Here is a 115,343-nt window from a genome sequence, read left to right as displayed (position 1 = left end):
TGCTCCTGCCCTGCATGTACCCGGTACTCATTTTATCTATAACAGCGGAGCTTCATATATGCTGTCAGCGATACTTCATAAGGTCACCGGTCAAAACCTGTTGGAATACTTGCAGCCGCGTCTGTTTGAACCGCTTGGTATTAACGGTGCGACCTGGGAAACGTGTCCCAAGGGGATTTGTTTTGGCGGATGGGGGTTAAGCGTCACAACGGAGGATATCGCTAAGCTTGGCCAATTGTATTTGCAGAAAGGCGTGTGGAATGAACAGCGTCTATTGCCGGAGAAATGGGTCGATGAAGCCACATCCAAGCAGATATCCAATGGAGACGGAGGAGCCAATGATTGGGCTCAGGGCTATGGCTACCAGTTCTGGCTGTGCCGGCACGGAGTGATCCGTGGCGATGGCGCGTTCGGTCAATTCTGTATCGTGATGCCGGAGCAGGATGCGGTGCTGGCTATAACAGGCGGAACTAACGACATGCAGGGAGTCTTGAATGCCGTCTGGGATCACTTGCTTCCGGCAATAGAGCTGTCGCCGCTTTCCTCCAATCAGGATTTCCAAGCGAAGCTTGCATCTGAATTGCAGGGCCTGACAGTACATCTGCCAAGGCTGCAGCCGGATTCACCCCTTGAAGCAACCATCGCTGGCAAGGAATATAAGCTCGAAGACAATGATCAGCATTTGGTGAGCATTACTATGTCGTTTGAAGATAATAAAGCAATCTTTGTTCTTAGCAAGACGGATGATAAATATATCTTCGACCTCGGCCGAGGAGATTGGGTGGAGGGGACCACGAGGCTGCTGCATGGTGAGGTTAAGCGCGTAGTTTCCAGCTTTACCTGGTTACAGGAGGACACGCTTCAGCTGACTATAAGGTTTATCGATATGCCTTTCGCCTTCACAATCCGGATTTTGTTTGATGGGGACGAAATTGTATGGCACCACAAATCGAACGTTTTATCCGATCAGGCTGATATTCGAGGGAGAGTAACGGAAATGGCATAGCTTGCAAAAAACAACTGTAACGTTCTATAGCTCGTAACCGTCAGGGTTCTCCCTGACGGTTTTTTCTGATTCTCAAGAGGACGGCTTGATTACAGACATTTACAATAGCCCATTGACATGAACTAATGAATTAGTGTCCTATCTCACTAGGACAATATTTCAATGTACATTTTCAAAAGGGGAGATTTAAATGGCCGCACTGGCAGCATTAGTGAAAAAGGATTTTCGGTTAACAAGAAGTGCTTTTTTCGTAGGTCTTGTCATTAATTTCTTGATATTATTGTTAACGTTATTCTTGGAAATGAATACAGGCGATAACTTATACCTGTTCATACCCTTGTTAGCAGCAGTGGTGCTTCATGTTTTTTTATCTTCCGGTCATGTTGTTTACCAGCCTTAGAACGGAGGCCGCTCAGCTGCACCTGTGGCTGCATAATCCCAATCGGCTGCTACCTTAATATTCAGTAAGATTCTGGTAGGGATCGTCATGGCTTTTGTATCCTTGGCTGTTCTATATTCGATGGCCGGATTGTTGATTGTTTCAAGGTTTGAATTAATTGAAGGGCATTGGACGGATGCTTGGACGGCGGGATTATTGATCTTTGCTCATATCATTATGATCTCCATTATGCTTGGTGTTTGGGTGATACTGTTATGGTCCCTTTATCATGCGTTAAACATCGGATCGGGCGTTGGAGCTGGGTAGCACTAATTGGAGCGGTCATCATACCAAGCTGGGTCGGTGCCATATTCGATTCCACTGTCCTATATAAGTTTTTAACACAATGGATAAGCTTGGAAATGAGGTTTCCGACTTTCCCCATAGATCCTATTCCGGCATCAAACCCATATATTTGCAATTGGCAGACCGTATTAACCGGAAGATTGTAAGTAAAGAGCTAAAGGCAGGCGAGAAGCTTCAATCTGTCCGCGATATGGCGTTAGCCTACAATGTGAACCCGAATACAATTCAGCGTACTTACAGTGAGCTGGAGCGCGAGGGCATTCTGGAAACGAGAAGAGGTCAAGGTACATTCGTCACAGAACAAGAGGACCGACTGATCCGGCTGCGTCAGAATTTGAAAGAGGAGCAGATCCTCACGTTTGTACACGTCATGCAGGAAATGGGATACAGCCAGCATGAAATCATCTCGGGACTACAAGACCATTTAAACAAAATGGTTAAGGGAGATGCATAGTGTGATCGAGTTTAGAAACGTTTCCAAGACGTACATGAAGCGTTCCGCGATTAATAACATTTCATTGACTGTGCCCCTCGGCAAAATCATAGGCATTGTCGGTGAGAATGGAAGTGGAAAGTCAACAATATTGAAGCTTATTGCGGGACTCTCCTATCCGACCAGCGGATCGGTTACCGTAGGTGGACAGACTGCGAACCGTCGAATCAGTAAACTTGTTTCTTTCTTGCCGGAGCAGGATTCTTTCTACTCACTATTTACAGTAAGTGAAGCGCTGGCATTTCAGGCTTCGCAGTTTGCTGACTTCAACACCGCCAAGGCTGAAGAAATTATGATGTATATGCAGCTGGAACCGGATAAGAAGATCAGAGACCTCTCAACGGGAAATCGCGGCCGATTAAAAATCGTGCTTACTCTGGCCAGAGAAGTACCTTAATCTGGTTTACCTGAAAGAGCTAATGGAGAAGGGCCGGCTGAAACCGGTTATCGATCGCTCCTATCCGTTGGAGCAAACGGCCAACGCCCACAAATATGTCGATGAAGGACATAAGAGGGGAAATGTAGTTATAACTTTGGGGTGAATTGTGTAACACAAGTTGTCCCCTTGAAGTAGACATGTGCTAAAGAAGAGCACGCAGTTTACTTGGAGGGGATTTTTCTTGGGCGAAATTCGAAAGACAGCGTCCAGTTACCAGAAAATTCTAAAATATTTACACATCGTTTAAAGATTTTACAATATAAAATGCACGTTAAATCATCTAAAGTATATACCGAAAGCGTTTTCATAATTCGTCATTAGCTGGAGGTGAGCGCATAGAAAGACTGGTTTAATTCAAACCCACCTGAATTGTCATCAAAGTTAAAAAGGAGATGAATTTAATGAAGAAGAAGGTTTTAACGTTTTCAATTATTATAAGCTTTCTGGTGAGCATGATCGGATTTGTTAATGAAAGGGAAGCGGAAGCGTCTACAGGTCCCTTTGTACATCCCGGCTTGCTGCATACACAAGCAGATTTCGACCGAATGAAGCAGATGATTAACGCGGGCACGCAGCCGTATCTGGACGGTTATAATCAACTGGTGGGCAGCCCGCTCTCTTCTTCCAATTGGACCCCGCGTGCCACATCTACGATCATTCGCGGCGGCACCGGCGATAATGTAGCCTTGTTGAACGTCGATGTCGCCCGCGCTTATCAGAATGCCTTGCTGTGGAAGATTACCGGCAACACGGCTAACGGCGACACGGCACGCAACATTCTGAACGCCTGGTCGTCCACACTTACGACGATCACCGGGGCTGCCGAACGCTATTTGGCTGCCGGACTTAACGGATATCAAATGGCTAATGCAGCGGAGCTTATGCGGGATTATCCCGGTTTCAATTTGACCGATATGCAGAACTTGCTGCTCACTGTATTTTACAAGCCTCTTATCGAGCGGTTCCTTGTCGGAAATGAATTCGGCGCGGACCACAATGACGCCTACATTCAGAATTACCGGGCGAACTGGGATCTGTGCAATATGGCGGCGACAGTTGCGATCGGCATTTTTACCGACCGCCGGGATATCTACGACATCGGAATTGAATATTTTAAACATGGCGCTGGAAACGGTTCGATCTATAATGCGATTCCGTTCCAGCACCCGGGCGGGCTCGCACAGTGGGAGGAGTCCGGGCGCGACCAGGCTCACACCCAAATGGGGATCGGCTTAATGGCCGTTATCAGCGAAATGGCCTGGAATCAAGGCGACGACTTGTACGGGTGGGCAAATAACCGCTTCCTGCGCGCCGCCGAATACGTTGCCAAATATAACAACGGAGACGATAACGTACCGTTTATGACCTATGAACGGGGGGCCGGCACAAACGGCGCCGTTCAAACGGAATCGGTGATTTCCAGCGCCAGTCGTGATGAATATCGTCCGGTTTGGGAGATGATTTACAACCATTACGCAAACCGCAAGGGGTTGTCGGTGCCCAATATTGCCGCACGCGCCCAGCGAGTAAGACCTGAGGGCGGACCGAACACCCAATATCCTTCGACATTCGACCAGCCCGGCTTTGGTACGCTTCTCTATACCCGGCCAGCCGGAAGCGGCGGAACCGCTACTCTTCCGAGCGGCAATATCCCCGACGGCACTTATCGTTTGATTGTGCGCCATTCCGGCAAAGCGATGGATGCAGCCGGAACGGCAAACGGTTCAAGTGTACAGCAATGGACATCTAATGGAGGAACCAATCAGCAGTGGATTGTGGCCCATCTTGGTGGCGGCCAATATAGCGTTAAAGATGTAAGGAGCGGAAAGTTTTTGGATGTAGCAAGCGGTTCTCTGGATCATGGCGCCAAATTCGAGTTGTGGAGCTGGAATGGCGGGGACAATCAGAAATTTGCTTTTATCCCTGTAGGTAACGGTTATCACCGCATTACCCCCGTGCACAGCAACAAGCCGGCTGACGTGACAGGTATCTCCACCGCAGATGGAGCCCTCATCCAGCAATGGCGATATATGCTCGGAGGTAATCAGCAGTGGAGGCTCGAACCGATATCCGTAAACGTTCGCTTGCAATCGTATAACTTTCCGGACCGCTACGTGCGGCACTCTAACTATCGTGCTCAGATAGATGCCAACGTTTCACCGGTTCAAGATTCACAGTTAAAGATGGTTACCGGGTTGGCTAACTCGGGCGGAGTTTCGTTCGAGTCCGTCAACTTCCCCGGGCGCTACCTGCGTGTCCGGTCCAATGGAGAAGCTTGGCTCGATTCGAACGATAGCACGACAGCTTTCGCCAATGAGGCAACCTACCGCCGCGTAGCGGGACTAGCGGATGCCCAAAAATCGTCCTACCAAATGTGGACGGATTCTACCAAATATCTGCGCCACACCAACTATCTTTTGTATGCGCAGAGCGCATCAGGGACGACTTATAATGCCGATGCGACTTTCACTGAAGTCGCTCCGTAAAGCCAAGTAAAAATTCAAAATGGGCAGCTTCTTGTTAAAAAAGGCTCTATATCGACAGATATAGTGCCTTTTTCCTACAATTTGTAAAGTTGAAGAGAGTATTCCTTTTAACAGTTACGGGCCTCTAATCTTGAAAGGAGGAAATATATGCCTATTATCGAATAAGTATTGATATTCCATTTGAGAGGGGAAAACAAAGTGGAGAATCATATTACATCCATTCCTTCGAAGAGCAAGCCGATCAAACGTTATTCAATAGAGGATTTTGTCAATACCGAGAGCATTGTTAGTCCGTCGATTTCGTTTGATGACGAATCTATTTTGTATTCAAGCGACAAAACAGGTGTTTACAATGCCTACATCATGTCGGTTAAAGACGGCCTTGCGAGGCAAATTACACGATCCACAGATGATCCGATATATGGCATCTCCTTTTTTCCAGGTGATTATCGTATTCTTTATACCAGCAACCGGGGCGGTAATGAACTCAATCATATTTACGTTTACGATGAGGCGGGTAATAGCCGGGATTTGACGCCCGGCGAGAACGAGAAGGCCGTATTTTACGGATGGAGCGACGACGAAAAGAGCTTTTTTTACGGATCCAATAAGAGAGACTCCAAGTTCATGGACATCTACGAGATGGATATTGAAACGTTTACGTCCAGTCTGCTTTATGAAAATAAGGAAGGCTATCAATTTTGCTGTATCTCAAAAGACAAAAGATTTATGGCCTTTATAAAAACATTGACAACAAATGATTCAAATATGTATGTATTCGACCAGATTTCCGGAGAGATGAAATGGATCAGTCCTCATCTGGGGGAAGTCAATCATTTTCCTCAGACGTTTGACAGCGATTCGGGAAGCTTATATTTTTTGACCGATGAGGACCATGAATTTCTATACTTAAAGAAAATTGATTTTCAAACAGGCAGCACCGAAATTGTCTTTAAGGAAAACTGGGACATCATGTACGCTTCTTTATCGCACTCCAACAAGTACATGGTACTAGGCATCAACGAGGACGCGAAAACAAGAGTATCCGTCATCGATACCGAAAATGACGAACCTCTGTCGTTATCGCAGCTGCCGAACGGACAAATCAACGGTATCAACATATCCAGGAGTGAAAAACGATTCTGTTTCATGTTGAACGATTCCACTTCTCCCAACAATTTATATGTTTATGATATGGAAACGAAAACCATTAATAAACTGACCGATACGTTAAATCCCGCTATCGATTCCTCCGATTTGGCGGAAGGTGTTGTCGTGCGGTACCCGTCATTTGACGGCCTGGATATTCCGGCGATCTATTATAGACCGCAAAATATTCGCGATGACGAAAAAATCCCTGCGCTGGTATGGGTACACGGCGGCCCGGGCGGTCAATCGAGACTGGGTTACGACCCATTGATTCAGTACATTGTCAACCATGGCTATGCCGTAATTGCCGTGAATAACAGAGGCAGCTCCGGCTATGGAAAAACTTTCTTTAAAAAGGCGGATTTGAAGCATGGAGATGTCGATTTGGCGGACTGCGTTGAGGCGAAAAAATTTCTGATTTCCACGGGTTATATCGATGAGAAAAAGATCGGTATTCTTGGCGGAAGCTATGGCGGATACATGGTACTGGCGGCACTGGCTTTTAAACCCGATGAATTTACCGTTGGCGTTAATATTTTCGGCATTTCAAACTGGATTCGTACGCTCAAGAACATCCCTTCGTGGTGGGAAGCCTTTCGCGATGCGCTTTATAGGAAAATCGGAAACCCGTATACGGATGAAGCGTACGTGCGCAGCATTTCACCGCTGTTTCATGCAGGCAACATAGTGAAACCGCTGCTCGTATTACAGGGAGCGAATGACCCGAGAGTTCTTAAAGTGGAATCGGACGAAATTGTAGAAGCGGTCGGCAAAAACGGGACTCCAGTAGAATATATCGTTTTTGATGATGAAGGTCATGGTTTTTCCAAGAAAGAAAATCGATTGAAAGGGGATCGTTCGATCCTGGTATTTTTGGATAAGTATTTGAAACAAGAAACGGTCTAATCGGATCCGGGCAATAGGAAAGAGCCGACTCCACACGCATTTACACCGTGTGCGGGGCCGGCTCTTTTTCGTCATGTGAATAACCGGGGCTAACGAGGCTGAGCAGCAGAGGTAGAACCGACTTGAAGACGCATCGAAACTCTACAAGATAATGGAAGGTTTATCCGTACATATCACGGAACTGCTGAGGCGTCATGCCAGTCATACGATGAAACTGACTGATTAAAGTAACTGCTTTGGCTGAAGCCCGTCTCATACGCGATCTGCTTAATGGCAAGCGGAGTAGATACCAGCAGGTTCTTGGCCAGCAAGATTCGGCCTTCCGTCAAGTAATGCGTCGGTGACTTTCCAACGGCATCTCGAAAAATACGGGTAAAATGTGCGGACTGTAACCGGCTTTATCCGCAATCGATGTCAAATTGAGCTTCCCTGAACAGCCCCTTCGGATATAGTCGGCAGCTTCGAACATTTTCTCGCGGGTGCCGCTTCCCTTCAGCCGGCGTTGGCGTCCGGCATCATGCAGGAGTGCGGCTAGCGCCTCGTACAGTGCCGCTGATATGGCTGGTTCGTTCGCACTCTCGAATGCAGCGGATAACCGAGTTAAGTTCTCCAGTGCCTGTTCGACCCGGCTGCGCTGCTGCGCAAGAGTAAACAGCCATACCTCACCGAGACCTTTGCCGCCCAGTAGCGGCTCGATCCAATTACCGGTAAAATGAACCCACCGTACATTCCAAGGATCGTTCGGGTCCGATCCGTAATCCTGGCTCTCGCCAGGTCCGTACAGAAACCCCGAGCCAGCCGGCAATTCCTGCCGCTCTCCACCGGCCATCACATATCCTTTGCCCGATATGATGAGATGCAGATTGTATTCCCTTAAGAAACCCGCCGGTCTCGTTCGCGGTGCTCGGGATCGAGATAATAGCGGCCGCATGATTCTGGATAGCAGACATAATGCAAATAGCTGGGCTGCGGCAGATAAATATGCTCCCTCACGATGTCTCTCCTCCAGTTGAAATGAGTTCATCACATTCGCAATATTTTGATATTAATCGCAAGATCCCATTATTTACTCTATATTTATTTACGATAAAATGAAATACCAGAGGACGTAATTCGCAATATTTTATAACCAATATTGTCAGGAGGGTGCGGAGTGGCAAAATCGTTAAAAGAAGAGGCTTTCTCGCTTGGAGTGTGCTATTATCCTGAGCATTGGGAGGAGAAGTTGTGGGAGGAAGATTACCGCCGCATGCGGGAGCTCGGCTTCTCAATCATCCGCGTTGCGGAATTCGCCTGGGCCATCATGGAACCGGAGGAGGGAGTCTTCCGGTTCGATTTGTTCGACCGGGCGCTTGATTCCGCTCACCGCCATGGCCTAAAAGTCATTCTGGGCACACCTACGGCTACACCTCCGGCTTGGCTTACACATCGGTACCCGGAAGTACTGAACGTTTCGAAGGAAGGTATCCTATACCGGCACGGTATGAGGCGGCATTACAACTACAACAGCCGCGTCTATCGGCAGCTTTGCGCGCGGATCACCAGGAAGATGGCCGAGCATTTCAAGGACCACCCGGCGGTAGTCGGCTGGCAAATCGACAATGAGCTGAACTGCGAGATTGATGTGTTTTATTCGGATGCCGATCACGATGCATTCCGCGAATGGCTGCAGCGCAAATACGACTCCCTTGATGCACTCAATCGTGCGTGGGGAACCGTATTCTGGAGTCAAACGTATACGGCGTGGGACCAGGTGCATCTAACGAGGCCGACGCCTGCAAACTCCCCGAATCCGCATCAGGCTCTGGACGAGAAGCGGTTCATCTCGGACAGCGCGATCGAGTTCGCCCGCATTCAAGCCGATATTCTGAGAGAAGTAGCAGGTTCGCGGCACTGGATTACGACCAACGGTATGTTCGGCCACCTCGACAATCATCGGCTTACGGAGGAGCTTCTGGATTTCTTCTCCTATGATTCGTATCCGCAGTTCGCATCGATCCACCCGGATGCCGGTCCCGAACCTCTGCTGGACCGAATGTGGAGCTTGAGTTTGAGCGGGGTACGCTCGATCTCCCCGAATTTTTGCGTAATGGAGCAGCAATCCGGTCCTGGAGGATGGGCTAACCGGTTCACAATGGGTTCGCCGAGGCCCGGCCAAATGCGTCTATGGACGTATCAATCGATTGCTCATGGCGCCGACATGCTCCTTTATTTCCGCTGGCGCACGGCCACGGTGGGCACCGAAATTTACTGGCATGGCATCAACGACTATCATAACCGGCCGAACCGCAGAGTGCTCGAAGCCGCACGCGTCGGCGAAGAGCTGGCAAGGGTTGGCGGAAGGCTGGCGCAAAGCCGCTACGAAGCGAGCATTGCTATCTTAAATGACTATGATAACAGCTGGGACGGGGAGCTCGACGTATGGTACGGTCCCCTTGCCGCACAAAGCACGAACGCCTGGTTCAAAACACTTCAGCGGGAACATATTGCCGCCGACAGGTTAACGTTAACGAGTCATACGCCGCTTTCCGAGTTGCAGCGTTATCGGGTGCTGGTATATCCGCATCCGGCAATTATGACGGAGGCCGCGGAAATGCTGCTTCGTTCCTATGTTGAAGCCGGAGGCATCGTGTTGTTCGGAGCCCGCACCGGTTACAAAAACGAGCACGGACATTGCCGGATGATGCCGTTTCCGGGTCTTGCCGCTTCCCTGTGCGGCATTATGGTCGAGGATTTCACGATTATTAATGGAACCGTTCAGGCGCCGGCGCTGCGCTTTCTTGGCGAAGAAGGCGGCGTTGATGAAAACTTCGCAGCCGCTGCACTCACTGCCGAAGGCTTTAACGATATTCTGATGGTCGAGGCGGATAGCGTGAAGGTGGTTGCCGAGTATGCCTCCGACTATTACGCGGGAAAGCCTGCCTTGACCGTCAACGAGCTGGGCCAAGGCCGTGTTTACTATTACGGCGCCGCTTACAGCGAAGCGGTCGTGCGCAAGCTTTTGCCGGAGCTTGGGTTGAGGAAAACGGCGGAGGACGTCGTTCATGCGCCCGCCGAGGTGGAGCTCGCTCTTAGGCGCCACCCGGTTACCGGCGAAGCTTTTATTTTTGCGCTCAACTATTCGGGACATCCGGTAACTCTGCATTTACAGCGTAACGCAGTCGATTTGCTCAGCGGCAACTCCTTGGCGGGAGACGTTAAGCTGGAGCCGTACGGCGTGCTGATGCTGAGCTGACTAATACTAAATTGTAGTTTATTAATCTTTCGGGCAGCTAACAAGTGCAGACAAATATGATGAGAAGCCGCGCGGTTGCGGCTTTTTTCTTTTTTAACGACACTTCTGTTCCTGGCCACGAAATGACTGGAGTCGTAACGGCAGTAGGAATAGAAGTTGCTAAATTTGCTGTTGGTGATCGCGTCGGCGTTGGTTGCTTTGTCGACTCCTGTGGAGAATGCGAATACTGTCTTCGCGGTGAGGAGCAATATTGTTCGAAAGGCGTTATTCTATCCTATAATTCATTAGACTACGATGGTAATCTAACATACGGTGGATATAGCCAAAAAATTGTTGTCACGGAAAAGTTCGTTGTCCGTATTCCAGACAGCCTGGATTTGGATGTTGCAAGCCCGCTGTTGTGTGCAGGCATCACCACGTACTCTCCTTTGAAAAAATGGAACGCGGGCCCTGGTAAGAGGGTTGCCATTGTAGGGATGGGGGGGCTTGGCCATCTTGCGGTCCAATATGCTCATGCCCTTGGTGCTGAAGTGACTGTCTTGAGTCAGTCTATGAATAAGAAGAGTGAAGCCGTGAGTTTCGGCGCCGATCATTACTTTGCAACCGGCGATCCCGCTACATTCACCGAGTTGGCTGGCCGTTTTGACCTTATCTTAAACACAGTATCTGCAAATCTTAATGTTGATGCTTATTTATCCATGCTTCGCGTAGATGGAACACTTGTTAATGTCGGCGCTCCATCCGAACCGGACAAGTACAATGTATTCTCATTACTTATGGGCCGCCGCAGCATTGCCGGCTCGCTCGTTGGTGGAATTCAGGAGACTCAAGAGATGCTCGATTTCTCCGCTCAACACGATATTGCGCCTTAAATTGAGGTTATTCGTGCCGATCAAGTGGACGAGGCGTACGAGCGCGTTCTTCGCAGTGATGTGCGTTACCGATTCGTTATTGACATCTCTACCTTGTAACTTGTAAGGTGCTTTCTATTATCTTCGACCGGCTTTGATGAAGGATGGGTTAGCCAATTCAATTGGCTGACCCATCTTTTGGAGTTAACTCCAATTTCGCATAAAAATATCGATATAGGAGGTGAACCCGCATGATGATTGCTGAAGTAAGTGAAAAATTTATTGTTTCACATGATACGCTCCGCTATTATGAACGCATCGGATTGATTCCTCGTGTTAACCGGAAAACGACGACATGTAGCGACATTAACATTCTTGTCTTAAGCCAATGACGGGCAAGCCACATCCATGTGACTTAAGTCCTATTGAAATGCCGAGTAGGCGGGGGTAAAATGAACATTGTAAAAACAATCAAATATTGGGATTGTGACTGAAATCTCAGGCAAGACCCGAAATGATGCGAAAGTGACCGCAATGGTCTCCTCCCGCTCATTTTGGGTCTTTTTTGTTGTTCTGAGAGAAAAGAGGGGGCGAACGGTACAGAGGTTTCAATGCAATGAGCCGTTGTTTACAATCGTTTTCAATTCGAAATAAGAAAGGGAGAAATGTGTGTGAAGTGGAAGGTAAAGAAATTCATTCAGCCTGTGTTAGCGGCAATTGTCGGAGCATCCGTCATTTTATCTCATGCAGACGTTTCGGTGTTAAATGCCCAAGGCTCGTCGGCAGCGACGAATTGGACAAGAGAAGCGGCAGCCCAAATCAAACCTGATGCAAGTAATATTGCTCCGAAGTTCGATAAGAATGAGCTTCAGGCCATCTCGAAGGATTTCATCATATGGGATACGTGGCCACTGCAGGAGATGAACGGTCATCCGGCGATTGTAAACGGTCATAAAATCATTTTTGCGCTGTCCGTGCCGAAAGGGTCGATCCCTGGAAAGCGCCATGATTCGGCTCAAATAAGGTACTTTCACTCGAACGACGGAAAGAGCTGGGTTCTTGGCGGGCTCGTATTCGAAGAAGGCAAATCGTTCGGCTCAAGACAGTGGGCAGGCTCATTCGTCATCGACAAAAGAGGCCGAGTTCATATGTTCTATACCGCAACCGGACGAAAAGGCGAAGCGCAGCTCTCTTACGGACAAAAGATCGCCACTGTCGACGCGGACGTTGTGACGACAAACCGGTCGGTTTCGTTTACCAACTGGTCGGAGCATAAAATCATACTCGAAGCCGACGGAACCTACTATCAAACAGAAGAACAGGCTGCACAAGGTGACCAATCGTATGCATTCCGCGATCCTTACTACTTCCTGGACCCAAAGAGTGGCGAGGGATACCTGCTTTTCAGCGCAAACTCCAGTGGAAAGCTCGAGCAGCGCGCGTGCTTGATGGAACACGCCGGGTCCGCGGATGCGATGCGTACGACACCGCCTGAAGCAAAGTTTTATAACGGAAGCATCGGAATCGCTAAGGCAACAAGCGGCAGTCTCACGGAATTCAAGCTGCTCCCACCGCTGCTGGAAGCGAATTGCGTCAATGAAGAGTTGGAACGTCCTAACGTGATGGTGAAAGGCAATCAGTATTATTTGTTCCTTAAAACGCACGGAAATAAATTCGCGCAAGGGTTGAATGCACCTGAGGGATTATACGGCTTTGTATCCGACTCATTGACAGCAGAGTACCAACCGCTTAACGGGAGTGGGCTTGTGATCGCTAATCCGGACGACAATCCATATCAAAGCTATTCCTGGATGGTAATGTCTAACGGTACAGTAATCAGCTATGTGGACTATGTCGACGTCGATGGGAAAAATATTCATGAAGTCGGCGAGCAATCGCCCGAGTATCAGATTGAACATTTCGGCGGCATGCTGGCTCCTTCGCTCAAGCTGTCGATCACCCGGGATCAAACAAGCTTGCTTGGGGATAAGCAGCAGGGTGTATTTAAGTAAAACGGATCTGCCCTTATTCATTATAAGTTGTCAATTTGGCAAGAACATTTTCGCAGAAAAGCTGCTGAACAGCGGCTTTTCTGTTTATTATCTCATACCCTTGAAGTAATTCCCTCCGTCGCCATATTCATCACATTTTAACTTGGTGAACCTGCGACTCTTCCAATTGCAGTGACTCCCGGCGCCGCCAACTCATGAATACCAAGGACAAAGCAATTACTAAGAGGATCATCCCAAGCACTCGAAATCCCCCGAAGCTGAAGCTACCTCCCATCACGATGCCTATCAACAATGAAGAGAGAATGGTTCCCAGGTATCTTGATGTGTTAAATAACCCGGATGCAATACCGATCATTTCTTTTGGAGAACTTTTGAACAGGGCCGCTTGCATCCCGACATTGTTGAGCCCACTGCTTATACCGAATGCTGCTAAAGCCAGACACACACTGATCACCGGTGAAGATTGATTCAATGTCACGATCCATACAGACCCGAGCGTCATCAGTATTCCTGATACCAGCAATGCCGGCCTTGGTCCCGATTTATCTATCCACCGTCCTGCTATTGGAGAAACAACGAGTGAGCAGAAGCCGAGGCTTAGCATGAGAATTCCTGTATCGAATTCGTTGACATGGCGTACAATTTGCAAATACGACGGAAGCCCGAAAAAGAGCGAGTAAAAAAGTACGTTAACGAGTATGAATTCGACATTGACCCAAGTCATCGCAGGATTTTCGGCGAATGTGCGCAAAGGAATAAAGGGAGACGCCGCTTTTAACTCATGCGCTGTGAAAGCCGCGAGTAGAATGACGCCTATCAGTCCGATGATGACATGCCCGGATGATTTTGCCGATAGTAACCCAACGAGCAGGGCAACAAGACCGAGTGTGAAGAGAAGGATTCCTGACGCATCAATCAAAACAAACCACTCACGAAAGGACTTTTTCTGTGCGACGAAAGTCGCTGGTTCGTCCTTAGGGATATTCCTCCAGGCTAATAGAAAGCTTGCCAATACGAACGGAATGTTGACAAAAAACATGGATGGCCAGCCCCACCAGTGAATCAAGACCCCGCCGATAAAAGGGCCAATTGCTGCCGCTCCGGATAGGAATATAGACAAAACAGACAGCGCAGTCGCTTGTTTCTCCGTAATATGAATTCGCACAATGGCCATTCCAACCGCAACCATCATGCTCGTTCCGATTGATTGTACAATGCGAAGCACGATGAGCCAGGCAAAGTTTGGCGATAATGGAGCTAATAATGATGCAACGAAGGCTACAACAAGACCGGTAAGAAATATCCTCCTGCGGCCAAATAAATCGCTGGCCCGTCCCATCACGGGTTGAGCGACGCTGCTTGCAATATAGAAAGAAAAAATAATCCAAGAAACAACTGTAAAGTCAAGTTGGAATACATTTTGCAGCCTTGGAATAGCAACGGAAATCATAGAAGAATTTAACGGGTTCAACAGTATCCCAAGGCCAACGGAAATCATCAACCACCAGCTGCGCACACTCATTTTTAGTCCCCCCAAAGCGTATTAATGTCATCGTACTTGAAAACGATTATTTATTCAAACGCATTTTGTGTTATAATTTCATTGATTTGAGGGAATGAGGGGGGTGCAAAATGGAACTTCTTCAACTGCAATATTTTCTTGCGGTAGCTCGTCTGGAGCATGTGACCGAAGCTGCACGAAGTCTGCACGTTACTCAATCGTCGTTAAGCAGAACGATTCAACGGTTGGAAGAAGATTTAGGGGTTCCTCTATTCGATCGAATAGGGAGAAAGCTGCGATTGAATGAGTACGGAAGCAGATTCCTTCGCCGTGCGGAAAAGGCTTTGTTCGAGTTGGAACAGGGGAAGCAGGAGATTAGCGATTTATCCAGCCCGGAGCATGGCACACTCAACTTGGCGGTGAACACCGCAAGTACGTTACCAAATATTCTTCGCGAGTTTCGAAAAAAGCGGCCATATATCCAGTTTCATGTGCAAATGCTGACCATGCCGGAAATGGTTACGCTTCTTCATAGAGGAGAGGTCGATTTCTGCTTGTCATCACCTCCTATTGAAGGGGATGACATTGAATGTCAAATCGTATTCATCGACCCAATCGTTGTGGCTGTGCCAAAGGCGCATCGGCTGGCAGACCGAAGCAGCGTATCCTTGACAGAATTACGGGATGAATCGTTTGTCGGTGTAAAGAATGGCTATGGTGCTCGCGATTTCGTTGACTCTTTATGCCATTCGGCTGGATTTGCACCTAGGTATGTGTATGAGGGTGATGAGCCTGCAAGGCTAAGTGCTCTTGTAGAAGCTGAGATTGGAATAGCCTTCATACCAAGCACGGCAAGGGATTCACGGCAGCATATCAAATATCTCCAAGTAGAGAATCACGAATTAATACGGGAGATCGCTTTACTATGGCATAGGAGCCGGTACATTTCGCGAGCTGCTATGGAATTCCGCGAGGTAGTTGTAGAATATTTTGGGGCGATTTCCAAAGAGGAAGAGTAAACCATAGTAAAGCAGAGCGGTAGAGCCACGTATAAGGAGGGCAAATTATGAACTCGAAGAGCGATTATAAAATATTGCGAAGCTCATTTGAACAAGCCGCGAGCCTATATCAGCAGGTTCGTCCGGATTACCCGGAAGAATTGTTCGATGATTTGATCCGGGCGGCAAATTTGAATCCTGGTGATCGTTTGCTGGAAGTTGGCTGTGCTACCGGAAAGGCCACTCTCCCGTTAGCCAAGCGTGGATTTACGATCACGTGCGTTGAACTTGGCGCTGAGCTTGCTGCAGTCGCCCGTCAAAACCTTGTCGGAATGGACGCTGACATTATCACGGGGGGGTTCGAGGACTGGCAACCTGAGGCGGGGAAAAGTTTTGATTTGGTATTCGCCGCAACCGCTTGGAACTGGGTTGATCCTGAAGTTCGGTACATCAAGGCATGGGAAGCCCTTCGTCCCGGCGGTCACCTGGCATTTTGGAACGCAGATCACGTTTTTCCAGACGGTGGAGACCCATTCTTCCGTGAAATTCAACCCATCTACAAGGAGATCGGAGAGGATAAACCGGGAGACACCGATTGGACGCGACCAAATGAACTGCAAGAGCAGAGAGATGAAATTGAGAAAAGCGGCCTGTTTGAGATTATTCACATACGACACTTCGATTGGGAGCGTATTTATCATGTCGAAGAGTATATTAAACTCCTCGAAACCTTCTCCGGACACATACTTATGGAGGCATGGAAACGCGATAAGCTCTTTGGCGAGATCCGAGTTTGCCTTAATAAACGACCGGAAAAGTCGGTTTGCCGCCACTGGGGCGCTGTTCTCCATGTCGCCCGCCGAATAGGCTGACAAACGAAGTGATTTACTAAGCGAAAAAGCTCCGATCGAGCTTTTTCTTTTTTCTGCCAATATTACTTTTCTGAAGCTTCTGCTTACTTTTGTTCATTTCCCGAATGATTCGAAAGAGCTACAATATAAAATGAAAGCACTTACAAAATCAGCAAGGCAAGGAGGGGCCTCATGAGAAAAAAAGTACTTCCATTTCTGGGTTTATCATTGATGCTTGCATTATCTGCGTGTGCTTCCGGCAGCAAGGACGGCGGTCAGGGAACGCAGGGGGCATCATCAACAGGTGAAACGAAGACCGGCGATGGCCAGAAGATCGAGCTGCGCATGACCTGGTGGGGATCGCAAACGCGGCATGATCTCACCATGAAAGCGCTCAAGCTGTTCGAAGAGAAGCATCCAAACATTACGATCAACCCCGAATATTCCGGTTGGGACGGCTATTTCGATAAATTGTCGACCCAGGTGGCGGGTGCTAACGCGCCCGATCTCATTCAGATGGACTACGCTTTTCTGGCGGACTACGCGAAGCGGGGCGCACTGCTCGATTTAACCCCATATTCGCAGAGCGGCGAAATAAAAACGGATAAACACGACAAGAGCATGCTGCAGGCCGGTTCCATCGACGGCAAGCTGTATGCGATCACTTTGGGGGTGAACGCTCCCGGCGTCATCTACAACACGGCCGTATTCCGCGAGCTCGGCATCGAGGAGCCGAAGGAGAGCTGGACTTGGGACGATTTCAAGGAGATCTCGGCTAAGATTGCCAAAGCAAAAGGTAAAGGCTATTACGGTTCGCCGGACATATCCGGGACCACCAACATGTTTGAAATATGGGCCAGGCAGAACGGAGGCGCCCTGTTCAACAATGGCCAGGTCGGGGCGACGAAGGACGATTTCCTCGGATGGTTCAAGTACTGGGGTGATTTGCGCAAGTCCGGAGTGGTTACGCCTGCAGAGGTTACCGCATCATTGACAAACGCCTTGGAAACGAGGCCGATTACTCTCGGAACGGCTGCGATGGAATTCGCTTGGTCCAACCAGGTGGTTGCTTTCCAGCAGCTGATGAAAAACCAGAGCGACGAGCTCAAAATGCAGGTCATTCCGCATGGGGCAGGCGAGAAGAAAATCGGCGAATATTTGAAGCCGTCCATGTTCATTTCCGGCTACGCGAAGACGGCTCATCCGAAGGAAGTGGCGATGCTGATCGACTTCCTGGTCAACGATCCCGAAGCCGCGAAAATTCTCGGTTCTGAACGCGGCATCCCGGTCAACTCGGATATCCGGGATCAGCTTAAAGAGACGGTTACGAAGACGGAGCGAACGATTTACGACTTTATCGACACGGTATCCAAGCACTCCAGTCCGATCAGTCCGCCCTATCCGCAAGGCTATGCCGAAATCGACAAAAACTTCAAGAGTGCCAGCGAGCAGATTGCTTTCGGCCAAAGCACGGCGGAACAAATCGTTCCAGGTTTCATTCAAGATTCGAACGACATATTGAATAAGTCCAAATAAAGACGCAGCCGGCGGCGGCCACGCAGCTTCAAGACGAACGTGGCTGCCGCGTTCCTGCTGGAATGGAGGGAAACGCCATGAAACGACATAACGGCGCAGCGATGCTGTTTCTCACCCCCTGGTTCGCAGGGCTTCTGCTGCTTACTCTAGGCCCGATGCTGGCATCGCTTTATTTTTCTTTTACAAATTACAGCATACTTGCACCGCCTACCTGGGTCGGATTGGACAACTATAAGACGATGCTAACCGAAGATAAGCTCTTTTACACCTCGCTCAAGGTCACGTTCACATACGTGTTCGTGTCTGTCCCGCTCAAGCTTGTTTTCGCGCTTGCCGTTGCTCTGCTTCTCAATAAAGGCATCAAGGGTCTCGGTATTTACCGAACGATCTACTATATTCCATCGCTGCTCGGCGGAAGCGTCGCCATCGCGATGCTGTGGCGCAAGATGCTTGGAGGAGACGGTTTGCTCAATCAACTGCTGCTTATGATCGGCATTCATGCCCCAGACTGGGTATCGAATCCGAAGTATGCGCTTTATTCCATCGTACTGCTGTCCATCTGGCAGTTCGGTTCGTCGATGATAATTTTTCTCGCCGGCTTGAAGCAGATTCCCCAGGAATATTACGAGGCTTCATCCGTTGACGGGGCCGGAATGGTCCGCCGATTCTTTAACATCACGCTGCCGGTGCTTTCACCGGTCATTTTCTTTAACCTGGTCATGCAGATCATCACCTCGTTTCAATCGTTCACTCAGGCGTTTATTATCAGCAACGGTACGGGGGGACCGATCAATTCGACGCTCATGTATTCCTTGTACCTGTACAAGAAGGGCTTCTCTTTCTTCCAGATGGGTTATGCTTCGGCTATGGCCTGGGTGCTGGTGCTGATAATCGGATTGTTTACACTTGCGGTATTCCGGTCAGGGAGAATGTGGGTTCATTACGAGGACGGGGGGAATTAGAATAATGATACGTTCCGCAGAAAGACCGGCGATCGTGAGACATCTGCTCATCATTGCGGTCGCGTTCGTCATGCTGTACCCCGTGCTGTGGATGCTGGGGAGCTCCTTCAAGCCGGCGAATATGATTTTCTCGGAAACGTGGTTCTGGCCGAAGCAGTGGCACTGGGAAAATTATGCCAACGGCTGGCGCGGCGTACAGGGAAACCCATTCTCAAAGTTTCTGCTCAATTCCATGATTTTGTCACTGGGCGCGGTAGCCGGGAATGTGGTGACCTGCTCCATGGCCGCTTATGCGTTCGCCAGGCTGAACTTCCGGTACAAGAAGCTGTGCTTCGGCATTATGCTGGCGACGATTATGCTGCCGCACCATGTGACCCTTATTCCGCAGTATATTCTGTTTAACAAGCTGGACTGGGTTAACTCGCTCGCGCCGCTCATCGTTCCGAAATGGCTGGGGACCGACGCGTTCTTCATCTTCCTGACCATTCAGTTTATCAGGGGCCTGCCCAGAGAGCTGGACGAAGCTGCCACCATAGACGGGTGCGGTCCGCTGCAGATTTATTGGCGGCTTATCATGCCTTTGGCCTTACCAGCCCTTATAACGACTGCGATCTTCACGTTTCTATGGACGTGGGACGACTTTTTCAGCCAGCTTATCTATTTGAGCGATGCGACGAAATATACGGTGCCGCTCGGGCTTCGCCTGTTTCTGGATTCGAGCTCGCAGTCCGATTGGGGGCCGATGTTCGCGATGTCCGTATTGTCGCTGCTGCCATGCTTTATCATTTTTATCGTGTGCCAGAAGTATTTCGTACAAGGGATTGCTACGTCCGGCCTTAAAGGCTAAGCTGGATACAAGAACCGGCCGAAATGGGATGAGCGCAGAATGAACGAAAAGTTAGCAGTGACCCGTAAAGCGATTCTACAAAGGTGCAGGCTGTCCACCTTGATGGCGGCTGTTTTTATCGCGTTTAATCTGGTGTTTCTGGCCGGAATCGTGTGGCTTGCCTATCAGTCCTTCTCTTCCGTCACGTTCACGGATATCAGCAGGGCCCGTCTGGCACTGCTCAATGAGAGCACGAGGCGCGGGTTTGATTTTATTCCGTATGTGACCGGGACCGCCTATTCCGTTGTGAGCGACAAGAACATCACTGATTTGCTGGAAGCTCCGGCCGCCAGCAAATACGAGATGGTATTGAACCGCCGGAAGATATCGGAAAAGCTGCAGCATATGCTGGTCGTCAGCTCAGGCATCAGCTCAATTGAAATTTACTCCGACGCCTTCAACGGCGTCCCCTACAGTTCGATGGATTCCGTATTCCCCGTGCAGTTGATAGCCGGAAAAGAATGGTTTGCCTCTATCGAAAAGGCAGATGCCGTATGGGTGTCGCTGCCGGACAACGATTCGGGGGAGTCCCTGATCGGCTATGTCCAGCGGATCTTCAGCAGCAAAGGTAAGACGATCGGGTACCTGCTGGTACGGCTATCGCGCGAAGATGTGCTTCGGAACTTTGCCGATATTCCGATGGTACTTGACGGTCAAACGCTGATCGTGGATACAGCTGGCAAAATCATCCTGAAGGTGAACGGGCCGGAAAATTCCGGGGCGGAATCGGCAGTCGACGCCAAATGGCTGCGGGAACGCTCGTTCACATCAGGCGACGGCTATGAACTGCTCAAGCAGGGAAGCGGAACGTCCATCGTGATGTTCTCCAAACCGAGCACAGTTGAGTGGCGGCTTGTACAAATCATTCCGACCGGCACGCTGCTCTCCGGGATGCGCGAGGCGGAATGGTACGTGCTTGGGATCGGAACGGTCAGTCTGCTGTTGTCGGCGGGTGTGGCCTTCTTTTTCATCCGCAATATGATACGTCCGCTGCGCCGTATGATTTTGGAGATGAAGAGGCTGGAGCGGGGGGATTTCGGTGCCAGTGTGACCATAACATTCACGGAGGAATACGCCCAGCTCTCACACGGATTTAACCTCATGGTCTCGCGGTTGAAAGAGCTGATGGAAAGCGTCCGGAAGGAAAGCAAAGCGAAGCGTGAAGCGCAGACCAGTCTGCTCGAAGCGCAGATCAAGCCCCATTTTCTGTACAATACGCTTGATATGATCCATTGGCGGGCGATTGATTATAACGCGCAGGATATCAGTTCCATGATTATGAAGCTGAGCCGTATGCTGCGAATCGGGCTGAGCGGAGGCAAGATGTTCATCCGCCTGCGCGATGAGCTCGAGCACGCACAATGCTACGTCGATATCCAGCGCGAGCGAGTCGGGTTCCCTCTGGAATATACCGAGCAGGTGGATCCTGAGGTGAAGAGCTGCTTTATTCCGAAGATTATTTTGCAGCCGTTGATCGAAAATGCCATTATTCACGGTCGGAGGGACGATGGGGCGGCAGTAGCCTTGAAGATTCGGCTGGAAATCCGAGAATGGCAGGTTGAGGGAAAGCGGCCCGTGCTGCAGATTAAGCTCTCTGATAACGGCAAAGGGCTTCCTGAGGGATGGGAGATGGGCAACGGCGAAGGGATCGGCACTCGGAACGTGCTTGGCCGGATACAATTGTACTGCGGTCCGCAGTACGGACTACGAATAACAGGAAGGGACGGCGGGGGGACCGAGGCGTCGATTCTGCTTCCCATAATCGGTACGGAGGACAGGCTAAAACAATGGTTAGATGGTGAGAACAGATGAGATCGATTCTCCTTGTTGACGATGAACCGTATACGATCAGGGCGCTTACGCAGCATGTCGGCTGGGATAAGCTGAATCTTCGCATTGCCGGTACGGCGGGGAACGGCAGCGACGCGCTGGCCTTTTACCGGGAATTCCGGCCTGATCTTGTGATGACAGATGTGTACATGCCCGGCATGAACGGGCTTGAGCTAACGCAAGCGCTTCGCCGTGAAAATCCGGACCTGCCGATCATCATCCTCAGCGGCTACGAGGAATTCGAGAATGCAAGGCAGGCGATGCGCTGGGGCGTCAATCATTTTCTGCTCAAGCCGGCCAGTGTCGACGAGATCGAATCCGTGCTCGGCCAACTGCTGATGGAGCTCGATGTGTCCGAGCGGAAACGGCAGCTGGAGGAGCGATACAAGCTGGAAATCGGACGGATGCTGCCTTATTTGCGGGAGAAATTCCTGCTTGAGCTGCTGTCCACGCGGTTTCGTCCGGGTGAGATATCGGGCGAGCGGCTGGAGTATTTGGAGATTCCGAAGCCCCGGGAGATCCTGGCCATCAGCCTGCAAATCGTTCGTCCCGCATTCCTGACGAAGCTGAAAGAAAGAGACTGGCAGCTGCTCAAATTCGGTGCCGGGAATATCGTTCGGGAGACGCTTCTCGAAGAGCTCGGTTCGGTATCCGGGCTGCAGGGCTATGCCCTTGAATATTCGGACCAGCTATTCGTTCTACTGCTGTGTGAGTTATCGGATAAGGGACACGACCGAATGCAGCGTTTTGCCGAGAGCTTTTCCGGGAAAGCAATGGCCAAAATCACCAATTACCTCAAGATTGAAGCTAACGCCGGCATTGGTGCGGTCAAGCGGGAACTTTCCGATTTTCTCGATTCGTATCTTGAAAGCCGGGAGGCTCTGGAGGCTGCGGAGTTTCAGGGAACGGGCAGGGTGTATCCTTACGAGGAGTACGGCGGCATGCATGCGGCAATCGACGACTACGCTTATACACTGAAGCAATGGACGGAAGCGCTCGCCGGCAAGGAACTCGGCAAGGCAGCTGAGAAATGGACCCAAATCCGATCACGGCTTCAGGAGGAGTCGGGCAGCTCGATTGCCGACGTTCAGACCGTTTGCGTCGGGTTGTTCAGCTCACTGCTATATTTCTGGAACGATCATTTCCCGCTGGTATCGCCGCCGCATACGATGTCCCAATTTTTAAAAGATATTCAGCAGCATTACACACTGGATGGGTTAACCGGCTGGATAGACGGCTTGATCTGCGAGTGGCTCCGAGCGGCCGGACAGGAGCTGTCGGCGAAAAAGGGCAATCGTCTGATCGATAGCGTCAAGAACTATGTGGAAGCCCATTACAATGAGGAGATCAGCTTTGCTTCCATCGCGAAGGAGCTGTACGTTCATCCGAAATATTTAAGCCAGCTGTTCAAGCGGGTAACAGGAGAGAACTTCGTCAGCTACTTGAACCGCTACCGGATCAGGAAAGCGATCCAATATCTCGAGTCAGGCCGCTACATGGTCTATGAGGTCAGCGAAATGGTTGGATACAACAATCCGACTTACTTCAGTCAGGTGTTCAAGATGATTTCCGGTAAAAGCCCGTCGGACTATCTGATGGAATGAACCGGTCGGCAGCTTAGGAATGTGTAAATATTTAATCATAAATGAGATCTGTTCTAATTATTCTTTTACTTCCCAGGGAGTTGGATTATGTTTGTAAAGCAACCTGATGGTTTGAATGTTGAGTATGTCCAGCCCTTACTTCATGAATCGGAATAAACACGACCGTAAAATGCTCAAACGGCGTTTGCTGGGTGATGACCTATGATCGAACTTAATGCTGAGATATTGTGATGCGGAATCGTCCTGATCCGGGCGATTCTTTGATATACAAGCGAAAAAAACGCGCCGGTAAGGCAGAGCTGCTATTTGGCAGCTCTTTTCCTTTTTTTAGTATATAATTTTTTTAGAAAATAAGTTGTACAGGTGCAGTAGTTTAACGACGCAGATGCGTCTATTAGTTTGGAGAGGAGGGGGAGGACCATTTCAGAGGAAACAGAGTGGATCGAACGCATATTAGCCGGCGATGTGCAATCATTTCGCTTAATTATGAACAAATACAACACCTATTTATACCAAGTTGCCTATTCGGTACTGCATTCGACCAACGACGCTGAAGATTTAACACAGGAAGCGCTGTTGAAAATCTATGCTTCTCTCCCTCAGTACCAGCATCAAGGCTTTAAAACATGGATTACGCGAATTACCGTTAACAAAGCGATAGATTACAAAAGATCGCGGGAACGGAAGCGGGAGCAGCTGAGCGATGAACCGGAGCTGCTTCTTCCGATGGAGCTGACGAAAACGGTAGAGGACGAAGTGATGTATAAGCACAGACGGCAGCGTATTCGGGAGTATCTGGACGAGATACCGGACAATTATCGTGACGTGCTGGTTGCCTTTTATATTGAGGATAAGAGCTATCAGGAAATTGCCGTAGAGCAGGGCGTCACCTTAAAAACGGTGGAATCGAAGCTGTATCGTGCCAAGCAGTGGATTCGCAAGCATTGGAGGGAGGATGAATGGAGATGAGTCATTATTCGTTGGAACAATGGACCCGGTATGTCAGGCAGGAGCTCTCGAATGAGGAGCGGCAGGCTTATGAAACCCATCTAGGCACGTGCGATCATTGTCTTGCACGGTATATGCAGTCCTTAGAACTGAATGCCGAAGATTCCTTCCCAACGCTTACGAAAGAAGCTCAAGCCGATATGGCGGAGGTGGTAATGCAGCATATTGGGTCTGCAGAAATCGCTCCGCTCTCCTTAAGTCCGGATTCGTCAGGCAAGAAATCAACCGGAAAATCATATACCAGGAATCCTCTGTTTCATTATGCGGTTGCGGCGGCCATTACGTTCCTGCTGATGGGAACAGGCGCATTCCAGACGTTGGCGGAACGGGTTGGGAAAGCGGAGACGAATATAGAAGCGTCCGAGGCCGAGCAGGGGGAGATCCGGTCGTCCGTATCTCAAATCATTATGGAAAAAACCATCGTCATGCTGGATTCAATCCAGCCTAAACATGAAAAAGGGGGAACCCGCTAATGCAGCCTAAAAATCCGATGACGGCGCTGCTGCTGTCTTTTATCCCCGGCTTGGGGCACTTATATTTGAATCGGTTTGTGCGTGCGGTAATGTACGGGTGCGGTTTTTTTGGACCTGTCGCTCTGATCTTTTTACTGCTTGTCTCAGGGGGACACGACGAAGAATTTATTGTTTTACTACTCATTATCGCTTTTCTTATCGGAGTCGTTAACTTGATCGATATGGTCATTTATCTCGTAAGAGGGCGAGTACCGTCATCGGCCGCTAACGTTTCGTCAGTCGATGAATTGACTCCAGTGCCACCGCGCGCTGACAACGACCGGTTTCCGACGATCCTTCTTTCGATAATCCCGGGACTCGGCCATTTTCATCTTGGATTGATGCAGCGGGGGCTGTCTTTCTTAATCGCTTTTTTCGGATTGCTGGCCATGGTGTTTTTCATTGCCGTAACGACCGCTAGAAGTGAGTTTCTCGCGTTTCTCTTCGTGCTGCCCATCATATGGCTGTACGCCATGTCCGACTGTGTTCAGCAGCTGAACCGGAAGCAGCGCGGAGATGCGTTGATGGACCGTACTTTCTTCGAAGACTTCCAGGAAAGCCGCAGCGACGGGAAGAAGAGCAAAATGATCGCTATGTTCCTTTCTATTGTTCCAGGAGCCGGCCACATGTACCTCGGCTTGCAAAAGCGGGGACTTCAGCTGATGGCGGCCTTCCTGTTCTCCATTTATATTATGGATGTTCTGAGGCTGTCGATCTTCCTGTTTGTCATACCGATTCTATGGTTCTACAGCTTCTTCGACGCTTTGCAGCAAATTTCCAAGCAAGGGCGTGAGGAGCTGAAGGATGTGCCTTTCGTGGAATGGCTGGTCCATAACCAAAAGTGGGTGGGAATTGTGCTTCTTGTGCTGGGGCTGTATCACGTGACCGATGAGATGCTGCTTAGGGTATTGGATCGGATGATTCCAAAGATAAACGTTTCCTCGTTGTTCCACCAATATTTTCAAACCTTTGTCGTATCCGTCATATTGATCGGGGGCGGACTTCGTCTGCTGTTTGGAAGCAAAAAGAGGAAGGGGGAAGGCAGATGAGAAAATGGCGGGTAGGCACTTTATCGATGGGGTTATCTTTAATTTTACTGGGGATCATTTTGTTTGCCTCTCAGTGGAAGGGAATGCAGGCGTTTGATGCATTTATAGCTTGGTGGCCGGTTATTTTTGTCCTTCTGGGACTGGAAATCATCGTCTACTTGTTTTTTTCCGGCAAAGAGAATAGCGTGATTCAATACGATTTCTTGAGCTTATTCTTCGTCGGCGTGATTTGCCTTGGGTGCTTCGGGTTCACCTTATTAACGTCGATCGGGGCTACGGAGGAAATTCGCTCGATGCTGAGGGTAACGGAAGCGACGAAGGACCTTCCAACGGTTAAGGAAGCGTTGGGTGACGGCGTGAGGAAGGTTATTGTGCAATCGTCGAATCAAGACATAAAAATCGACAAATCAGCGGACCGTTCGGTTCAGGTTTTCGGTACATTCCGTGAACGGATTAAAGCGGGCGAACAACCGGTTCCGTTGGACAAGAACCAGATCGTTTCTCTGCACTCAACCGGCGATACGATGTATGTGCAGATCAAGCAGCTGCCGTCAAAGAGTGGGATCGATTCTTATTATCCGTGGATGAATGTTACGGTTGTGCTTCCGCGGGATGTGCAGGTAGAGCGTAGATAGCATTAGAGCAGATACATGTCGTTTAGGAATAAGTTGGGTAAGCAGGAGCCGCGGTGAATAACCGCGGCTGTTTTATTTACTTTAGACATTATCGAACACGCTTTTCGCCGTTTGCGCACTTGATCTCATTAACTGCCGTGTAAATGACGGCTTTCTTTATTACGCAATTACCAGAATATTGAGGATGGCAAAGTTGGATTATAAGCATGCGGCTCTACTGCACCCTTTTGCGCCTCACTCCCGCGCAAGGAGGCGGTTTCTGTATAAATATTGGTTACTGGAACATCATAAGGGATGAATATCCATTCCCTCAAGTGGAGGCGAAAAGTTTCAGATGCGTAAATTTCTTAAGCCTGTCCAGCAAGGTACTCGGGCATGGTTGCCCGCCGTCATTCTGGTTGTGGGGATAAGCGCCTGCGTCAACAACCCCGGCGTTACCCGCGACTTGAAGAAACATTCGAGGCCCGAACATGTACGCTCGGTCGACGAGACACGCGACCCGAATCGCTCGCAGACTAGCTTAGTGCCAGTCAGAACGATTCACAATACCGGGTACGTCTCCTTAAGCGACGTAGCCCGAACTGCCAATTATCATGGCGTATGGCTGCGCGACGGTTCATACGGCATTGGCGAGCACGATCCGATCTGGAAATTTCGTACGGGCGAGAGCGCGGGTACCAAGGCGGGAAAGAAGCTTCAGATGTCGGCGCCTGCGATCAAAGAGAGCAATCAGTTGTACATTCCCGTCTCGGCATTGAGGTCCTTGTTTGCCCCGGAGTTGACCATGCAATCGCGCGGCGGCAGTATCTCGTTCATGCAGCGTGCGGTAGCGGGAAAGTCTCGGGCTACAGGGGGTGTGATGCCGTTCGCTGATGCACAGGTTTCGCCAGGCAGAGGCGGCATGTTGAAGATCGCTTCGGCAGGCGATGCGGATACGGTCATTGAGGATGGGCGTAAATATTTGGGCGTCCGTTACGAGTTCGGCACGGGCAATTATGACGAGACGGGCACCTTCGATTGCTCATCGTTCGTCCGGTATTTGTTCGACAAAGTCGGCGTCTCGCTGCCGCGCACGGCGCGCGAACAAGCGCAAGAAGGCAAATCCGTCTCTCGCGATCAACTCCAGAAAGGCGACTTAATGTTCTTCACCGTACCCGGCCGCTTCAACAGCGACGAGACGCCCGGTCACGTAGGCATCTATATGGGCGGCGGGAAGATGCTCCATTCATGTCCAGCCCCCAAAGACGGCGTGCAGATCACGGACATCAATTCCGCTTATTGGCAGAGGATGTTCTTGTATGCCAAACGAGTACTCTAACCGTCAATAACGATTCGTAAACGAAAGGGCTGATCCCGAGGCCTGGAAAGACTTTGGTTAATCAGCCCTTCGTACTTTTACTATTGCGGCCTATTCTTCTTTGGTCATTTGTACGACCCGGGACGATAGCCAATAATAAACGGCAGTCCAGGATGAAGTTTTTCGTCCATGGCTGCCGCTGTTTCTATTATTGAGGCCGCAACATCCTTTACAGCTTCACCTGCTTCATCAGCCCATCTTCGCCGAAGGTGATCGGGTCTATGCAGGTTTCGCGATGAAAGCCTTTTCCTTCTGTAAACCGGGTGAGCGGCGTGACAAACCTGTGATAAGCAATAAAGTACTTATCGGTGTCTGGCCCCCGGAGAATCGAATGATGACCGGTGCCGAGCATATCTTTTTCCTTATTTTTGACAAGAACAGGGTAGCGGTAAGTTACCGGTCCGTAAAGATGCTCAGATGTGCCGTAGTTAATATGGTAATCCTCGCTGCCGGTGTCGTCGCAGGACCACGTGAAGTGATACAACCCGCCGCGCCTCAGAACAGTGACAGCCTCCCGGAAGTCGTGCAGGCCGGCAAGATTCTTCATCGTATCCTCAATTACGCTTATCATATCTTCGCCAAGCTGTACGATTGCAGGGTGTCCATTTCCAAATAGCAGGTAAGCCGTACCGTCATCCTCAATAAATACGTCTGGATCAATGGTCTGGCCCATCGCGATACCTAGACGCTTCATCTGTTCCATGGTAACCAGTGGCTGAGGCTGGGCGCTGAACGGACCTACCGGAGTCTCGGCAACCGCAACACCTATTGCGCTCTCACCGTTTTTCATTTTTCCACAGAAATAATAGTAAAATTTGCCTTCTCTGCTGGCAATGGCCGGAGCCCATGCGCTGCCGACAGCCCAGGGTACATCTTCCGTCGCAAGGTCCAAAATCACGCCTTCGTCTCTCCAATTACGCATGTCAGCCGAAGAGAACACATGGAATTGCGTACCCGACCAGTCCGTGAAGCCATCGGTTGTGGGATAAAGGTAATAGCGGTCGCCGAACTTGGCAATATCCGGGTCGGCGAACTGCCCTGGAAGCACCTGATGCCCATCGCCAAACGCAGCCAGAAGGCGGCTGCATTCAGCAGCGGTAATAGGGAGGACTCCGCCGTGGCGTTTCTTGGTTTTCCCCAAATTGAACGACCCTTCCGGCAGAACCTGGAATTCACCGCTTTCAAGATCTGAAGTCAGCAGAGGGAGGTAGCCCTTTCCTTCCGCAAAGCGGTCCACAATAAGGCACCACTCCTCACGGTCGCCCAGTTTGAAAATTTGCGGGCCTTCCACACCTAACAATTCCTCCAAAGCCGGAACGTTCATATTGGTAAATGCGTCTTTTTCCAGCGATTTACCTTTTTCCATCCGGATATTCTTCGTCGTTTCATCCTTTGAAAAACGGTAGTAGGAACCATTGTGGGCAATGATCGTGGTATCAATGATATGGTTTTCCCGTTCAATATACTTTTCAGGCTCTGTAAAGCTGCGGAAATCCCTTGTACGGGCGCTGTAGATTTTTTGTTTCCGCTCTTTTTCATGCGGCTCCTGCGTCGCAGAAGCCCAAAACACCAAGAACTCGTCCGCTTCTTCGTCATAAATCGCCTCCGGCGCCCATACGCAGCCCGCGCCCGGTACGCCAAGCGTGACTGCCCAAGGTGAAGACCAATGCACCAGGTCGGCGGATTCCCATATGATAATATCGCGGCTTCCGGCATTCGACGCAGCTGACCAGCCCTTTCCGTTTGCAATGCTGAGATCCGTGGCAATCAGATAAAACTTATCCTCCTTGGGCGAGCGCACGATAAAGGGATCCCTTACGCCCTTTTCCCCCAGTTCGGAACGCAGCACCGGCAGGCCCGCGTTAAGGTCTTTCCAATGCAGGCCGTCCTCGCTGTAAGAGAAATAAACCTGCTCGCCGTCAGGCTGTTCCCCAATAAAATGCACCAAAAGATAACCGGAAATTCTACTATTATGTACTGACAAAATAAAGCCTCCTTGATACGATAAGAAGCATAATTTAATGTATTTTGAAATCTGATTTTACCATTGTAACATATATTCTAACTTCTCAGCACCCTATATGCTGGGGGGCTTGCTGCATGTAATGACTAAGGAATCCGCTTCGAAGCACCCCTTTTTTCTCTAAAGTTAGTTCATGATTTCTGAAGAGGCAGCGCCACCACTTTATAACGTCCTGCCACACTAATCGCCAGCCCTTGTGAGAAGTACACCCATTTCATTCATTGTTCTGCGCCTCAATTCAGTTATCAACTCGCAATAGCTTTCTGCATGATGCATCTGCCGTGCCACATCAGCAATTGTCATCGACCAAGCTACTTTCGGCAATGGTGCTGCATCCTTCTGCCGATTAGCCTTCCACTTTCGAGTTCCAAAATACATGCGCAGCTTCGATTCCACCCATATGAGCCCTTCGTCATATATCTATTGTGCTGAATGATAAAACAAGCAACGGTCAGGAAATGAACTCGGCCATATCCCGGATCCGAGAATTCTAATGCCAGCAACTCGTCAAAAATCGATTGACAGGTTCTGGCTATTCAAGTCCTATTATCGTAAGCAATGAGCTCAAAAAAATAAGTATGCATGTTTTGTAACCGTTCATGAAAGGTGGGCGGGGCTCTCTTTCCATGGGAGCCCGAGCTCGCCGAATATGAAAGCGCCTGAAGAGAAGGTCTTCAGGCGCTTTTTGTCGCTTTCACTTGAGTAGCGAATAGTTGGCGGACGTCAGACTTTCCGACGACAAACGTTCCGAGGTGCGATTTCTGGATGATGGCTGTCGCTAGCCAAGAAAGCGTAAGCGCCACCGCTCCACCCGCCCAGGTAAGCACATGATAGACAAGCGGTCCGCCAATCATGATTTTGTACCGCCATACCAGAAGAAAGAAAGGGTGGAGTAAATAAATGCCGAACGAGTATTTTCCGATGGAAAACAGTGATTTGTTGACAAGCCGAAACCGGCCGCTCTCTATAAACGCAGAGACTTGCATTAGGATTAAACAGGAGATCGCGGAATACGTATAATTTGTTACGAAATTGAGATAGGAAAGCCACGGCTGAAGCAACCAGTGCGGACTGGTCCGTTGCAGCCACATTTGATAGATGTAAACGACAGCCGAAACTGCAAACTCCGCATAAAGCATCCATCTTGCCGGTTGAGAAGCGCCTCTCTCATTCGATTTTAGTTTCATAGCCGCATAAGCGCCCAGGAAGAAATAAAGCAAATATGATCCAATAAATGTACCGACCTTGTACATATGCAGCCAGTAGTGGTTCAGCAGGTAAAACGCGGTTTGTGCAGCGGCGCCGCACAGCAGCGGATGGTTGCGTATAAATCCGATCCGCAGCAGTAAGTGAAAGAGTGGAAACAGCAAATAAAATTGAGCAATCACAATGATGAAGTACAGATGGGAATAGCTGCCACCGATCGGAAGACCTTTCAGAAAGCGGAACAGGCCGTCCAGTATGGAAGAGTGCCGCGTGTACAGGACGACAGTGGAATAAAATAGCGACCAAAGCAAATAAGGGACGACAATGGTTTTAAATCGCTTGCGGTAGAAAACGGTCCAGTTTTGATTCGTACCCACGTCATAACGGTAGAGGAGAACAACCGAGCTCAAAAATAGAAAGGCAGGCACAGCGAAATTAGAGGCTGTGTTAACGATGTGGTATAGCGGGTAAAGTGACGATTCCTTTGCAAGGTTATTAACCGCGGATGAAGGTATGAATGGCTAATACGGCCAGAATCGCAATACCACGGAATATTTCGAGATAAGTGAGTTTAACATTATTTTTCATTATACATCCTCCGAGATCGCATCATTAACGTTTCTATACTCGGTCCAATTGTAAGCGATTAAACAAGATGTGCCTTAACTTTACAGTGTGTTTGTGAGATCAAGGTGAGCGTGAACTGAATGTTTGCTGAAGAAAAAGTGTAGTGCAACGGTACGGCAAAATGGAATATAATTCCCACACAATAAGCAAACTAACGGAGGAGGACGTTAGGTCGGGGGCTTATTATGTCAGCCGCTCAAAAGACCTTTATCCGGATCACTATGTGCGCCAGACATACTAAAACATAGGTAAAGACCAGGAAAAAATAGCGCATCACATAAAAAGAGGAGGGTTATTAAAATATGTTGAACAATACGATGGACGATAAAGTTGACGCATATAAGGTTGGCGTGGGGCTCATGAATGAATCGCTGCCGAACGTAGTGGAGGCATACGATCAGTTTACCGCTGAATGTTTTGCGGACCGGGCATTAAGCGGGAAGCACAAGCAGCTTGTTGCTCTTGGAATCGCTTTGTTTGCAAATAATGAAATATGTACGTATTATCATGTAACAGAGGCCATATCTAAAGGGGCAAGCCCGAACGAGATCATGGACGCCGTCGCAGTGGCGGCGGCTGTAGGCGGAGGGCACGCATTTAGCCAAGGAGTCACGCGGGTGCAGCAAGCGTTATCGGGAAAGCCTGCCAGTAACTTAGTTTGACGAGCTGCTCCGGCAATTGCGGACTGCTAGTCCGATTCTGAATATCGCGGTAGGAAGCCTCTCGACACTCGTTGGGAGGCTTTCTCCAATCATAATAGACTAGATGAGGAAACATAGCGGGTATATTCCGTTTAGCTGTTCCAACCTTCGGTACTTGGCAGTTAAATTTTTCCTTGTTATAATAATAGATAAGTTCACTAAGGAGATACATTAGGCGATATAAGGGTAGGGATGACGTAAGTTCATTCCTGCCCTTTTTTTATGATCGGCTAGGGGGGATGAAGTGAAATTCTTAATCTTGAAGGCAAGCTAGCGTGTTACAGCAAACCGTTTCTTTCAACCAAATTCTTCAACGAGAAAGGTGAACAATACATGAGACTTCAAACCAATCGGCTCATATTACAAACACTTGATCTTAATTTAGTCGAGGCAGCAGCTCGGCTTGATACTCGGGCTATTGAAGCAATGGGTTACAAAACCAATGGCGAATGGCCGGGTCCCGAATTTTTGGATGCTTTGCCTTATTTTCGAGAGCTTCTGATAGAAAATAACGGTACTAAAGGATTTGACTCCTGGATCATTGTTGCAAAGGAGACCCAAGAAATTGTCGGGGGGATTGGTTTTTTAGGAGGTCCTGACCAAGAGGGCATGATTGAAATCGGGTTTGCAACGAATGAAAGCCATCGCCGTAAAGGTTATTGCTGTGAAGCTGCTCAAAAGTTAATTGAATGGGCCGTAAATCACAATGAGGTCCAAATGATAACAGCGAGATGCGATTCTGACAACATCGGCTCAAAGAGTGTGTTGTTAAAGTTAGGATTTCAAATTGATCGCAAAGATCAAGAATTGCTTTATTGGAAATATCAAATGTAGCAATGGGGAGGAATTTGAAATTAACCCAACGAATATGAAGTGCGGAGGGGGATAAACTTGAGAATTGGAAACATTAACCATTTACTTTTTTCAGTTACCGATTTAGATAAATCAATTAAGTTTTATAAGAATGTTTTTGATGCAAAGTTAATAGTCGAGGGCAGCAAGTTGGCTTATTTTGATTTGAACGGTTTATGGTTGGCTCTAAATGTGGAGGACAACATTCCACGGAATGAAATCCACTACTCGTATACACATATAGCTTTTACCGTAGAAAGCGAAGATTTTGATGCCGTGGTAAAAAAACTTGAACATTTAGGTGTAAATATTCTCCCTGGTCGCACACGGAGTGAGAGGGATAAAAGATCAGTCTATTTTACTGATCCTGATGGCCATAAATTTGAATTTCATACTGGTACGTTACAGGATAGACTTAAATATTACAAAGACGATAAATCACACATGAGATTTTATGAGGATTAAATCTGCAATTCCCTGAACGCTTGCGATGCTACATACTCATGTTGCCGCGCAGCTTAAGCCCTGGTTCTTCAGTAGGTAGATCAATTAATGTAAAGAGTAAAGGAATGAAAACTTTGGATATTTTCAGTAAAGCAATAAAGTTGAGGGAATCCGGGCAACATGAAGAAGCCAAATCTATTTTTTTTGATTTATTGAAACTAGAGCCTCATAACCCATCAATATGGTATCAAATTGCCTGGGTTCATGATGTTATGGAATTAGAAAGGGAAGCGGTACCTTTTTATCTTAAATCAATAGAGCTGGGTTTGGCAGGAGAAGAAAGACAAGGGGCATTGTTAGGGTTGGGAAGTACATATCGTACTTTGGGAATGTATGAAGAGTCTAAGAAAGTTTTTGTAGAAGCCATTAATGAATTTCCAGAACGAAGAGAGTTTCAGGTGTTTTACGCAATGGTCCTATATAATCTCAAAGAATATGATAAGGCTATGGAAATCCTGTTAAAGCAATTATCAGAAACCAGTGATGATGAAGGGATTCATACGTATAAGAATGCGATATTATTTTATGCAGACAAGTTAGATCGATTATGGAATTAAGGGTACCGGGAAGTTAGGGCTTCGGCAGGAAAATCGGGGAAGGCGGTTGTGCGGAAATATTTGAATGACGATTTTTTTATGAAATTCATACGCATTCGGTTCCGGATATGCCGAACCAGCGGGAAAACATGAAGCATAATATTCGTCGTGCGCAATATTTGCCTGAGGCCGACAAAGCGGCAGTGATCGCCCAATTGGATTAATTGCCGATGAAGCAGCAGCTCTGTCATGGTGATCCTAACCCGGGCAACATAATGATCCGGAATAACGATGCGATCATTATTGACTGGAATAATGCTTCGATCGGGAATCCGGAAGCAGACTTGGCCGAATATATTATAGTGATTAGATATGCAATTTTACCCCCGCATCTGATGTGAAGCGAGTGTCGTTCTAAATGCAACGCGGGGTGCAAGCATTCGCATCTTTATGGAGGAATACGAAAGGCTGTCCGGCATAGGTTATAAAGATATAGAGCCTTGGATTGCTCCTGTCGCAGCACGCAAACTAGCCGCCGATGCAATATCCGTAGAGGAGAAAAATTTACTTGTTAATGAGATTAGAAGAAGGCTCCATCGCAGCTAGTTAGCTGATGCAATGTTCTGGAGTCCGTCGTGTTTAACATAAGGGGGTTTGGATATGTACATATTGATGTCAGCAATCGCATTTTCTATTTTAATCGGAATTGTAATACTTTTTCAACTTGCACTAGCTGCAGGGATGCCTTGGGGAAGCTTTGCAATGGGCGGGAAGTTTCCAGGAAAATATCCGCCAGCAATGCGTGTCGCCGCTTTATTTCAGGTCATTATGCTGGCATTGCTAGTGTCAATCGTGCTAAGTAAGTCAGGTTTCATGTTTCCTGATTGGTACCCTTTTGCAAATGCGGCTATCTGGTTTGTTGTGGTTTTTTCGGTGATTGCTACTATTATGAACATTATTACGAGGAGCAAATGGGAAAGAAGAATTTGGGCACCTGTATCTTTATTGCTGCTTATTACAAGTATAACTGTCGCCATCGGATAGTTGAATGCCCAAAAAGGGAAGCTGCCAACTTAAGTTAAAAACAGTCTTTGCGGTATGTAGTAAGGGCTGTTATAATCAAACCGTTTTGGGAGGATCGAACCGATACATGACAAGAATAAAAGACGTAGCCAAAGCAGCCGGTGTTGCAATCACGACTTCTTCTTTCCGAAGAATATTGCCGAAACGAAACTTATATGCTTGGATATTCGGTATGAAAAGATTGGCAATGGGTTAAAGACGACGTTCCATTTACTTCTTGCAAACGGATACAAGAAGAATTATAATAACAGCATAACCAGATCCGAAACGTTTTGGAAGGACGTAAAGACATGCCAACGATCAAAGACCTGGCAAAAGCGGCAGGCGTTTCCGTGACGACGGTCTCCCGCGCTTTGAACGGTTATAACGATGTGAACGAGGAAACACGGAAAAAAATCAAGCGGATCGCCGAACAAATGAGCTACCGTCCCAATGCGGTTGCACGCAGTCTTGTGATGAAGAAAACGCGCACGATCGGCGTCATTCTGTCGGAGATCAACCGCACAGGGGTCAAGGACGCCATGTCGTTCGAAATCTTGTGCGGCATCAATGACCGTGCGTCGGAATTGGACTACGACATCCTGCTCTTCAGCTCGAACCCGAAGAAGCAGCTTTCCAAGTCCTATAGAGATCTTTGCAAGGAACGGAATGTTGACGGAGCGATTATCTTCGGTCTGCGCTTGTACAGCCCCTACCTGCAGCAGGTTGTTAGCGATAAGAACTTTCCGTGCGTTCTGATCGATATTCCTCTCACTGGCAAGAACCTGGGATATGTGTCGACCGACAATCAGAAAGGCGCAATGGCGGCGGTGGACCATTTGCTCGATTTGGGCCACCGGCATATCGCGATGATCAACGGCCACGACGAGGCTTCCGTGAGCAAGGAGCGGTTGGAAGGCTACCGCGCGGCGCTGGAAGCGCGCGGCATCGATTATCGTCCGGAGCTTGTGATGAACGGGAACTTCTCCGAAGAGGGCGGAGCGGAAGCCATGTACCGGATCGTTCTTCAACATCCGGAGGTGACGGCTGTTTTCTCAGCGAGCGATCTGATGGTGCTCGGAGCGCTCGGGGCGCTCGAGCGGATCGGGCGTAAAGTGCCGGAAACGATGTCTATCGTCGGATACGACGACATCTCCATCGCGTCGTACTGCTCACCGAAACTGTCGACGGTCCGTCAAGACAAGTATGAAATGGGTTATCAGGCGGCTCAGCTGCTGATCGATATGCTGGAGAACCGCCCCGTAAGCCGTACCGTTGTTCTGAATAACGAACTGGTCGTACGCGAAAGCTCAAAACCGCTTTCCTGAAGATTGGCGTGCACTCCGCCGCCATTGAATGCAATGATAGCGCTTGCAAACATCCGTCATATTAGGCGGTTTTTGTTTGGTAGAAATCCGAAACGTTTCGGACAAAAATGGAAACAGGAGTTGGGAGCATGAATTATCGCATTATCAAAAGGATACCGGATTTCTCAGCCGCATGGAGCTGCGAATCAATGGCGAAACGAGCGGATGGCGCGCAGAGCCCCCATCCAGCAATTCCACCGGAACTTGGCAAATGCCTCCTGGACCTTTGCCAGAACGGTTTCGGTCCAACGTAAGCATGCCCGTTAGCCGATCGTAAGTTAGAACGGTTGCTTCTTGTCCGCTCACATCCGATTTTACCGACATGTTCATTATCCGGGGGTATCAACACGGTGAACTGGGCGTCAAATCGCCGATCAGCATGTCGCCTGGGGGGCTGTCAGCCGCTTATGACGGAGCGGATGGCGTTAGCCGGGAGCTGACAATAGTTTGGTCGCTGAATGCTTCGCGGGCGGATTGTGCATCTATACATACCTCAAGCTCCACACAAGCGCCGGAGATGCCGTCCAGTGTAGCCTTCCCTGACAAATGTATATTAGAAAAGGATAAGTGCTTGAAGATTAAAACCTGGTGTAGAACGGTCATAAAGTGAATAGCCTCGATAATGGGCTTTCGCTTCGATATGGAATTTTAACGGATTAAGAAATAAACAAAACAAATAATGCCATCTCCCTGTAGGGTAGGATGGCATTATTTGTCCTCCTGGAGCCATATTACATGCCGCATTCCTGCTCAGGTCAACTGCGAGATGCTACAGATCCTTCCGGCTGAACGCCCGGCACCCCAGCAAGAGCAAGACCGCCGCATACCCCACTGTATACAGGAGGAAAGCATTCGAAGGAACACTTGGCATGGAGAAAGGACCCATGTCAGCCAACGCCAACCCAGCCCAATCCGCTCCCCCCAGAAGCTCGTATAAGCTTCTTCGGTAGACGGAGTCCGTTGGCAGGAGCAGTCCGGTCAGAAACACGAATTTTTCTACTGCGGGAGGGGTTCCTCCGTAACTCGAAACCCCTTCGACCAACCCGTTGAAGAGAGAAAATCCGTACAGCAGGGCGGCGCAGATCCCGTTCCCCAGCATCGGCAAATAGACGGAACCCAGCATGGTTAACGTGAGGAGAAGGAGCGGCATCCAGAGAAACAGCCCATAGCCTCGGAGCAGCTCCTCAGGCCGCACGGGAAATCCCGTTTGGCTGTGGATGGTCCAGACCACGGAAACGAACAGGACTGTGCTGTACACGGAGACCCAAACGGCGTGGCCCAGCCATTTGGCCAGATAGAGCTTCCAGCGGGGAATGGGACGGGCGGCGACGGCCAGCAGCAGACCGTTCTCCTGTTCGCCCGTGACGGTCCCCATGGCCGAGAAAAGAACGAAGAAGGACGCCAGGAATTGTGCGAAAAAAAGCCCAAGCACCATCAGCACCATGCTGTTCAGCAGCCGTTCGGCGGGGGAGACCGACTCCTGACCGCCCATGCCAGCCAGCTCACGGACCCCGAAAGCGAATAGGACCAGGAAGACGAAGGTCAGTATGATCGTGACCAGGAACACCCGCTTGCGGGTCAGCTCCTTGAAGGTGGCGGAGATGTACAAGGTCATTGCGCGTCACCTCCTTGACGGGACCCAGCCATCCGGAGGAACCAGTCCTCCAGGCTGTTCGGTTCGGGGCCGGATTCGTATAGCGTCAGACCGCTCCGGATGAACACAGAGACCAGGTAGCCGGCCTGTTCCCGGTCGGTTACGCGGGCGGACAGGAGGGCATTACCGCTCTCATCGGCCTCGATCAATTGCAGCAGGGAGGAGAGGGCGCTGCCGGCAGCCTCATTCAGCTCCGCCCATGTCTCCGGGAGCCAGCCGCCGAGTCGGAAGCGCCAGTTGGCACCGCTATCACCGGTCCCGCTGAGCAGCTTATGCAGCGGACCCGACGCCAGCAGCTCGCCTCCGTAGAGGAAGGCGGCCTCATCGCACAGTTCCTCCACATCCTCGAGCAGATGGGTGTTGAGGAAAATCGTCACGCCTTTGCCCCGGAGCCGCTTCAGCAGGCTGCGGATTTCGTAGCGGCCGATGGGGTCCAGGGCCGAAGCGGGTTCGTCCAGGATCACCAGCTCTGGATCCAGGAGCAGGGCGGCAGCCAGGCCGAGGCGCTGCTGCATTCCCTTGGAGAAGCCGCCGACCCGGCGGTCCGCGGCTTCGGACAGGCCGACCAGATCCAGGGTGTCCCGAACCCTTCCGCGGAAGGCGGGCGTCCGCGTTTCCTGTGGGCGCAGCCCGCTCAGCCGGCCATGGAACCGGAGCACCTCCGCAGGAGTCAGCCAATCCTGAAAGCGGAACAGCTCGGGAAAATACCCGAGCTTGCGTCGTGCCTCCGGCCGGCCCAGGGGCAGCCCCAGCATGGTGGCATGCCCGTAATCGGGGCGGTGGAGGCCAGCAAGCATTTTGACGAAGGTGCTTTTGCCGGCACCGTTGGGTCCCAGCAGGCCGAAGATGCAGCCCTCCGGCACCTGCAGGGTGATACCGCGGCAGCCACCGCGGCCGTTGTAGGTCTTGGTCAAATCCACCGCATCAATGATCATCATGGCTGGATAAGCTCCTCCGCTGCCAGCTGGAAGGCGGATTCCGTGGGAAAATCATTCGTTTCGCCGCTCAGCAGGACCATCCGGTCCCCATCGAGCCAGAGGAGAAAGCGATCCCTGCCGTCAGCGGTCATGACTGCATCATGTCCGCCCAACCGGAGGCTGGTGGTCACGCCGTCACGTGCCGGAACCGGCAGGGTACTCTGCCAATCGCCAATGGCGGCCAACTTGGTCCGCAGGCTGTCCGGCAGAACAGGCAGACCCAGTACCGCCTCACGAACCGTTGCCGGATCGATGCCGCCATCCACCGTCAGCTCAGGCTTGCCGAATTGGAGCAGCCGCACCGGCTTGCCCGACAAGGTGCCTTTTGTGGTGACACCACCCGGGATGTGCAGCCGGATGGCGTTGCCGTCCGCCCCGGCAGGCAGGGTAGTGCTGCTGCCCAAACGGGTGAGCAGCCTGTTAACCGCCTTAACGTTAAGGTGGAAGGTCAGCGTAGTTGCCGGCTGGTATGTGGTTGCGGTGGGGTTCCCAAGCTGGAGCAGCGGGGCGCCCATTCGTTTTTCCGCTTCCTCCCAGGTAACGGTGCGGGCTTTCCCGCCGCCCGTTTGGGTCAAGGTGCCGTATTGGGCCAGGTCGAAGCTCCGGTCTCCATCGGGCGAGCCGCTATCCAGCAGGCCGGAGATGGACGCCATGTCATCCGCTGAGATCCCGACTCCGACCACGTGCTGAATGCGGAAGGTTTGCTGCATGGCGGCAAGCGCCCGGTCACCCAGAGGGGTGGCGATCAAGCCGATGGCTATTACAGTAACGGCGACTCCGGCGGTCAGTCTCCGAAGCCTGCGTGCGGTCGGTCGCTCCGTCCGCCAGGCGCGGTAAGCTCCGCTAGCCCTAGCCGCGCCTACTTTTTCTGTCGCCCCGACATCCGAGGACCCTTGAGCTGCCTGAAATGCTTCTGTCTTCTTCATCTCAACCACTCCATCCTTCTCGTGATATACTTGATTCCCGCCCCATGGTGTTTCGATTCTTGTTTCGTCCGAATGCTGATCTTCCTCTACCTGCCTCCAGAACGCCGGGACAGGCTCCCGGGCCGCCAGCCTCTCGAACCGGTCCCAAGCCCGGTCCGTATCAAAAACCGGCGTCTCGCCGTTCCGCTTCGCTCCGTTGCCCATCGCGCCGCTCCTCCTCCTGCCCGTATTTCTTCTTCAGCCGTTCCTCCGCCCGGGCCAGCAGCGTGCCGACAATTTTCGGGTTGATCTCCAGCCGGAGGGCAATCTCCTCGTAGCTATAGCCTTCCTCCCGAAGCAGAAGGGCAGTCCTGTCACGGTCCGTGAGCTTCCGCAGCACCCGGCGGACCACGTCTTTTTCCCACTCGCGGATGACCTCAGTCTCTCCCGAAGGGGAAGTACCTTCCGACCAAGCCGCCACACGGGCGGTTTCCTTCTCCAATAACGCCTTTACAGACGACCGTTGTCTCAAATAATCATAGCCCACACGGATCAACACCCGGTGCAGCCAAGCGCCGACGGCTTCCAGGCGGTCCGGGTGGCTCCGGTAGAGCCGCAGGAATACCTCTTGGGCCAAATCTTCCGCCGCCGCATAATCGCCGGTCAAGGCATAGAGCTTACGCGCCACCACGGGGTAATGCTCCCGGAACAAGCGTTGGAACAGTTCGGGTACGTGTGTGCCTTCCTCCATGTTGCCGCCGTCCCCCTTTCGCTTATAAGACGGATGCCGAATCGGTTTTGTAGCAGTGTAAAAAGACAATATTCATACTGATGCCTTCGGTTATCCACTTTAGAGGCGATTTGTAAGGCTTTAGAATGTCAGCCTGGAGATATTTTAGAATACAAAATTGTTGAAGACGCTCAAGGCTAAATGAACAATCGAGCTAACAAATTCACTGGAAACCCAGATTAACACAATCTTTAGACCAGGATAACATTCGTCAAAGATTTCTGCGATAGATTGGTATTATGCTTGTCCCAATCAAATGTAGGAGGTTTTTGTCCGATGAGCCAAGAAGTAGAAGGTAATGGCATAAGCAGGAAAGATTTTCTTAAAATCGGCGGGGCTGGTGCGCTTGCGCTCACGCTCGGATCTTCAGCCGTTCCTGTCGATTGGCTTGGCGGAGGAAAGGCGGAGGCCGCAACGAACGACAATATGAAGCTGCAATTCAACGCCGACGGCAGATTTAAAATCGTCCAATTCAACGACACGCAGGACGACGAGCATATCGACCGGCGGACCGTGGAGCTGATGGAGAAGGTGCTCGACGCCGAAAAGCCGGATTTTGTCGTCCTGAATGGCGACAACATTACCGGAGGTTGCGATACGGCAGTGGAGATGAAGCAGGCGATGAACAACGTTGCCCAGCCGATGGAGCAGCGGGGAATCAAGTGGGCCGTCACCTTCGGGAATCACGACGAAGACTCGACTCCCGGCGCAGGTCTTGATGAAGAGGACATGCTTCGGTTTTATCAGGCCTACAGGCATAATGTGAACCCACCCGGGGAAAAGGGGATTACCGGGTCGGGAAATGCTCACCTGTTGATCCGATCTTCCATAGGGTCCAAGGCCGCCTTTAACCTCTGGCTGCTGGACAGCGGAAGATATGCGCCCAGTACGATTGCGGGTCAAGACTTCGAAGGATACCCGACCTGGGACTGGCTGCGCTTCGATCAGGTGACGTGGTATTACGAAACGTCCAAAAAACTCGAAGAAAAGCTCGGTTATAAAGTGCCGTCGCTCATGTATATTCATATTCCCCTATGGGAGCACCGCTTCATGTGGTACGCAAGCGTGGACGGCAGATCCGAGGCCGACCATGCAAGGGCGATCGGCAAGCATCAGATCGTGGGGGAACGGAACGAAGACGAGTGCCCGGGTCCGATCAACAGCGGCATGTTCTCGGCGATTCTGGCACGAGGCGATGTCAAGGGCGTCTTTTGCGGACACGACCACGTGAATACGTACCATGGCAACTACTACGGAGTCTTGCTCGGCTATGGCGGAAGCACCGGCTTCGGCGCTTACGGTTTGCCCGGCGAAGACCGGAACCGGCTGCGCGGTGCCCGGGTATTTCAACTCGACGAACGTGTAGAGAACGTTCTGGTCGACACCCACATGGTGTTTGCCAAGGATTACGGGATCGATCTTACCGCGAACGATCAAAGCGATGAGCCTGCGCCGATTACGGAAAACAAGAAGCAGGAAAAAGTCGTGAAGCCGTAAAACTCGCGCTCCGCAGGAACGATCCCGGATAGCCCAAAGAAGCCGCAGTCCGCGGCTTCTTTTTTGCTGGCTCTGTCAAACTGTGTTGTCGATTTATTATTGAAACAACAGGCGGAATAGTTGAATTGCTTATTTCACTTGACTCTAATAGTGATGTCAGGGTTTATTATGAGATATCTCGAACTATAGCGAAGCGATAGAGTGATAAGGGCAAACTACACAAAATAATATACTTTTCGCCAAAAATATTATATTAATATCCGCACTTTGAATGAATATGACAGACTGAAGGAGCAGGATTCCTTTACTTGTTGCAAGTTTAAAAATGCCGTTGACAAGACACCGAATGGTGTCCTATAATTAAATAGCCACCGAATGGTGTCCAATTTGGAATCAACATAATGCATAAGGGAGGGTGTTGTGAGCAAGAACAACCAGTTGCGGGATGTTTTTGACGCGATTGCAGATCCAACCAGGCGCCGACTGGTTCGTCTGTTAGCAGAGGCAGAGGAGATGCCGCTTCATGAATTAACGGCACAGTTTGAAATGGGCCGTACAGCGGTATCCAAGCATTTGACAATCCTTAAAGAGGCCGGATTGGTTCTTGACCGAAAAGTCGGCAGAGAAACGCTATTTAGGCTGAACGCTTCTCCACTCCGAGAAATTCAAGATTGGGTGGCTTTCTACAGCAGGTTCTGGAGTGCGAATATGCTGCGCTTGAACCAACTATTAGAGGAGGAAGAGGAATGAGTTTAACTTTAACCTTAGATTTTCAGTATAAGACTACGATCGAGAAACTTTGGTCCGCCTTAACCGATTCCAGCAAGCTTGCCAAGTGGGTGGCCAACATCCAAACCGGTGAGGCGATGGAAAATGATTTTAAGCCCGTCGTAGGACACCGTTTTCAGTTTCGCACTCAGCCGTCCGAATATTGGAATGGCATTATTGACGGAGAAGTGCTTATCGTGGACGCACCAAACCGAGTGTCCTATACCTGGACCAGCGGAGCGGGGACGCACACGGTCACCTGGACGCTGCAGGATTTAGGCGACGGAAAGGTTAACCTTCATCTCGAACAAACCGGAATCTCAAATGAACAAGCACTTGGTGGAGCTAAGTATGGCTGGAGTAAATGGTGCAGCGAGCTTGAAAAGGTATTGGCTTAGTTATAGTAAGCTGGCTGGTGCGAAAAATTTTGTTGAAATGCCCACTCACTTTGCATAACAAAGGTGGATCTGGACTAATCTCGCGATCCAGTAACCGGCATGCAAATCTCTTATAGCGTAATTTGAGAGAGCCCACTATGCAGGGCTCTTTTTTCTGGAAAACTACATAATTCGGGAATAGTTGTATGTTCATTATCCATTAGGGAATTATGTACAGTGGAGGTGACTGCATGCCAAACTTCAATTCCAACAATAACAATTTAAACTTCGAGGAAATTTACAACCAATACCGCCAAGAAGGTCAACAAAGAGCATCTGAAGAAATTAATGTTGTACCGGGTAAGGAACAAATTGTAGCGGTTCGGAAAAATGAAGACGGCGATATCATTGCGTTTAGAACCGATAACGGTAGAGACCTTGATTATGTAACTGCTTTAAACGAAGCGAAAAGTGGGAATTTGGCGCACGTGGATGTATTCCATAAATACGGTCGCGATATCATTCGCAGTGAACCGGACGGGTTTGATGGGAACAACTTGGATAACCTGCCCACTTTTTAACTTAGTCTCATGTGCAAAATAGATATCCCGCCGCGCAGCATAGAACGGCGGGATTTTTCCTGTTTACATATAAACCGCTGCGTATTTAATAGTTTCATATACGTCGATGTCTGATACTATAAAGGAAACACATGGTAGAAATGATTTGTATTTGAAAGGAGATTTCAACTGTGCCCATCCAGGATGATCCGCAAAAGCGGGAAACCGCCAATCGGCGGAATTTTTCGTTCCGCTTGAACTTATTCTTTTTTGCTGCTTTTGTCTTATTCAGCGTGCTGATCGTTCGTTTGGCGATATTGCAATTTGTCGAGGGTTCATCGCTTAAAGAGGTTGAGACAAAAAATGGGTCCATTCCGGTGTTAATCCCACCGATCCGCGGCAATATCTATGATTCCGGTGGAAATCAGATTGCGTATTCCACATCCACTCAGTCGCTGTATTACACTATTGAGCCGGGACCACAGAAGCAGGTCATAGCAAATGCTACTGCACTTGCCAAGGAGCTGCTGGTTGTGTTTCAGAAGTACGGAAGCTCCAATGAAGTGATGACGCTTGACGAGATCAAAAAAAACATGGACCTGGAGCATAAGAAAAACCCGTATTCGGTGCCGCGCCGTATCAAGAGCGGGCTAACGAATCATGAAATCGCGGTACTGATGGGGAACCGGGATCAATTCCCCGGAACCGACATTGTTGAGGAGAGCATCCGCCATTACGATAAAACCTCTTTTGCGGTGCAGCTCGTCGGATATTTGAAGAGATACGGCGGTGGGGCCGAGAACAATCCTCTGTACAAGAATCGAGCCAAAACCGACGATTCCCGTCTGAAGTATTTGCAGCAGGAGGATGTCGGCTTTGACGGGCTCGAGTATATGTATCAAGATATCCTGCGCGGGAAGAATGGTCTCAAGACGTACCCTGTCAATGCGGCCAGCCGCATCATCGGTCCGCCGGCCATTACGAAGCCGGATAAAGGCGATAACCTGTATTTAACGATTAATCGGGAGGTACAGACGAAGACTGAAGAAGCGATAATGGACCAATTGAGATATCTTCAAACTACCCCTACATCGGCTCGACAGAAAAATGCCAAAACCGGCTATGCGGTGGCTATGGAAGTGAAGACCGGGAAAGTGATTGCGATGGCAAGCATGCCCGATTATGATCCGAATATTTGGGAAGGCGGCAGAATCGGAAACGATGACTATGACAAAATCAAGTACGTCTTGCTGAACGGTACGATCTATCCCGTCATAGGCCCGTATAAGACTAAGGTAGAAGAAAATAAGCATCCTTCTTCAGTCGTCTTTCTCGGTTCTACGCAGAAGCCGCTCTCGGTCCTGATCGGCCTTAACGAGAAGCTGTTTACAACGTCGAGTGCATGGGATGATAAAGGGATTTTCTCTTACGGTAATGGGGGGAAGTATGAAATTAAAAACGCTCAGAATCATGCATATGGTACGCTCTACCCCTGGAATGCTATTGCTCATTCATCGAATCCATGGATGGCGAAAATGGTCGGAGATGCTCTTTACCACAAAGGAGGCGATAAAGGCGTCGATATATGGGACAAATATGTGAAGCAGTTCGGACTTGGCGTCTCAACAGGCAGCGGGCTTCCGAACGAAAGCAACGGAGTCATCGATTATTTTCACGAAAGGGAAGCCGCAAGCTCCCAATCCGCCTTGATTCGTGCGTCATTTGGACAATTGGGCCGCTACACAACGCTGCAACTAGCGCAGTATGCTGCGACGCTGGCCAGCCACGGCAAGCGGATGAAGCCTCAGTTCGTGAACCAAATTGAAGACTCGGAAGGTCACGTAGTGAGCAAGTTCAAACCGGAAGTTCTAAACACGATCACTTTCCCGAAAGCATATTGGGACGAGATTGAAAAGGGAATGGCAAACGTTAGCGTACCTGCCTTCAATGATGCGCCGTATAAGGTGCTGCGAAAGACAGGTACATCGGAGCAGCAGGTAAGCACAGGTATAGTTGATAACGCGGTGTTCATTGCTTATGCGCCGGCCGAAGACCCTGTGCTGGCAGTTGCTGTCGTGGTGCCCGAAGGCGGCTTCGGAGCGAATGGTGCCGCGCCGATCGCTCGCAAGATCTTCGACGCTTACCATCAGGCCGTTGGGCTGCACGGAGTGCCGCAGAACGTCATCCGCAGCGTTAAAGCTGTAGGTAGAACATAAGCAGGGAGCGGCACGCAAGCCAACGCCCCTCCCTTTCAACGTACCAGAAAACCTCACCTTTGGGTTCGATTCATCGAATGTATGATCGAAGGGTTCTCGCTCAGGAAGTGTGCTGAGATATTAAACGATGAGATTTCTTATGTAACCCTATTCTACTGGCGACATAAGATCCTCTCTGCATTAAAGCAGATTCCAATAGAATCGTTCCAGGGTATTGTAGAAATGGACGAAACTTATTTCCTTTACTCTGAGAAGGGAATACGGGATATAACAGAACGCAAGCCTCGTAAAAGAGGTGGTAAAGCCAAATATCGTGGCATCAGTAACGATCAAATATGCGTACTGGTGGCTCGTGACCGTCAGAAGCTGACATACTCTGGCGTTCTTGGGCGTGGGCGAATTCGCACATCTAAATTGGATGAGGTTATTAGTGGTCATTTATCTGAATCTAACGTGCTATGTACAGATTACTGGCGGGCTTTCAACTCGTATGCAAGAAAAAAAGGATTAGACCATTATCGATTTAAGTCTGACGGTAAACAGCGTGTAAAAGGTGTGTACCGCATTCAGAATGTCAACAACTACCATAGCCGTAATAAGAAAAGTATGCTCGTGACTTCATGTCTTTTCACGATAAATCTCACGAATGTCAGTCTTCGTCAAAGTGATGTGGCTATATAGAAGCTCTATTTTTAATGCTACAAATGAAAACGGTTAGAACGGAGGATTACTGTATTGAGAAGTGAACAAGAAATGATGAATATCCTTATAGACTTTGCTAAAAATGATAATAGAATACGATTGGTAACTTTGGAAGGTTCACGTACAAACAAAAATATTCCACCTGATGCATTTCAAGATTATGACATTTCTTACTTTGTAACAGATATTGATTCCTTCAAGGAGAATGATCAATGGCTTCGAGTTTTTGGGAAACGTGTTATGATGCAAAAACCCGAGGATATGGAGCTTTTTCCGCCAGAAATAGGTAATTGGTTTTCATATTTAATGCTTTTTGAGGATGGGACTAAAGTAGACATAACACTTATTCCCACTAACGAGGTGGAAGATTATTTTTCCAATAGCGACGGTTTAGTTGAGGTGTTGCTCGATAAAGATACTCTTATCAAAAATGAAGTGATCGCAACTGATCGTCAATATTGGATTAAAAAACCAACTGCAAGAGAATTTGATGATTGTTGTAATGAGTTCTGGATGGTTTCAACTTACGTCGTAAAAGGATTAGCGAGAAAAGAAATACTTTTTGCTATTGATCATTTAAACGAGATTGCAAGACCTAATTTATTGAGAATGATGGCTTGGAAAATCGGAACAGAGCAAGGATACACCTTTAGCGTAGGGAAGAATGCACCGCTGTCAATAGAATGGACACATAGAATCGAGAGGATTACGCTGCAGATCGGTACTGACGTTCGTGCTGGTTAGGTGTTTTGTAGCCGATGGATGAATGGATTCGTTTTCCGTTGTAGAAGCATGTAATATACTCAAAAATTGCTTTTTTGGCTTGCGAGCGAGTCTTGAATTTCTCCAAGTAAATGAGTTCTTTCTTTAGCACACTGTGGAAGGATTCGATGCACGCATTGTCATAGCAGTTACCCTTGCGGCTCATACTGCCTTGCATCTGGTATTTATCCAGTCGCGCTTGATAGTCAAGCGAAGCATACTGGCTGCCGCGATCAGAATGATGCAGGACGGGACCGTTAGGTCTCTGAAGGCTATAGGCCCGGTCAAGCGCTTTTAGGACAAGGTCCTTGGTCATGCGATCATCCATGTGGAATCCGACGATCTTTCGGCTGTATAAATCCATAATACTGGCCAGATAAAGCCAGCCCTCGCTTGTCGGGACATAGGTAATATCGGCCACCCATTTACTATTGGGGGCATCTGCAGAAAACTGTCGGTCCAACACATTGTCTTGAACCGGGAGATTGTGCTTGAGTTGGTCGTTGCTTTGTATTTCTTAACGGTCCGGGATTTCAAGCCCAGTTCCTTCATGATCCGCGCAACCGTCTTTCCTGATACATGAACACCTTGCTGTTCCAGCGACTCCTTGATCTTCCGGCTACCGTACAGACGGCGGGAGTTTAAGAAAACCTGGCGGATGCACTGCTCCAACTTTTTTCGACGTGTACTCCGCTTGGTTTGCTTGTCTTTATTTTTCTGCCATGCATAGTAGCCGCTTCGAGAAACGTCAAATTGAGCACACATCTTTGCGACACGGAGCTTGAAGCGATGATCATGAATGAAGGAATAGATCAGCGCCGGTCTTTTGCAAAGTAGTGCATAGCCTTTTTTAAGATCTCGTTTTCCTCTTCCAGGTCGCGAATACGCTTCTGAAGTTCACGCGCTGCTTTCTCATCGGGCTTTAGATTTCCACTCCCAGGAAAGGCCTGTTTGCCTTCCTGTTTAAATTCTGACATCCAGCGATACAGGGTATTCTCACTGATGCCGAGCTCGCGGGCTACCTGCGCCACCGGCTTCCCTTCCTCTTGGATCATTCGGATCGTTTGTATCTTGAAGTCTCTATCGTATTTTTTCGTCATGTTCGACACCTCGAATGGATTTGATTTTATTCTCGCATTCTCGGTTCTTCGTGTCCACTTTCTAGTCTAGCAACAGAACTATAAATTTATAAATCGTTACCTCCCAAATGAAGATTGGGAAAAACTCCTATTAACTTATTCTGAGGATGGGTATCAGAAAATGTGGAAGTCTTTATTAACTTGTTATGAGTTATTCAGAAAATATTCAAAAGCTGTATCAGAAAGTCTCGGATATAAGTATCCAGATTACGATGAAGCCATTACTAGGTATACGGATCATGTTTATACTTCATTAACGTGAACTATGTAAAATGACCGCCTTTTTGTAGACATAGCCTTTTTTTAAAGAGAATAGGAGATGTATTCGTGTGCCTTAATCATTCAATTATTGACAGATCGATACAAAATTAATACAATGACCAAACAGAGAAAATTCCAAGTCTTAGTAAAAAAACGACTTATATTGTACTAATTGATCAAATATCAGTCGCATTGAAAGGGATGAAAATCATGAGCGGGAGGCCGCGCGAATTCAAGGATTCAACGGTGATTGACTCAGCTATGGATGTTTTTTGGGTCAAAGGCTTTGAAGAATGTTCAACGGAGGATTTATGTAAGCATACAGGACTTGGTCGGGGAAGCTTATATAATGCTTTTGGGAGTAAGCACAATCTGTATAAACATGTATTGCTTCGGTATTTTGAACATGGTCATCAAGCAAATATGGAAATATTGGAACGTCCAGGTCCTATTAAGGACCGGTTGCGCGCATTAATGGAGACCGTTATCGATATCGATATGAATGATCCGGATCGTAGAGGATGTCTGGCTATAAATGCCGCAATTGAGCGCGGGGGTAAGGACCCGGAGGTAGCGGGTTTAGTTTCTCGTCATTTTGCACAACTGGATCAAGCGTTGTGCCACCTTATGGCGCTCGGCCAACGCTCGGGTGAAATTTCTTCGAAGCGTCCTGCTTTGGAATTGGCCAGATTTTTCAAGAGCAGTTTTTACGGGTTACGTGTTCTCAGTAAAGTCGAGAAAGATCGCGATGCCTTGCTGGATGTTGTGGAGGGTACGCTAGCTGCACTATGAACTTCAATCCAGGCTTTAACGCCCAGTAGTAAGGGTTGGTTTAAACCATATCTTATTACATGGGCAGCGCATGCCCGATTTTGTACTGTTCATTACATTATTGAATTTGTCCTTATCGTTAAAATATGAAATAGGATAGGAGTTGTTTTTTTTATGCCGTACGCTGTCTACGTTTTAGGTTTCATGATATTTTCCCAGACCACATCCGAGTTCATGGTAGCCGGAATGATGCATTCGCTTTCAGCGGAATTTGGGGTATCGGTCGCGGCAATTGGATACCTGGTTTCTGCCTACGCTGCAGGTATGATTGTTGGCGGTCCGATGTTAACGGTTGGACTATTGAGAATGCCACGCAAACACGCCTTTCTGGCGCTTGCCTTAGTTTTCGTTGTCGGTCAGACTCTTGGTGCATTAGCCCCTAACTATGAGGTAATGTTGGTTGCACGGATAATCACTGGCATTTCCTCTTCTGCGTGCTTCGGCGTTTCGCTTTCTATCTGTTTTAACCTTGTTGCTCCTGAGTCACGTGGTCGTGCGGCTTCCATCGTCCTTGGGGGATTAATGGTCGCCACGGCATTAGGACTGCCGGCGGCAATGATGTTTGACCAATATTTCGGATGGCGCGCTAGTTTTTGGGCGGTAGTATTTTTGGTTATCTTCTCTGGTGTGTTAGGGCAACTTGTTATTCCTGCTTCCCCCAAACCGAAATCAATTCGCATTCGAAGTGAACTGGAAGCCTTCAGGAATCGCCACCTGTGGTTTGCCTACGCTACTAGCATGCTGATTATCGGCGCTACATTTGCAGCATTCAGTTATTTTGCTCCCATCTTAACCGGGCTCGTTGGCTTCTCTTCGAAGACGATTCCGTTTCTTTTAGCAATCTACGGTGCGGCAACCGTTATCGGAAACATAGTCACCGGAAGGCTTTCCGACCGTTACACGATGTCTGTTCTAACCATTGGACTAATCACACTTACTATTGCATTGGTACTGTTTGGCTTATTTTCTGACATAGCGGTAATTGCCATGATGGCTGTTATCTTAATCGGACTGGTCGGAGTGCCTATGAATCCCGCCATGTCTACCAGGATTACTCGGGTTGCTGGCACCGGGACACTGGTTACCACTGTTCATGGCTCTGTCATCAGCTTAGGTGTCGTCGTCGGTTCCGTAATTGGCGGACTCACTATCGATGCAGGCTATGGCCTTATATCTCCTTTATGGGTTGGTTCGATAATGGCGGTGATTGGTCTGTTTTCCTTGTTGCCCTTTCTAAGGAGGAATAGTATTTCGCAATCTACGTCTGAATAATCATAATGAAGATAGGCGCTTTCTCAGCAATTCCGAGAAATGTAGTCATGCTTGCATCAGTTGTGATCTCTTTGAAGCAAAGGCAGTAAAATTGATCTATTCCCCAATCCTTGTAAACGAGCGGCCTTCAATTGCCCGGTTCGTTTTAGAGTAGAACTTTTTATGCGTATTGGAGGAAAATACCAATCAGTTGACGAATTACCAGAATTGCAGGATATAGCAATGGGGGGTAGTTCGCTGAAAATTCAGGCCGCTTTTGTGGATCGTGATGGAACATTAGGGGGGAATGGTCATTTCATTTATCCTCGCGACTTTGAGTTATATCCTTCATCTTTAGCAGCATTGCATCCGAAAATTCGGGTAAAGCTATCGCATCGCACAATGAATGGTACAATGTAATTTATAGTAAATATTAACACTATTGGAAGGGTGTTAAGCATGAGCGAATCTAACCAGGAGTATATCGTAATCTCGGGTGCTAGGGAAAACAATCTCAAGAATGTTTCCTTGCGCATTCCAAAGCGGAAGATCACGATCTTCACCGGGGTATCAGGATCAGGCAAGTCATCGGTTGTTTTCGATACCATCGCCGCCGAATCCCAGCGTCTGCTGAACGAAAACTTCAGCATGTTCGTCCGCAACTTTCTGCCGCGTTTTCCGCAACCGGATGCAGACGCGATCGAGAATCTGAGCATGGCTGTTATTGTGGATCAGAAGAGGCTGGGCGGCGGTTCCCATTCCACGATGGGCACTATTACCGATATCTCTCCCATTCTCCGTCTTCTCTTCTCCAGGGTGGGTCAGCCCCATGTTGGACAAGCTTACATGTTCTCGTTTAACGATCCGCAAGGCATGTGTCCCGAGTGCAACGGGATCGGTCGCAGGTTGTGCGTCGATATGAGCAAGGCGCTGGACAAATCTAGGTCATTAAATGAAGGGGCAATCATGCTGCCGGACTACACGGTGAACAGCTGGGATTGGTCGATGACCGTTCAGTCGGGGTCCTTCGATCCCGACAAGAAGCTAAGCGATTATTCGGATGAGGAGCTGGAGCAGCTCCTTTACGGCAAGGCGAGGAAAGTGGAGATGCAGTTCGCCGGCAAGGCAATGAATATTACAGTGGAAGGCATCATCGAGAAGTTCACCAACAAATACATCAAGCGGGATGTGAAGACGATGTCCGAGCGCACACAACGAGCTGTTGCGCCGTACATCTCCGAGGGTTCCTGCTCCAGCTGCCGCGGCGCGAGACTCAGTCAGGCCGCGCTCAGCTGCAGGATCAATGGACTCAACATTGCGGAGATGTCCTCCATGGAGGTCGGACAGCTCATCCGCGTCATTCGGGAGATCGATGATCCTATCGCCGCGCCGGTCATCAAGTCGCTGACGGAGCGGTTGCAGCACATGGTGGATATTGGACTCGACTACTTGACGTTGGACCGTGAGACTGATACATTGTCCGGCGGCGAGTCGCAGCGCGTCAAGATGGTGAAGCACTTGAGCGGCAGTCTGGTGGATGTCACTTACATATTCGATGAGCCCAGCGTTGGCTTGCACCCCCGTGATGTACACCGGTTAAATGGATTGCTTCAGAAGCTGCGCGACAAGGGCAATACTGTGATTGTCGTCGAGCATGATCCCGATGTAATTAAGCTGGCGGATCATATAGTCGACGTAGGGCCTCATGCCGGCAGCCGCGGCGGTACCATCGTGTATGAAGGAAGCTTCCAAGGCCTGCTCGAGGCAGGTACACTGACTGGCACCCATATGAAGCGGCCGCTCCAACTGAAGCACGATTGCAGGCAGCCGTCCGGCAAGCTGTCCATCAAGGATGCCACACTCCACAACTTGAGGAACGTGAGTGTAAATATTCCAACCGGAGTGCTGACAGTAGTTACAGGTGTCGCCGGCTCGGGCAAAAGTACGCTGATTAACGAAGTATTCCTCAGCCAGCATCCGGATGCGATCGTCATCGACCAATCGGCGGTAGGTGTGTCAACACGCTCGAATCCCGCCACCTACACGGGCATTATGGATGATGTGCGCAAGGCGTTTGCTTCCGCGAACAAGGTAAACCAAGGCTTGTTCAGCTTCAACTCCAAGGGGGCATGCGAGAACTGCCAAGGGCTGGGTGTTGTGTATACAGACCTTGCATTCCTCGACAGCGTGAAGCTGCCATGCGAAGTATGCGGAGGTAGACGATTCAAGGAAGAGGTGCTCGCGTACAAGCTGAACGGCAAGTCAATTGCAGAAGTGCTGGAGATGACTGTAGAGTCGGCTTTGGATTTTTTTCAGCTAAAAGAGGTCGTGCGCAAGCTCCAGGCGATGAGTGATGTGGGGCTGAACTATATTACACTCGGCCAGCCGCTCAGCACGCTCTCGGGCGGGGAATGCCAGCGAATTAAGCTGGCAAGCGAGCTGCATAAGAAGGGCAGCATCTACGTGATGGACGAGCCGACGACCGGCCTACATATGTCAGATATCGGTCACCTTCTGGGGATCATGAACCGCCTCGTGGATGCCGGCAATACGGTGATCGTTATCGAGCACAACCTCGATGTGATCAGTCAAGCCGATTGGATTATCGATATGGGACCGGACGGAGGCAGCAAGGGCGGCCAGGTGGTGTTCGAGGGTACACCTCCGCAGATCATCCATGCGGAGCAGTCGATCACGGGAAGATACTTGATGTAATTATCAAATTACGTATGCTCAGGCTAGGGCTGCCAGCAGAATCGGCTGCCTTTGAAAGTATATGTGTCAGCGGGAGGCAACAAAATCGAAGCACACTATTTCTCAAAGCAATATAATGGGTAGAATTAGTCGACTTTACCGGCGTAATTGTTAAATCCAATAATGCAAAAAGGGGCTTTTGCATTGAAAATTAGTGAACTTTCTAAAATAACCGGTGTCAGTGTCCGTTCGATCAGACATTATGAAAAAAAGAATTTAATTTCCGTCTCTCGACTTGAAAATGGATATCGGGAATTTAATGAAGCCGCCATTAACCAAATAAAACAGATCAAGTCATACCTGAAACTGGGTCTGACTACTGAACAAATCGAGAGAACCTTAAATTGCACTGACTCTGATTCACAAGAAGCAATCGAACAGTGCCAAAACATGCTTCGTGTGTATGAAGCTCATTTATCTGAAATCAATCAGACAATGGAAACGTTGGCGAATGTTCAGCAAGAATTGCAAGTACAGATTGAAACCATGAAAATAAGCTTGCAAAAGTATGGATTAGAAGAATAAAACATTTAATCGAGATCACTGCCGCGGCGAAGACTGTTGAAGGACTTCAGCTAATCGTGAGAAATCATCTGCTCCGTAACCGAGATCAATCGCCTTTTCGACAAGTGCCTTTGCAGCACTTATAATGCCAACATCGATTCTGCTGTCTCTGGAAGTACTGATAATGTTGTCCATTACAGCGGCGGTAGAATGAATATTAGATTCCACGCCAGGGTAATGACGACTATCGATTTGATTCGCAAACTCAGACATGATATCAGGCAACATTCCTGCGATGTTCCGAGCAAACGGTACAAGGTTTTTGGCGGATATCTTTTCCGTACCTGCAAGTGCAAGGGCATGAATATAGCCACTCATTGATGTCCAGAATATGTCGAGCAAAGCAACATCAAATGCCGCTGCACGTCCGGGATCTGTCCCAAGAAACTCCAATGTTCCTCCAAGGTTCATTAGCGTCTTTTGGTGTGTCTGAAAAGCATGCTCCGATCCACTGAATAAGAGTACCCCTTCCGGCTGGCCAATAGCCGGGACAATAATAGCACCATCGAGATAGTTGACTCCCGCCTCAGCAGCCCACTCAGCTATTTTTCTTGCACCTTCCGGCGAACCTCCGGTGAGGTTCCCAATGTTCTTCCCTGAATTGCAACACCGATTTGCCCAAGAATGGAATGTACTGCGTGATAGTTCAGCACACAGACGACGATTAATGGGCTCGCCACGGCCGCATCAGCTGCCGTATTTGCCAATGTTGCTCCACGACGGAGGAGTTCGTCTGCTTTTCCCGTCGAGCGATTCCATACAGTCGTCGGATGACCGTTGCTTAAAAACGTACCCGCCAGCGCCCTCCCCATAGGACCAAGACCTAAGATTGTCACCGGTGTAGGTTCAACTTTTTTTCTTTGACTAGCTTCTACCATTTAGATAATCCCCTTTCGTCAATTACTCGAAAGTATATAGTATGACACTAATGTCATAGCAAGAGCTGAGTTCCCGGTAGCAGTGTAACGGGGTTGTCATTGAGAATTAGAAATTTACTGAAACGGATGATTACGATGTTTTAGTTAACTTGGTTAATGATATTTACAATAGGTTCCCTGGAGATCAAACCCCTTTTTGACGCCACTACATGCTCGTTTATCTCGCATTTATCGTAAGAAAAGAATAATTCAACACAATCGAATAAAATATTCTATTTCTTTCCACAAAGCAGCATGATAAATTCAAAAGAGTAAGCGTTTACATTTCATTAAGGAAAGGATGATCTAATATAGAAAATCTCAATTAAAGTGAACGATCGATCGCCCTTCTTGTTAAGACTGTCCTTCAGCTATTCGCCCTACCTGCATCCGCAGCAGCTCCCCAACACACCAATGACGGTCCGAACCGTCATACCCCCGACTATTGTTATGCGCGACGGTACTCCGAACTTTATAATTTCGGTCTCGGACGTCGTAACACCATTAGGCTCAAACCGCATATTTTCCCTATCACCAATTGAAAGGAGAAATGATAGGATGACCCTTAAATTACCTGCTACAAGTAAATGGATAACCGCGATGCTTTGTATTCTGCTGGCCCTTTCCCTGTGTGTCGTAGTTCGTTCGGGAACTGCCGAGGCAGCTACAAATGTTTATACGATGTCTGCATTTACGAATACCAGCGAATCCAACCTGTATATGTATCAATCCTATGACGGAACAAATTTCGGACTGATGAAAGGTCCGGCTTACACACCACCGACCGGACTCATCAGAGATCCGAGCATCATGAAACATTCCGATGGCAAGTACTACATTGTTTACACAACTAACTGGTCTGGCAACACATTCGGCATCGCGTCAAGCCCGGATCGCTTGAATTGGACTTTCGTTCGCAACGTTACTTTATCGTTGCCGGGAGGTATCGGACACACCTGGGCCCCAGAATGGTTTAAAGATTCGGATGGAAGCCTGAATGTTATCGTTTCATTATCTCCCGGCAATTACGCCAACTTTCTTCCTTACAAAATCACTGCGTTAAGCAGCGAGTTGGCGACGACGTCCTTTTCGGCTCCCACGGCTCTTTCTGGGATCGGTCCGAATTATATTGATACCTTCATTGTCAAGATCGGCTCGACTTACCACGCATTCACCAAGAACGAAACGACAAAATACATCGAATACGCCACGGCAACCAACTTGACCGGACCGTATACCTTTAAAAGTACAGACAATTGGGCCGACTGGGGCTCTTGGGTCGAGGGACCTGCCCTTGTTCAGCTGGATAACGGCGCTTGGAGAATCTATTTCGACTCTTATACGGACTCAAAATACTATTATAGCGATTCTTCCGACGGCTTTAACACATGGAGTGCCAAACAGGTGTTGCCGGGACTCTCGGGTACTGTCAGACATATGACCGTTCTTAAGGAAACGGGACAGCCTGGGGATATCAGGAGACTCGAATCTTACAACTTCCAGAATTATTTCGTACGCCATTATGATTTCCAAGCGCGTATTGACCAAAATGTCAGCCCGATCGACGATTCCAGATTTCGGATCGTTCCCGGATTAGCCAGTTCGTCCGGCATCTCGTTCGAGTCTGTGAATTTTCCCGGTTATTATTTAAGGCATAAAAACTATGTCCTTGTTTTGGAGAAACCAGACGGAACATCCACGTTCAATAGCGATGCCACCTTCAAAAGAGTGGCCGGGTTAGCGAGTTCCAGCGGTTGGGTATCTTACCAGTCCTATAACTTCCCCAGCCGGTATATTCGACATTACAGTAATTACTTAAGAATTGACCCCATTTCGACTACGTTAGAAAAAGCGGATGCCACTTTCCGTGAGGTATTACCGTAATCTAGGGCGGTTACGAGAAAACTCATATCGGCATATGCAACGTGTTCATTCTCCGAATGGGGAAATAATCATTCAACGGGACAAGTCGTTTAATTCAGCGTATTTCTCATAATGGGGGCGACATTCGCGATACTGCAAGGTTTTTCATTATTCTGCGGTTATCCTTGCGGCATCGACAGTGAAAATCGAAGGGAGTTCGTAATCATGCCGGGTATTGGAAAGTTGTTCGCAGCTATTACAAATTGTATTATCATCATCTCGCTTGTCTTGTCTACTTTCGTTTTTTATGAGGGTTCAACCGTGCGCGCTGCTTCTTATACCGTTGTTGTCAATCCTGGCGTAGAGCACCAAACCTGGGAAGGCTGGGGGACTACGCTCGCGTGGTGGGCAAACACCGTCGGCGACGCAAGCGATACCATTAAAAACCAATACGCGGACCGCTTGTTCAGTTTGGACAGCGGGCTTGGCTTTAATATCATAAGGTACAATATCGGTGGGGGCGAGAACCCGGCTTATCCGGATCATATGGAATACAGAGCCAGAATACCGGGATTTAAAGCTTCCGCAACATCTGCCTATGATTGGAATCAGGATGCCAAGCAACGATGGTTCCTGACTGCCGCGAAGGCCAGAATCCCGGCCAATGAATTTATTGTCGAAGGCTTTGCCAATTCCCCTCCATGGTGGATGACGAAAAGCGGGAGCGTGACCGGTAATTACAATGCGGATGAGAATTTGAGGGATGACATGTATGACGATTTCGCCGATTACTTAGTCACGGTCGCGCAGCGGGCACGCGATTATTGGGGAATAACGTTTAGGACACTATCCGCATTTAACGAACCAAGCTCGGCGTACTGGTACTTCGGCAATCGGCAGGAAGGAAACCGGATGTACCCGGCCAACCAGGAGAAGATGATCGGTAACCTACATGATCTCCTTGTGCAAAGAGGACTTTCTACCCGCGTTAGCGCGCCGGAGGAAACTAGCATTGATTTGAGCCGCAATACGATCAACAGCTACTCGTCGACAACAAAATCGAAGCTTGTTCAATATAATACGCATTCTTATAGCGGCAGCGATCGGGTAGGTCTCAATACTGCAGCGGGAGGCAAACGCATCTGGAATTCCGAACACGGAGACGGTAATGTTACAGGGGAGACGATGTCAAGGAACATCCTTTGGGATATCAAGTATATGAAAAATCAAGCTTGGGTATATTGGCAAGCGGTGGAAGGACATGGTTCAGGCTGGGGCATGTTGGAGACCAGCCTTGAAGAAGGAGGAAGCCGTTCTTTCAATTTAGTCAAGAAGTACCATACCATGTCACAATGGAGCAAGTTCATCCGTCCTGGGTTTAAAATTATCGATATTAGCGATAATGATTCGATAGCCGCCTACGATAGCGTGGGTAAGCGGCTGATTATCGTCACCGTCAACGATTCAACAAGTTCGAACTCAGTTACTTACGATCTATCGCATTACACAAATGTCGGCACCGTGACCGGGTATCGCACAACGTACAACGGGAGTGAGAATTTAGCTGCTATTTCCGGTTTGACGATGACCAGCAAACGGTTTACCGCAAACCAGCCGGCCAAATCCACTGCAACGTATATTATCTCAAATGTGGACGGATTCGATGGGGGAGTAATCGATACATCGGCTTATTACAAAATTGTTAATCGAAACAGCGGAAAGCTGCTGGATGTCAGTGCCGGATCCATAGCCGACGGCGGGGACATTATCCAATGGTCGGATAACGGAGGGACGAACCAGCAATGGCAATTCGTCAGCATCGGAAGCGGATATTATAAGATAGTGAATCGCAAAAGCAGCAAAGTGATGGATGTTAGCGCCGGATCCATAGCCGACGGCGGTGATATCATCCAATGGGCGGATAACGGAGGGACGAACCAGCAATGGCAGCTCGTTTTATCGGGCGGTTACTATAAACTGGTCAACAGAAAAAGTGGTAAGGTGACTGATGTCAATGCTAGTTCGACTGCAGATGGCGGGGATGTAATCCAGTGGTCGGATAACGGAGGGACGAACCAGCAATGGCAATTGATTAAAGTCAACTAAATTTAAGAGATGACGGGTAAACCGTCGTACACGGTTGACTTCAGATGATGACCTATATATGCAGAGTCACCGATGTCTTTTCGAGTGGATGTGGTACGCCATGCAGTGTATCTAGTCCGAATGATTACGAAAAACAAAGCTTAAACCTGAAAAGAAGATCGTCCTCGGATCGGCCGTATTGGAGGGCCGATTGGCGATCTTCTTTTATATTTTCAATTCCTCGTCATCCGCCATCACTGTTATGAAAGCGTTATTTAAGCTTAATAGAAAGGACGTAAACCGAAAGAGGCTTAAGCTCGATCGTGCTTGATGTCGTACTCTCAAAGTCTGTCATTTGCAGCCTTGCCGGCTCTTCAAACGTATTCAACGCTTCGATCTCCATGTCGCCGAATACTTTACCTTGAACCGATATTATTTGCTCGTCCAATATGCCGATATTGATCGTATGGCTATTCTCATGGTCGCGGTTAATAATATTTAATATGACGGTATGATTCTGTTTGTCATAGCTGGCAGAGGCATCAAGCAACGATACTTTTTCATAGTGGAGAAATGAAGCATGATGGAATTGAAAAGAGTCGGCTATAACGTGATGCATCCCACCGGCTTTACGATCGACCGGCCTAATGGCAGCGGAGATTATCTGTTTATTTTATTCAGAAGCCGTATGGAACTAAGACTGGAGGATCGGCTGCAATACGCAGACAAAAACGATTACATTATTTATCGGAGAGATAGCGGGCATTACTATCGCGACGCGGAAACGCCGATGATTCATGACTGGTTTCACTTTGACGGCGATTCGCTGGATGTATTCTTTGCTCAGCTCCAACTGCCGCTTGGCACCTTGATTCGGGCACATGATCCTTTTTACATTTCCAGAAAGGTGCAGGAGCTGCAAGTGGAGCATATTCAGTCAAGCGCTTATCGCAATGAAATCATTGACGCTACCATGAAGTGCCTTTTTTTGAAGCTAAGCGCCATCGAGAAGAAGATCGGCTTGCATGAACCAAGCAGCAAATACTATATCAAATTCGTTAATCTCCGCAATGAGATTTTTCAATTACCACAGATTTCCTTTCCTATTGATTTACTTGCTGCCAGATTTAATATGAGCAGATCCTATTTCCAACGCATTTATAAAGATCTGTTTAGCATTTCCGTTCATACGGATATGATCAACAACCGTCTGGAATACGCCATGTACCTGCTTGAGAATACGTCGTACAGCGTGTCAGAGGTCGCAGCTTTATGCGGCTACGACAATGACGTCCATTTCATGCGGCAATTCAAAAAAAAAGCAGGCATGACGCCTACGAAGTATCGTTCAGGTTACAGAGGATAAATAATCGCCACGCGGTGTAAAGTAAAAAACTCCTTGGTTTCAGAGCAAAAAACTGCTGAAACCAAGGATGGCTTTGATATGATCCTTCTTCATTGATTGAAATCGTCTATTCCCACAAGAACATTTCCCACTTATGCTTCTCCTTGCAGCTTATATCCTTACGGAGCAGTCTCACCAAAAGTCGCATCGCCGTTAAATACCGCTCCCGATCCACTCTGAGCAAACATCAGGTCATTGGCATGACGAAGGTACCGGCTTGAATCGGTCCACATTTGGTAGGAATACTTGGTAGCATCCGCCAATCCCGGCACACGGCGGAAGTTGGCATTCTTGGTGTCTGAATTGGTCTATACCGTTGCGGCAACTCCGTAGATCCGACTCCTAAAATTAAGTTTACTTCTTTTTCACAAAGGTAAAATGACGTAAAATGACTAAAAACTGATCTAATATCTTAATGAGGAGCATTATCGTTTTAAAAAGAATGGAGATAATGTTCCCATGCCAATGGATACAGCATTTGTGAATAAGGCCATTATTAGAGGGAGCTGCATTTGATCGGAAACCGGCTGGAGAGAGGTAGAGCCGATCCTATGAGGAGCTCCGGCTTCTTCACAGAGAACTTTTCACTCGACTGGAATTTATAGTATGCTAAACGATAAGGGAGGAGAGGCATTTATGACCAAACAACTGATCATTGGCGACGCAACGCATGAACTGACCACTACGCGCCGCATTCTGGAACGCTTGCCCGAGGAGCATATGTCCTGGAAGCCGCACGAGAAATCGATGACGCTCGGCGGGCTGGCCACGCACCTGGTGAATCTGCTTAACTGGCAAATCGCGATTTTTCAGTACCCGGAGTTCGATCTATCGACCGTTCCGCTGCGGCGGGAGCCTTTGGAAAAACGCGCTGACGTTCTGGAGGAATTCGACGCGAACGTCGGCAAGTTTGAAAAGTTGCTCGCCGGATGCGACGAGCAAATGCTCGGCGAGGAATGGACGCTGCGCCACGGCGACCATATCATCCTCCGCAAGCCGCGGGCGATCGCGCTCCGCACCTTCGGATTAAGCCACATGGTCCACCACCGGGCGCAGCTCGGGGTATACTTGCGGCTTCTCGATATTCCGGTGCCGGGTATCTACGGTCCCTCGGCCGACGAGGAAGTCCAATAAACGAAGTTTCTCGATCCTATACCCGCCAAAAAGTCGCAGGGCAACGGCATGACCGCCGCTACTCTGCGGCTGTTTTTATTGGTCGTCGACGGCAAAAGTAATTGTACTCTCAAATTCTCACCCCACAATTATTGTGTAGTTCGGAAGCCCTTGGGAATCTTGACGATTGAGAAGATGTCGCAAATTGTGGAGCGGACGAACTTTGTGTTTATCCGTGTTCCATTTCCAGACAAGACCTGACTTCGCGTGAGACCCGTTACCTAACTCGCGTCTACGAATTGGGAATCGCTTCCTATAACACATTCCATTTTTTACCTATATAATCGTAGTGGGTATGGCCTGGAACGAAATAGCATCAAGACCAAAATGCCCCAAAACACTTGGATAGGAGATGAATGAAGTGGAAGTGGTAATCGGGCAAACCCCCATCGACCTCAACGAGTTGAAGCAGAATCTGTTCACCACGTTGAACCCCGCGAACGGCGTTCTACATCCCGGTCAGTCTCTCGCGTATCGAATTTGCAAACCTGCTTTTCCCGTTCTCCCCAGGTCCGGGCATGCCGGCGAATTCTACTACGGCAGTTCGTACAACTTCCCCTACGAACTGGAGACGTTCCTATCAGTCAAGAAAGCCGGCGCGGAGCTTGCACGGGGTAAGGACTACAATCTCGAGGAAATCAGAACAAGCAATTACACCGATATCGTGCTGACGCCTCTGCTGCGGGTTGAACAACAAGCAGAGCTGACGATTCAAGCGACCGTCCAAGTGATCCTGAACGGCTTCCCCGTCCAACGCACCTTCGACCCCGAGACGATCACCTTGCTGCCCACCGTTTCGGAGACGTTTTTCCAGTCGTTCCTTGCGGAGTCGACTTCAACTGACATGCTGCGCAGCGGGGAGTATTTGCAGGCCAGCCTCTCGACGATTCTGCAGTCACTGCCCGAAGGCGCAACGACTGATTCGTTTCCGATCAAGACGACAATGCCGATTAACGGCAAACCGACCCCGGTAACGATTCATTCCATCCGATGGGAAGCTTACAAAGAAACGATCTCCTCCGCTTCCGCTGCGGCAGCCGCTCCGATCAAGCTGGTCCAAGGCCGGGACTTCGAAGCGCCGGACGGTTTGGACAAACTGACGTCCCGGTTTCTGTTCTTACCGCAGCAAGAGGCTTATCAAGCCTACGCCTCAGCTCAAGTACTGACAGAATGCAACGGCGTTACGCAGACGCTCACGCTTATCACGCCGACCACGACGATTTCGTCCGTCACCTCTGTCCTCACAGATGTTTTAGCTGGCTTCGACTTGATTCCGGACTCCTTCCATACGCTGCAGCCAGGCCAGCCTCTTGAGCTAAAAGTCATCCACAAATTGCTGGATCTGTCCCAGCCATTCGGGAACCTGAACATCGGGGCATTGTCCTATGCGTGGAAGATCACCGGCATCGTCTGGGAGCTCAGTCGCCAAAGCACGTCAAGCGCCGCGGCTGGCCCCGTCCCGCTCGCCCTGGGGAAAGACTTTTTTCTCTCCGACGCAGGCAATCCGTTCGAGCAGAACCTGCTGATACAGCCGTCGATTGTGGACAAACCGGAGCAAGCCGTCCCTGAAGTATACGAGCTGAAAGGAACCGTTTCCTATCTGATCAATGGAGACCCGGGGAGCTCCAACCCTCCCATTAAGCTCCTGATCAAGCAACTGCCTCTCGTGAAGGAGAACATTCTATCCCTGTTCCAGGTGAAATCGAACAAAGCGGGCTCGGCCAGCCTGGGGGAGCCGGTGCTTCTTAAGCTGGTGACACCGTTGGAGAATCTCGTCGAAACCGCGTCTCTGCTCTCCGCGTCGGCGCTGCCTGATCTGAAATGGTTTCCCGTAACAGGCGGTTTGCCGGTCGGCGGGCTCACAATTCCTTTCGAAATCAAGGAGATTGCATGGCACGTGCTGGACGAGAAAGGAGCTCCGCTGAAGGAAGGCAAAGACTTCCGCACACTCGAAGGGCTCAGCAGTCTCCAAACTTCGCTCGTTTTCCTGCCTCCCAAAGAGTGGGCAGGTGGCGCCGCTTCTCTTACGCGCAAGGTACAGGCGAAGGTCACGGCTGCCTTGAACGGAGTGCAGCTTTCGCTGGACGATCTCGCCTTGACGTTCTCGAATCTGAACTTGCAGCCTTTCCAAGACAAGATTCTCGGATTGATCGAGCAATCTCTGCAAGTAACGCGAAATGGGGATACGTTAGGGCCCGGAACCCCGCTGATCGCCGAATTGGCATCCAATTTGGCCAAGCCAGTCGCGCGGTACCCGGCGGGCTTTCAAAGCACGGCGCTCGCCGCCACTGATCGTGTTCTAACAGGTACGCTGCCGTTCGCGGATGATCGCTTACCGTTCGAGATTCCGCTCGGATTCTCGGTTAAGCTGGAATGGAAGCTGTACAAGAAAGGGGCGGACGGACAGTTCGTAGCGCTCAGCGGCAAAGAGTTCCAGCTTCGTTCGGGCGCCGACAACACGAGCGATAATCCGTGGAAGGATTCCCGGCTCGACGTTCTGCTGGTGCCGCAGGTCAAAGGCTTCCATCAGCTGACGGAGATCGAGTTCCGCTACTTGGAGGCCGCCTTGGAAATCAGCATTCCGACGCTAGACCCGATTCAGCTCAGCTTGCCGAAGATTCCGATCGCGCAAATTCCGATCGCCGTGCCTGAACTGCTGCTGGTGACCGAGCATCGGCTTGACGACCTGGACCAAGCGGGCGACCGTCTCATCGTCCTGCCGCAATCAACGTTCACCCGTCTCACGAATTGGGACGCGCTTAAACCGGTCTTGGAAACGGTGAACACCCAGGTCGAAGCCGTATACGGCATGCTCGACGGTGTTACGGACATGGCGGATTTCGCGCTGATGCTGCTCGGCTTGAAGGATGCGCTCGGCCACGTGCTTCAACCGATCGGCAAGAACAAATTATGGGTGGCTGAGGCGGTCGGCGATCGCATCGCGGATTTGGGCCAGCTGCCCAAAACCGACAACAATCTGCCGGACGACAGCGAATGGGACGATGAGATCTCGGGCATCGTGGCCATCATGCCCTCAAACCGGAAAATAAGGTTCTATCGGGATAAAGATTACAAAGGCGATAAGATGGACGTCATTCCCTCCCAAGCGACGAATAACGAACTGCCCTTCGGAAATATTGTCTGTATCTTGAACAACCTCAATATTCCAGACGAAATTGGCCTGAAAGTGTGGCCGGAAGGTACTCTGGACGGGAATGTGGATAATGACGATATTGATTCTCTGAAGTTTCTGGATCTATCGGTTAAATAGCATGATTTAATGAGGAAGCCGACCTGTCAGGGTCGGCTTTTGTCGCTGGAGAGCATCTCAAAAATTTGACATTAATTAGATATCGTACTATTATGTAAACATGACAAAGGGAAATGCAGCTTCGCTAATCAGTCGTATCAGAGATGCCGCCAATAAGTTTATTATTTCCGAACTTGAAAAGCATGGTATAAAAGGAATTGTTCCTTCTCACGGAGACATTTTGACTTACCTGTATAAACACGATCATGTGACCATGAAGGAACTGGCTGAATACATCCACAGAACGAAACCTACAGTAACTGTACTTGTGAACAAACTGGTTGACTGCGGTTATGTTATCCGGGAAAAGGATGCCAGCGACAACAGAATAACCTATATTAAGCTCACACAAAAAGGAATTGATTTACAACCTCTCTTCAAAGAGATATCATTTCGCATAAGAGAAATTATGTATGGCGGGTTCTCTGAGGAAGAAGGTAAACAGCTTGAATACCTTCTTGAGAACCTGTTGCTAAGATTTTAGTGCTCTTCTATATTTCAGGGGAGCACTGCCGCGTAAAATCGCGGTTTTTTTATTTTATGAGATAAGTTTAGGCAGTATGGTAATGTTGATTCGTAGAGAATTTAACATAAAATGGAGGACTTCAAAATGACTGTTGGTGTGAAAGACATTGTGGTAGGCATTCCAGTTACTAAATCGGGGAATTTTGAAGAATACGAAAAGGCAATCGATTGGTATGTTAATGTGCTGGGATTTAATTTGATATGGAAGATGGGAATTGCAAGCCTTAAGCTGGAAAACGGACAAGAAATCTTACTTTTCGGAGAAGAAGAAGAGGATGAAAACAGCATTTGGTATACAGGTAACATTAAACTGAATCCACATTATTCAATACAATTTACAACTGAAACCATCGAGCAGCTGCGCTCTGATTTAATTCGCAGCGGTGTCACTGTGGGAGAGATTACTCTCGGCGGTGGAGGCGACAAGGTTATGATGTTTTTTGACCCGTACGGAAATCGTTTCTGGGCAATTGAAGAGCAAAAATGAGGTCCACCAGAAAGGCCTGATGTCCTCATAATAGGAACGGGCAGCATAACGCAACCACGAAACATGATGTATCATTTCATATTCTTACAAGCTGCGTTCTTTCGTACTGCAACAGCAGTCGAATTCTGCGAGCCGTCTTGGTAGCGATCGTGATGTCTCACCCGTTCAAGAGGGCTCGATTCATTGCGTCCCATCGGCGTTAAATCTAGGTAGTTATAGGTATTGATGAGTATATCGAAGCCACGAGTGTAAGCAGAATAGGTATGATAGAGGTTGCTGCCATCACGCAAAAAGACACTTACACCGGTTGCTCCCCCTTTACGAACTCAGTTTGTCCCTTTTTCTCAAGTTCATCTTTATTTAGGTAATTCTACATACGCATACTTGAATTTACTGACCGAATTAACCTAGTTCCATAAAAACCAATGAAAATGAGCCGATCAACGAAGGAAGATATTATAGAAAACAAATGCCTTCTGGAACGACGATGGGGATATGCGAAATGTGCTAAAATGTAACTAATGTAGACATCTCTCATGAACAAAGGAGCACTTACTGCCGACACCGTCATTTGGGGACGAGGGACTTATCAATTAATGCACGGTTATTGGCCATCTGTGCCTTCGAACCCATCAGCTTCGCAGTATGAACGGAATCATGCCGAGTGGATCGATAAGACAGCCAAAATCGTTTTTTCCACGACGCTGGACAAAGTCGAATGGAACAATTCCAGACTGGTGAAAGAAGATGTCGAGGAAGAGATCAAGAACCTCAAACAGCAGCCAGGCAAGGATATGGTCATCCTCGGCAGTCCTAGGATTGCACACCACCTTATGCAGCTTGATTTAATCGATGAGTATAAAATTACGGTTTCTCCCGTCCTGATCGGCAGCGGGTTGCCGTTATTCCAAGGTCTCAAGGAGAAGGTCAATCTTAAACTTATCGAAAACAAGACCTTTGATTCTGGAGCCATAGGTCTCGTTTACCAGTCGGTTAGATGACCGTTGTCTCCTAAAATAGATTACGCTAAACATTCCTGTTAGTCCTAAGAAATGGACTTTGTCAAAAAAGGAGCGCCTCGGTATGATGGGTTTGTCCAAGGGTTCGAAACCCAACACCATCAAGGAGGCGCTCTTACTATGAAGTTTAAGCAATCGGACGGGCAAAATCAACGTATTGAACGAATTACCACCTCTCATCTTGTTGTGGGAATTGACATGGCAAAGGAAACCCATGTTGCACAAGCCACGAACTTCCGCGGAATAGTCCTATCTAATCGGCATCTTTCGTTTAAGAACACACATGAAGGATTTGAAAAATTACAACGGTGGCTGGATGCCTTACAGCAGAAACACAGATTAAAAAGTCTTATCATCGGGATGGAACCGACAGGACACTATTGGACAAACTTGGCCAACTGGCTTGTTGGGAAAGGTGTAAATGTTGTTTTGGTGAATCCAGCAACGACGAAACGAAACAAGGAAAACCGCGACAACTGTCCCTCCCAGAGCGATCCGAAGGACGCACTTGTAATCGCAGATGTTGTTAGCCGGGGCTATTACTATGATTACACTCGCCAAGCGCTCCACTTTCAAAGGTTACGTACCATTATGAGCGATCGAGAATTCTGGGTTACGAATAGTGTTCGATTGCAGAATCGTATTGTTCGGTGGCTGGATATTCGTTTCCCTGAGTATGCTTCCGTTTTTAAGGATTGGACATGCCCTCGATCAATGGCGACCCTAAAAGAGTTTCCGTCTCCGTCTGATCTAAGTGGCCAATCAACGGAAGGGGTTATTACAGCTTGGAGAAAATATATGAAGCGAGCTGGTGGTTCCACGGGCATACAGAAAGCCGCCGAATTAATCTCCACAGCCAGGCAGAGTGTGGGAGATACGACTGCGCTAAGGGAGGCTAAGCACGATTTACAACGGTTGTTAGAGGAGTATCAGCGCATTGTCAATATCTTGGAACAGATCGAAAAAGAACTTGTAACTTTGCTAGGTGAGATACCTCTAGTCAGCCAACTTCGCTCGGTAAAAGGTCTCGGAACGATTTACATTGCAGCAATTCTATCTGGCGCAGGTGACTTGAAACAATACGCCCACGGGCGTCAGTTACTGAGGAAAGCCGGCTTAAACTTAGCCGAAAGCATGTCAGGAAAACGCAAGGGAGAGATCGTGATCTCCAAACGAGGAGATGCCAAACTGCGAAAATATATGTATCTCGCTACGCTTACACTGGTAGGAACCAACCCAGTCTTTCGGCAGTTGCATGAAAATAATGTTCAGGTCAAGCATATGAGCAAGCAACAATCGGTGTTTAAGCTGCTTGGGAAACTGGCTCGAATCCTAATCGGTATGGTTCAAAGCGGAGAGAAATTCACTCCTGAAAAAACAGTCCACTCGTACGCTCAAGCAGCATAAAACGTGATAGAAACCACGTAAATTGACTCATTCGCAGGATTTCGACTAAAGAAAGCACGGAGGACCGAGTACGTCTCCGATAAGGGCGCAGACCCATCAGCTAAACGCTATCGGTCTCCACACCTTGGATAGGTGTAACGAAGGAATGTAAGGGCACCCGTCGAGCCGTGGGATGGTAAACCTTCAGGGATTTGTGGAGTATGCGTGCAGTAGAAAAGGCCTTTGGGGAAATGTTCCAGACGTTTCTTCTATTTCCGCATGCCCTAATCCTAGACGGAAAAGTACATGTGGCTTACATTCCCCCCAACCGTTACAATACAAGGTGATGAAATCCTGCGAAGGAGTGAGCATACGTGAGATAAACCTTTAAAACCGAGGGACGGGAGACGATAGTTCAGCTCGGAAAGGGTTGCCACGCGGTAGCCCCTTCGCTCAGTATTTCTACCCCATTTATACTCCACTTACCGTCAGAATTACGAAGAATACAATTGCTAAAATAGGTTGCGCGGCTAGAAAGCCAATGGTAGGTTTGCTAATATCCTTTATTTTGAATATGAATCTTTGCATTGCAACGAACATTAACGTTCCACCAACCGCCAATCCCATTAGTATTAAAAGCAATGCAGCACCTGGACCAGGGATTTGCTGACCGAAATTTCTTAGAAATGTGAATGATATATCAAAAATAACTAAAGTGCCAAAATAGAACGTGAGCATGCCGGAAACAAAACGGCTGACTGGGACATTCTGCTTGGTGAATTTTAATAAACAGAAAATAAGTGCGGCAGTAGCGACTGCGTAGAAAATAAATAGTAAATTGAATATTGCAATATCCTTGCTCCCTGAAGTGTAAAGTTCAATCAAACTCATTTTAATTACCTCCTTCTATTATTATTGATTATAATTTCATATTGAACGATTTCATATAATTCCCTTTGTGGTAAATATACCCACGTATTTATTGCGATAACGGGGGACGATACTTTATTTAGGATAAAGATTAAATTAGGGAGGTGTATCAATGCCATTTATTTTTGCTTATTTAACACCAATTGTTTCCATTATCTTTTTTGTTAATTGTGTTGCTCTTGCTAAGAAAATAAAAAATGGGGGTGAAAGTACAGCTAATAATACAGGTTGGGGTGCTGTAATGTTTGGCTTTATTATTTTTTCAATTATTTGGAGTAGTTTTGTATATCAATAACAAGAACAGTAAACTGAGTTGCTTGCTGAATTAACGGAAAACGAATGTGGAATAAAGCGTTGCATTGGCGGTCTGCTTTTTCGTCGCGGAATAGGCACAATTTTAATGGATAATTCAGAAGAAGTCATTCAGGAAAGATCAGAAATTTCGGGACTGCATACGGAGGTTCCGTTACTGAGCAAGTAACAAGATTTTAAAAAAACTGGTGTGTTAATTCGGTTAACTAAAAGCTCTCATGCCGCTTCGTGATACAGAAGCGGAGTGAGGGCTTTATATGTTGCATCAACAAACGCATCTACACCGCGAAATTGGCACCGGAAACACGATCGCCAAGCCGTATATTTGATTGTGGAAACGTTTCAAAAAAACTATTGAAACGTTTCCAATGTGGTGTTATGATGGAACCAACTAAAGAAGATATAGGCGGAGGTCAACATGTCCAGCATTAAAGATGTGGCTAACTTGGCTGGAGTGGCGGTTGGAACCGTTTCGCGAGTGATCAATAATTCCGGCGCAGTCAAACCGGAAACTCTGCGGAAGGTCAAGGCAGCCATTACGCAGCTCAATTATATCCCGAATGAAGTGGCGCGAAACTTTAAGATGCAGAAATCGAAGATGGTGGCGCTGCTGCTTCCAACCATTTGGCATCCGTTTTTTTCCGAACTGGCGTATTACATTGAGGACGAGCTGGACCGCGAAGGCTTCAAGCTGATACTCTGCAACAGCGGCGGCAAGCCGGAGAAAGAGCTTTATTATTTGGATATGCTGCAGCAGAACAAAGTTGCAGGAATTGTCGGAATTACTTACAACGATATCGATAAAAATGTGAGCACGGATATTCCAATCGTCAGCATCGACCGCCACTTCGACAAGAAAATAACTTGCGTCACTTCGGACAACTTTGAAGGCGGACGGCTCGCGCTCAGAGAACTCGTGAAGGCGGGCGTACGAAAACCGGCATTCATTGGCAGCCTGACCGAGGTTCCCAGCGAAACGATGAACCGTAAAGAAGGCTTTATACACGAGGCGGAAGCCCTTGGACTTGATTTCGTCGTTTACGAGAAGCCGGATCCGGTGACGGACGAAGAGCAATTTTACAGCGAATTTATACGCGAGCACGGCGATGTCGACGGTGTCTTCGCCATCACGGACATGTTTGCCGCCAATTACATCGAGCGGGCGGGCAAGGAAGGCATTCGCGTTCCACAGGACGTGAAAGTGATTGGGTACGACGGCATACAGGATCATCAATTATTTCATCCGGTATTATCAACCATCCGGCAGCCGGTGGAGGAAATGGCCAGAACTACGATTAGGCTGCTGTTCAAGAAGATCGAGGGAGAAACATTAGACCGCGAAACGTACCGAATACCGGTTGTTTTCAGGCCGGGAGAAACAACTTAATTTTTTTACCCCAAATTGGAAACGTTTCAAGTAGAGTGGAAACGTTTCAAAAAATGAGGAGATGGCGCATGAACGTGATAACGAGAGATACCGTTGCCAGTCGGCAGAAGCGGGCAGTTAAGAGCAGAACTTGGGTTCAAATCAAACGCAATTACGAGCTGTACCTGTTTCTTCTGCCGGTCGTCATCTTGTATCTGATTTTCAAATATTACCCTATGTATGGCGTCCAAATTGCCTTCAAGGATTTCTCGGCCAGCAAGGGCATCTGGGGCAGCGAATGGGTCGGGATCAGTTATTTTGTCCAGTTTTTCGAATCCTATAATTTCTGGCCTATTATCAAAAATACGTTATTGCTGAGCGTCCAGTCGCTCGTGTTCGGCTTCCCGATTCCGATTATCGTGGCGCTCATGCTGAACCAGTTGCTGGCGAAACGGTACAAGAAGTTCGTGCAGACCGTGATCTATGCGCCCCACTTCATTTCGACGGTCGTATTGGTCGGCATGCTTAATGTATTCCTTTCACCGAACAGCGGACTTGTTAACCATCTCATCACCTTCTTCGGAGGCAAGCCGATTCTGTTCATGGCCGATGCCGAATGGTTCCGCCCACTCTATATTTTGTCCGGGATTTGGCAGGAGACGGGATTTGCGACGATCATCTATTTGGCTGCTTTGGCCGGCGTGAGTCCGGAGCTTCACGAAGCGGCCATTATGGATGGCGCAACCAAATGGAAGCGCGTACTTCACGTTGACATCCCCGGCATAGCGCCGACCATCATTATTTTACTCGTTCTTGCGATGGGCAATATTATGAGCGTCGGATTCGAAAAAGCGTTCCTGATGCAGAGCGACCTCAACTATGACACATCTAATATTTTACCGACTTACGTCTATCAAATGGGTATCGAGAAGGCGCAATATAGTTATTCTGCGGCAATCGGTTTATTTAATTCAGTCCTCAATATCATTCTGCTTGTAGCTGTGAACCGAATTGCCAGGAAATTAACAGAAACCAGTTTGTGGTAAGGGAAGGGGAGCCTCATGACAACGACTGTGCTTAAACGCAATGGCAAGGGTGATTTATTGTTCGATTGCTTGAATGTGGTATTTCTCACGATCGGCATGCTGCTGATTCTATATCCTTTGTACTTTGTACTGATCGCTTCCGTCAGTGATCCGAACGCGATATATGCCGGCGATGTGTGGCTGTTTCCGAAAGGCTTCACTATGGATGGTTACCAGCGAATCTTTAACGATTCTTCAATATGGCTCGGTTATGCGAATTCTTTGCTTTATGCCGTCGTGGGAACGGTAATAGGTGTGGCCTTGACGCTCTTTGCAGCCTACCCGTTGTCGCGTAAAGATTTTGTCGGCAGAAACGTGTTTATGTGGTTCTTTCTTCTGACGACCTTCTTCAGCGGCGGGTTGATTCCGACTTATTTACTCGTCAAGGACCTTGGCATGATCAACACGATTTGGGCGCTTGTCCTTCCGGGAGCTGCCGGTGTGTTCAATATCATCATCGTTCGTACATTCTTCCAAAGTACAATACCCGATGAAATGAGGGAAGCCGCCTTCATCGACGGATGCTCGAATACGAAGTTTTTTCTGCAGATGGTCATTCCGTTGTCCAAGCCGATTATCGCGGTCATGGTTCTGTTCCATATGGTGGGCTTCTGGAACAGCTTCTTCGATGCCCTGATTTATTTGAACGATCAAGCGAAATACCCGCTTCAGCTCATTCTTCGCAACATTCTCGTGCAGAATCAGGTTAACTCCAGCATGATGATTGACGTCGAGTCTTACGCTGCCAAAATGCGGGTTTCCGAGCTGATCAAATACGGCGTCATTATCGTGGCAAGTCTGCCGCTTCTGATCATGTATCCGTTCCTGCAAAGATATTTCGTAAAAGGTGTCATGATAGGCTCAATCAAAGGGTAACACCGCCGATACAGGCGCCTTCGATGCGGTAATTCCCCGGGCAAGGCCTCTCGGGTGAATTATAGATGAAACAGCGTGGTTTAACAAAAAGAGGAGGGTACACAAAGATGAAAAAAGGATTATCCGCAGCACTCTGTTTGGTCGTGGCGACCAGCGTACTTTTGGCGGGCTGCACGAAGTCGGAGAATAGCGGCAGCGGATCGGCAAACGCCGGCGCGGCCGGGAATACAATCGCGGTCAGCAAGGATGGCCTGCCAATAGTCAAAGACAAAATCACACTCAAGATGGTCGCGCCAAAAGCGGCGCTGGCCCCAAATTACGGCGAGATGGAAATTTTCAAACGTCTCGAAAAGTCGACCAACGTCCATGTTGAATGGGATAACATTCCGGATACCGATTATGCGGAGAAGAAAAGCTTGCTCCTCGCGAGCGGCGACTTGCCTGACGCCTTCTATGGCGCCGGTTTCACCGACTATGAACTGATCTCCTACGGCAAAGACGGCACGATTATACCGCTCGAGAAGCTGATAGCCGATTATGCGCCGAACCTGAACAAGCTTCTCGAAAAAAGACCGGACATTAAGGCTGCGATTACCGCTCCGGATGGCCACATTTACGGTCTGCCTACCTGGGAAGAGAATGAACTCGGCACAAATCCTTTCTTCCATGTAATCAATAAATCGTGGCTCGATAAGCTTGGTTTGAAGATGCCGGTCACCTTGGACGATTACACAAAGGACTTGCTTGCCTTTAAGAATGATGACCCGAACGGCAACGGCAAACAAGACGAAATCCCGCTCAGCTTTATGCATATGAACTGGACAGCGGATATTAGCGGTCTCTTCGGCGCGTTCGGCATGCCGGATAATTTGGATCACCGTATCGTCAGGGACGGAAAAGTGATTTTCACGGCCGTTCAACCGCAGTACAAAGAAGCATTGACATATTTTAATGAGAAATGGTATAAGCAGGGACTTATTGATCCGGAATCATTCACGCAACAAGCGCCGCAATATTTGGCCAAGGGCAAAACGCCGGAAGAAACGCTGGGCTCATACGTCTGGTGGGAAATCGAAGAAGTCGTTGGTACGGATCGCGCGAAGGATTATGCGCTTGTACCGCCGCTTGTCGGTCCGACAGGCATTAAAGACATTGGTCGGGGCAACGGCGGCGGCCCTGGCAGGGGGGCGTTTGTCATCACGAAGGAGGACAAATATCCGGAAGTCACGATGCGCTGGATCGACCAGCAATACGAGCCTTACATGGCTGCGCAAATTCATTGGGGCCCGATCGGCATTATCTATAAGAAGGATGCAAACGGCAAGCTTGTGAATCTGCCGCTTCCCGCAGGCAAATCGATGGGCGAATACCGTCAGACGGTCGCTCCTAACGGCGCAGGCGTCATCACGAAAGAAGACTATCAAACGATAGTGGATATGGAGCCGCGCGCGCAGCAGCGCAAGAAGGATCTGGAGAAGTACTATGAGCCGTTCATGGAAAAAGAGAATTATCCGGGCATCTTCTTCGATCCGGAAGAACTCGACACGATCAACAAAATCGAACCCGATTTGATCAAATTCGTGAATACGCAAAGAGCGAAATTCATCGTGGACGGCGTTACCGATAAGTCATGGGATGCCTATGTGAAGCAGGTAAAAGAGATGGGTCTCGACCAATTGATGGACATCTATCAAAAGGGATTGGATCGTTACAATCAGCAGCTGAATAAGTAAGGTATGAACAGGGCCGGGACGGAGCGAGGATTCCGTTCCGGCGTTCGTTAGTCCTGATTGAGAGAGATGTGCAAAGAGGATAGGATGAGAAGGGAGCGTACTGAAGCGTGACGAAATCGAAGTTTGACGAGAAATTCCGGCCCCAGTTCCATTTCACGCCTGAGGCTCACTGGTTGAACGATCCTAATGGGATGGTGTTTTACGAAGGCGAGTATCACCTGTTTTATCAACATTACCCTGAAGGAACCACATGGGGTCCGATGCATTGGGGGCATGCCGTAAGCCGGGATATGGTCCATTGGGAGCATCTTGAGGTGGCGCTCGCACCTGACGGCAACGGTTTTATTTTCTCCGGGTGCGTGGTCGTCGATTGGACGGACAGCTCAGGATTGTTTAACGGGGGGACAGGCTTGGTTGCCGTCTTTACGCAGCATGATACAGATCCGGATAACGGCCAGCCGAGACAGCGCCAGAGCATCGCATATAGTTTGGATAAAGGACGTTCCTGGATCAAGTATCCGGGGAACCCGGTACTGACGGAACAAATCGCCGATTTCCGCGACCCTAAAGTATTCCGGCATGAAGAAACGGCAAGCTGGGTAATGGTCCTGGCCGCTGGCGATCACGTTCGCTTGTACCGATCCACCGATCTTATCTCTTGGTCCTTTGCCAGCATTTTTGGCGCAGAAGAGGGGTCCCATGACGGGGTCTGGGAATGTCCGGATTTATTCGAGCTTTCCGTCGAGGGATATTTATCGAAGAAATGGGTGCTGATCGTGAGCATTGGCGACGACCCCGATTATCCGGAGGGCTCGAGAACGCAATATTTTGTCGGTTCATTCAACGGCTATTCGTTTGTCAACGATAACGTGCCGGATTGTGTGCTCTGGCTTGACCATGGCCGCGACAATTATGCCGGGGTGACCTTCTCCGACGTCCCGGCTGAAGACGGCAGACGCTTGTTGATCGGATGGATGAGCAACTGGAAATACGCGAACCAAACGCCCACCGAGAACTGGAGAGGGGCGATGACCATACCACGCGTATTGTCGCTGCGCAATGAGGCTGAGGGAATCCGTCTCGTTCAGCGCCCGGCCCTGGAATTGCAGAGGCTGCGTTCAGGAAAACGCCATTGGAACAATATACTTATCGCGGCAGAGCATTCTCATGCGATTGAGATCACGGATAACAGAGCGGAAGTCGTTGCTCTATTCGAACCCGGCGACGCCGATCAAGTCTGTATTAAGCTGGGGACTGCGGGGCATGGGCAAACGATCATAGGTTACGATGCGGGGAATCAAACCTTATTTATTGACCGCTCCGCCTCAGGCATCATCGACTTTCATCCGCAGTTTGCTTGCAGGCACGAGATGAAGCTGCAGCCGGATAAGGGGCTTATTCGCCTTCATCTGTTCATTGATTGCTCCTCGGTAGAGGTGTTCGCTGGCGACGGGAACGGCGTCATGACGGATCTTATATTCCCCGATGCCGGATGCGGTACGGTGGAGCTGTTTGCCGCAAACGGTCATGCGAAGCTTGTTTCGCTTGAGGTTTTCAATTTACACTCCATTTACGAAGGAATGGGGCAAATGGCCGCCACTAACGGAACGATTGGCTGACCGCACACATGACGAGAAGCAATCATGCAGCAGTCTTACTCACGTAAAGGTGATTTGCTGGATATTATGCCGTGACAAAGTGTATGTAAACTTCTTTCTTGTTGTTGAATACTACAGTTAATGTAACCCCCGGTCCGCCCAATTAAGGCGGATCGGTTTATTATTGGATTGTGGAGGAGAATGAAACATGCATATCGGTGCAATCGAAGCAGGAGGCACTAAATTTATTTGCGGCATCGGAAATGAGCAAGGGATCATCGAGGACCGCGTAAGTTTTCCGACTGAAAATCCAGAACTTACAATGTCGAAAGTCATCGCTTATTTCAAGGACAAGCAAGTGGAAGCTATCGGCATCGGCTCATTTGGCCCACTTAACATAGACCCTTTTAGTCCTTATTATGGCTGGATTACGACGACTCCCAAGCCTGGATGGACTAATTTTCCGTTTTTGGATACGCTGAAGTCCGAATTTGACGTGCCGTTCGAATGGGACACCGATGTTAACGCGGCTGCATACGGGGAAGCGACTTGGGGAGCTGCACGGGGACTGGACAGCTGCGTGTATTATACAGTGGGAACCGGCATCGGCGTCGGCGTCTATTCAGAAGGAAGACTCGTTCACGGTCTTGTTCATCCGGAAGGCGGACATGTGCTTACAAGACGCCACCCGGAAGACGAATACGCCGGGAAATGCCCTTATCACAGCGATTGTCTTGAAGGCATGGCTGCAGGTCCGGCCTTGGAGGAGAGATGGGGTAAGAAGGGCAGCGAAATTCCCGCATATCATCCAGCCTGGGAAATTGAAGCGTTCTATATCGGCCAAGCCGTAAGCAGCGTGATCCTGTTGCTGTCGCCGAAGAAAGTTATTTTGGGCGGAGGCGTCATGCACCAAGAGCAATTATTCCCATCAATCCGTAAGGAAGTGCTGAAAAACCTCAACGGTTATGTCCAGGCAGACGAAATTCTAGCTAATATCGAAACTTACATCGTTCCTCCCGGACTAGGCGAAAATGCGGGCTTGGCTGGGGCGCTGGCGCTTGGAATAAAGGCGCTTCAAAACAGGCCATGATCGCGAGTTTCCCTATAAGGTCCTGAATGTCGACGGAGACGGAACCGCGGAAGGTGCTTATGTGGATATACCGTTGAACTGCGGTTCCGGCATGAGACCTACAAAACGATGGAGAGAACTGCTCGATCTGCGCCTGCACGAAGCAATCACGGTGCTCGGACAAACGCAAGCACCAACGCTGATGCGGCCACCGAACTCGGCCGGCGGTGCGCCGAACTGGTCGATTAGTGGGCCGCATCCGGCCGGGCCCAGACACTGGATGTCGGCTGGCTGGCCTTCAGCTCATTTGGAAGGATTGGAAGAGTTGAAGAAGGCGGACACGAAGACCTTTGAATTGTCGGCCGTCTGCGATCTAAATGAAGATAGAGCAAGGCTCTTTGCTGCAAATGCTGAAGCACGGTTAGGTAAACGACCGGCGGTGTATACAGATTACAGGAAAATGATCGCAGAAGAAAAATTGGATGCGGTCTCGGTCTTATTGAATCACGATTTGCATCACATCGTGGCGGAGGATTGTTTTGCCGCCGGTATTCATGTACAAATGCAAATGCCGCTAGCCATATCTCCGTTCTTTGCACGAGAAATGATAGCAGATGCCAAAAAGTACGACAGGGTGTTAACCGTTTCGGAACCGAGCGTTTTGGGGGCTGAGAATGTGGCTGTCTGCAGAGCGGTTAAAAACGGAATTATCGGTTCCGTAAATATGCTGATGGACTATGCGACGGTCACCTTAAACCGGACTTTTTTTGCAGGTACCGCTTGGCGGCATTTCAAAGGAAAGGCCGGCGCAGGCTGGATTAACGATCACGGCGTGCACCGCACCCATATGTTTACGGAAGTGAACGGCCCTATCCCCGAAGTACCGGCACATCCGTTTGCCCATTCATATGTGGAATTGTGGGAAGCAATAGCGGACCGGAAAGCGCCAATTTCCAGCAGCGAACGGGGTCTTGAAGCGTTAAGCATTGTTTTTGCCGCGCTAGAATCGGCGTTGACAGGCCACCCGGTTAAGGTTAAGGAAGTTATGAATGGAGAAAGACATGCTTACGAAGATACGGTAATCGAAGAAATGAAACTTCGATAATAATAGGTCTGTATTATCGTAAACTTGGTAAGACGGGAGTTGAAGTTTCAGTAATTGGTTTCGGCGGCGGTCGTTTGGCGGCAATGATGGGTCCGATTGAGGGCAACCAGAACATCACAGCCATGAGCCGTGCATTGTAACTGGAGTAGGAAGATAATAAAATAGATGGATTAAAAGCCGCGCGAAAGCGGCTTTTTCGTTTAGCCTTGCTCAAAATCAAATGATGGCGCTTCAGAGATGCCCGAAATATTAGAAGGCGATTATTGCATAATGATCGATACTAATTTAAGCTGTGAGTATTCATCCGTACATGCCGAAACCGTACATCTAGGAGGTTTATATGGATGTCCAATCGTTACATAGTAGGTATGCGACATAAATTACTTACGGCTGGCGAAGGCCGGTCGGCAGTCAATCTAACGACCAGGTGCACCACAGATTGTTGCTCCAAACAGTCATGTGTGCGGCTTGACGTTCATAAAAAGAACATCTTTGATTGCACCATCACACCTGCAACTGCTACGCTGCTGGCATTATCGGTGCATTTGCAGCCGGATTTGCAGTTTCCCAAACCAAGTATAAGAAGAACCAAAAAGGTGGGGCTGATGTCTTTCGAGACCATTTGTCGTTTCTTTATTGATATGTGGTTAAATATCGCGTAACCTCATTCGTAAAGAAATACATATAGAGAGGTGAGATCCTGTGCACCGGGAAATTGGCCTATTCAATTCAGGAGCTACGAACTTAGAATATTCGGTTATCGGAAAGGGAGTCCCTATATTGCTGTTCCATGGCGGCCATTCGAGCTGTCATGAGGAGTTCGGTTATCAGAGATTGTTAACTTCAGGATATTCCATTATTACACCTTCCCGCGCAGGATACGGCCAAACCTCCCCGATTACGGATTTGGGAGTATCCTGCCACATTTATAGATCATTATTGGATCATCTTACCATCGAGAAAGTCCATGTAATCGCAGTTTCAGCGGGAGGGCCAACCGGAATCGCATTTTCATCCATGTTTCCCGATCGGGTTGTCAGTTTCACGCTTCAGTGTGCAGTTACAAAACCGTGGCATGCACCTGAGGATAAGGAATACAAACTGGCGAAGCGTATTTTCAAGCCCGAAACCGAAAAAAGAACATGGAAGATACTTGCGGCCATGAACAACCTTATGCCAAAGCTAACCTTCAGAATGATGGCGTCTTCTTTCTCTAAGCTCCCTTATTCGGAAGTTCGGAAACGGCTTGACTACCATTCCACTGAAGCATTTCGTAAAATGAATAATCGACAACGCTCGTATTCGGGTTTCTTGATTGACTTGGAACAAACTCAACGTGACTATTCTAAGGAACTGGCGGCCATTCAAACGCCAACGTTAATCATGCATAGCCAAAACGATAGCGCAGTACCCCTGAGCCATTTGGAAAACGCAAAAGCGCTCATTCCCCTATCAGAAGTATTTATACTTGATTCGTGGGGCCACCTCATTTGGATTGGAAAGCACGCAGCAGAGTACGATAATGCGCTTATTTCTTTCTTATCGCGACAACAGAATAACATGACTCTTTCAACTAACGAAGAACGATAAAAGTGGAAGGCGGTCATATAATGGCAGCAGAGGGTGACACCATTATTTTTAGGGTTCAGGTATTCCAGTTCTATTATTTGCTATATAGTTTACTATGCTACTCATTAAAGGATGGACTCCAACTAGCGGAGGACAACATGTTGCGGTTTTCGTTGGACTGTTAGTATCTATACTACTCTCAGCCGCACTGATTCAAAGTGTAAGACACACACGGTTGGGCGAATGAAAAGATTTTGAAAGCGACTCAGACAGATAAGAAGTATGATTATCGAATCGATTTAATCAATTTATTTCAAAGGAACAGTCATGCACGGCTCTACCTAAAAGCAGGAACATCGAGTAGAGTTAATTAAATTTCGTTCGTTAAATATCATCAACCCACTATGCGACTAACCCTCGTGTTGTGGTTTTTCTTTATACGACGTATTTTTCATCCCAAACACCTTACCTTCGAGTTCTTGTCTTTTATGACATCAAGCTCTCATTAATTTCGGCCAGTGTTGTCATCACGCTATGGTAGCTATCGATTTATAACATGCATATCTGAATTACATCAAAGAGAGGTGTCAATGAGCATGCAATTGGTCATATCAGCAGTCGTTGTCGCAATTATTACGCAGATCCCTATCTTACATAGATATACCAAGCTCTTAAACACTTTCATACATGAGGTTGGGCATGCTTTGTTCTCCATCATTTCATTCGGAGGAGTTCGGAAAATCAAACTAAATGCAGATACATCTGGATATGCAGAGGTAGTGAGCACCTGGTGGGGAGGCAGGGTAATCACGACATTTGCCGGCTATCCATTTGCCTCGTTATTTCCCTCTTTTATGCTGTATCTCCTGTATAGAGGATATGGGGAAGTCGTTCTGTGGATTCTCACAGTGATGATTTGTCTTTGTGCGTTACTTTGGCTCCGGGATCTATTAAGTCTCGCCTGGGCAGTCCCTTTGATCGCAGGGTTCATTCTGGCAATGAAATTTGATGTGAATTTAGAATGGCTGCTTTATATTTTAATGACCATCATCCTTGTTGACTCTGTAAGCAGCTCAATAATAATTGCTCGCCTCAGCTTCTGCAACTACCGATCTGCAGGAGACGCAACCCATCTATTCGAATTAACAATGATTCCACCACAGTTTTGGGGAGCCGTATTCGTACTTATATCAATAGCCACGGTTGGTTATACGGCGCTCGTTATAGCCGGGCTAGTTCCTGATTATTACTCCAATGTGGTTGGGGTTGTGGCCACGGTATATAGGTTTATTGCCAACGAAGTCACTTGAGTTGTTCGATTATCTTCGATCACATAGCGGCGGGCAATGATCCAGCAACGACGAAACGAAACAAGGAACTGCCATTTCCACGCTAATGGGCAGTAGAGCTCGAATTTGAGCAATCTATGAGAAATCACAAGAGGTTACATATGGTAATATAAATGGTATACGTGTGTGTAAATTCCCAAACTTTAATAGGCGGAAATTTGAGGGGGGTATTTCATGAATCATCCGATCGGTTTTCAAATGAATATGGCGCGGAATTGGTGCCTCGATATCGCTGAATCGTGCCCCGCAGAACTTGCAGATGTTCAATTGGAGGAGTTCAGTAACACGATCCGTTGGCAGCTTGGGCATATCCTTACAGTGGCGGAGCGGATGTTATTTCAAGTTCCTTTCCCGTCTGTTTCTCTTCCTTCAGAATTCACAGGGTGGTTCGATTCGGGATCGAAGCCAAGCGATTGGATTAACCAACCCCCTAGTAGGGACGAGCTAATTTCGCTGTTGAAAAGGCAGCAAGAACGCTTCCTTACCCTTCCGCTGGAGCTGTTCAATGTTCGTCTGGATCCTCCGTTCTTCGGTTTCGCAAGCTATGGCGAGTGTGCAGGGTTTGTCATTGTTCATGAATCCTACCACGCAGGGAAGATGGATGAGATGCTGCGTGTAGTTAAGCAAAGATCCTGAGCAGTGAATTTACAACGTATGACGTATGGCCAACAACTAAGTTCCTGGCCTTTTTCCAAGGAGCGCATGGAAATGGGGCAGATATACATATAGTGTTATAAGTAATTCAGTAGATCATGATTTTGATAAACGTGAACCCACGAATAAAACTTTACTTATATTTAAACTTATTGGTGGATTGGTGCTGTTGACAATGAGTTTTTTTAGGTGAAAACCTTAAAGGTATGATGGTGCTGGCTCGATTTCATAAACATTGCAAGAAAGGAGGCAAAAATAATGAAAAAATCTGGAGAGTTGGCTGCAATTGGATCAGTCTGCCCATTTTTCAAGCAACGATTTAGTCAAATATCATCTCAAAACAAAATGGCCGGAAGCTTTTTGCCTCATTATATTAAAATTTGCAAAAATGCGAGTAAGTAATTATTTTGCAAATTTTAATTAAAACGCAACCAGGCGCCGGTTTCATACGGCGCTTTTTTGCGAGTTGGAAATTGGAAAAAAACAGCAAATTGAAACAAGTATTTATGATTGGGGTGAATTTGGTGAGAAAAGCGATTGACTTAGCCTCCTAAAAATAAAAATCACCATTTTTAGGAGGCAAATATAATGAAACCAAATATAAAGTCCAAAGAATCTAAACTGTTACGAAAGCAAGAATCTACAACACTTCTCATGATGATATTCGCACTATCTGTCCTTGTGGCTGCTGTAACGGTGGATATGGTTAATCCAGTTCTTCCTCTTATAAGCGAACATTTTGAAGCTTCGAAAGCTCAAGTGAGCTGGGTAGTGAGTGGCGTAGCACTAATATTGGCGATTGGAGTTCCCCTTTATGGACGCATGTCGGATTTCATCGAGTTGAAGAAGCTGTTTTCTTTCGCCGTATTGATCCTATCGATGGGAAGTCTGATTTGCGCTCTCGCTCCGAGCCTTCCAGTCCTGGTTTTGGGACGAATGGTTCAAGGTGCTGGGATGTCAGCCATACCCGTTCTTTCCGTCGTCGCCATTTCGAAAGTTTTTTCACCGGGAAAACGAGGGGGTTATCTTGGCATAATAGCAGGTTGTATTGGTGTCGGAACAGCCGGAGGTCCGATTTTTGGAGGAGCAGTCGGACAATTTTTTGGTTGGCGATCCTTGTTCTGGTTTACATTTTTGCTGTCCATTTTTGTAGTTATTGGTGCACTCTACACGCTGCCGACGATTAAACCGACCCTGGAGTCCGGAAAGCATAGAAAATTTGATCTCGTCGGAGGAGCATTGCTTGGAGTTATTGTAGGGCTGCTTCTTTTTGGCGTAACACAAGGAGAGACGGTCGGTTTTGCTTCGACCTCTTCATTAGGCAGTCTTATGGGATCTCTATTCGCTTTGGTAGGATTTGTTTGGCGCATTGTCGCAGTAGAGAATCCATTTGTGCCGCCAGTATTGTTTAAAAACAGGTTTTATGTGAGTTCGGTTATTGTAGCCGTTTTTTCGATGTTTGCTTATTTTTCAGTGCTTGTTTTTGTTCCATTGATGGTCGTGGAAGAGAATGGACTTTCCCCCGGACAAGCGGGAATGATCCTTTTGCCGGGAGGTGCGGCTGTGGCGATTCTTTCTCCATTCGTAGGTCGTATTTCAGATCGATTGGGGACGAAACGCCTGATAATTTCTGGGGTGACGTTGATGGGGATTTCAACTTTATTCTTGTCGACCTTTGCCTCCGGAGCTTCTCCTGTTTTAGTTTCAGTGGGTGTCTTGGGCGTGGGGATTGCTTTCGCACTTACGAATTCCCCTGCCAATAACGCTGCGGTAAGCGCGTTAACGAGAGAACAAGTCGGCGTGGGAATGGGAATATTCCAGGGTGCTTTATATCTTGGAGCAGGTGCAGGAGCGGGAATGATTGGGGCATTATTAACCGCTCGTCACGAAGCGTCGAATTCCTTAAATCCCCTATACATGCTGGATGCTATATCTTATTCGGATGCATTTCTGGCGGCGACCGCCACTTTGTTCATCGCCTTAGTAGCAGCATTCGGGTTGCGGAACGACAGCTAGCGCGAAACCTTGTGTTTGATAAGGGAAGGAAACGATGCAATATAGAAGCAGAGGCAGTCTAAGACTTTATTTTCGAGTCCTAGTCTGCCACTGTTTCTTTTATGGGGGTCAGTCCAGCCAGCTGCTTAACTTATATTTACCATTTCACTGTTTGACGGGATCCAAGTCCCGCGAGCAGAATCGTGTCTTATAGACCAACTGTAGGCCCCAAACCATAAATTAAGGACGGTTGGGCGTTTCGCATCACTTCGTTAGCAGAACGCCCTTTTACATCATTATGTCTCTCCAGATCATTAGAGCAGACCCAACGGCGACGGCATCTTCTTTCAGTTCGCCCTTCGTAAAAAGCGGCTCGTAGTCCGGATAATAATAAGTATTGCGCCTGGCGGTCTCGATGGCGGTGTGATAGAACCGGTCCTCGGCGTTAATCAGGGTGCCACCGAGGATGATCGCCTCCGGATGAAAGACATTGATTAGGTTTGCTAGGCCGATGCCGAAATGAACGGCGGACTGCGTGAACAGTTCCCGGGCATAGGCATTACCGTTCGAAAGCCCCTGAAGCAGCATGTCGTATGTTATTTTCTCCGGTGACACGTGTTCCACCCCGGGGATATCAGTGCGGCCTAACTTTGCATGGGTTCTAGCAAGCCTTTCGAGCGATTGTACGGATGCGAAGGCTTCCCAGGCTCCGTAATTTCCATGATCGTGCAGCCTGGGACCGTCCATCTGAATAATCATTTGTCCAACCGCACCTTCCATATCTACGGAACCTTGCACAATACGACCGCCTGACATCATAGCGGAACGGAGGCCGACGCCTGCATGTACATAGAGCATATGCTGGAAATTTTTGCCGCGCATTGACCAATGCTCTCCAATCAAGGCCGCATTCGCGCCATTCTCCAACCGGGCGGGAAGACCTGTCCGTTCTTCCAGTAGACTGCAGATCGGAACATCGGTCCAACCCTCGGACGGAAAGTTCAGGGGACGAATAATGACGCCTTTGTCGCGTTCAAGCGGTCCGACCGCTCCAACACCAATTCCAATGACCTGGTGCGGTTCGATGCGGTGGTCGAGCAGAATGGATCTTATGTTACGCGTGACATAGTCGACCAACTGAGTCGGGGTCATGGCCTCGTCCATCCGCCAGCGAATGAGAGATTTGGGATTCATCTTGGCATCGAAAAAACCAAGCGTAGACGTCCGTCGAGAAATTTCCAGCCCGAAGAAATAGCCGTACGAGGGGTTGATCTCGTATAAGATCGGCCTTCTGCCGCCACTGGACGGACCGAAACCGGAGGTTATTAGCAATTGCTCCGACACCATTTCTTCAAGTAAGCGGGTCAGTGAACTGCTTGTCATTCCGGAAGCAGGGAAAAGTTCGGCTTTCGAAGTCATTCCTTGCTGTGCGATATGCATATAAATTAACTTCTTGGGCGAAGCGATTTGATGGGTTGATAACAGATTCATTTCAAAACCTCTTTTTTTCCAAGTATGCGCATGGGATTATCTTAATTATAAACCACTTCCAGATGCTTTTCTATCTTAATCAAGTGACATTTATGATGTTTTTACCAAAATGAATTTATTGCACTGAAACAATTGGTTAAGGGTGCTTTCTGAGATGTTTATTATGCTGTCGGGAAGGTGAATATGCTTATAAATATGATTTATGAGTTAAATGGCTATACTTTAATCCGAAATGAAATAAAGATGATATAATAAAATTATTCGAACTCGTACGCCCTGGATCTGGCGTTGGGTTTGGAGTAATTGAAAGGAGGAAGAAGCCATGCAGCAGACTTCCAATTTTCTGACGTATTCTCCCCTGGAGAGCATTGCAAAAAGAAAGGGATATCATTGGTTTGTCGTATTTACTGTTTGTATCGGTGCTTTTATGGCGGCTCTTGACGCAAGTGTTATCAATCTAGCGCTTCCGTCGCTGGCTCAACAATACCATGTGACAATGTCCGATATCGAATGGATTAGTCTTGTTTATTTACTTACACTGGCATCTCTTGTCATCCCGTTTGGCAGAATTGCCGATTTGTTCGGGAGGCGATTGATGTATACTGCAGGCTTCTCTGTTTTTCTCATCAGTTCTTTGTTTTGCGGACTTTCTCCTAGTCTTACTGTTTTATTAATTTCACGCGTATTTCAAGCAATTGGCGCAGCTATGCTTCAGGCGAACAGCGTATCGATCATAACGGCTTGTACGCCGGTTGGGCATAGGGGTAAAGCGATTGGGATTCAAGCCGGCGCACAAGGCATAGGTCTTAGTCTTGGGCCGGTTATTGGCGGCGCTCTTCTTTCAATGGGCGATTGGCGATGGCTTTTCTATGTGAATATTCCAATCGGCATTGCTGGTACGATTCTTGCCTTTTTGCTGCTCCCGCAAGATCAGCCTAATAGGAAAAGGGAAACTTTTGATTATTGGGGCTTTCTTTTTCTAACTCCTGCGCTTATACTGATCGTTTTTGTGCTAAATAGGGGACAGTTGGCAGGTTGGTCATCGCCGGTGATTGGGCTGAGTCTGTTCTCCGCACTCATAGCTATGACGGCTTTTATACGGGAGGAGCGTCGCTCGAGATCGCCGATCATGGATTTTGAATTGTTTAAAGACAGGGTGTTTGTAACCGGAAATATCTCGAGCTTCTTATCATTTACGGTCATGTACGGCATACTGCTTCTGAGCCCGTTTTTGATGGAAAGTGAATTCCATTTGAGCATCGTGACGGCAGGACTATATTTGGCTGTCGTCCCGATCGGGATGACGGTTTTTACACCGATTTCAGGATTCTTAGCTGATCGTTTCGGAGTGCGCTTTCCTGTTGTTATGGGAATGAGCGCCGTTGTAGCCGGGTGCGCCTTATTAGCCTTGATTCGGGACGGAAATGAGATTGGACTGCTGTTGTCTGGTCTCTCATTATTGGGGATCGGAATGGGGATTTTTACTCCACCTAATAACAGTAACATCATGGGCAGTGTCAAACCAGACAGACTTGGAGTTGCCGGCGCAACGCTGAACATGAGCCGAACGCTTGGAATGGGTATGGGAGTCACATTAAGTGGTGCGTTATTCCAATTTGCGCTTCTTTTTCTGCCGGCAACGAAGGGATTGAATATGGCCGCTTACCGACTGTCGTTTGTCTTTATATGTTTTATAAGCTTGGCAGCCTTGCTGATTACAGTACTGCGGAAAAAGACACATCAGCGGTATTCGGAAGAGTTTATTGAATACTACATTTAAGTTGGAAATTATCAGCTGGCAAGAATATATTCCGATTCCAACCCGCATAATTAATATTATCCCCTTATAGTTGACAGTAAAAAAAAGTCCATTGACAATGGACTTGAAGGCTGCTAACCCGGAGGGGATTTTTCTATTGGTTGATGAAGTGCCGATTCATAAACTGGTTACCGATATCTATGTTCGCGTGAGAGAAGAGCAGTTTTACTTGTCGGTGATTTGGCACTCTACAATAACGAGAGGAGAAGCTCCAATAGGTTTGCCGCGGCACTGGATGCCATACACTTTAAGTTTTTGGCGATACGGAGGACACAATAATGAAACCGGAAATTAAGAAATTAGCTGTTGTCATTGAAAAACTTGAACACTGTGGTATTCCCTATTCATTAGGTGGGAGTGGTTTATTATACAGCTTTGGCTTAACCAACATGGTTCGTGACTGGGACGTTATGACTGAAGCGCCTAAAGATAGCGTTTTGAATGCTTTGCAGAACTTTGAAGTAAAAGAAATAATAAGTGGCGATTTTCCATTTGGAACCGAATATAAGCTACTCATTCATAACGATAACCCCCAAGTGGAACTAATGGGGCGATTTTCGATATATGGAAGCAAAGGTCTTTGCAGAATACCATCTATCCCAGTTTTCCGTTGGAACGGTATTCAAGTCGGAAGTCCTGAAGCCTGGTATGTTGCTTATGCCTTAATGAACCGAAAAGAAAAGGCAGACTTACTGCTTTCATATTTAAAGACAGTAGGAGCAAATAAAGGATTATTAAAAATATTGATGAAAGAACCGCTTCCTGAAGAGATATTGGAAGAATGCGTATCACTCATTAAGGATATACGTGACTTTTAATGAGTAGGTGTTCCCGGCAGGATCCTGATAAACCCGAAATGCATGAATGGAGTCGTTGATTTCGATAGTAGTACCGGGAAAGTACTGCATGCCGGTTTTCGTTGAGATTCCAGAGTGCTTCCCCAGATAAAAATATTGCCGGTAGACTGTTAATGCGTTATTTGGGTCCGAAAACATTTAGAAGGGAGTTGACAAAATGTTTCCTATATTAGAAACAAAAAGACTTTTGTTGCGGGAAATCACAAATCATGATGCCGAAGGAGTCTTTGCTTGTTTTTCCAATGAGGATGTTACGCGATATTATGGACAAGACAAATTGGAAAGTATAGAACAGGCAAAACAGTTAGTTGCCTTTTTTTCAAGAAACTATAATGAGAAACGTGGCATGCGATGGGGAATTGAAATCAAAGATACAGAGGGAATTATCGGAACTATCGGATTTAATGCTTGGGCCCCAAAGCATAGACGGGCAGAACTAGGGTATGAAATTCATCCTAAGCATTGGCGTAAAGGATATGCATCAGAAGCCATAACAGAAATCACTTCATACGGCTTTAAAGACTTGCATTTGAATCGAATAGGTGCGGTTGTTTTTATTGAAAATGAAGGGTCTAACAATTTATTGACTAAACTAGGCTTTCAAAAAGAAGGTGTTCTAAAAGAATATATGTATCAAAATGGCATTCCATATACTACTAATGTCTACTCTTTGCTAAAATCCAATTATCAATAACGAATAGTGAGCTGATGAAACTTGTTTAACTTAGTTTTACTTATTCATGTTACAACTGGTTCTACTTGCTTGGTAACCGGACTAATTGCAATGCTCTCGAAAAAGAAGAAAGGCAGACATACTGTGTCCGGTGAGGTATATCATTGGGCCTATGTCATTGTGTTTTTTACAGCCCTAGTTATGTCAGTTTTGCACTGGAAAGAAAGTCAGTATCTTTTTTATATCGCGTTATTTTCTTATGGACTTGCTTTGCTCGGATACCTGTCTGCTAAAAGGAGATGGAGAAATTGGTTGGGTACTCATATTGGCTGTATGTTGGGTTCGTACATAGGCATCATCACTGCGACCTTGGTAGTAAATGTCCCAAGGATACCAGTATTGAGTGATCTACCGGCGCTATTCTTTTGGTTCTTACCGACGATAATAGGGACTCCTTTGATATTTAGAGTCGGGAAGAAGTATGGAACTCGGAGACATATTAAGATGTAATTAAACAGCGTATGGAGGAGTTACGGAGTTTTCTCAGTCGTAACAAAACCTCATAATAGAGTTGATGGACATTGGCTGCCGCGGTCAAAATGATGCAGGACGGTACCGTTAGTCTCTGATTGCTCGAATTCTCGGTTCTTCGTGTCCACTTTCTAGTCTAGTAACACAAACATAACGGTCAATAACGCTATTGGGCCTAAATGGCAATACAACGGAAATGAAGCACTCTCTTAAATCGGAGAGTGCTTTTTTTGTCGTATATAGGACTCCCACTCTTGCTCATGTGCCTTCCGAACCTAATCCTCCAATATCACACCAATATAACTGTGTAGATGCTCCTACATCCGTCTATAATCTTCGCAGGTATAGGGGTGATCTCACACTATGGTAGGTTCAGAGTCCTATCATAAACGACAAAAGGTATACAGAAGACAACAATAGTAGAAAGATTCTCATAGAACCGTGAATTTGTCGACTCTATAATCTAAGTAAGTAGAAGAAATGATAAAATATGTCTCTTTAGAATGGAATTTAATAATATAAAATGGTCGTTTTTTGTTAAAAAGGTATTTTATAATTAGTGAACTTGTAATTGTTTTAGGCAATAAGACTTATTAATTAGATTAATGAGAGGGGGTGCAAGTTGAGAATAGGGATGAATAAATGAACATGGATTTTATCAAAGAAAATATTATGGTTGTAACCTTTAGCTCTGCTGTAGTGACCGTACTAAGTTCTATTGTCGGGGAGAGGTTTATTTGGAATTAAGCAGCTCAAAGTCTAAGATCCTATTTGTTCTTTTTGCTTCCATCATTGTCTCTTTTATAACACTTACGGGGTTATCTAATACTATGCAAATAATATTTGCTCTAGCTTTATTAGGAATCATATTATATCTAATACAAAATCAGAAATTATTTTGGTATTTTGTGATTCTAATCCCATTTTTGCCGCCTTATTTTTCTTATAAGATGGGAGAAATGCCATTTATAAATGGCTTTCGAATCTTATTATTTATTCTTATTTACGATCAACTAATTTTAAAACAACGTATATCCAACCTTGTTAACGCTATAAAAGGTGACAAGTTCAAGATTGCTATCCTTATTTATGCAACATGTATTTTGATCCCTGCGTTTGTTCGGATGTATTCTATGCAGGACGCTTCCAACCTTGTTAGTTCTATTACCATCATTGTTGAAAAGGTACTGTTGTACTATTTAATACTCATGAATATCCATATTGAGGTTGAAAAAATAGGAGATAAACAAAAGTTTCTTCATAAATTCTTACATACGATTTCCATTGTTGCCTTTATTCTTTCTGTGTTCGGTGTCATTGAATTTCTAGCGCAATTTAATATTTTTAGCCTTCTTGATGTTTCAAACTTTGAGGGTCTTAAATATAGTCAATTCATTCGCTCGGGGCATTTGAGAGTAAGCAGTAGCTTTGCACACTCATTAGGGTACAGTATGTATTTAATTATAATGATTCCACTTATCTTCTACCAGATCAAAATGGCAAAGGAGATAAGTAAAAAGCAGTATTACTTCTATCTCACTCTATTAGTCTTACTTATGTTAAATATGTTTATGACCTTATCGAGATCAGCTTTGATTTCCTTAAGTATTTCTCTGATCGTATTCTTCATATTCGCAAAATTAAAGACGAAAATTCGTTTTATTTTCCTTTTCATATATTTCGCACTTCCACTGTTGACTTTAAGTGTTACACCTTTCGGCGAATCAATTGGACTCTCTGCAATCGGAGATAGTGTTAAAGCATTATCTGATTCCCTTTTTGGGACTTCGTATGTTAAAGATTTTGGTAACAATGTAGAACCATTTTCTTTTCGCGAAGAATTAATAAAATACGCCTTTAGTCAAAGTGGATTAGAAGATTTTTTTGGTAAAGGAATTGGGTTCCTCCGAAATGAACCTATGGTGTTTTATATTCCTGAATTAAACCCTTTTGACGTTACAACATCTCAATCAGTCGATAGTTACTATATGCTCGTGAAACTCGAACAGGGATGGGTTGGGTTGATCGCAACGATTACATTGTTTAGCATTATTATTTTGATGATGCTCCGATATATGAAATATAACCTGTTTAACTTTGTCCTTCTTCTTTCTTTTGTGGGGTATTTATTTGAATTAACAATGGTAGCCGACTTAGATACAATTAAATACTTCTGGATTTTGTTAGCTGTTTTTTCTGCCTATCACAACTTCAAAGAGATTCAAACCAATAACCCACCTGTCATATGCCGGAACGAAAGGCGTTTTGCCGCCAAAGAAACCATTTCTGAAAAAGAATTCACTATTCCTGAAACCGAAAATTTACGAAAGGAAGAATCTGAATCTGAATTAGTACATGTATAAGATCGGATATGAGTTCCAACTCTTTAAACATTAGGAGATGTCATTCTGGAGAATACAAGATCAACGCTTCGCCACCGCCGTTTCCGATTAAACGTCGTAAGAAGGTGAAGCAATAAGCACTGAACCTTCCCAGAAATAATGAAGATCGCCATTATCCTTGGCAATTGGGCCGGATCTAAAAAACCTTGATGGAATGATGCCATCAAGGTTTTTATACGGAGTCTTGCCTTTCCGGAAGCGCGGGAAATTATCCGGTGATTTTTTTGATTTACATTTTCTTGTATAAAGTAACAATGGTAAAATAAGGTTGTCGGGGCGCGATTGATAAGTCCGCACTTGCGCTCCGTTTCTTGCATTGTATTTGCAATGTTACGGATAGGGGCCAGTATCTCTTCGCTTTTGGTAGTGATGACTATACAACTGTACCGGAATTTGTTGAGAAACAGCACTGCTTGAATCTTAGCTACCTAAAAATAAAAACTCACCATTTTTAGGAGGCAAATATAATGAAACCGAATATAAAGTCCAAAGAATCTAAACCATAGAAGCAGAGGCAGTCTAAGACTGAACTGCACCCCGTCAAGAAGACAGTACAAATAATATTATTTTAGACGGCCTTGGTCCAGTACTCTGACGGACTGAGGCCGATTAGTTTTGCTTGTAATTTTGTTGTTGTAAAAGTGGATGTAAGTCCCGATGTCAAATTAGTGGACGAAACAGGGGGTTCTCATTTAGTCTGACGGGACTGAAGAGACGGCAGTCGGTGAAATGGCTGCCGTCTTCTCAAGCTATGATTCATCTACTCCACCACTTTAAAATTGAGATGTGTTCTCGTTCGCTTGGACTTTTTGGTTATTCTGAGAATTGCCTGCATATGCGAAAATCGGTTCACTAAGTTTAAATTCAAAAGCTTCTCTGTCAACTCTTCCGACAGTCATGTTGCTATCATAGAGCTGCAAGAGAAAATTGGCCATTTCATCACTTGTATGGTAAGTACTAAAAATTTTGTCATAGTCATACTCGCTCGTACTGTTTGCCACTTTTCCAAATTCGGTTTTGGTTGCTGCAGGAGCCAAAACTTTAGCTTGTAATTTTGCATTGGCGGCTTTCAGTTCATGGGCCAATCCCTCGGTAAATGCACTAACAAAAAACTTGGAAGCACAGTAGATAACAGCCGTTGGCACGATTGTGTATCCACCAGCAGAAGATATATTGATTAATTGTGTACCTTCCACGTCTCTATAGTCACGTACATACAAGGACGAAAAGATAGTTAGGGCTTCCACGTTTAGGCGCAGCATGGTTCCAATCTTCTCCAAGTCTTGACCGGACACACTGCCATAGCTACCGAAACCTGCATTATTAATCCATGTTTCGATTCGATACGGATTTAACTCTCGATACAGATGATGGGCGTTTTGACTCACAGATACATCGACTGCTTTTATCACAATATCTAACTCAGGAATTTCCTGCAAGATTTCTCTTTTCAGTTCGTTCAGATTGTTTTCACGGCGAGCAACAAGTATGATATTTTTCTTGCGTTTTGCGAAAGCCTTAGCTGTCGCGTAACCTATACCAGAGCTTGCTCCGGTAATAACTGTATATTTACCCTGTGTATCCATTTTAATCTTCTCCTTTAACTTGGCTAATTATATTCAGCTTCGGCATCCTTATTATGCAACAAATGAAAAGTCGACCGTTATCCCATTCTTCTCAAATGATTGCCTAATCCTCTCACAACCATATACGTTACGTACGAATATGAATTATGATGGAACTATCAAGGATGGAGGAGCAAGGAGGATCTTATGTCTGAACGAATATATAAACAGCAGGAGGAGCTTGCCAAACTCATTGAGCGTTATTCAGGGCGGGACGGTGTTCACGCGACTGCTATACCGTCTTTATTTTTCACTCGTAGATCTAATGTTACTGGATCAAATTTCGGAGTTTACAATCCTTCCTTTTGCATTGTCGTACAGGGTGTGAAGGAGGTATTGCTGGCACAGGAGCGCTTTAGATATGGTCCTGCCGATTACCTTGTTGCATCCGTTGATTTACCGGTTACCGGGCAAGTCATTGAAGCCTCTTCCCAGGTTCCGTATTTGTCTCTCAAACTTGAATTTACCTCGAGTCAAATCTTAGAGATTTTAAGCGATTCTGAAATTCGAGTTGGCCCGAAAGAAAACACTAATCGAGGTATGTTTGTCAGCCGGATGGAATTATCTTTGTTGGATGCGGTAATTAGGCTAGCTCGTTTGCTAGACAAACCTAAGGATATACCAGTACTTGCTCCTCTCATCACGAAGGAAATTCTCTACAGGGTTCTGCAAGGGCAGCATGGGGTTGTGCTTGAACAAATTGCAATAGAAGGAAGCAGTACCAAACGAATCAGAGACGTTATCGAACAAATCATGAATAACTATGATAGGTCTTTTCGGATTCAGGAGCTTGCGGAAATAGCGAATATGAGTGTTTCTTCGCTTCATAGGCACTTTAAAGAGGTAACCGCTATGAGCCCTATTCAGTTCCAAAAACAACTGAGACTACAGGAAGCACGGCGTCTGTTATTATCCGAGTCAACAGATGCCGCGGAGGTCGCATTCCGGATAGGCTATGAAAGTCCGTCGCAATTCAGCCGTGAATATTCCCGAATGTTTGGTTTTTCACCTATTCAAGATATTAAGCGCCTAAGGGCAATAAATGCATGAATCCCCTGCAACGAGATAGAGTAACTTTAATTAAAAACTTCTGACGAATGTTAGGCTTTTCGAATGGAGCCATATTGTTGGCAGAGCACCGACATCGCAAATATCAAAGGAGGCAAAGACATTATGAAAATCATTGTTACCAGCATATTCGTACAAGATCAAGAGAAGGCACTGGAGTTTTATTCAAAAACGCTGGGGTTTGTGAAAAAGGAAGATGTCCCCGTCGGAGAATTTAGGTGGATAACGCTTGTTTCTCCCGACGAGCAAGACGGTACCGAGCTTTTACTCGAACCAAATGACCATCCTGCCGCCAAAGAGTATCAAAAGAAGATATTTGCTGATGGAATCCCAGCAACAATGTTTGGCGTTGGCGATATTCATAAAAAGTACAAACAATTATTGGAAAACGGCGTGAAGTTTACTATTGAGCCGACAAAAATGGGCGAAGTCACAATAGCCGTCTTCGACGATACGTGCGGCAACCTTATTCAGATAGTGCAGAAGTAACTTTATGTCCAAATAGATGTATGGCTCGTTCTTATACGAATGGAGGAAATTCGGAGGGCTGTTAGAATTTGATCCTAGAAGATGGCAAACAGGGAGTCGGGATAGCAGGAAATCAAAAAAGAACCTGGGTAGTTTTATCAGGTTCTTTTATCATTGCATATAAAAACACACGATGATATAATCTGATTGCTACTTAAAATATTATGCAGACATAATTATTTCATCTTACATCTTAAGTGTATCATGCCGGTAAACTCTTGTCAAATGTTTTTTCTCAATTTAATGGTTAGGAGAGATATTGAATGAGTTCATTGGTTCTCGGTTTTCAGGAAATGGATAAAACGCAGCTTTTGCTCGTTGGCGGAAAAGGGTTAAATTTAGGGGAATTATCAAAAATTGAAGGAATGCAAGTACCAGAAGGATTTTGTGTTACAACAGTGGGATATCAACAAGCTATTGAACAAAACGAAACGTATCATGCTTTGTTGGATCGACTTACAATGCTGAAAGCAGAAGATCGAGGTCAAATTGGTGATATCAGCAGGAAGATTCGACAAATCATTATGGAAGTAGAAATTCCTTCCGATGTTGTGAAAGCAGTTACTCACTATCTCACCAAACTTGGTGATAAACATGCTTATGCAGTGCGTTCTAGTGCGACTGCTGAAGATTTACCACATGCCTCTTTTGCTGGCCAACAAGACACCTATTTAAATATCATCGGCGAAGAGGCAATCATGCAGCATATCAGCAAATGTTGGGCTTCCCTATTTACGGACCGCGCGGTAATGTACCGTATGCAAAATGGATTTAACCACAGTCAAGTTTATATATCCGTTATCGTTCAAAGGATGGTTTTCCCACAGGCTTCAGGGATTTTATTTACCGCTGATCCGATTACTTCCAACCGAAAGCTGCTATCAATCGAAGCAAGTTTTGGACTTGGAGAAGCACTGGTCTCCGGCTTGGTATCTGCCGATTGTTATAAAGTACAGGAAGAGGAAATCGTCGATAAGATGATAGCAACCAAAAAATTGGCTATCTATGGACGGAAAGAAGGCGGAACAGAGACCCAGCAGATCGATCCTGATCAGCAAAAGACTCAAACACTTACCGAACAACAAATTTTACAGCTGGCACGCATCGGAAGACAGATCGAAGCTTATTTTGGTTACCCACAAGATATCGAATGGTGTTTGGTTGATGATACATTTTACATTGTTCAGAGTCGGCCAATCACTACTTTATACCCGATCCCTGAAGCGAATGATCAAGAAAATCACGTTTACGTATCTGTCGGTCATCAACAAATGATGACTGACCCCATAAAACCATTGGGATTGTCTTTTTACCTGTTAATAACTCCTGCACCCATGCGTAAAGCTGGCGGAAGGTTGTTTGTCGATGTTACAGCTATGCTGGCTTCACCTTCCGGCAGGGAAACTTTAGTAAATGTCCTGGGAAAATCCGATCCGCTCATAAGAGACGCATTAATAACCATCATTGAGCGCGAAGATTTTATCAAATCGTCACCAAAAGGTGAAAAAGAACCGGGTCCCGCTAAAAGCAATAAAAAGATCTCGCCTGCGGATTATCAAACAAAAATCGAATACGATCCGACAATAGTACCTGCTTTGATTAAGCGCAGTGAAACATCGATTAACGAGTTAAAGCATAACATCCAAACGAAATCAGGATTAGGTTTATTTGATTTTATTCTGGAAGATATCCAGGAATTAAAGAAGGTTGTATCTGACCCGCAAAGTTTTGGTGTAATCATGACTGCTATGAACGCTTCATCATGGATTAACGAAAAAATGAAGGAGTGGTTAGGTGAAAAAAATGCAGCAGACACGCTTTCTCAATCTGTGCCAAACAATATCACTTCGGAAATGGGTCTGGCGCTATTGGATGTCGCAGATGTGATTCGTCCTTATCCGGAAGTCATTGAGTATTTAAAACATGTAAAAGATGATAACTTTTTGGATGAACTGGTTAAGTTTGATGGTGGAAAGGAAACCCGGGACGCTATCTATGCTTATCTCAACAAATATGGGATGCGATGTGCCGGTGAAATCGATATTACTAGAACCCGGTGGAGCGAAAAGCCAACCACACTTGTCCTCATGATTCTTAATAATATCAAAAACTTTGAGCCTAATGCCAGCAATCGGAAATTTGAGCAAGGGCGGCAGGCAGCTTTGAATAAAGAACAAGAGTTATTGGATCGCTTGAAGCAATTACCGGATGGTGAAGAAAAAGCCCAAGAAACAAAACGAATGATCGACCTGATCCGAAATTTCGCCGGTTATCGTGAATATCCTAAATACGCCATAGTTAGTCGCTACTTCGTTTATAAGCAGGCTTTACTGAAAGAAGCCGAACAACTCATACAAGCGGGCGTTATTCATGAAAAAGAAGATATTTACTACCTCACTTTTGAAGAACTTCACGAAGTCGTACGCACAAATAAACTGGATTGCCAGATCATCAGCAAACGAAAAGACGAGTACAAATTTTTTGAAAAACTAACTCCACCACGTGTTTTCACGTCTGATGGTGAAATCATTGCAGGCAAGTACAAACGAGAAAATCTCCCAGTCGAAGCTATTGTAGGTCTACCTGTTTCTTCCGGAGTCATAGAGGGACGTGCACGTGTTATCTTAAAAATGGAAGATGCTGATCTGGGAGATGGAGATATATTAGTCACTTCATTTACCGATCCTAGCTGGACACCATTGTTTATATCCATTAAAGGACTAGTCACCGAAGTTGGCGGTCTGATGACCCATGGAGCAGTTATCGCACGTGAATATGGTTTGCCGGCTGTTGTCGGAGTGGAAAATGCCACCAAACTGATAAAAGATGGGCAACGAATTCGCGTGCATGGAACAGAAGGGTATATCGAAATATTGTAATGGCTGAATACACAACTCAGTGCGTCGGGTAAAGGCAATCCTGACCGAAGGGGGAGGGATGCTGACCCAAATCCGGGCTTTGAGGCATTCGGAAAGAGTTTTGACCGTTACGCTTTTCACTACTTCGAATTTTGCCCCGGATTTTCCGCCGAAGGAAGAGAAGGTGATGGCATACTTCTCCGGTGCGGGAGCAACGGATTGGACCAACGAAGCAGCGGTCATTGATTTTACGGTTGGCAACTCGCGCGTTCGAAGCATCCCTTAGATAAGATAAGAATACACGATCTAGCCACAAAAGAAGTCGTAATATGGCGAGCATGAATAATCACGGTTTGTTGTCGGATTTTTTTCATGCTTTCAGCATGCATGGCCAGCATTTCTTAAACCAATTTAGGGAACGGGACGATTCGGTCTTTGTTCCCTTTTCCTTTGTTTATCCGGATCTGGCAAAAGATCCACAAGGTTATCGGTTATTTCCTGAACGCCTATCTACAGCCTCTCGAATATGTTCTGTGAAGAACATACTCACACAGCCAAACCATAACATTTTTCAACAAGGTATTATAACAAAAATACTACCTTGACAGTCATAGTAATATATCGTATCATGCAACTGTGGAGGTGATTGTAGTGAGCGAGAACAAAATCACATCCGATCTGCTGCGGGGACATACTGATACGATGATTTTACGGCTCTTGTCCGAAGCTGACCGCTACGGCTATGAGATTGTCAAGCTGATTGCCGAGCGCTCGGGTGGTGAGTATGAATTAAAGGAAGCGACGATGTACTCCAGCGTCCGCCGGCTTGAGGTGGACGGTGATATCGAGTGGTATTGGGGCGATGAATCTCAGGGCGGACGGCGTAAATATTTTAGGATTACCGACAAGGGCAAGACGACCTACGCCCGCAACAAAAGCAACTGGGAGTATGCGAAACGCGTGCTTGAAAACTTATTATAGGGAGGTATGATGTTATGAATGAGAAATTGAACAAGTATTTGAACGGTGTTTTCGCACCGTACGATGGGATAAAAAGCGTCACCGAATTAAAGGCCGACCTGCTCTCCGATTTGCAGGAGCGGTTCCGTGAACTCAAAGCCGAAGGCAGGGACGATGAAACAGCTTTTGAGATGACAATTGACAGCATCGGCGACATTGAGGAAACGGTACAAGAGGTGGCTAACATCTCCCGCTCGCTCGAACGGCAGGTGGTGACAAACCTAAGCGCGAGCAACCTGGTGAAGAGCGACTTTGCGGGTGTTATCGCGCATAAGGGAAAATTTGCAGCGAGTGCGTTACGAGGCTCCGACTTTACGGGTGCTGACTTGACGGGCAGCACATTTGCGAGCAGCGATGTGCGTGAAGCCCGTTTCGACGGCGCAAACCTGACCGACTGCAACCTGTCCACTCTTGACATTGCGAATGCGAGCTTCAATAAATCCATCCTTGTGCGCACTAACTTCAGCAAGTCGGGACTGGACGGAGCAAAATTCACAGGTGTAAAATTGACCGACGTCACGTTCTCCATGACCGACCTTAGAAAAACAATCTTTGAAAACTGTATTTTTGACGGCGTGGAGTTCAAATCTTCCGATCTGGGAGGTCTGTGTTTTGACGGGCAAACCTTTATCGGTGTCAAGTTTGACAAGACGTCGCTGAACGAAGTTTCGTTTAAGGGCGCGACACTCAAAAATGTGTCTTTTCAGGCATTTTTTTCGTTGACCAATAAGTATTACCGTTCCATCAAAACCATCTGCTTTGACGGCGCAATCATGGATAAGCTGACCTATGCCGCGCTTAAAGGCATGGGTGCCGATTTGTCCAAGGTAACTGTTCGATAAGGAGGGGGAAGTTATGCTAAATAATTCGATTCAAGTCATTGGACTGCAAAAGTCCTACAAGCAGCATCAAGTCCTAAAGGGCGTAGATTTCGAGGTGGAAAAGGGCAGTATTTTCGCCCTGCTCGGCTCCAACGGTGCGGGCAAAACAACAGTTGTCAAAATCCTCACCACGCTGCTCAAAAAAGACAGCGGAACCGCCACCGTTAACGGATTCGATGTTGCAACAAAACCCGACAATGTACGGGAGGCGATCAGTCTGACCGGGCAATTTGCCGCCGTGGACGAAATTTTGACCGGACGAGAAAATCTAATTATGATTGCCAAGCTGCGATACCTCAAAAATCCGAGTCAAGTTGCGGACGATTTGCTTAAACGCTTCGGCCTGACAGACGCCGCCGACCGCAGGGTATCTACTTATTCGGGTGGTATGCGCCGCAGGCTCGACATCGCCTTGAGCATTGTGGGAAAACCGCAGATCATTTTCCTCGACGAACCAACCACTGGGCTTGACCCCGAGGCACGTATTGAGGTTTGGAAGATTGTAAAGGAGCTTGCGGGCGGCGGCACGACGGTATTCCTGACTACACAGTATTTAGAGGAAGCTGAGCAGCTTGCCAACCGAATTGCCATTCTGCATGAGGGCAGGATTATCGCCAGCGGCTCGCTCTCCGAGCTAAAAAAACTGTTCCCACCTGCAAAGGTGGAGTATGTTGAAAAACAGCTGACATTGGAGGAAATATTCCTCGCAATCATCGGCAAAAAGGAGGCAAAGTAAATGGAGGCGGCAAAAAAACACTTTTTCAGCGATATGGGCGTTATGCTTGGTCGTTCCATGCGCCATATTACCCGTAGTATGGACACCATCATCACAGTCACCATCATGCCGATTGCGTTCATGTTGCTGTTCGTCTATGTGTTCGGCGGTGCAATTCAAACCGGAACTGAAAACTATGTGAATTACCTGCTGCCCGGTATACTCCTTATTGCCGTTGCTAGCGGAATATCCTACACGGCTTTCCGCCTGTTTACCGATGTGCAACGAGGCATATTCGAGCGGTTTCACTCCATGCCGATTTCACGTTCCACCTTACTGTGGGGGCATGTGCTGACCTCGCTGGTATCCAACGCCATATCGGTTGTCGTCATCATTCTCGTAGCGTTGATTATGGGCTTTCGTTCGTCGGCGGGGCTACTGCCATGGCTTGCAGTAGCCGGCATACTCATGCTGTTTACACTGGCGTTGACTTGGGTCGCGGCGATTGCCGGACTGTCCGCCAAATCAGTGGATGGCGCAAGCGCCTTTTCCTACCCGCTTATCTTCCTGCCGTTTATCAGCTCGGCGTTTGTGCCGACCGAGTCGATGCCGTCGGTCGTTCGCGCCTTTGCTGAAAACCAGCCGGTGACCGCGATCGTGGAGGCTATCCGTGCGCTGCTCTCAGATCAGCCGGTGGGCAATGATATATGGGTCGCTCTTGCGTGGTGCGTCGGGATTTTACTCGTAGCCTATTTCTTTGCTATGAAGGTGTATAAAAAGCGGGTGTGATATAGTTAAAGAAGGAAACAGAAGTCAAGAGCCTTATTTTGATATGCTCCCCTTACGGTAGACAGGTTAAATAATATAACCTGCTACGGTAAGGGGAGCTTTTTACATGTCTAGAGGAAAATATGCTCCCCTTACCGGTGGAGAAATTTATACAGAATATCAATCAGCTCGATTGATAGCAGAGTCAGCCGGACCTTTCCCGAAGCGGCAAAACCGGCGCCGGTTCCCGGCGTTACTGAATTGTGAGCGGGCCGTCAGTGCGAAGTGGTTTTATTCATCATCAATTTGAGTTACCATGAATAGTGGAGTGATTTCGCAATTCCGGTGGCAGCCTGCCATCGCAAACGGAGGGGACGAAACTGGAAAACTTTGCATGTTTATATGTTATTCGCGGCGAGCCCTACCGATTGGGCACCTGCGTGAATTTGAGCGCGGATGAAACGCTGGTCGGCCGGTTATCCAATCAGTTGACTCCGGATTTGGCGTTTACGAACGCTTTTATTTCCCGGCAGCATTTCGCCATCCGCAAGGTGCAGGACAAGGCGGTGCTGTACGATTTGGGGAGTCGCCACGGAACGGAGATCAATGGCGTACGGTTAACACCTTACAGTCCATATCCACTGAACAATTTTGATATCATTAAGCTCGCCAAAGGGATGAGCGTCCTCCACTTTTCTTATATGTTTGCCGATCAAACCCTTGAAATCGAACCGCTCGGCATCACCAGGCAGCTGGAAGTCCCGGAGCTTTCACTGACGATTCATTGGGAGAAAAGGGAATGTGTGGTGGAAGGCAAGCGGATTCAGATGTCCGAAAAAGAATATTTGCTAATTCGTGTGCTTCATGAGAATGCGAACCGGCTCGTTCCGCTCGAGGAAATCAAATCCAGAGTATGGCCGGAACGATCGCCGGGAGCTGAAGGCGTCCCGGATGTGACGCTCGACGAAATGAATGCCCTGGTCTACCGAGTGCGCAAAAAATACGGCAAAGACACCTTTCTTATTAGCGCAGTGCGTGGCAGCGGCTACGTGCTCGAATCGGAATTGAAATCGTCATAACGAAAGTGGGAATTACTAGATGAAGTATATACAGGCGGAGTATTCAGGCCCGCTGAACGGAAAGGTACATATACCGGGAGCGAAGAACAGTTCCCTTGCCCTGCTTGCCGCCGCTTGTCTGGCGGACGATATCGTAACGCTGGAGGGTATCCCGCGCATAGACGATGTCCGTATCGTTGCGGGGATTAGCCGGGATATCGGCATGGAGCTGAAACAGGAAGGCGGACAAGTCGTCATCGACCCGCGCTGGATTCACAGCGCCGTGATCGATCCGGGCAAGGCTTCGAGCTACCGGGCTTCTTATTATTTTGCAGGCGCGCTGCTGTCAAAATTCGGCAGAGTCACGATCGGATTCCCGGGAGGTGACGATTTCGTTTCAAGGCCGATCGATCAGCATATCAAGGTGTTTCAAGCGCTCGGGGCTCAGGTTCATATCTTCAAAAGTTATTACGTAGTCGAGGCCGCCGAGCTGAAGGGTGCGGATATTTATTTCGACACCATTACCTGCGGCGCGACAATTAATGCGATGCTGTCAGCTGTGCGGGCCAAAGGGAGGACGCAGCTGTACAACGCGGCAGTGGATCCAGAGGTGGTCGATACGGCCGCCTTCTTGAACCGGCTCGGCGCGCGGATATACGGGGCGGGAACGGAAAATATCCGCATTGAAGGCGTCCCTTATTTAAACGGGGGAATGCACGCGGTGATTCCGGACCGGCTCATCGCCGGCGCTTTTTTGATGGCGGCCGGGCTCCATGGGGGTCAAGTTACCGTCATGGACGTCATCCCTGAGCATCTTGGCGCTTGCCTCTCCAAACTGGAGGAGGTAGGGATGCATGTGGAATGTGGTGAAAGCCACATTACGGCTTACGGTACAGGCTCGCTCAAGGCAACGCGGATTCGTGCAGGCATGTATCCGGGCTTTGCCACCGATTTACAGCAGCCGATGACCGCACTTCTGCTGCAGGCTAAGGGCAAGAGCATCGTTACCGACCGCGTCTTTCCGAAGCGGTTCGCTAACGTGCCGCAGCTGCGGCGGCTGGGCGCAGAGATCGAGCTGCGACAAGAAAGCGCTTTTATCCGCGGCGGTGTTCCGCTGCAGGGCGGCTGGGTGCATGCTACGGATGTGCGTGCCGGCACCTGCCTGCTGCTTGCCGGCTTAGCTGCCGAGGGCAGCACGTTTATTACAGGCGTCGAGCACATCGAGCGCGGCTATGAGGATGTTATCAGCAGCTTCCGATCTATCGGGGCCAAGCTCTCCATGCGCGAGCTGGATGTGCAGGAGCTGCCCGGCCGGATCCACATGCAAGGGTAAAAGTCAGAGCACTCCGTTAATGGATTAACCTTTCGCTCTCCCTATAACGAACATAGAAAGTCCCTGGCTTACAAATCACACATTCCATTGTTTAAAAAGGGGAGGAAGATGAAGTGACTCCAAAACATATAGTTTCTGCGGCAGCAATTGTAGTTAATGAACGTAACGAAATATTATTGATAAGGGGGCCTAGACGAGGATGGGAAATGCCAGGAGGGCAGGTTGAAGAAGGTGAATCTTTGAAAGATGCAGCGATAAGGGAAACAAAGGAGGAGAGCGGTATAGAGATAGAAGTGATCAAGTTTTGTGGTGTTTTTCAAAATGTAAGTGCTTGTATTTGTAACACTTTATTTTTAGGCAGACCAGTCGGAGGAGAATTAACAACTACCCCTGAGTCTTTAGAAGTAGGATTTTTTCCAATTGAAACAGCATTTGAAATGGTAAATTGGGGAAATTTCAAGCAGAGAATTGAGCTTTGCTTAAATGAAGAACTTCATCCTTTTTATGTTGAATTTTCCATTCCGCTTAAGGATTGCTAGAGCGCCATAAGTTTTTTCCGAGGGACAGCGTTAACCTGACGGAAACGATAGTTTAAAAGGAGTTTTGTTTTTGGTAAGGACATAGTGTGACAAAATGTGGTTAATATGAATTAAAGGAGAGCATTCTTTATGTTTTTTATTACCAATCCTAAAGTTTCCGGGTTTATACCTCAATGGTCCCCATTTAGAGGTTTTTCCATTTTATTTGATAATCCGGCAGACCGCTTGTTGCCTCTGGATGAGAACGGATAATTAAAGATGTTAAGTTGTGATATAGTGTCTCCAGAATTAGAATTTTACAAAACGCTGAATCAAACTCTTTCGTTATTCCCTGAAATTGTTAGCACGTACTTATTTTGCCCTCTTCCATTTCATTCATATCATGTGACACTTTGGGATGGCATTAACGATGCCAATGTTCAAAATGTATCGCGCGAATATAGATTCGATGGAGAGGACTTACTACAGGATTTATCTAACTCCTTTCTTAATATAAGTGATTTTTTTGAGGTTGACGGTCAGCCGCTAAAGATCATTATGGAAGAACCTATAGAATTCCAGTTCGATAAACTGATAAAATGGGGGAATTCTGTCCTTGTGGCTCGCTTGAAACCTTCAAATGCTAATTGTGAGATCCGTTTGAAAAAGATTGAAAAACAAAGGGAAAATCTTATTAAAAAGTACAAAGAGCGATTTGGTTTAGAAACATGTTTGCTATCTTATTCACCGCATGTTTCTTTGGGATATTTTGCAAATAAAGAACTGGCTGAATTATCGACGCCTATGATTGAGTACTGGAACGAACAATTTTTATTAGATACAAGAGGACTAACGATTACTTTCTACAGTAACAGCCTTTATGGTTTTAATAATATGGCTACCTTTTTCAAGAAATAAATGGAAGAGTATTGGTTTTACATCAACATTTTTGTGCTAAACGGATAATATAGTTCGAGTAAGCAGATTTTATCGGCAATCTGCTTTTTTTATTGAAGTTACCAGGTTTAATTGCATTAAAAATCTAATCGAAGAAAGGTTATGTTTGCCACCATATGACTAAAGAAGTGAAAGAGCGTTGGGCAGCGGAAATCGCGGTTCATCTTAAGGATCAGTTCGGACAATCCGTGAGAGAAGTGGTCTTAATCGATAAGGGCTGGCTCAACGTCAAGTGGAAGATGGTAACTGACCACGGGCCATTATTTGTAAAGTATTATCACCCGGAGCGATACAAGCTGCACACGCGTCCTGAAAGAAGAAGTGCAATCGAGAAGACGCTCCAACTGCAGCATGGGCTCAGTAAAGCCGGAATACCCTGCCCTAGGGTTTATTTTTATAACGGGCAGTTCATACAGGAAACTCCATCGGGTTTGTTTTATACAGTGCTGGATTGGGTCGAAGGACATATTGCTCAAGCCGGCTGCTTGAATTCTGCTCATATGTTTGAACTAGGCGCGGCAACTGGGCGAATGCATAAGTGGCTACAATCCGTACCACCAATGGACAAGCCTGCCTGGAAGCCGGACAGGGACGCCTATTTGCGAGAGTGGCAGGGCAACTGGGAGAAAGCGCAGGAGGCGGGAGATAAGACTGTAATGGAGTGGCTTAGTCGGTCACATGCCATTGTAAAATCAATGGATTTTCGCATCTTTGAACCATGCAAGGCCGGATGGTTGCATTGGGATTTGTGGGTGGATAATATTTTGCTGCATGAGCAGGGATTGGCCGGCATTGTTGATTTTGACCGAATGACGATGGCGTACCAGGAAATCGATGTGGCCCGTGCAGTCTTGTCAGGATCTTTGCGGGGCGGCCAGATGCGGATGGAGACAGCTCGAGCGTTTATGGATGGGTACCGTGGACAGTTGGAAGTACCACAAGGCATGCTTTCACGGGCTATGAGCATGATTTACTTGATCGAATCCATCTGGTGGCTTCGTACGGAGGTTCGTATTGAAAGCGAGCTTCGCGGATTACTTGGCCGGTTTGTCGAAGAAATGCATTGGATCGAAGATAATTGGGCAACATTGCCGGACCAATTGGATAATATATGAGTAAATTGCGCTAACGGAGATTGAAAGATAAAAGACTGAAAGGCCGTCTATTCGGGAGGTGAATAAGGGTTAATTTCTTATTAGTTTATTGAGCTAACAGATAATGATAGCGTGGAGTGGATGCCGTGGCAGCTGCTCCATTTTTCATTGGATTCCCCAGAAATATAATTCAGGCGGATGCATTAGAAATCCATCTGAAATCAGAAGGAAGGGGCATTGACAACGTTGTTTATATAGATGTCGATCATCACATCCTGATTGAGCGGCTAACCGGTAGATGGGTTTGTGCAAGCTGCGGCGAGACTTTCCACTTAATAAGTAATCCACCAAAGATAATTGATCGATGTGACTCCTGTAATGAGGCACTCATTCAGCGAGAGGATGACCGAGAAGAAACGGTAAAAGAACGTCTCAGGGTGAATGATGAGCTTACAAAACAACTAGAAATTTATTACGGTGAACGAGGGAATTTTAAAAAAATTAATGGTCTGAAAAATATTAATGATGTCGCAAAGGATATACTTAGTGTCTTAAAAAAATGACATGTTTTTAAAGATAGATAGAACAATAAACTCGTGCAAGCAAATGATATCGATATTCAACGGATTGAAAAGGCGCAGATGAAAATTGAATTCCTTTCTAAAAACAATATAATGTTCAGCATACGGGCTGTTTTGTCCAATACATGGGAGGTGTTTGAAATTAAAGGATACACATGTAGTTGCTGTGGTGTTTACCATGATGAACTCCCGACGAGTTTCGGGAACCCGGCACCTGTTTATTACGACATTGCCTCGCCCGAGGATCAGAATAAGAGGTTTGAGCTAGGAGAAGAATTATGTATTATGGATAATGAGTATTATTTTATCCGTGGCTGCATTGAAATTCCTATTATCGATACCGATGAACACCTGATTTGGGGAGTATGGGTTTCTCTGAGCGAGGCTAATTTCAATAAAACAAAGGAGTTCTGGGACAACCAGGAATTACTTGAGCCAATGTATGGTTGGCTTTCTACTTCTTTGCCTTGTTATCCCGACACAGTAAGCTTAAAAGCATTTGTACACCTTAGAGGAAATGGACTAAGGCCTTACATCGAACTGGAACCTACAGACCATCCTTTAGCGGTAGAATCTAAAATTGGAGTTACATATGAACGTGTTCAACAGATAGCTGAAGAACTATGTTCAAATAACGAACAATGACATTTTGGCCATTTCAAGATCCACAAAGTACGGCCGTAATTACAACATATGGGGTGATGATGAAGAAACGCTTCATATTATATGTATCACATGATGAAGATGATGGAATCTGGCAATTTCTTGAGGGCGCAACAATGGCTGAAGTTTGGGCAAAGCAATTGCGTTAGCTGAGAACGATAGTGGAATGGAGCAGATTGCAGGGACAGTCTGCTTTTTTCTGGTTTGTGGTAAACGATTTAGACAAAGGGAGGGAAAGAATATGAACAAAATTGAACTGTTTAAAAAGCTACACGAGTCGGATGAACTGTTGGTGCTTGGAAACGCATGGGATTTGCCTTCTGCACGCGTTTTCGAAAAGGCGGGCTTCAAAGCGATCGGTACAACGAGCTGGGGGATAGCGGCCAGTCTGGGGTATGCGGACGGGGAAGCGATCGAATTCGAACTGCAGCTTTCCGTGATTCAACGAATTGTTGATAATGTACAAATTCCTGTCACAGCTGATATAGAGTCGGGTTATGGACATAACGATGAGACGATTCTCAGCAACGTATTGAAGGTTGCAAATCTAGGGGCTTCCGGAATCAACATCGAAGATTCGATGAAAGGTGCAACGGGGCTGAAGCAGCTCTCGGATCAATGCCATCTTCTTACCAAAATAAGAGGTGCCTTAGACAATAACGGTTTCGTTCATTTTTTTATCAACGCTAGGATCGACGCCTATCTTCTGAATCTAGATCCGCTCAACGAAACACTGACTCGGTTGAAAGCTTATGTGGAGAGCGGTGCATCCGGGATCTTCGTACCCGGGCTAAAGCATGAAGAAGAAATCAAAACAATCGCATCCTGCACATCTGCACCACTGAATGTAATGGCACTTCCTGGCCTTGCCGATTGTGACAAGTTGAAGAAACTGGGAGTAAGACGTCTAAGTTTAGGAGGAGCATTGTACCGTAAAACCGCTACGTTACTGGAGCAATGTGCGTTAGAGATGCTTGATTCTCGTGATACCTCAATCTTATTCGAATAACATGTAGATACCAATGGTCAACCAAGCATTACTTTCAGATGAAGATTTGCAACTGACTGATAAAATTACAATATGATATGCCGGGTACGCCGATCTATGCAGTTTTGGGAACTAATAAACCTGCCGCCAAGCAGCTTTGGCGGCAGGTTTATTTGCATTTCCTCGCATTATTTTGTTAAACGGTTCAATCCGTTATTCTCATGTGGCGGATGGGATGGTTTCAGAACGTCCTCCAAAATGTACCACCAATCATACATTTCCAAATAGACCAAATCAAAAATCATAATCCCGTTGGTTGTCTCAAGCGTCTTCTTGATCGCTTGTTTGAACCGTTCCGGTTGACCTTGGTACTGCAGGAGATACAAACTTCCATATACAAAGGTATCCTGATTGACTACCTCGGTGCTTAGATTGCCCGCGCCTTCAACGCTCATCCACTCCGGATTTCCCGATGCAAGGGCTTCTTCAATTGTTATGTCACTGTAATACAGGCCGGTCATGATAAAGTCGAGCAACCCGGCGTATCCATATTTATGATAATCTTCGCTGGCCCATGGTTCATTTGGATGATAATCTTGGCTGCCCCAGTTTACCCCCTCACTATAATAATAAGGATACCACGACCCTACGTAAGTACTGAAATCAACATTATTATCGATGGATTTAACCAAAGCTTTCGCGTCTGCGAAGAAGTTGAAGATGTTATGCGCCCGCCATTCGATCCACTTTTTGTATAAGGGACCTGCAATAATCTGCGTCCCAGTATCGGTGAAAGTCACGGTAAAGATATCCGAAGGCCAATTCTGTACTTCATTGCCGATATACTTCTCAAATTCTTTGCGGCTTAGGTCACTGAAATCGGCGTAAATGTTCGAATATCTTGCCCGGTCCAAGACGAGTCCGTCGACATCGTAGTTTGTAACAATTTCTTTAATGATGTTTAACTCATATTCGCGAACCTCCGGAACTAAAGGATTGACGAAGGTAGAGAAAGTAGGGTAGCGGGAGGCCGGAATAATTGAGGTCTTGGATTGGTTTAAATTGACCGTATCGCCGACTTTCAGATTGCTCAGCATCCAAGTGCGTCCAGCACCGTGTCCGGACAAGATGTACCCGTTCACAGGGACCGTTCCGATTTGGCCGGTAGTCACACCGTCGATGATTTCAACGATTTTGTTATCAATGACGATGGCTTCAAGTCCCCAGCGGTTCACTCTATTCGCATAGTTGGAGGTGTATTTTACAATCGTATCGGTCGCTCTGACTACATTAGTACCGAAGAGATCATATTGGCTACCACTCAGAGCGGTAATGACCTGAGTCGCGTAATAAAACTGCGTTTGCCACTCCGGATGCCGGAACGCGGGACCGTCTTTATAGTCATTGTTGCCTTCAGAGAAAACATTGACGGCCGCATGTACTTTGATCCCCCTGGAGTGGGCTTCTTCGATAACGGTGGCAAGCAAGTCGTAATTAGGGGCAAAGAAATTTTGATATCTGGGAATTGTGCTGGAGCTGATATGAGGGGCAAATTGACTTTGGTAGCCGACAAATCCCGTATAGTTTTTGACATCCAGAACGACCGTGTCTATTTTGGCTTTCTTGGTCTTGTCTAACATGGCTCGCACAGATTCGCGAGTATTTAATCTACTTAGATTAGCCGCAAGATCATACCACAGAATGTTCGCCTTCAGGCCATTATCTGCGACCGCATTGCCCTTGTAATGTTGATTAATGGCTTCCTGCGCTTTCAGTCCTTTAACCTCTAATCCTTGTGCGTTAATGAAGTTTTCCAAGACTGCATCATGCTCAACGTTTTCGAGGATGGAAGGGTCGTTTGCGCCCAGTGTATGAAACGGGATCACCATGCTCATGCAAATAACCAAAATAAATACAATAGTTTTACGATAACGGCTCATTAGGATTCCTCCCTTTTTATACAGCAACACGCTGACTCTTGTTCGCGTAGCCTTCATCCTCTATAATCCCCACTTTTCGGATGATTTAGTTCTTATGTTTATTTAAAAGTACGACATCATATGGGGAAAAATTCCTCTTTCCTTATGCAAAATGAAATTTTCTTTCTTTATTTGAGGTATTTTACTCGGGATATTTAAGATCCAAATGGAATAACGTTCATTGTGGAGAAAAAAATCTTTTTTGTCGGGTCAAATGGTGAAAATCACCCGGGTTTCGTGGGAGAGGAGAATAGGATGAGACGAACAATAATGAAAGGGCTGGTCGTGTCTTGTCAGGCAATGCCGCATGAACCTCTATACGGAAGCGAACTTATGGCAGCTATGGCAAAAGCGGCTGAGCATGGAGGAGCCGTTGGGATTCGGGCGAATAGTGCGCAGGACATAGCCGCAATCAGAAAGGTGACTGAGCTACCGATTATCGGCATCAACAAGAGGGAGATTGCAGACAGCAGTATCTATATCACGCCGACATTGAAGGACGCCATAGATGTCATTGATGCCGGTGCTGATATCGTCGCAATTGATGCAACAACAGGCGTTCGTCCCGATGGGAAGACCCTTGCAAACACCATAAAGGCGATAAAAGACCGAGGAGCGCAGATCATGTGCGATATTTCCACATTGGAGGAGGGAATTCGTGCCTCACAGGCGGGGGCGGACTTTATTTCGACCACATTGTCGGGGTTCACCCCCTACAGCACACAGCAAGAGGAACCGGACTTCAAGCTCGTATCGGAGCTGGTTGGGAAGATTTCCGTCCCAATCGTAGCGGAAGGACGAATATGGGAGCCGCGGCAAGTGGTAATGGCACTTGAGCTCGGAGCCGCGTTTGTCGTTGTCGGCACCGCCATCACTAGACCACAGGTTATTACTCAGCGGTTTGTTGATGAAATCCGGGAATGGAAGCGAAACAACGCCGGGAGGTGACCCAGTGTCGCAGGAATTTAGTATCGGTATCGATATAGGGGAATCAAGATTAGAAGGCCGGTTTGGCAGGAGCGGTTTATCAATGTTGGAAGTATGGACAAGAGTAAGGATTAACGTTTTTGAAGAATTTCTCCATGTTCATTTTTGTAAGAAGCAGTAATTTTCACCGAATGACTGAATATACCTTTATTGAAACCAAAGAGAAAACGACCTGAATCGATAAAATCATCTTTGAGGGGGAAACAGGAATGGCAAATAAGCTTCGTTCTACCGCGATACTGCTGGCTATGATGTTGTTTATATCGGTCCTTTCGGCTTGCACTCAATCTACTACGGGTAAAACAACCGATCAAAAGACGGGAAATCAAGGCTCCGGGGCATCTGAGAATTCGAAAGGTAACAACCAGGCTTCTGCACCCAAAAATATAACATTGGATTTCTGGACTATTGCGCTTAGTCCTAACTTTGACGATTACATCAATGGAAGAATTGCCAAATACGAGCAGGAAAATCAGGGAGTCAAGATTAAATGGACGGATCTGCCGTTCACCGCCATTGAAAATAAACTTTTGACCTCTATTGCGGCTGGAAAATCTCCCGACGTTGTAAACCTGAATACAAACATGGCGCTTACGCTCGCAAGCAAGGGGGCGCTTGTCGATTTGAATAAACAAGCGACCGCTGAGCAAATCGGCATCTATTTTGAGGAGATGTATAAGTCAGCATCAATACAAGGCAGCACATTCGCGTTTCCTTGGTATATCGCTCCGCACGTTTTGATGTATAACAAAAAGATTTACGAGGCGGCGGGGCTTGACCCGAACGCGCCTCCCAAAACATGGGATGAAGTGAAGCAGCATGCAGCAGCAATTAAAGAAAAGACAGGCAAGTATGCATTTATCCCAACGATTGCCGTTTATGCCGATCTGGTGAATGCGGGGGTTCCAGTGATAAGTGAAGATAAGAAGAAAGTGGTTATTAATACACCTGAAGCTTTGACATATGCCAAATGGGTGAAAGCTCTTTATGACGAGGATCTGGTACCGAAGGACGGCATTACCGGCGGGTATACTTATGCACTCAATCAATTTCAGGCCGGAGAAGTCGCAATGTTGATTACAGGTTCCCAGTTTTTGAACCGTGTCAAACAGAATGCTGCGGATGTTTATGCGAATACGTTGATTGCGGATGTACCCACTCAATCATCCGGAAACATTCATGCGCCTTTGATGAATGTAGTCGTTCCTGCCATGAGTGATACTCATGAAGAAGCGATAGCTTTTGCCAACTATATTACAAACGACGAGTCCCAGCTTGAGTTTGCTAAGGTTGTCAACATCTTCCCGTCGACGAAGGAAGCGGCGAAGGATCCGTTCTTCACTGAGTCCGGGGAGGATCCGGAATCCAAAGCTAAAGTCATTGCCGCTGCAAGCCTGCCCCGGGCCATTGATATTACGTTTGGCGTTCCGGATCAGGGTGAATTAATTTCGATCTTAACGAAAGAGTGGGAAAAGATGCTTCTCGGGCAGCAGACCCCCGAAGCGACGCTCAAAAATGCGGAAGAACAGATGCAGAAGAAATTGGACGAAATTAACGCCAATTATTAATAGGAACTAACGAGTGGGGTGGGCCTATGCTCACTCCCTCGCATTACTTATGGCTATATGTACCTTTGAACAGGAGGGGAGGAAGTTATGTTGAACACTCGCAACCGCCGCTATCTCTTTGCCTACTTGATGATGGCGCCCGGACTCCTATTAATGGCCATTTTCACCTTTTACCCTATTATCTACGGTCTCCCTCTTACGTTCACCAACTACTCGGTTATAGGTGAGACAAAGTGGATTGGACTTGCCAACTTCAAACGCGCCTTTTCCGACCCTGACTTTCTACTCGCTTTGAAAAATTCCATTCTATATATCATTGTCGTTCCGGTCATTCAGATTCTATCGATATGCATGGCGATCCTTGTAAACAACAATCTTAAGGGAGTCCGCTTCTTTCGTGTTTCCTACTTCGTGCCGGTAGTGACTTCGATGGTCGCCGCAGCGATAGCCTGGAAATGGATGTTCGAACAGAAAGGGATAATTAACTTCATATTAGAGAGTGCAGGTATTACCAATGGCAATATCGCCTGGCTTGCGAACCCGGATACGGCCCTCTATGCCGTCATGTTCGTAACCGTCTGGAAAGGACTTGGCTACTATATGATGATTTACCTGGCCGGCCTGCAGTCTATTCCGTCAGAGCTGCAAGAAGCTGCGAAAATTGATGGAGCGAATCGCGCCCAAGTAATCCGGCACGTTACCATTCCGCTGCTTCAACCGTTTGTACTCCTTTGTTCCTTGCTGTCGGTCATGTCGGCCATCCGTGTATTTGATGAAGTATATATCATGACCGGCGGAGGCCCCGCCCATGCCTCGATGGTAACCGGAGTATACACGTATGTCAAAGCTTTCCAGGATTTTGATTTCGGTTACGCAGCCGCGATTGGATTGATTGTTTCCTTAATCGTCATGTTATTCTCGATCATACTGTTCAAGTACGGAAAGAAGGGAGGGTTAAACTATTATGGTTAACCGAGTCGCAGGTGCAGCGGTACTTTACACCTTGATGATTCTTACCGCACTTTTTTGCCTGGGTCCCTTTCTGTGGCTTTTGTCAACCTCGCTCAAAGTCAATGCCAATATCTATCAGTTTCCTCCCCAGTTCATTCCCTGGCCTATCACTTTCAAAAATTTTATCGATGTATTCAATATTATGCCGCTCTGGACTAATATCTGGAACACTGTGTTAATGACGGCAATGGGGGTCGGACTTAACCTGCTTACATGCACAATTATGGCGTATCCGTTGGCCCGTTTCCGCTTTCCCGGCCGCAATCTTATCTTTTATGCCATTATCAGCACGATGATATTGCCAAACGGCGCAGGAATGATCGTTCACTTTCTCATTATTCAAAAGATGGGACTGTATAATACGCTGCTAGGCATCGTACTGCCATCCGCCGTGACTGTTTTTAACGTGTTTTTATTAAGACAAGCGTTCATCACTATTCCTCAAGAAATGGAAGATGCAGCCCGAATCGATGGCGCAAGCGAATTTCGTATATTCTGGAACATTATGGTTCCTATGATACGGCCGGCTATCGCAACAATTGTGATTTTCGATTTCATGGCTTTCTGGAACAGCTTTATATGGCCGATTGTTGTTTTGGACGACCCTAATAAATATCCTTTA

The 115,343-nt window shown here is 47.4% G+C and carries 107 protein-coding genes and 9 pseudogenes (2 of these 116 only partly in view); 94 read left to right on the top strand and 22 right to left on the bottom strand.

Translation table 11 applies throughout. The annotated features are described in order from the left end of the window. The 7 genes from KZ483_RS15215 to KZ483_RS15185 form a co-directional block, all read left to right on the top strand. Nucleotides 1–1,006 carry the 3' portion of a serine hydrolase domain-containing protein gene (locus tag KZ483_RS15215; RefSeq protein WP_258881266.1) on the top strand. Its footprint begins 434 nt before the window's first position, so the window shows 1,006 of its 1,440 coding nt (coding positions 435–1,440); the start codon falls outside the window, past its left edge; its stop codon occupies nt 1,004–1,006. Between the two features lie 190 nt (nt 1,007–1,196). After that, complete coding sequence (locus tag KZ483_RS15210) at nt 1,197–1,406, top strand: hypothetical protein (protein WP_220348264.1); 210 nt, start codon at nt 1,197–1,199, stop codon at nt 1,404–1,406. Nucleotides 1,407–1,866: 460 nt separating this feature from the next. Further along, the gene (locus tag KZ483_RS15205; protein WP_397376116.1) at nt 1,867–2,205 is read left to right on the top strand and encodes a GntR family transcriptional regulator; all 339 of its coding nucleotides are present in this window, start codon (nt 1,867–1,869) and stop codon (nt 2,203–2,205) included. Between the two features lies 1 nt (nt 2,206). After that, nucleotides 2,207–2,641 carry an ATP-binding cassette domain-containing protein gene (locus KZ483_RS15200; protein WP_220348262.1) on the top strand — a complete coding sequence of 145 codons (435 nt, stop codon included), beginning with the start codon at nt 2,207–2,209 and terminating at the stop codon, nt 2,639–2,641. Nucleotide 2,642: 1 nt separating this feature from the next. Then, nucleotides 2,643–2,786 carry a zinc-binding dehydrogenase gene (locus tag KZ483_RS15195; RefSeq protein WP_397376205.1) on the top strand — a complete coding sequence of 48 codons (144 nt, stop codon included), beginning with the start codon at nt 2,643–2,645 and terminating at the stop codon, nt 2,784–2,786. A gap of 298 nt (nt 2,787–3,084) precedes the next feature. Next, entirely contained in the window at nt 3,085–5,169 is a 2,085-nt protein-coding gene (locus KZ483_RS15190; RefSeq protein ID WP_220348260.1) for an RICIN domain-containing protein, read from the top strand. Nucleotides 5,170–5,367: 198 nt separating this feature from the next. Beyond that, entirely contained in the window at nt 5,368–7,224 is a 1,857-nt protein-coding gene (locus KZ483_RS15185; RefSeq protein ID WP_220348259.1) for a S9 family peptidase, read from the top strand. A gap of 173 nt (nt 7,225–7,397) precedes the next feature. Here the strand turns inward: KZ483_RS15185 and KZ483_RS15180 are convergent, their stop codons facing one another. After that, nucleotides 7,398–7,553, bottom strand: a complete 156-nt coding sequence (locus tag KZ483_RS15180; RefSeq protein WP_258881265.1) for a hypothetical protein — start codon at nt 7,551–7,553, stop codon at nt 7,398–7,400. Beyond that, entirely contained in the window at nt 7,550–8,155 is a 606-nt protein-coding gene (locus tag KZ483_RS15175) for an AraC family ligand binding domain-containing protein (protein ID WP_220348258.1), read from the bottom strand. Before KZ483_RS15175 ends, KZ483_RS15180 begins: the two co-directional genes overlap by 4 nt. Before the next feature lie 222 nt (nt 8,156–8,377). Here KZ483_RS15175 and KZ483_RS15170 point away from each other — a divergent pair, with 222 nt between their 5' ends. The 4 genes and pseudogenes from KZ483_RS15170 to KZ483_RS15155 all read left to right on the top strand — a co-directional run bounded on the left by KZ483_RS15170 (nt 8,378) and on the right by KZ483_RS15155 (nt 13,322). Further along, nucleotides 8,378–10,459, top strand: coding sequence for a beta-galactosidase (locus KZ483_RS15170; RefSeq protein ID WP_220348257.1), 2,082 nt, complete (start codon nt 8,378–8,380; stop codon nt 10,457–10,459). 107 nt (nt 10,460–10,566) lie between these two features. Beyond that, nucleotides 10,567–11,430 (top strand): annotated as a pseudogene (locus KZ483_RS15165) (NAD(P)-dependent alcohol dehydrogenase); the annotation flags it as partial. 131 nt (nt 11,431–11,561) lie between these two features. Beyond that, a pseudogene (locus tag KZ483_RS15160) lies at nt 11,562–11,654 on the top strand (MerR family DNA-binding transcriptional regulator); the annotation flags it as partial. 327 nt (nt 11,655–11,981) lie between these two features. Beyond that, entirely contained in the window at nt 11,982–13,322 is a 1,341-nt protein-coding gene (locus KZ483_RS15155; RefSeq protein ID WP_220348255.1) for a glycoside hydrolase family 68 protein, read from the top strand. Nucleotides 13,323–13,452: 130 nt separating this feature from the next. Here the strand turns inward: KZ483_RS15155 and KZ483_RS15150 are convergent, their stop codons facing one another. Next, complete coding sequence (locus tag KZ483_RS15150; protein WP_220348254.1) at nt 13,453–14,844, bottom strand: MFS transporter; 1,392 nt, start codon at nt 14,842–14,844, stop codon at nt 13,453–13,455. Between the two features lie 110 nt (nt 14,845–14,954). Here KZ483_RS15150 and KZ483_RS15145 point away from each other — a divergent pair, with 110 nt between their 5' ends. The 12 genes from KZ483_RS15145 to KZ483_RS15090 all read left to right on the top strand — a co-directional run bounded on the left by KZ483_RS15145 (nt 14,955) and on the right by KZ483_RS15090 (nt 28,012). Next, nucleotides 14,955–15,842: a LysR family transcriptional regulator gene (locus tag KZ483_RS15145; RefSeq protein WP_220348253.1), complete on the top strand. Its 888-nt coding sequence runs from the start codon at nt 14,955–14,957 to the stop codon at nt 15,840–15,842. Between the two features lie 47 nt (nt 15,843–15,889). Next, nucleotides 15,890–16,693, top strand: coding sequence for a class I SAM-dependent methyltransferase (locus tag KZ483_RS15140; RefSeq protein WP_220348251.1), 804 nt, complete (start codon nt 15,890–15,892; stop codon nt 16,691–16,693). Nucleotides 16,694–16,864: 171 nt separating this feature from the next. After that, complete coding sequence (locus KZ483_RS15135) at nt 16,865–18,208, top strand: ABC transporter substrate-binding protein (protein ID WP_220348249.1); 1,344 nt, start codon at nt 16,865–16,867, stop codon at nt 18,206–18,208. Between the two features lie 77 nt (nt 18,209–18,285). Beyond that, on the top strand, nt 18,286–19,170 hold the full coding sequence (locus KZ483_RS15130) for a carbohydrate ABC transporter permease (RefSeq protein ID WP_258881264.1): 885 nt from the start codon (nt 18,286–18,288) through the stop codon (nt 19,168–19,170). A gap of 4 nt (nt 19,171–19,174) precedes the next feature. Next, nucleotides 19,175–20,017: a carbohydrate ABC transporter permease gene (locus tag KZ483_RS15125; RefSeq protein ID WP_220348245.1), complete on the top strand. Its 843-nt coding sequence runs from the start codon at nt 19,175–19,177 to the stop codon at nt 20,015–20,017. A gap of 39 nt (nt 20,018–20,056) precedes the next feature. Then, nucleotides 20,057–21,868: a sensor histidine kinase gene (locus tag KZ483_RS15120; RefSeq protein WP_220348244.1), complete on the top strand. Its 1,812-nt coding sequence runs from the start codon at nt 20,057–20,059 to the stop codon at nt 21,866–21,868. Continuing rightward, on the top strand, nt 21,865–23,490 hold the full coding sequence (locus tag KZ483_RS15115; protein ID WP_220348243.1) for a response regulator: 1,626 nt from the start codon (nt 21,865–21,867) through the stop codon (nt 23,488–23,490). Before KZ483_RS15120 ends, KZ483_RS15115 begins: the two co-directional genes overlap by 4 nt. 486 nt (nt 23,491–23,976) lie before the next feature. Then, a complete protein-coding gene (locus KZ483_RS15110) occupies nt 23,977–24,459 on the top strand; it encodes an RNA polymerase sigma factor (protein WP_220348242.1) in 483 nt (160 codons plus the stop codon). Continuing rightward, nucleotides 24,456–24,971, top strand: coding sequence for an anti-sigma factor family protein (locus KZ483_RS15105; RefSeq protein WP_220348241.1), 516 nt, complete (start codon nt 24,456–24,458; stop codon nt 24,969–24,971). Before KZ483_RS15110 ends, KZ483_RS15105 begins: the two co-directional genes overlap by 4 nt. Further along, the gene (locus KZ483_RS15100) at nt 24,971–26,059 is read left to right on the top strand and encodes a hypothetical protein (protein WP_220348240.1); all 1,089 of its coding nucleotides are present in this window, start codon (nt 24,971–24,973) and stop codon (nt 26,057–26,059) included. The genes KZ483_RS15105 and KZ483_RS15100 overlap by 1 nt, the downstream gene beginning before the upstream one ends. After that, nucleotides 26,056–26,694: a LiaF transmembrane domain-containing protein gene (locus KZ483_RS15095; protein ID WP_220348239.1), complete on the top strand. Its 639-nt coding sequence runs from the start codon at nt 26,056–26,058 to the stop codon at nt 26,692–26,694. The genes KZ483_RS15100 and KZ483_RS15095 overlap by 4 nt, the downstream gene beginning before the upstream one ends. 334 nt (nt 26,695–27,028) lie before the next feature. Beyond that, entirely contained in the window at nt 27,029–28,012 is a 984-nt protein-coding gene (locus tag KZ483_RS15090) for a C40 family peptidase (RefSeq protein ID WP_220348238.1), read from the top strand. Nucleotides 28,013–28,220: 208 nt separating this feature from the next. Here KZ483_RS15090 and KZ483_RS15085 read toward each other — a convergent pair whose 3' ends face one another. The 4 genes from KZ483_RS15085 to KZ483_RS15070 all read right to left on the bottom strand — a co-directional run bounded on the left by KZ483_RS15085 (nt 28,221) and on the right by KZ483_RS15070 (nt 31,795). Continuing rightward, nucleotides 28,221–30,035: a glycoside hydrolase family 43 protein gene (locus tag KZ483_RS15085; RefSeq protein ID WP_220348237.1), complete on the bottom strand. Its 1,815-nt coding sequence runs from the start codon at nt 30,033–30,035 to the stop codon at nt 28,221–28,223. Between the two features lie 219 nt (nt 30,036–30,254). Then, on the bottom strand, nt 30,255–30,452 hold the full coding sequence (locus KZ483_RS29155) for a DUF5946 family protein (protein WP_220348236.1): 198 nt from the start codon (nt 30,450–30,452) through the stop codon (nt 30,255–30,257). Continuing rightward, nucleotides 30,386–30,610, bottom strand: coding sequence for a DUF5946 family protein (locus KZ483_RS29150; protein WP_397376204.1), 225 nt, complete (start codon nt 30,608–30,610; stop codon nt 30,386–30,388). Before KZ483_RS29150 ends, KZ483_RS29155 begins: the two co-directional genes overlap by 67 nt. Nucleotides 30,611–30,748: 138 nt before the next feature. Further along, nucleotides 30,749–31,795: an acyltransferase gene (locus KZ483_RS15070; protein WP_397376203.1), complete on the bottom strand. Its 1,047-nt coding sequence runs from the start codon at nt 31,793–31,795 to the stop codon at nt 30,749–30,751. A 414-nt stretch (nt 31,796–32,209) separates the two neighbouring features. Here KZ483_RS15070 and KZ483_RS15065 point away from each other — a divergent pair, with 414 nt between their 5' ends. The 8 genes from KZ483_RS15065 (at nt 32,210) to KZ483_RS15030 (ending at nt 36,890) form a co-directional block, all read left to right on the top strand. Next, nucleotides 32,210–32,569: a carboxymuconolactone decarboxylase family protein gene (locus tag KZ483_RS15065; protein ID WP_220348232.1), complete on the top strand. Its 360-nt coding sequence runs from the start codon at nt 32,210–32,212 to the stop codon at nt 32,567–32,569. Nucleotides 32,570–32,941: 372 nt separating this feature from the next. Next, nucleotides 32,942–33,442 (top strand): GNAT family N-acetyltransferase, encoded by a 501-nt coding sequence (locus KZ483_RS15060; RefSeq protein ID WP_220348230.1) that lies wholly within the window; start codon nt 32,942–32,944, stop codon nt 33,440–33,442. A 57-nt stretch (nt 33,443–33,499) separates the two neighbouring features. Continuing rightward, nucleotides 33,500–33,925, top strand: a complete 426-nt coding sequence (fosB, locus tag KZ483_RS15055) for a metallothiol transferase FosB (RefSeq protein ID WP_220348229.1) — start codon at nt 33,500–33,502, stop codon at nt 33,923–33,925. A 113-nt stretch (nt 33,926–34,038) separates the two neighbouring features. Beyond that, nucleotides 34,039–34,521: a tetratricopeptide repeat protein gene (locus tag KZ483_RS15050; protein ID WP_397376202.1), complete on the top strand. Its 483-nt coding sequence runs from the start codon at nt 34,039–34,041 to the stop codon at nt 34,519–34,521. A gap of 209 nt (nt 34,522–34,730) precedes the next feature. After that, nucleotides 34,731–34,901, top strand: a complete 171-nt coding sequence (locus tag KZ483_RS15045; protein WP_220348227.1) for a phosphotransferase family protein — start codon at nt 34,731–34,733, stop codon at nt 34,899–34,901. A gap of 49 nt (nt 34,902–34,950) precedes the next feature. Next, nucleotides 34,951–35,106 (top strand): hypothetical protein, encoded by a 156-nt coding sequence (locus tag KZ483_RS15040; protein ID WP_220348226.1) that lies wholly within the window; start codon nt 34,951–34,953, stop codon nt 35,104–35,106. Nucleotides 35,107–35,160: 54 nt separating this feature from the next. Further along, nucleotides 35,161–35,544, top strand: coding sequence for a hypothetical protein (locus tag KZ483_RS15035; RefSeq protein WP_220348225.1), 384 nt, complete (start codon nt 35,161–35,163; stop codon nt 35,542–35,544). Nucleotides 35,545–35,873: 329 nt separating this feature from the next. Then, a complete protein-coding gene (locus KZ483_RS15030; RefSeq protein ID WP_220348224.1) occupies nt 35,874–36,890 on the top strand; it encodes a LacI family DNA-binding transcriptional regulator in 1,017 nt (338 codons plus the stop codon). Nucleotides 36,891–37,034: 144 nt separating this feature from the next. Here KZ483_RS15030 and KZ483_RS15025 read toward each other — a convergent pair whose 3' ends face one another. After that, the gene (locus KZ483_RS15025) at nt 37,035–37,259 is read right to left on the bottom strand and encodes a hypothetical protein (RefSeq protein WP_220353747.1); all 225 of its coding nucleotides are present in this window, start codon (nt 37,257–37,259) and stop codon (nt 37,035–37,037) included. On the opposite strand from KZ483_RS15025, the gene KZ483_RS29145 reads away from it, so the two are divergent. Further along, complete coding sequence (locus KZ483_RS29145; RefSeq protein WP_220348223.1) at nt 37,252–37,539, top strand: hypothetical protein; 288 nt, start codon at nt 37,252–37,254, stop codon at nt 37,537–37,539. The two genes, KZ483_RS15025 and KZ483_RS29145, sit on opposite strands and share 8 nt — an antisense overlap. A gap of 159 nt (nt 37,540–37,698) precedes the next feature. Here the strand turns inward: KZ483_RS29145 and KZ483_RS15015 are convergent, their stop codons facing one another. Genes KZ483_RS15015 through KZ483_RS15000 form a run of 4 tightly spaced genes read right to left on the bottom strand, consistent with a single transcriptional unit; the run spans nt 37,699 to nt 41,216 of the window. Next, nucleotides 37,699–38,544, bottom strand: a complete 846-nt coding sequence (locus tag KZ483_RS15015) for an ABC transporter permease subunit (RefSeq protein WP_220348222.1) — start codon at nt 38,542–38,544, stop codon at nt 37,699–37,701. After that, nucleotides 38,541–39,521 carry an ABC transporter ATP-binding protein gene (locus tag KZ483_RS15010; protein WP_220348221.1) on the bottom strand — a complete coding sequence of 327 codons (981 nt, stop codon included), beginning with the start codon at nt 39,519–39,521 and terminating at the stop codon, nt 38,541–38,543. The genes KZ483_RS15015 and KZ483_RS15010 overlap by 4 nt, the downstream gene beginning before the upstream one ends. Then, nucleotides 39,518–40,690 (bottom strand): hypothetical protein, encoded by a 1,173-nt coding sequence (locus KZ483_RS15005; protein WP_220348220.1) that lies wholly within the window; start codon nt 40,688–40,690, stop codon nt 39,518–39,520. The genes KZ483_RS15010 and KZ483_RS15005 overlap by 4 nt, the downstream gene beginning before the upstream one ends. After that, nucleotides 40,647–41,216 carry a sigma-70 family RNA polymerase sigma factor gene (locus KZ483_RS15000; RefSeq protein ID WP_220348218.1) on the bottom strand — a complete coding sequence of 190 codons (570 nt, stop codon included), beginning with the start codon at nt 41,214–41,216 and terminating at the stop codon, nt 40,647–40,649. The genes KZ483_RS15005 and KZ483_RS15000 overlap by 44 nt, the downstream gene beginning before the upstream one ends. An 84-nt stretch (nt 41,217–41,300) precedes the next feature. Here KZ483_RS15000 and KZ483_RS14995 point away from each other — a divergent pair. The 8 genes and pseudogenes from KZ483_RS14995 to KZ483_RS14960 all read left to right on the top strand — a co-directional run. Next, nucleotides 41,301–41,396, top strand: a pseudogene (locus KZ483_RS14995) (helix-turn-helix domain-containing protein); the annotation flags it as partial. Nucleotides 41,397–41,531: 135 nt separating this feature from the next. After that, nucleotides 41,532–42,752 (top strand): metallophosphoesterase, encoded by a 1,221-nt coding sequence (locus tag KZ483_RS14990; protein WP_220348216.1) that lies wholly within the window; start codon nt 41,532–41,534, stop codon nt 42,750–42,752. Nucleotides 42,753–43,172: 420 nt separating this feature from the next. Beyond that, nucleotides 43,173–43,502: an ArsR/SmtB family transcription factor gene (locus tag KZ483_RS14985; RefSeq protein WP_220348214.1), complete on the top strand. Its 330-nt coding sequence runs from the start codon at nt 43,173–43,175 to the stop codon at nt 43,500–43,502. Then, complete coding sequence (locus KZ483_RS14980; protein ID WP_220348211.1) at nt 43,499–43,918, top strand: SRPBCC family protein; 420 nt, start codon at nt 43,499–43,501, stop codon at nt 43,916–43,918. Before KZ483_RS14985 ends, KZ483_RS14980 begins: the two co-directional genes overlap by 4 nt. A gap of 230 nt (nt 43,919–44,148) precedes the next feature. Continuing rightward, nucleotides 44,149–44,478 (top strand): DUF3892 domain-containing protein, encoded by a 330-nt coding sequence (locus tag KZ483_RS14975; RefSeq protein WP_220348209.1) that lies wholly within the window; start codon nt 44,149–44,151, stop codon nt 44,476–44,478. A 170-nt stretch (nt 44,479–44,648) separates the two neighbouring features. Next, nucleotides 44,649–46,673, top strand: coding sequence for a peptidoglycan D,D-transpeptidase FtsI family protein (locus KZ483_RS14970; RefSeq protein WP_309568576.1), 2,025 nt, complete (start codon nt 44,649–44,651; stop codon nt 46,671–46,673). Between the two features lie 39 nt (nt 46,674–46,712). Further along, a pseudogene (locus KZ483_RS14965) lies at nt 46,713–47,354 on the top strand (IS1595 family transposase); the annotation flags it as partial. Between the two features lie 54 nt (nt 47,355–47,408). Continuing rightward, nucleotides 47,409–48,041, top strand: a pseudogene (locus KZ483_RS14960) (aminoglycoside 6-adenylyltransferase); the annotation flags it as partial. Nucleotides 48,042–48,081: 40 nt separating this feature from the next. Here the strand turns inward: KZ483_RS14960 and KZ483_RS14955 are convergent. Beyond that, nucleotides 48,082–49,237: pseudogene (locus KZ483_RS14955) on the bottom strand (IS3 family transposase). Between the two features lie 73 nt (nt 49,238–49,310). Between KZ483_RS14955 and KZ483_RS14950 the strand changes: the two are divergent. The 6 genes and pseudogenes from KZ483_RS14950 to KZ483_RS14925 all read left to right on the top strand — a co-directional run. Continuing rightward, nucleotides 49,311–49,538 (top strand): annotated as a pseudogene (locus KZ483_RS14950) (aminoglycoside 6-adenylyltransferase); the annotation flags it as partial. Between the two features lie 209 nt (nt 49,539–49,747). Next, nucleotides 49,748–50,329, top strand: coding sequence for a TetR/AcrR family transcriptional regulator (locus KZ483_RS14945; RefSeq protein ID WP_258881263.1), 582 nt, complete (start codon nt 49,748–49,750; stop codon nt 50,327–50,329). A 153-nt stretch (nt 50,330–50,482) separates the two neighbouring features. Beyond that, nucleotides 50,483–51,640 (top strand): MFS transporter, encoded by a 1,158-nt coding sequence (locus tag KZ483_RS14940; protein ID WP_220348206.1) that lies wholly within the window; start codon nt 50,483–50,485, stop codon nt 51,638–51,640. Nucleotides 51,641–51,802: 162 nt separating this feature from the next. Next, entirely contained in the window at nt 51,803–52,039 is a 237-nt protein-coding gene (locus tag KZ483_RS14935) for a hypothetical protein (protein ID WP_220348204.1), read from the top strand. Nucleotides 52,040–52,078: 39 nt separating this feature from the next. After that, a complete protein-coding gene (locus KZ483_RS14930) occupies nt 52,079–54,334 on the top strand; it encodes an ATP-binding cassette domain-containing protein (RefSeq protein ID WP_220348202.1) in 2,256 nt (751 codons plus the stop codon). Nucleotides 54,335–54,517: 183 nt separating this feature from the next. Then, nucleotides 54,518–54,898, top strand: coding sequence for a MerR family transcriptional regulator (locus KZ483_RS14925; protein WP_220348200.1), 381 nt, complete (start codon nt 54,518–54,520; stop codon nt 54,896–54,898). Between the two features lie 15 nt (nt 54,899–54,913). On the opposite strand, the gene KZ483_RS28595 is transcribed toward KZ483_RS14925, so the two are convergent. Further along, nucleotides 54,914–55,348 (bottom strand): imine reductase family protein, encoded by a 435-nt coding sequence (locus KZ483_RS28595; protein ID WP_258881262.1) that lies wholly within the window; start codon nt 55,346–55,348, stop codon nt 54,914–54,916. A 131-nt stretch (nt 55,349–55,479) separates the two neighbouring features. Next, nucleotides 55,480–55,815, bottom strand: a complete 336-nt coding sequence (locus KZ483_RS28590) for an NAD(P)-binding domain-containing protein (RefSeq protein ID WP_258881261.1) — start codon at nt 55,813–55,815, stop codon at nt 55,480–55,482. 597 nt (nt 55,816–56,412) lie between these two features. On the opposite strand from KZ483_RS28590, the gene KZ483_RS14915 reads away from it, so the two are divergent. Together KZ483_RS14915 and KZ483_RS14910 are read left to right on the top strand one after the other, a co-directional pair. Next, nucleotides 56,413–57,738: a glycoside hydrolase family 43 protein gene (locus tag KZ483_RS14915; RefSeq protein WP_220348198.1), complete on the top strand. Its 1,326-nt coding sequence runs from the start codon at nt 56,413–56,415 to the stop codon at nt 57,736–57,738. 204 nt (nt 57,739–57,942) lie between these two features. Further along, nucleotides 57,943–59,823 (top strand): RICIN domain-containing protein, encoded by a 1,881-nt coding sequence (locus tag KZ483_RS14910; protein WP_220348196.1) that lies wholly within the window; start codon nt 57,943–57,945, stop codon nt 59,821–59,823. A gap of 250 nt (nt 59,824–60,073) precedes the next feature. On the opposite strand, the gene KZ483_RS14905 is transcribed toward KZ483_RS14910, so the two are convergent. After that, nucleotides 60,074–60,352, bottom strand: coding sequence for a hypothetical protein (locus KZ483_RS14905; RefSeq protein WP_220348195.1), 279 nt, complete (start codon nt 60,350–60,352; stop codon nt 60,074–60,076). A 30-nt stretch (nt 60,353–60,382) separates the two neighbouring features. On the opposite strand from KZ483_RS14905, the gene KZ483_RS14900 reads away from it, so the two are divergent. Then, complete coding sequence (locus KZ483_RS14900; RefSeq protein WP_220348192.1) at nt 60,383–61,168, top strand: helix-turn-helix domain-containing protein; 786 nt, start codon at nt 60,383–60,385, stop codon at nt 61,166–61,168. A 158-nt stretch (nt 61,169–61,326) separates the two neighbouring features. Here KZ483_RS14900 and KZ483_RS29140 read toward each other — a convergent pair. Beyond that, nucleotides 61,327–61,497, bottom strand: a pseudogene (locus tag KZ483_RS29140) (AbfB domain-containing protein); the annotation flags it as partial. Between the two features lie 346 nt (nt 61,498–61,843). Here KZ483_RS29140 and KZ483_RS14890 point away from each other — a divergent pair. The 4 genes from KZ483_RS14890 (at nt 61,844) to KZ483_RS14875 (ending at nt 66,702) form a co-directional block, all read left to right on the top strand. Further along, nucleotides 61,844–62,341 (top strand): DinB family protein, encoded by a 498-nt coding sequence (locus tag KZ483_RS14890; RefSeq protein ID WP_220348187.1) that lies wholly within the window; start codon nt 61,844–61,846, stop codon nt 62,339–62,341. 400 nt (nt 62,342–62,741) lie between these two features. Further along, a complete protein-coding gene (locus KZ483_RS14885; RefSeq protein WP_220348185.1) occupies nt 62,742–65,651 on the top strand; it encodes a hypothetical protein in 2,910 nt (969 codons plus the stop codon). 100 nt (nt 65,652–65,751) lie between these two features. Beyond that, nucleotides 65,752–66,174, top strand: coding sequence for a MarR family winged helix-turn-helix transcriptional regulator (locus KZ483_RS14880; RefSeq protein WP_220348184.1), 423 nt, complete (start codon nt 65,752–65,754; stop codon nt 66,172–66,174). 126 nt (nt 66,175–66,300) lie between these two features. Then, on the top strand, nt 66,301–66,702 hold the full coding sequence (locus KZ483_RS14875; protein ID WP_220348181.1) for a VOC family protein: 402 nt from the start codon (nt 66,301–66,303) through the stop codon (nt 66,700–66,702). A 71-nt stretch (nt 66,703–66,773) separates the two neighbouring features. On the opposite strand, the pseudogene KZ483_RS29135 reads toward KZ483_RS14875, so the two are convergent. Further along, nucleotides 66,774–67,004 (bottom strand): annotated as a pseudogene (locus KZ483_RS29135) (DUF899 family protein); the annotation flags it as partial. 234 nt (nt 67,005–67,238) lie between these two features. On the opposite strand from KZ483_RS29135, the gene KZ483_RS14865 reads away from it, so the two are divergent. Together KZ483_RS14865 and KZ483_RS14860 are read left to right on the top strand one after the other, a co-directional pair. After that, on the top strand, nt 67,239–67,703 hold the full coding sequence (locus tag KZ483_RS14865) for a dihydrofolate reductase family protein (protein ID WP_258881260.1): 465 nt from the start codon (nt 67,239–67,241) through the stop codon (nt 67,701–67,703). Between the two features lie 138 nt (nt 67,704–67,841). Continuing rightward, nucleotides 67,842–69,128 carry an IS110 family RNA-guided transposase gene (locus KZ483_RS14860; protein ID WP_220348175.1) on the top strand — a complete coding sequence of 429 codons (1,287 nt, stop codon included), beginning with the start codon at nt 67,842–67,844 and terminating at the stop codon, nt 69,126–69,128. A 450-nt stretch (nt 69,129–69,578) separates the two neighbouring features. Here KZ483_RS14860 and KZ483_RS14855 read toward each other — a convergent pair whose 3' ends face one another. Beyond that, a complete protein-coding gene (locus KZ483_RS14855; RefSeq protein WP_220348172.1) occupies nt 69,579–69,998 on the bottom strand; it encodes a hypothetical protein in 420 nt (139 codons plus the stop codon). Between the two features lie 151 nt (nt 69,999–70,149). Between KZ483_RS14855 and KZ483_RS14850 the strand changes: the two genes are divergently transcribed. The 14 genes from KZ483_RS14850 (at nt 70,150) to KZ483_RS14785 (ending at nt 84,769) form a co-directional block, all read left to right on the top strand. After that, nucleotides 70,150–70,332, top strand: coding sequence for a hypothetical protein (locus tag KZ483_RS14850; RefSeq protein WP_220348170.1), 183 nt, complete (start codon nt 70,150–70,152; stop codon nt 70,330–70,332). 435 nt (nt 70,333–70,767) lie between these two features. Beyond that, a complete protein-coding gene (locus KZ483_RS14845; RefSeq protein WP_220348167.1) occupies nt 70,768–71,736 on the top strand; it encodes a LacI family DNA-binding transcriptional regulator in 969 nt (322 codons plus the stop codon). A 68-nt stretch (nt 71,737–71,804) separates the two neighbouring features. Further along, nucleotides 71,805–72,761, top strand: a complete 957-nt coding sequence (locus KZ483_RS14840; protein WP_220348164.1) for an ABC transporter permease — start codon at nt 71,805–71,807, stop codon at nt 72,759–72,761. 15 nt (nt 72,762–72,776) lie between these two features. Further along, a complete protein-coding gene (locus KZ483_RS14835) occupies nt 72,777–73,676 on the top strand; it encodes a carbohydrate ABC transporter permease (protein WP_220348161.1) in 900 nt (299 codons plus the stop codon). 107 nt (nt 73,677–73,783) lie between these two features. After that, a complete protein-coding gene (locus KZ483_RS14830; RefSeq protein ID WP_220348158.1) occupies nt 73,784–75,409 on the top strand; it encodes an ABC transporter substrate-binding protein in 1,626 nt (541 codons plus the stop codon). A gap of 107 nt (nt 75,410–75,516) precedes the next feature. Then, the gene (locus KZ483_RS14825) at nt 75,517–77,028 is read left to right on the top strand and encodes a glycoside hydrolase family 32 protein (RefSeq protein WP_258881259.1); all 1,512 of its coding nucleotides are present in this window, start codon (nt 75,517–75,519) and stop codon (nt 77,026–77,028) included. A 187-nt stretch (nt 77,029–77,215) separates the two neighbouring features. Next, nucleotides 77,216–78,097 carry an ROK family protein gene (locus tag KZ483_RS14820; RefSeq protein ID WP_220348156.1) on the top strand — a complete coding sequence of 294 codons (882 nt, stop codon included), beginning with the start codon at nt 77,216–77,218 and terminating at the stop codon, nt 78,095–78,097. Nucleotides 78,098–78,158: 61 nt separating this feature from the next. Next, nucleotides 78,159–79,181, top strand: a complete 1,023-nt coding sequence (locus tag KZ483_RS14815) for a Gfo/Idh/MocA family protein (RefSeq protein ID WP_220348154.1) — start codon at nt 78,159–78,161, stop codon at nt 79,179–79,181. Nucleotides 79,182–79,525: 344 nt separating this feature from the next. Then, complete coding sequence (locus KZ483_RS14810) at nt 79,526–79,843, top strand: hypothetical protein (RefSeq protein ID WP_220348152.1); 318 nt, start codon at nt 79,526–79,528, stop codon at nt 79,841–79,843. Between the two features lie 40 nt (nt 79,844–79,883). Next, a complete protein-coding gene (locus tag KZ483_RS14805) occupies nt 79,884–80,771 on the top strand; it encodes an alpha/beta hydrolase (RefSeq protein ID WP_220348150.1) in 888 nt (295 codons plus the stop codon). 569 nt (nt 80,772–81,340) lie between these two features. After that, a complete protein-coding gene (locus KZ483_RS14800; protein WP_220348148.1) occupies nt 81,341–82,060 on the top strand; it encodes a M50 family metallopeptidase in 720 nt (239 codons plus the stop codon). 213 nt (nt 82,061–82,273) lie between these two features. Then, a complete protein-coding gene (locus KZ483_RS14795) occupies nt 82,274–82,735 on the top strand; it encodes a DinB family protein (RefSeq protein ID WP_220348146.1) in 462 nt (153 codons plus the stop codon). A gap of 276 nt (nt 82,736–83,011) precedes the next feature. Further along, nucleotides 83,012–83,155 carry a hypothetical protein gene (locus KZ483_RS14790; protein ID WP_220348144.1) on the top strand — a complete coding sequence of 48 codons (144 nt, stop codon included), beginning with the start codon at nt 83,012–83,014 and terminating at the stop codon, nt 83,153–83,155. A 186-nt stretch (nt 83,156–83,341) separates the two neighbouring features. Continuing rightward, complete coding sequence (locus KZ483_RS14785) at nt 83,342–84,769, top strand: MFS transporter (RefSeq protein ID WP_220348143.1); 1,428 nt, start codon at nt 83,342–83,344, stop codon at nt 84,767–84,769. A 267-nt stretch (nt 84,770–85,036) separates the two neighbouring features. On the opposite strand, the gene KZ483_RS14780 is transcribed toward KZ483_RS14785, so the two are convergent. Further along, nucleotides 85,037–86,239, bottom strand: coding sequence for an ROK family protein (locus KZ483_RS14780; RefSeq protein WP_220348140.1), 1,203 nt, complete (start codon nt 86,237–86,239; stop codon nt 85,037–85,039). Nucleotides 86,240–86,561: 322 nt separating this feature from the next. Here KZ483_RS14780 and KZ483_RS14775 point away from each other — a divergent pair, with 322 nt between their 5' ends. The 5 genes from KZ483_RS14775 to KZ483_RS14755 all read left to right on the top strand — a co-directional run bounded on the left by KZ483_RS14775 (nt 86,562) and on the right by KZ483_RS14755 (nt 92,482). Then, entirely contained in the window at nt 86,562–88,019 is a 1,458-nt protein-coding gene (locus KZ483_RS14775; RefSeq protein WP_220348137.1) for an MFS transporter, read from the top strand. Nucleotides 88,020–88,336: 317 nt separating this feature from the next. Then, nucleotides 88,337–88,876: a hypothetical protein gene (locus KZ483_RS14770; protein WP_220348135.1), complete on the top strand. Its 540-nt coding sequence runs from the start codon at nt 88,337–88,339 to the stop codon at nt 88,874–88,876. Nucleotides 88,877–89,072: 196 nt separating this feature from the next. Beyond that, nucleotides 89,073–89,609 (top strand): GNAT family N-acetyltransferase, encoded by a 537-nt coding sequence (locus tag KZ483_RS14765; protein WP_220348134.1) that lies wholly within the window; start codon nt 89,073–89,075, stop codon nt 89,607–89,609. A 21-nt stretch (nt 89,610–89,630) separates the two neighbouring features. After that, a complete protein-coding gene (locus KZ483_RS14760) occupies nt 89,631–90,098 on the top strand; it encodes a DUF2306 domain-containing protein (RefSeq protein ID WP_220348132.1) in 468 nt (155 codons plus the stop codon). A gap of 758 nt (nt 90,099–90,856) precedes the next feature. Next, a complete protein-coding gene (locus tag KZ483_RS14755; RefSeq protein WP_220348131.1) occupies nt 90,857–92,482 on the top strand; it encodes an O-antigen ligase family protein in 1,626 nt (541 codons plus the stop codon). Nucleotides 92,483–93,294: 812 nt separating this feature from the next. Here KZ483_RS14755 and KZ483_RS14750 read toward each other — a convergent pair. Then, on the bottom strand, nt 93,295–94,107 hold the full coding sequence (locus KZ483_RS14750) for an SDR family NAD(P)-dependent oxidoreductase (RefSeq protein ID WP_220348129.1): 813 nt from the start codon (nt 94,105–94,107) through the stop codon (nt 93,295–93,297). A gap of 186 nt (nt 94,108–94,293) precedes the next feature. Here KZ483_RS14750 and KZ483_RS14745 point away from each other — a divergent pair, with 186 nt between their 5' ends. The 16 genes from KZ483_RS14745 to KZ483_RS14670 all read left to right on the top strand — a co-directional run bounded on the left by KZ483_RS14745 (nt 94,294) and on the right by KZ483_RS14670 (nt 109,197). Further along, on the top strand, nt 94,294–95,196 hold the full coding sequence (locus KZ483_RS14745) for an AraC family transcriptional regulator (RefSeq protein WP_220348127.1): 903 nt from the start codon (nt 94,294–94,296) through the stop codon (nt 95,194–95,196). A gap of 123 nt (nt 95,197–95,319) precedes the next feature. Beyond that, complete coding sequence (locus KZ483_RS14740; RefSeq protein WP_220348125.1) at nt 95,320–95,703, top strand: VOC family protein; 384 nt, start codon at nt 95,320–95,322, stop codon at nt 95,701–95,703. A 302-nt stretch (nt 95,704–96,005) separates the two neighbouring features. Continuing rightward, nucleotides 96,006–98,621: a phosphoenolpyruvate synthase gene (ppsA, locus tag KZ483_RS14735; RefSeq protein WP_220348122.1), complete on the top strand. Its 2,616-nt coding sequence runs from the start codon at nt 96,006–96,008 to the stop codon at nt 98,619–98,621. A gap of 58 nt (nt 98,622–98,679) precedes the next feature. Beyond that, the gene (locus tag KZ483_RS14730; protein ID WP_220348120.1) at nt 98,680–98,886 is read left to right on the top strand and encodes a hypothetical protein; all 207 of its coding nucleotides are present in this window, start codon (nt 98,680–98,682) and stop codon (nt 98,884–98,886) included. 365 nt (nt 98,887–99,251) lie between these two features. Continuing rightward, entirely contained in the window at nt 99,252–99,581 is a 330-nt protein-coding gene (locus KZ483_RS14725) for a PadR family transcriptional regulator (RefSeq protein WP_220348119.1), read from the top strand. Nucleotides 99,582–99,595: 14 nt separating this feature from the next. Beyond that, entirely contained in the window at nt 99,596–100,462 is an 867-nt protein-coding gene (locus tag KZ483_RS14720; protein ID WP_220348115.1) for a pentapeptide repeat-containing protein, read from the top strand. Between the two features lie 13 nt (nt 100,463–100,475). Then, nucleotides 100,476–101,237, top strand: a complete 762-nt coding sequence (locus KZ483_RS14715; protein ID WP_220348113.1) for an ABC transporter ATP-binding protein — start codon at nt 100,476–100,478, stop codon at nt 101,235–101,237. Further along, entirely contained in the window at nt 101,238–102,005 is a 768-nt protein-coding gene (locus tag KZ483_RS14710; protein ID WP_220348111.1) for an ABC transporter permease, read from the top strand. It begins immediately after the preceding gene. Between the two features lie 419 nt (nt 102,006–102,424). Beyond that, entirely contained in the window at nt 102,425–103,063 is a 639-nt protein-coding gene (locus tag KZ483_RS14705) for an FHA domain-containing protein (RefSeq protein ID WP_258881258.1), read from the top strand. Between the two features lie 19 nt (nt 103,064–103,082). Next, nucleotides 103,083–104,375 carry a UDP-N-acetylglucosamine 1-carboxyvinyltransferase gene (murA, locus tag KZ483_RS14700; RefSeq protein ID WP_220348110.1) on the top strand — a complete coding sequence of 431 codons (1,293 nt, stop codon included), beginning with the start codon at nt 103,083–103,085 and terminating at the stop codon, nt 104,373–104,375. 113 nt (nt 104,376–104,488) lie between these two features. Then, entirely contained in the window at nt 104,489–104,914 is a 426-nt protein-coding gene (locus KZ483_RS14695; protein ID WP_220348109.1) for an NUDIX hydrolase, read from the top strand. A 276-nt stretch (nt 104,915–105,190) separates the two neighbouring features. After that, nucleotides 105,191–105,811, top strand: a complete 621-nt coding sequence (locus KZ483_RS14690; protein ID WP_220348107.1) for a hypothetical protein — start codon at nt 105,191–105,193, stop codon at nt 105,809–105,811. Between the two features lie 155 nt (nt 105,812–105,966). Continuing rightward, nucleotides 105,967–106,965 (top strand): phosphotransferase enzyme family protein, encoded by a 999-nt coding sequence (locus KZ483_RS14685; RefSeq protein ID WP_220348105.1) that lies wholly within the window; start codon nt 105,967–105,969, stop codon nt 106,963–106,965. A 125-nt stretch (nt 106,966–107,090) separates the two neighbouring features. Next, nucleotides 107,091–107,507, top strand: coding sequence for an adenylate kinase family protein (locus tag KZ483_RS14680; RefSeq protein WP_220348103.1), 417 nt, complete (start codon nt 107,091–107,093; stop codon nt 107,505–107,507). A 150-nt stretch (nt 107,508–107,657) separates the two neighbouring features. Next, nucleotides 107,658–108,170 (top strand): DUF2199 domain-containing protein, encoded by a 513-nt coding sequence (locus tag KZ483_RS14675; protein WP_220353458.1) that lies wholly within the window; start codon nt 107,658–107,660, stop codon nt 108,168–108,170. Between the two features lie 259 nt (nt 108,171–108,429). After that, nucleotides 108,430–109,197, top strand: coding sequence for an isocitrate lyase/PEP mutase family protein (locus KZ483_RS14670; protein ID WP_220348100.1), 768 nt, complete (start codon nt 108,430–108,432; stop codon nt 109,195–109,197). A gap of 167 nt (nt 109,198–109,364) precedes the next feature. Here the strand turns inward: KZ483_RS14670 and KZ483_RS14665 are convergent, their stop codons facing one another. Beyond that, nucleotides 109,365–111,116, bottom strand: coding sequence for an alpha amylase family protein (locus KZ483_RS14665; RefSeq protein WP_220348098.1), 1,752 nt, complete (start codon nt 111,114–111,116; stop codon nt 109,365–109,367). Nucleotides 111,117–111,410: 294 nt separating this feature from the next. Here KZ483_RS14665 and KZ483_RS14660 point away from each other — a divergent pair, with 294 nt between their 5' ends. From KZ483_RS14660 to KZ483_RS14645, 4 genes are all read left to right on the top strand, one after another. Beyond that, a complete protein-coding gene (locus KZ483_RS14660) occupies nt 111,411–112,103 on the top strand; it encodes an N-acetylmannosamine-6-phosphate 2-epimerase (protein ID WP_220348095.1) in 693 nt (230 codons plus the stop codon). A gap of 248 nt (nt 112,104–112,351) precedes the next feature. Then, nucleotides 112,352–113,710, top strand: a complete 1,359-nt coding sequence (locus KZ483_RS14655) for an ABC transporter substrate-binding protein (protein ID WP_220348092.1) — start codon at nt 112,352–112,354, stop codon at nt 113,708–113,710. 87 nt (nt 113,711–113,797) lie between these two features. Further along, entirely contained in the window at nt 113,798–114,682 is an 885-nt protein-coding gene (locus KZ483_RS14650) for a carbohydrate ABC transporter permease (protein WP_220348090.1), read from the top strand. Then, a protein-coding gene (locus tag KZ483_RS14645) for a carbohydrate ABC transporter permease (protein WP_220348088.1) crosses the window boundary here: on the top strand, nt 114,675–115,343 show its 5' portion. The gene runs 153 nt beyond the window's last position; 669 of the gene's 822 nt are visible here — the first part of the coding sequence; the start codon lies at nt 114,675–114,677; the stop codon falls past the right edge of the window. Before KZ483_RS14650 ends, KZ483_RS14645 begins: the two co-directional genes overlap by 8 nt.

Origin of the sequence: Paenibacillus sp. sptzw28 (assembly GCF_019550795.1) — a bacterium.
Classification (GTDB): Bacteria; Bacillota; Bacilli; order Paenibacillales; family Paenibacillaceae; genus Paenibacillus_Z.
The sequence above is the reverse complement of the archived record's forward strand: the minus strand, read 5'-3'. Positions and strand labels throughout refer to the sequence as shown.

What these genes read in the sequence shown, in the direction of transcription:
- KZ483_RS14795 (WP_220348146.1), top strand. Translation starts at nt 82,274, where the DNA reads ATGAATCATCCGATCGGTTTTCAAATGAATATGGCGCGGAATTGGTGC.
- KZ483_RS15010 (WP_220348221.1), bottom strand. Translation starts at nt 39,521, where the DNA reads ATGATGATCATTGATGCGGTGGATTTGACCAAGACCTACAACGGCCGC.
- KZ483_RS15045 (WP_220348227.1), top strand. Translation starts at nt 34,731, where the DNA reads ATGAAGCAGCAGCTCTGTCATGGTGATCCTAACCCGGGCAACATAATG.
- KZ483_RS14660 (WP_220348095.1), top strand. Translation starts at nt 111,411, where the DNA reads ATGAGACGAACAATAATGAAAGGGCTGGTCGTGTCTTGTCAGGCAATG.
- KZ483_RS14990 (WP_220348216.1), top strand. Translation starts at nt 41,532, where the DNA reads ATGAGCCAAGAAGTAGAAGGTAATGGCATAAGCAGGAAAGATTTTCTT.
- KZ483_RS15190 (WP_220348260.1), top strand. Translation starts at nt 3,085, where the DNA reads ATGAAGAAGAAGGTTTTAACGTTTTCAATTATTATAAGCTTTCTGGTG.
- KZ483_RS29145 (WP_220348223.1), top strand. Translation starts at nt 37,252, where the DNA reads ATGTTCATTATCCGGGGGTATCAACACGGTGAACTGGGCGTCAAATCG.
- KZ483_RS14875 (WP_220348181.1), top strand. Translation starts at nt 66,301, where the DNA reads ATGACTGTTGGTGTGAAAGACATTGTGGTAGGCATTCCAGTTACTAAA.
- KZ483_RS14835 (WP_220348161.1), top strand. Translation starts at nt 72,777, where the DNA reads ATGACAACGACTGTGCTTAAACGCAATGGCAAGGGTGATTTATTGTTC.
- KZ483_RS14890 (WP_220348187.1), top strand. Translation starts at nt 61,844, where the DNA reads ATGACCAAACAACTGATCATTGGCGACGCAACGCATGAACTGACCACT.
- KZ483_RS14910 (WP_220348196.1), top strand. Translation starts at nt 57,943, where the DNA reads ATGCCGGGTATTGGAAAGTTGTTCGCAGCTATTACAAATTGTATTATC.
- KZ483_RS15105 (WP_220348241.1), top strand. Translation starts at nt 24,456, where the DNA reads ATGAGTCATTATTCGTTGGAACAATGGACCCGGTATGTCAGGCAGGAG.
- KZ483_RS14980 (WP_220348211.1), top strand. Translation starts at nt 43,499, where the DNA reads ATGAGTTTAACTTTAACCTTAGATTTTCAGTATAAGACTACGATCGAG.
- KZ483_RS15210 (WP_220348264.1), top strand. Translation starts at nt 1,197, where the DNA reads ATGGCCGCACTGGCAGCATTAGTGAAAAAGGATTTTCGGTTAACAAGA.
- KZ483_RS14710 (WP_220348111.1), top strand. Translation starts at nt 101,238, where the DNA reads ATGGAGGCGGCAAAAAAACACTTTTTCAGCGATATGGGCGTTATGCTT.
- KZ483_RS15030 (WP_220348224.1), top strand. Translation starts at nt 35,874, where the DNA reads ATGCCAACGATCAAAGACCTGGCAAAAGCGGCAGGCGTTTCCGTGACG.
- KZ483_RS14780 (WP_220348140.1), bottom strand. Translation starts at nt 86,239, where the DNA reads ATGAATCTGTTATCAACCCATCAAATCGCTTCGCCCAAGAAGTTAATT.
- KZ483_RS15100 (WP_220348240.1), top strand. Translation starts at nt 24,971, where the DNA reads ATGCAGCCTAAAAATCCGATGACGGCGCTGCTGCTGTCTTTTATCCCC.
- KZ483_RS14810 (WP_220348152.1), top strand. Translation starts at nt 79,526, where the DNA reads ATGTCCAATCGTTACATAGTAGGTATGCGACATAAATTACTTACGGCT.
- KZ483_RS28595 (WP_258881262.1), bottom strand. Translation starts at nt 55,348, where the DNA reads ATGAACCTTGGAGGAACATTGGAGTTTCTTGGGACAGATCCCGGACGT.
- KZ483_RS28590 (WP_258881261.1), bottom strand. Translation starts at nt 55,815, where the DNA reads ATGGTAGAAGCTAGTCAAAGAAAAAAAGTTGAACCTACACCGGTGACA.
- KZ483_RS15125 (WP_220348245.1), top strand. Translation starts at nt 19,175, where the DNA reads ATGATACGTTCCGCAGAAAGACCGGCGATCGTGAGACATCTGCTCATC.
- KZ483_RS15135 (WP_220348249.1), top strand. Translation starts at nt 16,865, where the DNA reads ATGAGAAAAAAAGTACTTCCATTTCTGGGTTTATCATTGATGCTTGCA.
- KZ483_RS14940 (WP_220348206.1), top strand. Translation starts at nt 50,483, where the DNA reads ATGCCGTACGCTGTCTACGTTTTAGGTTTCATGATATTTTCCCAGACC.
- KZ483_RS15130 (WP_258881264.1), top strand. Translation starts at nt 18,286, where the DNA reads ATGAAACGACATAACGGCGCAGCGATGCTGTTTCTCACCCCCTGGTTC.
- murA (WP_220348110.1), top strand. Translation starts at nt 103,083, where the DNA reads ATGAAGTATATACAGGCGGAGTATTCAGGCCCGCTGAACGGAAAGGTA.
- KZ483_RS15090 (WP_220348238.1), top strand. Translation starts at nt 27,029, where the DNA reads ATGCGTAAATTTCTTAAGCCTGTCCAGCAAGGTACTCGGGCATGGTTG.
- KZ483_RS14935 (WP_220348204.1), top strand. Translation starts at nt 51,803, where the DNA reads ATGCGTATTGGAGGAAAATACCAATCAGTTGACGAATTACCAGAATTG.
- KZ483_RS15035 (WP_220348225.1), top strand. Translation starts at nt 35,161, where the DNA reads ATGTACATATTGATGTCAGCAATCGCATTTTCTATTTTAATCGGAATT.
- KZ483_RS15095 (WP_220348239.1), top strand. Translation starts at nt 26,056, where the DNA reads ATGAGAAAATGGCGGGTAGGCACTTTATCGATGGGGTTATCTTTAATT.
- KZ483_RS15025 (WP_220353747.1), bottom strand. Translation starts at nt 37,259, where the DNA reads ATGAACATGTCGGTAAAATCGGATGTGAGCGGACAAGAAGCAACCGTT.
- KZ483_RS14785 (WP_220348143.1), top strand. Translation starts at nt 83,342, where the DNA reads ATGAAACCAAATATAAAGTCCAAAGAATCTAAACTGTTACGAAAGCAA.
- KZ483_RS14930 (WP_220348202.1), top strand. Translation starts at nt 52,079, where the DNA reads ATGAGCGAATCTAACCAGGAGTATATCGTAATCTCGGGTGCTAGGGAA.
- KZ483_RS14670 (WP_220348100.1), top strand. Translation starts at nt 108,430, where the DNA reads ATGAACAAAATTGAACTGTTTAAAAAGCTACACGAGTCGGATGAACTG.
- KZ483_RS14720 (WP_220348115.1), top strand. Translation starts at nt 99,596, where the DNA reads ATGAATGAGAAATTGAACAAGTATTTGAACGGTGTTTTCGCACCGTAC.
- ppsA (WP_220348122.1), top strand. Translation starts at nt 96,006, where the DNA reads ATGAGTTCATTGGTTCTCGGTTTTCAGGAAATGGATAAAACGCAGCTT.
- KZ483_RS15065 (WP_220348232.1), top strand. Translation starts at nt 32,210, where the DNA reads ATGTTGAACAATACGATGGACGATAAAGTTGACGCATATAAGGTTGGC.
- KZ483_RS14650 (WP_220348090.1), top strand. Translation starts at nt 113,798, where the DNA reads ATGTTGAACACTCGCAACCGCCGCTATCTCTTTGCCTACTTGATGATG.
- KZ483_RS15145 (WP_220348253.1), top strand. Translation starts at nt 14,955, where the DNA reads ATGGAACTTCTTCAACTGCAATATTTTCTTGCGGTAGCTCGTCTGGAG.
- KZ483_RS14975 (WP_220348209.1), top strand. Translation starts at nt 44,149, where the DNA reads ATGCCAAACTTCAATTCCAACAATAACAATTTAAACTTCGAGGAAATT.
- KZ483_RS15110 (WP_220348242.1), top strand. Translation starts at nt 23,977, where the DNA reads ATGAACAAATACAACACCTATTTATACCAAGTTGCCTATTCGGTACTG.
- KZ483_RS15140 (WP_220348251.1), top strand. Translation starts at nt 15,890, where the DNA reads ATGAACTCGAAGAGCGATTATAAAATATTGCGAAGCTCATTTGAACAA.
- KZ483_RS15120 (WP_220348244.1), top strand. Translation starts at nt 20,057, where the DNA reads ATGAACGAAAAGTTAGCAGTGACCCGTAAAGCGATTCTACAAAGGTGC.
- KZ483_RS14745 (WP_220348127.1), top strand. Translation starts at nt 94,294, where the DNA reads ATGTCTGAACGAATATATAAACAGCAGGAGGAGCTTGCCAAACTCATT.
- KZ483_RS14655 (WP_220348092.1), top strand. Translation starts at nt 112,352, where the DNA reads ATGGCAAATAAGCTTCGTTCTACCGCGATACTGCTGGCTATGATGTTG.
- KZ483_RS14800 (WP_220348148.1), top strand. Translation starts at nt 81,341, where the DNA reads ATGAGCATGCAATTGGTCATATCAGCAGTCGTTGTCGCAATTATTACG.
- KZ483_RS14685 (WP_220348105.1), top strand. Translation starts at nt 105,967, where the DNA reads ATGACTAAAGAAGTGAAAGAGCGTTGGGCAGCGGAAATCGCGGTTCAT.
- KZ483_RS15000 (WP_220348218.1), bottom strand. Translation starts at nt 41,216, where the DNA reads ATGGAGGAAGGCACACACGTACCCGAACTGTTCCAACGCTTGTTCCGG.
- KZ483_RS15005 (WP_220348220.1), bottom strand. Translation starts at nt 40,690, where the DNA reads ATGGGCAACGGAGCGAAGCGGAACGGCGAGACGCCGGTTTTTGATACG.
- KZ483_RS14665 (WP_220348098.1), bottom strand. Translation starts at nt 111,116, where the DNA reads ATGAGCCGTTATCGTAAAACTATTGTATTTATTTTGGTTATTTGCATG.
- KZ483_RS15150 (WP_220348254.1), bottom strand. Translation starts at nt 14,844, where the DNA reads ATGAGTGTGCGCAGCTGGTGGTTGATGATTTCCGTTGGCCTTGGGATA.
- KZ483_RS14845 (WP_220348167.1), top strand. Translation starts at nt 70,768, where the DNA reads ATGTCCAGCATTAAAGATGTGGCTAACTTGGCTGGAGTGGCGGTTGGA.
- KZ483_RS14770 (WP_220348135.1), top strand. Translation starts at nt 88,337, where the DNA reads ATGAAACCGGAAATTAAGAAATTAGCTGTTGTCATTGAAAAACTTGAA.
- KZ483_RS15175 (WP_220348258.1), bottom strand. Translation starts at nt 8,155, where the DNA reads ATGCGGCCGCTATTATCTCGATCCCGAGCACCGCGAACGAGACCGGCG.
- KZ483_RS15040 (WP_220348226.1), top strand. Translation starts at nt 34,951, where the DNA reads ATGGAGGAATACGAAAGGCTGTCCGGCATAGGTTATAAAGATATAGAG.
- KZ483_RS14840 (WP_220348164.1), top strand. Translation starts at nt 71,805, where the DNA reads ATGAACGTGATAACGAGAGATACCGTTGCCAGTCGGCAGAAGCGGGCA.
- KZ483_RS14880 (WP_220348184.1), top strand. Translation starts at nt 65,752, where the DNA reads ATGACAAAGGGAAATGCAGCTTCGCTAATCAGTCGTATCAGAGATGCC.
- KZ483_RS14820 (WP_220348156.1), top strand. Translation starts at nt 77,216, where the DNA reads ATGCATATCGGTGCAATCGAAGCAGGAGGCACTAAATTTATTTGCGGC.
- KZ483_RS14790 (WP_220348144.1), top strand. Translation starts at nt 83,012, where the DNA reads ATGAAAAAATCTGGAGAGTTGGCTGCAATTGGATCAGTCTGCCCATTT.
- KZ483_RS14945 (WP_258881263.1), top strand. Translation starts at nt 49,748, where the DNA reads ATGAGCGGGAGGCCGCGCGAATTCAAGGATTCAACGGTGATTGACTCA.
- KZ483_RS14860 (WP_220348175.1), top strand. Translation starts at nt 67,842, where the DNA reads ATGAAGTTTAAGCAATCGGACGGGCAAAATCAACGTATTGAACGAATT.
- KZ483_RS29155 (WP_220348236.1), bottom strand. Translation starts at nt 30,452, where the DNA reads ATGTATTTTGGAACTCGAAAGTGGAAGGCTAATCGGCAGAAGGATGCA.
- KZ483_RS15015 (WP_220348222.1), bottom strand. Translation starts at nt 38,544, where the DNA reads ATGACCTTGTACATCTCCGCCACCTTCAAGGAGCTGACCCGCAAGCGG.
- KZ483_RS15115 (WP_220348243.1), top strand. Translation starts at nt 21,865, where the DNA reads ATGAGATCGATTCTCCTTGTTGACGATGAACCGTATACGATCAGGGCG.
- KZ483_RS14730 (WP_220348120.1), top strand. Translation starts at nt 98,680, where the DNA reads ATGCTGACCCAAATCCGGGCTTTGAGGCATTCGGAAAGAGTTTTGACC.
- KZ483_RS14750 (WP_220348129.1), bottom strand. Translation starts at nt 94,107, where the DNA reads ATGGATACACAGGGTAAATATACAGTTATTACCGGAGCAAGCTCTGGT.
- KZ483_RS14900 (WP_220348192.1), top strand. Translation starts at nt 60,383, where the DNA reads ATGATGGAATTGAAAAGAGTCGGCTATAACGTGATGCATCCCACCGGC.
- KZ483_RS14865 (WP_258881260.1), top strand. Translation starts at nt 67,239, where the DNA reads ATGAACAAAGGAGCACTTACTGCCGACACCGTCATTTGGGGACGAGGG.
- KZ483_RS14715 (WP_220348113.1), top strand. Translation starts at nt 100,476, where the DNA reads ATGCTAAATAATTCGATTCAAGTCATTGGACTGCAAAAGTCCTACAAG.
- KZ483_RS14775 (WP_220348137.1), top strand. Translation starts at nt 86,562, where the DNA reads ATGCAGCAGACTTCCAATTTTCTGACGTATTCTCCCCTGGAGAGCATT.
- KZ483_RS14765 (WP_220348134.1), top strand. Translation starts at nt 89,073, where the DNA reads ATGTTTCCTATATTAGAAACAAAAAGACTTTTGTTGCGGGAAATCACA.
- KZ483_RS14830 (WP_220348158.1), top strand. Translation starts at nt 73,784, where the DNA reads ATGAAAAAAGGATTATCCGCAGCACTCTGTTTGGTCGTGGCGACCAGC.
- KZ483_RS14850 (WP_220348170.1), top strand. Translation starts at nt 70,150, where the DNA reads ATGCCATTTATTTTTGCTTATTTAACACCAATTGTTTCCATTATCTTT.
- KZ483_RS14855 (WP_220348172.1), bottom strand. Translation starts at nt 69,998, where the DNA reads ATGAGTTTGATTGAACTTTACACTTCAGGGAGCAAGGATATTGCAATA.
- KZ483_RS14915 (WP_220348198.1), top strand. Translation starts at nt 56,413, where the DNA reads ATGACCCTTAAATTACCTGCTACAAGTAAATGGATAACCGCGATGCTT.
- KZ483_RS15060 (WP_220348230.1), top strand. Translation starts at nt 32,942, where the DNA reads ATGAGACTTCAAACCAATCGGCTCATATTACAAACACTTGATCTTAAT.
- KZ483_RS14740 (WP_220348125.1), top strand. Translation starts at nt 95,320, where the DNA reads ATGAAAATCATTGTTACCAGCATATTCGTACAAGATCAAGAGAAGGCA.